Source organism: Chryseobacterium shigense (assembly GCF_900156575.1).
In the GTDB taxonomy this organism is placed as follows: Bacteria; Bacteroidota; Bacteroidia; order Flavobacteriales; family Weeksellaceae; genus Chryseobacterium; species Chryseobacterium shigense.
Window position 1 is genome coordinate 1 of record NZ_FTNY01000006.1, and the last position, 115343, is coordinate 115343.

Genomic DNA, 115343 nt, shown 5'->3' on the forward strand with positions numbered 1-115343 from the left:
CCCACCAGCGCCGATGGTACTGCGAAAGCGGGAGAGTAGGCCGCCGCCAGTTTTTATTTAAAAGTCTCATACAGTTTTGTATGAGACTTTTTTTTTGTAATATACTTTAAAGGAGATGGCAGATTGCAGATTGCAGATAGCAGATAGCAGATTAAGAGATAAGAGACATGGAGACAAGAGTGACGTACACACAGCCACAAATCATTCTTCATTTATCTTTGATAAGCAATAAGCAATAAGCAATAAGCAATAAGCATTAGTTACCTGTCCATCATCTATCTATCTACGATCTCATACAGACATGTGTGGGAATTTTCTTTAAACACCTAATATATATTATGTATTGACTATTCACATATGTTGCTTTCAACCAAGTTGAAGACTAAAGGATTACTGTAAAGAATTAAATATCTTAATTAGTGAAGTTGATTTATTGTCCCTACTTTTTATCCCATCTTGTCTAAAATTTCTTAGAGCCAAGCCTAAATTGATATTCCTGATTTTGAGTATATAATAAACTGAAAATAAAGATAAGTATCAGTACGATTCTTTTCATTATTAATTATTTTGGTGATAACAATAGTACAATATGAAACAAAAAAAAGATGGTCTTACAACCATCTTTATTATACCTGAAAATTAATTTATTTTTTAATAACAATCGTTTTATAGATTAGAGCTTCCTTATTGAAAAGTCTTATGACATAAGAACCTGCTGAATAAGCTGTGAAATTAATACTTCCCGAATATTTCTGTCTTCCGGTAATGTTCCGTCCAGACATATCATACAATTCATAATGGGTAATCTGTTTTTCAGTAATCACTGAAAGTATATCTTTTACTGGATTAGGTACAATTTTAATATCACTAGTATTCTGATATTCCTTTGTTCCTAAACTTGAAGTAACCGTTAGGATTCTGGAATTCTTACTTTCATTCAGACAGATATTTAAAGCAATAAGCTCACTAATACTTTTTCCAACAAACGTTGATACATTGGCTGTACTGTTGTAGGAAATACCCTTTACCGTATAAGTTCCTGCAGGAAGAGAGGTAAAGTTGGCTGTAGGGCTAACCGCCTGAATTTTACCTGTAGAATTGTTAATAGCAACAAATGTATAACTGTAACCAACTAGTGCCGTAGAAGTCTCATATAAACTTCCAGGACCGGCTGCTGTAACGGTGTAGCTGGTCGCATTGGCAGGACTTGAAAAGTTTGAGATCACAAAATAATAATCAACTCCCTCATTTAATACTACAGCCTTTGTAGATCCTGTAGATGTATAACTTGAGCCATTATAGTATGAATTAGAAGTCAAAAAGTTCGCCAGTGAAGCCGGGCTGCCTGAATGTATTGAGGTAATAAGAAATCCTGAAGATTTAGAAAAAACATACGATCCGCTATCTGTAACCCTGAATTTAAATGTATTGGTTACTGCGTTATTACTGGCAGAAACAGGAGCTGTCATTCCGGAGTTGCTGTACACAATGATGTTATTTGTACTTGTCCCTACATTATATACAAAGGTTTTAGAAGTATATGCTGCATTTGCTGAGGGTGGTGAAGTCATGTTAAGATTGGATGCCTGGCTCCCTGAAATAGCTGTAACCGCAGATTGTGGTGTAATATAAGTTGAATAAGCCGCACAGTCTGATGTAATGGTAAAGTTATTATCAGAGACATCAAAGAATTCTGCATACGGATTGATAATACCTACTACTTTAACCCTTGCTTTATCCGTAGAAGGAATATATGGAATGGTGGCATTATAGCTACCATTATTAAGAACATTGGATGCTAGAGTATAGGGAAATGATACTCCTCCGTCGATGGATAATAGTATATCGACATTACTTTTGATAGTATTTGTATTATTAACATCCCACGTAACATTAATGTTAGTATTGGAAGCTACTGAAATACCTGTAGCATTAGGATATGACACAGCTAGTGGTCCATTATTGCTTACCGTTACAATAATTTCATCAGAATCCAGCCCTCCGTTGGTTACATTATTATCTCTTACGGTAAAACGGAATTTCATATTTCTGGCTACCAGCGGTAAAGCTTCAGCATCATTGGTAGGGGGATTGTTTTGATTATTTAGCACAAACTGCATCTTTGGAAAATACCTTTCAGTAGTTGAAATGCTTTGTTCAGAACGGAATAATGGCGCAGTAGTACTGTTGACAGCGGTATAACCACCTGTACCGGTAATAGTGGATCCAAACGCGCCTTTATCATTCGCTGTAGCTACATCCGCCTGTTCCCAGGTGTAGGACAGGTTATTATCATTAGGATCAGTGGCTATTCCTTTTAGTTTGAATGGTGTATTTTTTGGGATGGTGATATCTACCCCTGCGTTAGCTGAAGGAGGTAGATTGGTACTGGCTACGATAGTGTAACAATTGGCTGGTGACTGCAAATAAGCAAGAATCTGGTCTAAACTTTTTGCATTAAAATAATTTAAATTATTGTTTCCTGTATTGGTCTGGTTATTAGGTGTTGAACAATTGGTAGAATATCCCATGATCGTTGATCCACCACCAGGTTCAATGGCTGCCGCTGCATTCCATCCGCTTGTACAGAATGTCGGACTGCTGCTGCTTCCTCCCACTGCATTATAAGTATGTCCGGCAGAGAATTGGTGCCCCATCTCATGGGCGATTAATCCGGCAACAACCCCTTTAGGCATAGTGAGAGCCCACTGACTCCATGCTCTGGCCTTGGAAGTATTGTTACACGGCTGCGGACCGGCCTGGCCCTGAGCTCCTCCGCTGCTCAGAATATTGAAGGTGTGTCCTATATCATATTTATTATAGACCAGGGTTGTATTGGTATTCAAGGTATTAAAACCGGTTTGTGAATTGGCAGCACTCGCAAAAGAAGGATCTACTGTGAACGGATCTGTAGCGGGATCTGTAAATATCAGGGTCCTATTGGTGGTATCTGCGATAAGGCCAAATGTTACCGAAGCTTCGGATTCATAAATTTTGTTGATCAGATTCACCATATTGATCGCTTCCGCTAAGGCATCATCTGTATTTCCGGCAAAAGCCTGAGTAAATTCTCCTGTGGTAGCAACGGCTAGCCTGAATTTTCTAATCTGATTTCCAAATGGGAAATTGACAGCTGATTTTGCGGTTAAAGATTGTTTAATAGTGGCTAGTTCCTTAATGACATCATTTTCGTCAACCCCACAGATAAATCTTTCATCAAATTTTGAAAAAGCATTATATATCCTGTACTGGCCAGGGGATGTTTGGTAAGGTTCTACAATGAAATAGCCATTTTCATTCTTAATAATAGCATTCATATGATCTTTGAAGATCGACAGTTTTAAAGAAGAACTGCCATCGTTACTCACCCCATCAAAAGTAAGGATTGAATGGACCCTTTGCTCGGTAAGGTTATTTTCGCTTAAATTAAATCGTATAGATTTTCCATCTTCTGAAGGAAGCGTGATTGAAGCTTTTGTTATTTTTTCCTTTTTTAACCGGCTTTCGCGAAATTGGCTTTCAAATCTTTGAAAATCGAAAGGAAAGATACTGCCGGGAACCGATGATTCTTTTGAAAGATTCTGTCCCCAAAAAAAGTGAAAAACAATGAATAGAATGCATGTTAATCTAAGTTTCATGATGTGGTGATTTTTTTATAAAGTTAATCAATAAAAAACAACGGCAATATGAATGATGTATCATATTGCCGTTTTATTGATGTATTTTAAAAAAATAAATACACTTTTAGTATAAGGTTAATATTTTCATACCTGAATAACTCCTAGGTTAAATTTTTCCGTAATAGGAGAATGATTAGCCGCTTCAATACCCATAGAAATCCATTTTCTAGTATCTGTAGGATTGATGATAGCATCTGTCCAAAGCCTTGCTGCTGCATAAGTGGCCTCTGTCTGCTTCTGGTATCTTTTGGTAATTGTATCTAAAATTTCATTGTGTTCTTCTTCAGAAATTTCTTTACCCTGCTTTTTTAAAGTGGATTCCTGAATCTGAACTAAAACTTTCGCTGCCTGAGATCCACCCATTACAGCAAGATCTGCCCAGGGCCAAGCTACAATTAATCTCGGATCGTAAGCCTTACCACACATCGCATAATTCCCGGCTCCGTAAGAATTGCCTGTAATGATCGTGAATTTTGGAACTACAGAATTAGAAACGGCATTGACCATTTTGGCACCGTCCTTAATAATACCTCCTTGTTCTGACTTTGAACCGACCATGAATCCTGTAACATCCTGAAGGAATACTAAAGGAATTTTTCTCTGGTTACAGTTCGCTATAAATCTAGTTGATTTATCTGCAGAGTCCGAATAAATAACACCACCGAACTGCATTTCTCCTTTTCCGCTTTTTACCAGTTTTCTCTGATTGGCGACAATTCCAACAGACCAGCCGTCAATTCTTGCCGTTGCACAGATAATGCTTTTTCCGTAATCCGGTTTATATTCTTCGTATTCTGAATGATCCACCAGGCATTTAATGATTTCGTAGGTATCATACTGTTCCGCTCTGGAAACAGGTACAATTCCAAAAATATTCTCGGGATTTTCCTTTGGAGGGAAGCTTTCAATTCTGTCAAAGCCAGCTTTTTCAGTGCTTCCAAGAGACTTCATGATGTTTTTGATACGGTTTAAAGCATCTTTATCATCTTTAGCCTTATAATCTGTCACTCCTGAAATGGAACAGTGGGTAGTGGCGCCTCCTAGAGTCTCATTATCCACGCTTTCTCCGATAGCAGCCTTTACCAGATAACTTCCTGCAAGGAAAATAGAACCTGTTTTATCCACAATCATAGCCTCATCACTCATAATAGGAAGATAAGCGCCTCCTGCTACACAGCTGCCCATTACTGCTGAAATCTGAACAATTCCCATGGAGCTCATTTTAGCATTATTTCTAAAAATTCGTCCAAAGTGCTCCTTATCAGGGAAAATTTCATCCTGCATTGGAAGATAAACGCCGGCAGAGTCTACAAGGTAAATGATGGGAAGTTTATTCTCCATGGCAATTTCCTGAGCTCTAAGGTTTTTCTTTCCGGTAATAGGAAACCATGCCCCGGCTTTTACAGAAGCATCATTGGCAACAACCAGACACTGCCTTCCTGAAACATATCCCATCACCACTACGACCCCTCCGCTTGGACATCCGCCATGTTCTTTATACATTTCGTAACCAGCAAATGCACCGATTTCTATGGAATCTGAACCTTTATCGAGAAGATACTCAACTCTTTCTCTTGCTGTCATTTTTCCTTCATCACGAAGCTTTTGAAGCCTCTTTTCACCGCCTCCTTTTTTTATTTCAGCGAGCAATTGATTGAGATCGGATAATTTTAATCTATTTTGATCTTCCCGTTTGTTGAATTCAAGGTCCATAAAATTTCAATTTTTTACGGCTAAAGATACTATTTTTAAAATGAATTTGAACCGAAGTAAAACAGGTGTTTAATATATTGGTTCTCAGAAATTTGTGAAACTTTTAACAAAAAAATATTTTTCAATTATTAATATTTTTTCTAACTTTACTTGAGAGTTAAGAGGATATTATTACCCATAATAATACTCTAAGTTCCTAGTTTATTTTTTTAATAGTTTATTATTTGAAAGCCCTGAACGTTGAACAAATTTTCAGGGTTTTTTATGCTTACATCATTACAACAGGAAGGCAATTAAACTGATTTGTATTTCCTGTATTCGATAATAGTAAGAAAGGAAGATTGATTTTTGTTTTTTCGGTATTTTTTAAAAGATATAAAACCTAATTTTTCCGGTATTTTCCTACTGGCTCTATTTTCCTGATCAACCGGATAACATATATATCTGAAAATAAAATTATTTTCTAAAAATTCAATAAGGCTGGTAATTATTTCTGTGCCCAGCCCGATACCCTGTGCATTTTTTTTCAGCCATAACCCAAGTTCTACTGATTCTTCGGTGATATTATGGATACCACAGCAACCCATAAAATTATTTTCAGAGTCAGTCGCAACCATTACCAGGTCTGTATTATTTGAAAGTGACTTTTTTGAATCTTCCACAAACCTTAGAATATCATTTCTGTCTCCTTCCGGGTTGAAAGGCATATATCTAGTAATTTCTGAAGTGAAATAAGTATTGATATCATCCACAAACAAGTCTTCGACGGGTTGTAACAACAGTCGATCGGTCTTAATTCTAATGTCTTTATTTAACTTCATTACTCAAATCTAAGATTTTTCTGGCGTACATTAGTGATATGATCAACAACAATTTCTTTTGTTTGACATACCGTTTTAACAGGACCCCCATTTTCTATTTTTAGCTGATTGTGAGAAATTATTCAGGAAAAGTAAGACGAAAACGAATTAATTATTTTTTTATTAAAGTAAAATTTATATTTTTTATGAGATTTGTAAAAGCCTATTTGTAAATTTGCCTGTTAAAAATTTACAGAAGATAGGATATGCAAAAATTAGCACTTTTCAGACTGCATTTGATTGTTTTTTTATGGGGGTTCACTGCAATCTTGGGAAAGCTGATTCATGCCAATGCCCAGATTCTGGTGTTTTACAGAATGCTGTTTGCGGCCATATTTCTATTTGCATTCATCAGGATTTATAAAAAAGAGAGTATCAATGTGTCCTGGAAAATATTTTTCCAGCTGGCTGCTATTGGCTGTGCTATGGCACTGCACTGGTATTGCTTCTTTTATTCCATTAAAGTCTCCAATGTTTCCATAGCATTAAGCTGTTTATCTCTTTCCACCTTATTTGCATCCATATTAGAACCTATTATTTTTAAAAGAAAGATTGATGTATCAGAGGTGGTCATGGGCGTAGTGATTGTGGCCTGTATATTAATGATCTTTAAAACAGAATTTCTTTTTAAGGAAGGGATCATTTATGGGATTCTCTGTGCGGTTTTCGGAACTGTTTTCAGCGTTTTTAATGGGAAGATGTTTGGGAAAACGAGTTCCGGGAATATTATATTTTATGAAATCTTCTGTGGCTGGCTGGTTCTGTCTATATTTTATATGGCTACCGGACAGATTTTTCAAATGGATGAAATAAACTACAGAGATCTGGCGTTAATATGCTTGTTGGCAAGTGTTTTTACGGCTTTTCCTATGTTGGAATCAGTGAATCTGATGAAATATATTTCGCCCTTTACGCTAATTTTAACAGTTAATTTAGAACCGGTCTACGGAATTATACTAGCTTTTTTTATCTTTGGGGAATCAGAAGAGATGAGTCCGATATTTTATGTCGCTTCAGGCGTTATGATACTGGCAATCATTGTGAATGGATTAATGAAATCCAGAAAAAATAAAAAACTAAAAAACTTTAACTAAGCATCAAATTTATATGATGAAGAAATATTTTTTACTTGCATTTTCACTGCTGTTTGGGCTTTCTCAATCTCAGATCATAAGAAAATACTCCAATGAATTTTTAAATATCGGAGCTGGGGCCAGAGGTCTCGCTATGGGAGGCGCTGTAGTATCCAACCAGGATGATGTGTATTCCCCGATGTGGAACCCGGCAGGTTTAATGGCGATTGAAAGAGACTGGCAGGGAGCAGCAATGCACGCAGAATATTTCGAATCGATTGCAAAATACGATTATCTCGCCTATGCAAAAGTATTGGAGGAAGGCGTATTTGGAGTTTCCGTAGTAAGGTTAGGCGTAGACAATATCCTGAACACCACCCAGATGATCGATGCTGAAGGGAATATAGATTATGATAAAATCACAAAATTTTCCCAGTCTGACTATGCCGCAATCCTTTCTTATGCCTTTCATCCTGCAGGAAATCCTAAACTGGATGTAGGGGTGAATGCTAAAATTGTATACAGAAATGTAGGGAAATTTGCCAGCGGATATGGTTTTGGTTTTGACATTGGAGCCATTTATAAAGCTGACAACGGATGGAAATTCGGAGGAATGCTGCGTGATGCTACTACAACGGTCAACTTTTGGAGCATCAATCAAAAAGAACTTTCAACCGTGGTGAATGGTGAGGAATTTAACCCTGCACCAAAAGACAAAATGGAATTGACGATGCCTAAACTGAATGTAGGTGCTAGTAAAGTATTCAATATTAACAGTAGCCTTTATGTATTGCCGGAAGCTGGAATCAATGTTGACTTTGCTAAAACAGCAGCTTTGGTATCTACAGATTTTGCAAGTTTAACACCTTATGCGGGTGCCGAACTAGGATACCAGAAAATGATTTTTGTAAGACTTGGGGTGAACAGATTCCAGTCGATCACAGATATTGAAGACCTTAAAAGAAAAGTTTCCTTCCAGCCAAGTGCAGGTATAGGAATCAAGTACAGAGGGCTTACCTTAGATTATGCAATCACCAATTCAGGAATCGGAGGATCTAATTTCTATTCTAATTTTTTCTCTCTTAAATTGGACATGGGACAGTTCAGAAATGATTAATTTTGGAACCTAATTTATAAGCAATGAAAAAGATTTCAGTAGTCGCATCATTTTTTTTGATAACCACTGTTTTTGGACAGAAGGTTTCAGATTATAAATATATTTCTGTTCCGGAAAAATTCAAAGATTTTGATAAAGAATCTTATGGGCTCGAGACAGCGCTGGTCAAGGGACTGACAAACAAAAAATATACAGTTTTTAATGGGAAGGATTGGCCTGCAGAAGTGAAAGACAATCCTTGTAGCGTTTTATATGCTAATGTTTTGGATAACAGTAGCTTTTTAAAAAATAAGGTCCTTATTGAAGTGAAGGATTGTAATGAAAAGGTTGTTTTTTCGTCTAAAGGATCTTCCAGTATCAAAGAATATAAAGAAGGGTTTCAGGATGCCTTAAAACAGGCTGTCATAGCAGTTCCTGTTTCATATCCTGTAGAAATAGTACAAACAGAACCTGCACCTGTTCAATCTGTCAGTAAAAATGAAACAAGTTCTTCAGCTCCGGTTTCAGAAAGTACATCAGGGAAATATACCAACGGTAAACTGAATCTTCAGAAAATACAGGTGGATACCAACCAGTTTATTCTGGCAGACAGCGGTAGTTCCGTTCCATTTGCTGTTTTTAAAACTTCTTCAAAGAAAGACGTATTCAGAGTAAAACTTGCAGACGGAACTTATACCATTGGGTATTTTGAAAATGGAAATATCGTTATTGATATCCCGCAATCTAATGGCGGGTTTGTGAAAGAAGTATTTTCTTCAAAATAAAATATACATTTAAATAAACCATAGATGATCCTTAATTCAAACGCAAGAATGAGTTAAGGATTTTTTATGGCTAAAGACTATTGAAAAAATCATGAATGACCTTCGCCTTACTTTTCCCAAGGATCTCCTCCAGTGTTTCCAAACTCGATTCTTTGATTCGTTTCACCGATTTTAATTTAGAAAGCAATAACTCAATTGTTTTTTCACCTACACCCGGGATCTCTTCCAGTTCAGATTTTATAGTTGAATTTTTTCTTCTCGTTCTGTGATGTTTCACGCCAAAACGGTGCGCTTCATCCCTTACCCGCTGAAGAATTTTTAAGGTTTCAGATTTTTTATCCAGATATAACGGAATGGAATCTTCAGGAAAGAAAATTTCTTCAAGCCTTTTCGCAATCCCGACAATAGTAATTTTTCCGTAAAGACCTAAAAGTTTTAAACTTTTTACAGCAGAAGAAAGCTGTCCCTTACCACCATCGATCAGGATCAGTTGGGGCAGATCCTCTCCTTCGTCCAATAACCTTTTGTAACGTCGGTAGATCACTTCTTCCATCGTAGCAAAGTCATTGGCGCCTTCTACCGTTTTTGGGTGGAAAATTCTGTAATCCGCTTTGCTGGGCTTTCCGTCTTTAAAAACGACGCACGCAGAAACAGGATTCGTACCCTGAATATTTGAGTTATCAAAACCTTCAATATGTCTGGGTTCTACAGGCATTCTCAACAGCTTTTGCATTTCAGCCATGATTCTGGTAGTATGTCTTTCAGGATCTACGATCTGAACTTGTTTTAGTTTTTCTAAACGGTATTCCTTCGCATTTTTTTCTGAAAGCTCCACGATTCTTTTTTTATCACCCACCTTTGGAACGATCAGCTTTACATTCGGAATCTCTACAGACAAATGGAACGGAAGCAGGACTTCTTTAGAATCGGAGCTGAACTTCTGACGAATTTCAATCAATGCTTCTTCCATAATATCCTCATCAGTCTCCTCAAGAATCTTTTTAATTTCTGTGGTAAAACTCTGGATAATATTTCCGTTTCTTATTTTAAAGAAATTCACATAAGCAGCCGTTTCATCACTCGTCATTCCAAAAACATCCACATCGTCAATATTGGGGTTCACAACCGTGTTTTTAGCCTGATAATCTTCTAAGATATCCAGCCTTTCCTTGATGATCTGTGCCTCTTCAAACTTAAGATTTTCGGCATGTTTCATCATCTGGTTCACCAGATATTCTTTTGCTTTCCGGAAATCACCTTTGATAATTCCGCGGATGGCATCTATCTTTTCATCATAATCTTCTTTGCTTTCCAGGTCTTCACAAGGTCCTTCACAGTTTTTGATATGATACTCCAGACAGACTTTATATTTTCCTTCCTCTATTTTGTTAGGGGAAAGATTAAGATTGCAAGTTCTGAGTTTATAGATATGTTTGATGGTATCCAGTAAAATCTTTGCAGGACGCACTTTAGCATAGGGACCATAATATTCAGATCCATCCTTCACTACATTTCTGGTCAGAAAGATTCTGGGAAAATTTTCGTTTTTAATGCAGATCCACGGATAGGTTTTATCATCCTTCAACAATACATTGTAAAAAGGGCGATGTTCCTTGATCAGGTTGTTTTCCAGTAAAAGTGCGTCGTATTCACTGTTAACGATCGTTGTTTCCAAACGTACAATCTTACCGACCATTATTTTGATACGGTAGCCCGGAAGATTTTTGTTGAAGTAGGAGAGAACCCTTTTCTTTAGGTGTTTGGCCTTTCCTACATACAGCAATTGATCGTTTTTATCATAATAACGATAAACGCCTGGTTCTGATGGTAAAGTTTTAAGCTGTAATTCTAAAGAAGGATTCATACAACAAAATTACGGAATCCATCCGGGATTTAAAAGAACAAAAAAACTGCAGAATTTTCTGCAGTTCTGGTCATATGATTAAAATATTTTATCCGTTGCTCATCGCCGTGTATTCATTGATCAGGAAGCTTAAATAATCCCATTCAACAGAATTTTTAGGGTATTTTTTCATGAATTCAGCATTGTCACCAAAAAGAAAATCATAGTTATCCTCAAAGTCATCTTTGTGAAGCCACATGACCTTATCCCCTTTCTTTACATAATAAGACTTGATGACGCCACCGCCAAGTTGTGGAGAACCCATCATAGAAAAACCTCCTGTTTCTTTAGCTCTCGGGTCATGGTATACAGAAATGATATCACTGAATTCCGGGTTGATCAGCTGCATCAAAAATTCCTTGTCATCCTTTTTGTTTTTTAGTGAAACGGTCTGGTTGACAAAATGTATTCTGCCCCCCGCTGTATTCTTTGTTAGTTTTTTGGTACCGAAGTTTCTGATGTTTCCCATATACTTCCCAACTTTTGCTATTTTTTCAGCATTGGTAGGATATACATACATTTCGTTGATCTGCTCGGCATTAAAGACTTCATTTTTTTTCGTGATGCTGTCTTTTAAAGAAACTTCGTAAATCTGTCCTTTTTTTGTTTCGATCTTGCCGCAGAAACCTTTATGAGAGCTTCCGTCCTTTAAAACAACAGTTGACGTTTTCTTGGGAGATGGCGTATTGAAACCTTCGTTGAAAAGATAAGTTTCCATTTTTTTGATGTCTTCCTTAGAATATTTTACTTTCTGGGCGAAAGTGGCAGTGCCTGCCATACATAGCGTAAGCAGTAGAGTTTTAAGTTTCATAAGTTATTGATAATTGTTTTTAATTTTGGCGGTAAAAATAGCAAATTAATTGGCGTAATGGGATAAAAATACAAGACTGTGAAATTTAGCTTTTACAATTATTGTTAAATGCGTAATTTTAAGGAAATTTTTAGAAATGATATACGGTGTAGATGTTTTCACTTTCCATGATGTTCTGGAAATCTGTAAAAAGCCAAATAAAGCTAAACTTAATAAAGCAGCCAAAGAACAGATCCTAAAATCTCAGAAAAACGTTCAGAAAATAGTAGAGTCCGATAGATGTGTCTACGGAATCAATACAGGTTTCGGACCACTTTGCGATACTAAAATATCAGCTGACGAAACTGCCCAGCTGCAGTACAACCTTATTATTTCCCATGCCGTAGGTGTTGGAAAGCCTATTAATAAGGAGTTTTCAAAAATAATGATCATTGCTAAAGTTCATGCATTGTCCAAAGGATTTTCAGGTGTTTCCCTGGAAGTGATCGAAAGATTAATTCTGATGCTTGAAAAAGATATTATTCCTGTAGTCCCGGAACAGGGTTCTGTAGGAGCATCCGGAGATTTGGCACCCCTAGCTCACCTTGTGCTTCCATTGCTTGGATTGGGACAGGTTTGGGAAGGTGATGAAATCTTTGAAACAATGGACGTTTTAGACAGACATGGTCTTGAGCCATTAGTTTTAGGTCCTAAAGAAGGTCTGGGACTGATCAACGGAACCCAGTTTATCCTGGCTCATGCGATCAAAGGATTAGAAAAATTTGAATACTTACTGAACCTGGCAGATATGACTGCTGCGATGAGTATTGAGGCTTACAGAGGTTCTGAAAGTCCGTTCAAAAAAGAACTTCACGAGATCAGACCTTTTGAGGGAAGTAAAAAAGTGGCGGCAAGAATGGTGAAGTTTTTAAAAGGTTCTGAAAATATGAAAGCGCATGAAGACTGTGAAAGAGTTCAGGACCCTTATTCTATGAGATGTGTGCCCCAAGTGCACGGTGCCAGCAGAAATGCCTTTGAACATCTTAAATTGATGGCGGAAACAGAACTGAATTCCGTAACAGACAACCCGATCGTTCTAAGTGCTGAAGAATCTATTTCCGGAGGAAACTTCCACGGACAGCTGATGGCGCTTCCTTTGGATTATGCTACATTAGCTGCTGCCGAATTAGGAAATATTTCAGACAGAAGAAGTTATTTATTATTGGAAGGAAAATACGGACTTCCAAGATTGTTGACAGAAAGCTCAGGACTAAATTCAGGATTCATGATCCCGCAATATACCTCAGCAGCTTTAGTTACAGAAAATAAAACATTGTGTTTCCCTGCATCAGCAGATTCTATCCCGACAAGTTTAGGTCAGGAAGACCATGTGTCTATGGGAAGTATTTCCGGTAGAAAGTTCAATCAGGTTTTAGGAAATCTGGTGAATATTCTATCTGTAGAATTGATGTTTGCAGCACAGGGATTAGAATTCAGAAGACCTTCCAAATGCTCGAAAATCATCGAAGAAAATTATGCTGTGATCCGTTCTAAAGTTAAAAAGCTGGAAGATGACAGATTGATAGGAAAAGATATGCTGGCAATTGCAGAGCTGATTAACGAAAGAAAATTTAACGTTGAAGTTTAATTTGGACTTAAATGAAAAAAATAATAATTGTTTTAAGCCTGTTTGTTGGAACATTGACTTTTTCTCAGGCTTCAGAAGTCAAGATCCGGGAATTTATTAAAATTATAGGGGCTGATAAAATGGCTACCACAGCAATGCAGCAATATATACAGGGGCTTAGAAAAACCCATGTCAATGTTCCTGACGAATTTTGGAGTGAATTTACAGCAGAAGTTTCGTCCAGTAAAATGATCGATTTATATATTCCGATCTATGCTAAATATTATACGGAGTCTGATATTGATGAACTTATTAAATTTTATAAATCTCCAATAGGACAAAAGACCCTCGAAGTAATGCCAAGTCTTATTAAAGAGAGCATGGAAGCAGGAGGAAAAATGGGAAGGGATATCGCCATTAAAGTGAAAGAAAAACTTGATAGAAAAGAAGGCTATCAAAGTCCACCACCACCGATGCCTGAAAAAAGTAAATAAACAATTAAATTTTAAGCTTCCTCTTACCGGGGAAGCTTTTCCATTCATTTTAAATCTTTAAATTGTATTAAATTTTTTAAATCAATATAGTATAATGACTACAAAAAGAACAGACTCTTCCAACATCGACTTTCAGAATTTGGTCAAACTCCTGGATACTGATCTTGCGGTACGTGATGGGGAAGAGCATGAATTTTATCACCAGTTTAATTCAATCGACATGCTTAAAAACTGTGTGGTAGCCTACGCAGAGGATATCGCGGTGGGTTGCGGTGCCTTCAAACCTTTTTCCGAAGATACGGTAGAAATAAAAAGAATGTATACCCATACAGACAGCAGAGGAAAAGGATTTGCTTCAAAAATATTGAATGAACTGGAAATCTGGGCTAAAGAAGAAGGATATAGCAAATGTGTTTTGGAAACGGGAATTAAACAACCGGAAGCTATTGCACTGTATGAAAAATCCGGATACAAAAGAATTCCTAATTATGGACAGTATATTGGTATTGAAAATAGTGTCTGCTACGAGAAAGGAGTATAATTTTTTTAAAGGAAAAGACAACGATTGATATTCTTGTAATATTAAATTCATTTTTTCTAAGCTTTCAATTCACATCAAAGTGTTATATTGTGGTTCCAAACCATAAAAATAAAACTATGAAAAAAAGTGTACTTTACCTATTGGCACTCTTTTTTGTTTTGAATTCATGTAACAACAGAGATGACCTTCAAAACGAAAACCTTAGTATTGAAAACGTTCAGAAAGACCCTTTGACGGGGAAACAGATTAACGCTGAAATCAACAGTACAATCAAGAATACCGGTTCTTTCAACTGGAAAAACGCTTCCGATCATCTGCTTTGGAGCGCCATTTTCAGAGGAAACAGAATGGTATCCATCGGATTCGGAACTTCAAAGGATGATTTTGACCGAAGTCTTTCTCCTGACAATAAAAACATGGAAGCTGAAGTTTTAGGCCTTATCCAACAGTATGAAGGCGTAGAACAAACCCGATTTCTGACCGCTTCAGACCAATATCTCAATCAGATAGATGTGATCATTGAAAAGCAGGAAACCATCACGGCGCTGAGAAAGATGAAAACCATTCGTTATGTAGAGCCGGGAGATTATCATTATTTTGAAATAGAAAACAGCCTTAATGCCAATGCAAAATCCAGCGGTTCGTCATCCGGATGCGGATTTGAATCTACGGCTTTAAACGCAGCAGATTATACCACTACTACGCCCAATGCCAGAGTTCCGTGGGCATTTACCCAGCACAATATTCCCAATGCATGGAGCTACAGCACAGGAGCCGGAATGACCATAGGGCTTATCGATACAGGCGTTTCACCGGAGCAGACGTTATTGGGAAGCAATTTTAATACAGGAGCTTCTTCCGGAAGAACGATCAGTAAATTTGGATCTTATGTGAATGGATCTACTACAGACGGTCCGGCTGACCAGTGTGGACACGGAACAAAAATGGCTTCCGTGATGGCAGCACCCAAAAATAATGCAGGACTTCCTGTTGGGGTTGCTTACAATGCCAATCTCATCACTTACCGCGCGGCCTCCAATGTAGTACTGGAAACTTCCAGCGAGCAAACCGGAGTAAAAACCGCATTTACGGATCTTGCAAATAATTCCAATGTGAAGATCATTTCCATGTCGATGGGGCACATTTTCTCTGTGGGTAAAATTGAAGATGGGGTAAAATATGCTTATTCCAAAGGAAAACTGATCTTTTGTGCAGGAGGAACTTCTACCAGCTTTACCAATTTCGTAGGAGTTATTTTTCCGGCAAGTATGTCTGAAACACAAGCTGTAACAGGAGTAAAAGAAGGAACCTCCAATCAGAAATGCGATGTATGCCATTCCGGAAGCCAGATTGATTTTACGTTCCAGATGGAAAGAGCCAATGGAAATACAGTCCCTGTCTTAAGTTACTATAATAATCAGGCTGATTATGTGGGAGGTTCATCGGTAGCTACTGCTGCCACTGCGGGTATCGCTGCTCTTGTCTGGTCTAAAAACCCATCCTGGACGAGAGAACAGGTTCTGAATAAAATGAGACAGTCTGCCACCTATTATCCTACAGTAAATTCAAGCTATGGATATGGGAATATAAACGTTCTGAAAGCAGTACAATAAGACTAAGTTTACTGAAAATTTAAAAGGGAATATCTCAGTCTCCCAGCTGATAATCCAATGGAAGCATGTTTTCAATTTTATTTTTTGAAAAATCGCCTTCATTGATGAGCTGGTCCGGATTGGTGATATTCCCTTCTTTTGAAACCTCAAATACCTCACCTTCAGGATGGAGAAAAGAGGTCAGAACTACAGGTATTTTACCTTTAATAAACTCTTTTCCTTTAAGTTCGTAGAAATATTTCTGATAATTCACCTGAAGCATATCCTTAAAACTGAAAAGGACCTTCCCCTCCTTTCTTGTTACGTAATCTGAATCGGGTATAAGGGTTTTTACAATGGCCAGTGCATAAGGTTTCTCACTGTTCTTCCTTTGAGAAATATCACTGATGTTTTCAGGAATTTTGATCATCGCTGAACTTCTCACAATTTGTTTAAAATCTTCCAGCAGTTTCAGCTCCTCTTCTGTGGGATACTTGGGATTGAGAACTTTTACTACATGATTGACCACAAATTTATCCTGTGGGATCTTATTTTCGTAAATGCTTCTGAAAAAATGCAGCATGCTTCCGTCGTAAGCATTCATTCGGTTGAGTTTTGTTTTATCCGTGTTTTTCGTTTCCCTGAAAAAGCTGGTTCCGGTATAATTAACCGAATTTTTATTTAAATCAAGAGAATAGCTGATAAGATTGTACTGGATCTCATAGCCCAGATTTTTATTTTCGATGATTAAAGTATTGGGTGCTTTTACTTTCAGAAATTTATTCTTTTTGTCGTAGGAAAATTTCAGGGACTTCTGATTTTTGATCTTTACATTTTCGCGGTCAGCGCCTATAAAAGTGTCAAGAAAATAATAAATATAATTCCTGTAGGCTTCCGAAGTGTAAGGAATAAGCCTGATTTCTTCAATCGCATTGGTTTTAGTCAAAACCACTTTCAGATTTTTATTCACAACCTCTGAAACAGCTGTTGCAAAAGTATCATACTCATCCTTTTGAAAAATCACATTTCCAAGACTTCCGGAAGAAAGATTTAAGCTAAAACTTCCATCCTCCTTTGATAGGGTTCCTGTTTGAGTACCATCAATATAAATATTCACCCCGGAGATCTGATTGCCGGAATCGTTCACCACATGGCCTTTAATAACCTGAGCTGTTATACTATAAAAAGAGAGTATAAATAAAAATAGTAATATCGTTTTTTTCATGGTAAAACAATATTACTAAATTTCTAGTGATAAAAAAAGAACAGGATAATTATCCGATCCTTACACTGGTCATGCTTAGTGATCCGCCAATCAGCTCATCATTAAATAATGAAAGGTTTTCAGCCTGATCTTTTAATCCTAAAGTATAGATCAGCGGAAGATAATGATCCGGTGTAGGAACTGCATATTGAAGGAATGTACCCTGCTTCTGGTAATCTATTATGTTTTGAAAATTTCCATCCAGAAGCCAGTTGTTAGTTTTCTCTCTTGCTTCTACAGCCCAATCCCAGCCGGCACCAACGGTGTCTATATTTTTCCAGTCGATCAGGCGAAGATTGTGTACAATATTTCCGCTTCCGATGATCAGGATCCCTTTTTCGCGGAGCTTATTCAGCCTTTTGGCAAGATCAAAATGATACTGCGGTGGTTTTGTATAGTCTATGCTCAGCTGAATCACAGGGATATCAGCTTCCGGATACATATGTTTGATGACCGACCATGCACCGTGGTCAAGTCCCCAGTTGTGATCTTCTTCCACCAAAACCGGAGCTAAAAGTTCAACGGTTTCTTTCGCCAGTTCCGGATCTCCCGGAGCAGGATATTGCACATCAAATAAAGCCTTTGGAAAACCTCCGAAATCATGGATTGTTCTCGGCATATCCATTGCAGTGACAAAAGTTCCCTGCGTATACCAGTGTGCGGAAATACATAGAATAGCATTAGGCTTTGGAATTTCCTGTGCTGCTTTTCTGAATCCCTGTACAAACTGGTTTTCTTCAATAGCATTCATCGGCGAACCGTGCCCGAGAAATAAAACGGGCATTCTTTGGGTATTTACAAAATTGTCACTGATGTTTTGAAGATCGTTAAGATTCATAAATAAGAGGTAATTAAAAAAAGGTTCAAGGCTTTTAGAAAAATACCTGAACCTTTTTATGTTATGAATTGGATAATTTTTGTTTAAATGCTCAATTGCCAGGAAGCGTCTCCTTTCTTTACAACAAAAACTCCTTTTTTATTATGCCTGTTTTACAAACTGTAATTCTCCGGCAATTTTTACTTCTTCGCTTACCATTACGCCTCCGGCTTCAAGAGCCGCGTTCCAGTTCAGTCCGAAATCTTTTCTGTTGATTTTTCCTTCAAAAGAAAAACCAGCTTTTGTATTTCCCCAAGGGTCAACGTTGATCCCACCGAAGTCTACATCTAAAGTGATAGGTTTTGTGATTCCATTCACTGTAAGGTTTCCTGTTACTTTATCATTCAAAGCCTGAGATTCAAAGGTAATAGAAGGATATTCCTCTGTATTGAAAAACTCAGCGGACTTTAAGTGATTATCTCTGTCTGTGTTATTTGTGAATACAGAATCAGTCTGGATTGTAGCTGTTGTTTTAGCGTTGCTAAACGTATCATCTTCAGATTCAATTTCAGCAGTGAACGTTCTGAAGTTTCCTTTAATATTAGAAATCATCATATGTTTTACTTTGAAAGTAATTTCACTATGCGTTGGGTCAAGATTCCATTTTGTTGCCATTGTATTGTATTTTTTGTTTGTTATTGATACTGCAAATGTAGGGTACAGGACCTATACCAGTCATTGATTTAGGATAAGAAATTTTTTTTGTGTGAATGGTGAGCTTTGCTTCGCAGGTCAATGGTCAATCGTTAGCAGCTATAAAATTCACAATTGACGATTCACACTTCACCTTATTGTATAGCCAATGATTCCCACCATTAAGTTAAGAATTTATTTTTATCCATCCATTAATCCTATTTTATGAATGTTTTAATTTAACATTTATTAACGGATGGTATTTATTTCTTATTTTTGAGGGATTCAATTTTATACAATGAAATTACATAGATTTTCTTTAATGATGTTGGTTTTGGGCAGTTCTGCATTTGCACAGACCCAAAAATTCACAATGGCGGAGGCAGTAAACGGACTGAGAACGAATCTTGCGGTGAAAAATATTTCTCAATTCTCATGGGCTGCGGATGGTAAATCTTATATCCAGGCTGTAAAAGGAGGGTATCTGATGACCGATCTTAAGACCAATAAGCAGGATACTTTAGTGTCTTTAACTCAGCTGAACAAATCGTTTTCTGATGCTAAACTGAAAGCGGTTCCGCAGATTAAATTTACAAACGGTTCAAACGGTTATTTCAGTGCCAACGATACCATGTTCTGGATCGAAAAATCAGGAAACGACTGGAAAGTAAAAACAGCCACAGCTGTCGATGGAGATGCTTCCAACGTAAAAATGTTCGGAGATAACCAGACTTTTGCCTTTACCGTAAAGAATAATTTGTTTGTCAGTAAAAACGGAAAAACAATCGCTGTAACCAACGATTCTAATGAAAATATCATCAATGGAGGAGCGGCGGTTCACAGAAACGAATTCGGAATTGATACAGGAATTTTTCCCGCTCCCAACTCTGAAGCGGTAGCATTTTACAGAATGGATCAGACGATGGTAGCCGATTACCCGGTTATTGACTGGTCGGTAACTCCTGCCGTAAACCACAACATCAAGTATCCGATGGCAGGTCAGAAGTCCCACGAGGTAACTTTAGGCGTTTATAATATTAAAAATCAGTCGACTACTTTCCTGAAAATTGAAGGTGAAAAAGATCAGTATTTAACAGCGGTTACCTGGAGTCCGGATTCAAAATATATTTTCGTAGGCGTTCTGAACCGCGGACAGAATCATGTAAAAATGAATCAGTACGATGCGGCGACTGGAAATCTCATCAAAACTTTATTTGAAGAAACCAGCGACAAATATGTGGAGCCTCAGCATCCGCTTACCTTTTTCCCGAATTCCAATACAGATTTTATCTGGCAGAGTCAGAGAACAGGATACAACCATCTGTTCCACTACAGCCTTGAAAAAGGACTGGTAGCTCAGATTACAAAAGGAGACTGGCTGGTAACTGATATTTTAGGCTTTAATGATAAGAAAAAGGAAATTTATTTCACTTCTACGAAAGAAACTCCTTTGGAAAAACATTTATATAAAATCAACTGGACGAACTTTAAAATGCAGCGTTTAGATGATGCAGCGGGAGTGCATACAGGGGTTTTAAGCAATGACGGCAATTATTTGTACGATATTTACAGCAATGCAGGCACACCGAGGTCAGCCAATATTATTAATACAAGCACGGCAAAAGCAATCAATATTCTTACGGCTGAAAATACATTAAAAAATTATCAGAGGCCTGAAATTAAAAATGTAGAATTAAAAGCTGACGACGGTACACCTCTTTATGGAAAGATCATTCTTCCTACAGATTTTGATGCCAGCAAAAAATATCCGGTGATCGTTTACCTTTATAATGGGCCGCACCTGCAATTGGTGACCAATACGTTCCCTGCATCAGGAAACCTTTGGTACGAATATATGGCTCAAAATGGTTACATTATTTTCACAATGGATGGAAGAGGTTCTTCGAACCGCGGACTGAAGTTTGAGCAGGCGGTCTTCAGAAATCTGGGAACAACAGAAATGAACGATCAGATGAAAGGAGTAGACTATTTAAAATCCCTTCCTTACGTTGATGCTCAGAAAATGGGAATCCATGGATGGAGTTTCGGTGGATTTATGACGACAAGTTTTATGCTTCGTAAGCCGGATGTATTTAAAGTGGGCGTTGCCGGAGGACCGGTGATCGACTGGAAAATGTACGAAATCATGTACGGAGAAAGATATATGGATACACCGGAGGAAAACCCTCAGGGATATGCGACGGCTAATCTTCTGGACAAAGTTCAGAATTTAAAAGGAAAGTTACTGATGATCCACGGTGCTCAGGATGATGTCGTGGTATGGCAGCATTCTATTAAGTTTATCAAGTCTGCGGTAGACAACGGAGTTCAGCTGGACTATTTTGTCTATCCTGGACATCCGCACAATGTGATCGGAAAAGACAGGGTTCACCTGATGCAAAAAGTAACTGACTACTTTGATCAGTATCTTAAGAAATAACAATAAAATCCAGCCGCTTAGGCTGGATTTTTCATTTAAGATAGAAATATATTTAAAATGGATTAATCATAAAATTCCTTGATCACAAAAGTTCCGTTATTGATTCTTCTCAGCTCTTTTAAGATATAATACCTGTGCAGAAAACCTGTAAGAACAACGATTTTTTTGCCGGGATGGGTTTCAGCAATCTTGTCAATATTTTTAGCCATTGTCTGGTTTCGGAGATCCCAGAATCCGGACATTAATGTAAAACCGTCTCTGTAGCTGATCTTTTCACCATTGGGTTTTACAACAAATCTTTTTGCAAATTCAGGTCTCGTTTCAATGATCTTTAAAAGCTCTGAATACTGTGCATTCTGTCTTTTTCCTGAGATCTGGTCGGTCGTTGCATTATTAAAATTTTCCGGGGATAATTCTGCAATCTTCATCAGCTCTTTTGTGAGATTGGTGAAATTTTCATAGATCTTCGCCTCAGAAGGGGTTAGTTTTTTCGCCTGATAAAGACTGTCAATCAGTTTCACCGATAAATTATCCGTAGGAACCATTCCTCTGTCTTTTCTGTATTGATTTCTTCCTTCAAAATCAAAAGGGAATCTTAATGTTTTCGGATATTTTTTCAGATAAGTATTGCTTGCTTTGATTTCGTTTTCTGTAATCTTAATGCTGTTTTCGTAGTCTTTCATTCCCTGGGTGTCTACCTCATGAAGGATGATGTCCGGTTTCACTTTATCTAGGATATCGAAGAGTATTTTAGAATGATAATTGGGGACACTGTCGTGGATGTTGCCAATGACATAGATTTCGGTCTTGCTTTGTGAAAAACAGAAGCTGGTAAGCAGTAGTAAGAATGCTGTTAAGGTAGATTTCATTTTTATAAGTATAGAAAGCGCCAAATATAGGCAAAATCCATTCTTAACAAACATCAATGTTTTTGACCTTTTTCATCCGTAATTTTGTTAATCTAAAATCTAAAATCTAAAATCTAAAATCTAAAATCTAAAATATGGAATTAGGAATAGGAATGTTTGGTGACCTGGCTTTTGATCAGGCAACCGGAAAATATAGAGATGCAGGCGTAAAGATCCGTGAGATATTGGATCAGGTAAAATTAATGGATGAGGTAGGCATTGATGTTTTTGCAATGGGAGAACATCACCGCCCGGATTATGCAGTTTCTTCACCGGAAATGGTGCTGGCAGCTGCGGCAAGTATCACCAAAAATATAAAACTGGCAAGTGGAGTTACGGTTTTAAGTTCTTCAGAACCGGTAAAAGTATATGAGGATTTTTCAACCTTAGACCTGATCTCAGACGGAAGAGCTGAAATATTCGTCGGAAGGGGAAGTTTTATCGAATCATTTCCTTTGTACGGATATTCACTGAATGATTACGAAGAACTTTTTGATGAAAAACTGGAATTGCTTTTAAAAATCAACTCAGAGGAAAATGTAACCTGGTCAGGAAAGCTCCGCGCCCCTATGCAAAACCAAACAGTTTATCCGAGAGCAAAAAATGATGGGAAACTGTCGATCTGGAGAGCCGTCGGTGGAACTCCGCAGTCTGTTTTAAGTGCTGCAAAATTAGGAATGCCTTTGGTGGTAGCGATCATCGGAGGAATGCCGGTACAGTTTAAAAATCTGGTAGAATTTTATAAACAGGAATACCAGAAAGCCGGATATGATATGGATAAAATGCAGATTGCCATTCATTCTCACACTTTCGTAAGCGATGATCAGGCGGTTGTGGACGGATATTTTAATAACTATAAATCCCAGATGGACAGAATCGGGGCGACAAGAGGTTGGGCTCCTTACACGAAAATGCAGTATGACGGTGGAAGAGGAAGAGAAGGCGCATTATTCATCGGAAATGCAGCAGAAGTTGCTGATAAAATTGCCTACATGAAGGAAATTTTTGGAATCACAAGATTCATCGGGCATATGGATATTGGTGATCCTGCTCACGACATCATGATGAAATCCATTGAATTATTTGGGGAGAAAGTAAAACCTGTTATTCAAAATCTATAAAGAGAAACCTCCGCTGAATGAGAGCGGAGGTTTTTTTATTTATAAAATCCATTTTGTGTCGGGACTTACAATGGCTCATAATAAGCAATGGCCACTTGCGGATGGAATGCAAACATGAACGTTTCAAAACCAATTCCATCTGAAGCCCCGCGGCTCAAAAGATATCTGCCATCAATAATATCAATCAGAAAAAGATCAGGCGTGTAAAAAGTAAGTCCTATTCTATGTTTGGAAGGATCTTCAAGATGAGAACTGATCAGATCCAGCTTAAAATTTTCAAAAGCAAAGAATGTGTTTCCCAAAACATCCGGCAGACTTTTAATAACTCCGTTAAGTTGAGAAACATAATTAGCCGCAGAAGAACTGAGAAGAAAAGGAATTCTTTCCGCATGGGCATTTCCCGCTAAAAGTTCCCAATAGTTTTTTACCGGATTTTCTTTGTCATCAAAAACCTGATGCTGTATTTTATATTCGAAATACGTGTCTTCAAAGACATACTGATCCCACGGCATCGCAGAATTCTGGTCTATCACTATACGGAACGCAAATTTTATCTTCGCTTTCATGATCTTAAATTTTTAATAAACAGGGCAGATTCTAACAACTGCCCCGATCTTCACAAAATGATATGAAAAAAAATATCTAACACTTATTAAACAACGGTGACTCAAATCTCTAAGAAAATCAGGAGCGCATCTTCACTTAAAGCTTCAAACTCCAGTGTTTCCAGCCCGTTAAGCAAAATAGCATCTCTGCTCTCCATCAACCTGTTTTGAAATTCAAAAGCTCCGTTAAGGACCATTCCAAATAGAGATGCATCTTTCCTTTGAAGAACATATTCCTGTTCCCTTCTACCATTATAAAGGCCTGCAAAATTGGGATATCCCAGATGTTCAGAGATGGGAAGCAATACATTTCTGTCGTGAAAATTAAGATCTTCTACGGAGAAAGAATCTTCAGAACGATTGTTTTTTAATTCCAGGACCAGAATATCCGTTTTTTCGTTCCGGAGCGTATTTTTAAAGTTCAGAAACCCACTTTCAGAAGCCTGCCTCGTGAAAATCTGACCTGCTGTAAAAGGTTCCTTAAATCCACTGATTAAAGATTCACCATACAGGATAACAACCAGAATACTGCTGTTTTTTTGATAATGAAAATCATAATCTCCATTTTCCTCCAATATGATTTCAGATACATTTCTTAATGCTGAATAATCAGCAGTATTGATGGTATTGATAATACATGACCTTTCTCTTTTCCATACGGACAGATCAGACTTAAATATTCTTGAAGGGCTCTGAACTAACATGACTTTTCATTTTAGAATTAATATTCCGCACCGCACAGAGATCTGCTTTTGATTTAACACTTCACTTATAGAGTTTCGGGTGGTCTGTGCGTGTACGGAAAGGACAATAATGAACGGCTCTTAGGCCGAAACTTTTATGGTATGGGTCAGAGCGAAACCTCCGCTTACACTTCCCGAAATACTGGACATTTCGTTGGAGGTTCCGTCACTGAACACGTTATCACTCGCATTATAAGTATACCCGGTCATTCCTTTATAGCCCGTACTTGCTGCGACCAGAACTACAGCACTGTTGCTGCCTTCGGGAAAAGCAATCTGGGTGACCAGAAGTGATTGTCCGGAAGCACTGTAAACATGGACGTGAATGTGGGTGGCTCTTCCATTGTACCAACCCGGAAAAATAGAAGTAAAATTCACTTTTCCACTGGCATCCGTAGTTTGTCTTCCTCTTAAAAAATGGACGGAAGTATAATTGGCAGGCTGCATTCCCGTTCCACCGTATTCAGAATAATTTCCGTCTTTGTCACAGTGCCAGATATCCACTAAAACTCCCGGCAAATTCGCACATGACGCATTCACATTTTGGATGGTTAATGTAATAGTAAACGGAACGCCGGCTCTGTCACTGACAATATTGCTCTGTACAAGGCTTGATGGCGTTTTGGTTGGGAAAGGCCCTTCAGTTTCAGAATTCGTGACAGAGCATCCTGTAGAAGTGCCGGACGAATCAGTTGCAGATGAAGTGATCACATCATCATCATCACTTCCGCAATGGATTAGAAGAGGGGCAGCAACAGCAGTTACACCTGCTAAACCAAGGCTTTTCAAAAAGTCCTTTCTGTTGATTGTTTTCATAATACGGGGCTTTAAGGTTAATAGGATAAAAGATGTCAGTTTTCATCTTTCAGTTTCTTAGACCAAATGTATTCTGAAAAAAAAATCACGGAAATTTATGAGGTAAACAGATAAAATGTGTCGGTTAAACGGGAATTTTTAAGAGATGTTAAGAATATATCCGGCAGAAGAGATGGATGAAATTTGAAGGAGTAGAATAGAAACTGCTATTGATTCACAATCGCCATCACCCCTTCTTTATAAGTTTCTCCAATAGGAATAACAAATTCACCGATATGAATATTGCGGTTGACAATCGTTAGAATGCTATTAACGGGAACGATGTAAGACCGGTGAACTCTGATAAACTCCTTTTCAGAAAGTTTTTCCAGAATACTTTTCATGGAGGAACGTGCCGTAATCTTCGAATGATCTTTCAGATGGATCTGAATATAGTCGTCCAGCCCTTCAATCAATACAATATCATTAAAATTGATCTTGTGAAGCTTATAATCTGCGCGAATAGAAAGATAGTCTACATCATCATTCACACTGTTCAGTTTCACTTTTTCTACCGCAGTTTTAAACCTTTCAAAAGAAAAAGGTTTGAGAAGGTAATCCACGGCATTGATACTGAAAGCATCCACGGCATAATCGGAATAGGCTGTGGTAAAAATGACTTTGGTATTTTGTGAAATGCTTTTATAAAAATCGATACCATTTTTAGAAGGCATTTCAATGTCTAAAAAGATGAGGTCAACAGGAAATTTATGAAGATATCTTTGGGCATCACTCTGAGTATTGAAGATCTTTTCAAGAGAAAGGTTTTCAATTTTTCCGGCATAGTTCTCAATGATCCTGAGGGCAAGAATTTCATCGTCCAAAGCAATAGCTCGTATCATATTCAGTTTAAATCAATTTTTAAATTTACATCAAAAGTGTTGCCGTCATTATGGATAACCAGGCTGTGTTTTCCGGGATAAATCTGGTTAAGGTGTTCCATTGTATTTTTCATTCCTACTTTCAGGCTTTGGTCTCCGGCAGTTTTCTCACTAACGATATGATTGAAAACATTAAAATTTAAAATCTTTTCTTTGACGACAATTTTGATCGCTATTTTTGAATTTTCCTCCGCATTAAAACCATATTTGAAAGCATTTTCAATAAAATTAACCAGAATAAAAGGAGCGATCTGTAGTCCTTTCGTTTCACCATCTTCGGCATAAGAAAAATCCAGACTGCTGTCTGCCCTGATCAGCTGAAGCGCCGTATAATCTTTTAAATACTCAATTTCCCGGCTTAAGTCAACGAAATCCTTACTGCTTTCCTGAACCACGTAGCGCATCACATTTGAAAGCCTTAAAATTCCATTCGGGGCATCATCAGACTTCATCAAGGCCAGTGAGTAAACAGAGTTGAGAATATTGAATAAAAAATGCGGCTGAAGCTGGTATTTTAAATTTAATAATTCGGCTTTAGCCTTTGATCTTTCCAGTTCTTTTTTCTCCATATTCCGGTAAATGAAAAGCGAAGACAGGAAAGAAAACAAGAAGGGAAGGACCGAAGCGAAAATCATCTGATAATAAGAACCATCATTTCTCGGGCCCGCAGCTCTGAAAGGAGGAGCCGTCTCCATGGGTGGCGGAGGTAGATTTCCATGAGCTTCCGGCATCATTTCGTGTGGTGGCATTCCCACTGAAGACGGTTCCGGGACAAAAATATTTTGAGAGGTTAAATAATAAGGCAGGAAAACCATCAGTCCAAAACTCAGCATGATACCAAAGGTAAACATCCCATACTTTTTTCTGCTGTATAACTTCGGAAGAAAAATATTGAGATTGATATAAAAGAAAATAATAACCAGAACAAAACGTATGAATTCTCTCTGAAAAGGAGAAACCCTGAAAACCGAAAGCGTTCCGTCAAAATCCGGAGAAGAAACCACAGGAATCGTCAGCAGTAATGGAATCAGGATGATATGAGGCCAGAATTTTTTCAATGAAAGATGTTCGTATTTGTTTTTTCTTACCCAAATGTAATTAAAAGCAAGCAAAAATCTTTTAAAATAATTTCAATTGAATTTTCTGTTTTCTGTTGAACAGCAGCTGGAATAGGGAAGGCCGGATTTCCATATCAATTTATATTATTCTACTTTTACAAAAAAAAAGCAATGCACGAACCGTCCAAAGACCCATTACATGGAAAAAGACTCGATGCCATTCTTGAAGAACTGGTAGAATACTATGAAGGCTTTGAGAAACTTGGCGAGCAGATTAATATAAAATGCTTTACAGACAATCCAAGTATAAAGTCTTCACTGAAGTTTCTGAGAAAGACAGATTGGGCAAGAACGAAGGTAGAAAGTCTTTATCTCTACGTACTGAGACAGAAGAAAAGGGATGAAACAAAGAAGGGAAAATAAAAAACCGTGAGGTTTTAAGATTTTTGTTTTAACGTGTTTTTCACAATCAATCATTTCAAAAATAGTATATTTGCGCTGTTAATCGTGAAAAAACATCACGAAAAAAAAGAAAAAATATGACAATTGAAAACAACCATGTTGTAGCAGTAAGCTATATACTTCATACGATCGAAGAAGATGGAAGTAAGATTCTTGTAGAAGAAACAACAGCCGAAAATCCACTTACATTTTTATATGGTGTGGGAATGATGATTCCAAAATTTGAACAAAATATCCTTGGCTTAACAGCTGGCGATAAAGCAGCTTTTATTATTCAGCCGGAAGAAGCTTACGGAGAGAAAGATCCGAATTCAATCACGCAATTGCCTATCGATATGTTTCAGGAAGCAGGAATCCCTCCTGTAGGAGCTATTTTACCACTATCTGATGGTCAGGGAAATAATTTCCAGGCATTTGTAGTAGATGTAACTCCGGAAGCAGTAATTGCAGATCTTAACCACCCAATGGCTGGGAAAGTTTTAGATTTCCAGGTGGAAATTGTAAACACTCGTCCTGCGACAGAAGAAGAATTGGCACATGGTCACGCTCACGGCGTTGACGGTACAGATGCTCACTAAAAACGATAATGAATGTCCGGATTTTTTTTCGGACATTTTTTTTTATTCTAAAAATTCCCCACTTACATAAAACCAACGGTTTTGAATCATTTTGAATTTTGATAATTCATGATGAACTTCTTTATCTCCTTCCTCGTTGGTATAAAAGGCCTTAAATTCAACTTTGCTTACAGAAGGCGTCGCTACAATTTCCAGCCTGGTCCACTTATTAATTTCACCCCATTCCTGAAGATCTTCTCTATTGTGGAATTTTCTTTTTGCCGGATCGGTAGTTTCCATCAGGTATTCTCCGTTCGGAATCGCAAATGCAGAAAACCGGGAACGCATCAAAGCTTCGGCAGTAGGAGCATACTTTTCTCTTGTATGGTAAGGCTTACAGCATTCTTCATAAGTTTTTCCTGAACAGCAGGGACAGTCCATATTCTTTAATTTTTTTGAACGACAAAAATAAAGCTTTTATCAATAGAAATATGCTTAGCCCATTTACCCATAAAAAAAAGAAGCACTCTTTCGAATGCTTCTCTGTAAAATTTATTTTATAAAACCTCTGTTTCTCAATAAAGGTTTGATATCCGGATCATGTCCTGTAAAATCTCTGAATGCCTGGTTAAGGTCTACAGAATTTCCTACGGAAAGAATATATTTTCTGAAACGGTCACCATTTTCTCTCGTCAGACCACCGTTACTTTTAATCCATTCCCATGCATCATTGTCAAGGGTTTCAGACCATAAGTAAGCATAGTATCCGGCAGAATATCCTCCACCCCAGATGTGGGCAAAATAAGGCGTATGATATCTTGGAGGTACGGTAGCTAAAGTAAATCCGTGGCTTGCTAATGATTTCTTTTCAAAATCCAGAACAGGAATGAGCTGGCTTTCGGTGGTGACTGTATGCCAGTCCATATCCAGAGCTGCTGCAGAAACAAGTTCTGTAGTCATATATCCCTGGTTGAAAGTTGATGCCTTTTTAATTTTTTCCACCAAAGCCTGAGGAATTGGCTGTTTCGTTTCGTAATGGATCGCATAATTTTTAAGAACAATAGGATCTAAAGCCCAATGCTCATTGATCTGCGATGGAAATTCCACAAAGTCTCTCGGAACACTTGTTCCTGAAAGCGATGGGTACTTCTGGCTTGCAAACATACCATGGATAGAATGTCCAAACTCATGGAACATCGTAGAAACATCGTCATAGCTGATCAACGATGGTTTTCCAGGAGCCGGTTTCTGATAGTTATAACAGTTGACGATAACAGGTTTTGTTCCTAAAAGATAAGATTGCTCAACAAAGTTACTCATCCATGCACCACCATTTTTAGAATCTCTGGTATAGAAATCCAGATAATAGATGGCAATAGATTTTCCGTCGTGATCAAAAACCTCATAGGTTACTACATCAGGATGATAAACCGGAAGATCAGTTCTCTTTTTAAAAGTAAGTCCATAGAATTTTTCAGCGGCATAGAAAACACCTTTTTCCAAAACAGTGGTTACTTCAAAATAAGGTTTGATCTGGTTTTCATCAAGATCATATTTGGCTTTTCTTACCTGCTCTGCATAGAAATTCCAGTCCCATGGCTCTACTTTGAAACCACCTTTTTGCTGGTCGATCAGATCCTGAATATCTTTGGCTTCCCGTCTTGCCGTTTCTACTGCCGGAGTAGCGATCTGGTTCATTAGTTTGGTAGCTGCCGCAGGCGTTTTGGCCATCTGGTCCTGAAGTTTCCATTCAGCGAAGCTTGCTTTTCCTAAAGTCTGTGCTTTTTTAAGTCTTAGCTTAGCTAATTTTTCAATTGTTTCACGGGTATCGTTTCCATCTCCTTTTTCTGCTCTCAGCCATGATGCTTTGAACAGTTTTTCTCTGGTAGCTCTGTTTTTCAGATTCTGAAGAAGAGGCTGCTGCGTTGTATTCTGAAGGGCAAGAAGATATTTTCCCGGCTGTCCTGCTGTTTTTGCATCAGTAGCTGCTGCTTCGATCTCGTCGGCAGAAAGTCCGTCCAGTTCCTTGGCATCAGAGAAAAATACACCTCCCTGCTTTCTTGCTTCCAATAGTTTATTGGCATATTGTGTAGAAAGTGATGCCAGTTCCTGATTGATCTGCTTTAATTTTTCTTTGTCCGCTGCTGAAAGATTAGCTCCGGCAATTTCAAAGTTCTGTTTGTAAAACTGGATAAGTTTTTTACCTTCCGCATCAAGACCGTCTTCTTTGATCGATTTGATTCTTTTATATAAATTTTCGTTCAGGTACATTTTATCGGAATGTGCTGCAAAAACAGGAGCATATTCCTCATCTAAAGCCTGAAGGGTAGGGTTGGTATTCGCGCTTGTAAGATTAGAAAATACGATGGTGGCTCTTTTGAGAACTTCACCGCTTTTTTCCAAAGCAACGATTGTATTTTCAAAAGTTGGAGCTTCCGGATTATTGGCGATTTTCAGAATTTCAGCATCGTGCTGTTTCAGTCCAAAATCGAAAGCAGGTTTAAAATGTTCATTTTTAATTTTATCGAATTCCGGAGCTTCATATTGAAGCTTGCTTTTCTTCATAAAAGGGTTTGAAGATAAGGATGGATCGGTAACAGGAGTTTCCTGTTGAGTATCGGTTTTCTTCATTGTAGTACAAGATTGGTTAAGTGCCAGCGCAGAAATTAACAATACCGATGAAATATTTTTCATAAATTAGTTGTTATTAAAGTATAAAGATATTAAAAACTTAATTTATAAACATAGTAAACATGAAATCAACGACTCTTTTTATGTTGTCAGCCTTCGCGCTGATGGCGTCATGTAATGAAAGGCATGATAAAAGAAACAACGACAATAATAATGATAATGGCTGGGTTGACAAGGTGATCGATAAAGATAACGGCCCGGTTAAAGAGAAAACATTTAACGGTGATTTTGACGAGATAGAAGTTTCCCAGGCAATTGATGCTGAGGTGATTAAATCTGACGTAGAGAAAGTGGTGATTTCCGCCCCTGAAAATATCATCAACGAAATTCTTGTGGACAACGATGGCGGAAAGCTTCATATCCATTACAAAAAAGGAATCAGAGTGATGAACAGCCATAATGTAAAAGCTAAAATCTACACGAAAGATTTCTCAAAACTTACAGCCAATTCTGCAGCAAGCATTACCATAAAAGATAAATTCACCCAGGAAAAAGTAAGCCTTGATCTATCCAGTGCAGCCAGTGTCACAGGAGATCTGGAAGCCAATGATTTCGATATCTCTGCGGGAAGCAGCAGCAGTTTCAGTGGTAAAGTATGGGCCGTAGATCTTGATATTGAAGCATCTTCAGCAGCAAGCCTTGATATTTCAGGGAAAAGTAAAAATGCTGATATCACTTCTTCATCAGGCAGCAGTGTTTCAGCGAAAGATCTCGTTGCAGAACATGTGAAAGCTGATGCGTCCAGCGGTGCGAGTCTTCAGGTGAGTGCTGTCTCTTCAGTTGATGCTCAGGCTTCTTCAGGTGGAAGCGTAGATATTTCTAAAAAAGGGGAGCTTAAAAATGTGAACAAACAGGAAAGTAGCGGCGGAAGCGTCAATATTCAATAAATCAATCTGGAGTTTCCTCGTCGTTCTCTTCATCTGCTGACGAGGAAAATTCCCAATCTCTATTATCAAAATTAAGATTGTCATACGCCAATAATTCCTCCTCACGCTGGAGGAATTCTTTGGTGGTAAAGGATAAGATTTCATCATCTTCTTTTGCTTTGGACAGCCTTCTGATGGACGCTTTGTCTATCGCCATAAATCTTTGCCCAAGACGTCTTGCCGCATATTTTCGCATTCCGGTTTCATGAAGAACGTCTACGGCCATATCCACAGCCGTTCCTAAGGTTTCCCGGTAAATATTTTCAATGCCGTTATTGAGGTAGTTGTACGCATCAATTCTGTTTTTGGCTCTTACAAAAATTTTCACCTTCGGATAATGTTCACGCACCAGATCAGCAATGAATTTATTATCATCGCGGTCATCAAGACAGAGCACTAAAAGTTCAGCCTCTTCAATTCCGGCAGCCCTTAAAATAGGGATTCTTGTGGCATCTCCATAGTACACTTTAAAGCCATGGCTTCTCAAAAGCTTCACCCGGTCAGAATCTCTGTCCAGAATCGTCGCCTGAATTTTATTGGCTTTCAAAAGACGTCCTACCGTACTTCCGAAATGTCCGAAACCAACGATAATGATCTTCTTCTGGCTTACATTGTTATCCAGAATGTTGAAGTCGTTGTCTTCATCAGGGATTTTCTTGATGAATTTAGGGGTGATAAATCTGTCGTTAATAATCAGAAGGATAGGCGTAATACACATTGTAATCGCAGTGACAGCCATCATTTGCGCGTTGAGCTCAGGGGTTAAAAGATAAAGATCCGAAGCATAATTGATCAGTACAAAGGCAAATTCTCCTACCTGAGAAAGAGCAAATGCATAAAATAAACTCTGCGGGGTATCGATCTTGAAAAACTTTCCGATCGCATACAGAACAACAAGCTTGACCGTCAATACAGCAAAAACAGTAGAGAAGATAAACAGAGGATCCTGTTGAATAATATTAAAATTGATGGTAGAGCCTACACTTACAAAGAAAACAGCTAAAAGCAACCCTTTAAAAGGGTTGATCTGTGCTTCCAGTTCATGCCTGAATTCACTGTTGGCAAGCATGACTCCGGCAAGAAAAGCTCCTAAAGCCGGTGACAGTCCTATGGCAGCCATAAGCTCCGAAACCCCAATGACCAGAAATAAAGAGGATGCAGTCAGGAGTTCAGTCATTCCTGACTTTGACACATATCTTAAAAAGGGAACGAATACATATCTTCCCAATAAAATCAAAATAGCAACCCCAAGAATTACTGTACCGGCCTGTAGCCACTCCGGAAGCTTCTGAATAATAATCTGAATTTCGTTATTATGATGATTTGATTTGTAATTCGCAATAATGGGCAGGATAGCGAGAATGGGAATCACAGCAATATCCTGAAACAGAAGGGTAGAGAATGAAGCTTCTCCAGCCATGGTTTTAAGGTTGTTTTTTTCCTGTAAAGTCTGCAGGACAATAGCAGTAGAAGAGAGTGCAAAACACATGGCAATAGCAATGGCCTTATCTATTCTCCATCCCGCACTGATGAAAACCAAAAAAAGGAGTGAGATAGAAAGAAGCATCTGTGTAAGCCCGAGGCCCATAATCTTCTTTCGCATCTCCCAGAATTTCCGGGGTTCCAGTTCCAGCCCTACCAAAAAGAGAAGCATAATCACTCCAAACTCACTGGCATGCATAATGTCATTGACATCTTTTCCGGTAAGCCGCAGAACATAAGGTCCGATGATAATACCACCTAAAATATAGCCGATTACTGAACTCAATCCAAATTTTCTCGCCAGCGGAACCATGATAATGGCTACCCCCAGGAAAATTAATGTATTCATCGCTAAGCTGGACTCCATAGGCTATTGATTGAGTAGTTCTGTAAATTCTTTTTTATGTAAAATAATTTCTTTTTTGCTCAGTTTATGGGCTTCGTAAACGATCTTGATATGTTTGATATCAGCTTTGAAAACCTTTAGAGATACAATCAGCCCGCTGATCAGCTCTTCCACAGTATACTGATACGTTCCGTTTTTGCTGAAAGATCTTTCTTTTCCTCCTGTTGTAATCAGAATGTAGATCTCTTTGCCTTCCAGTGGATTGGTTTCTCCTTCGCGCAGCCAGTCTCTGTCAAAAACTTCATCGATCCACAATCTTAATAATGGGGGCATCCCAAACCAGATGAGAGGGAACTGAAAAATAAAACGGTCATAGTTTCTTAACCTTTTTCTCTCTCTGAATGCCGCGATATGAAAATCCGGATATTCCTCGTAAAGATCTCTAAGGGTAAAATGCTGGTGACGGACATAGAAATTAAAAAGCTCTACGTTGGAATTGGAGTGCTCTAAATAGGGATGTGCAAAAACTACCAGCGTCTTCTTCATAAACCTGTTTTCAGTAAATATAACGAAAAAATATTGGATAAAAATCGAAATTTAAACAGTTTTGTTAATTTTTCAATACGTAAAGTTGAATTTAATATTAAAATAGATAAATAAACAGGGGTATTTTAGTGTTTTAAATAAAAAATCGGGCGTACTGCCCGATTATATTGAATGTTGTTATTTTTAATTACCATCCGCCCGAGGCTCCGCCACCACCGAAGCTTCCTCCGCCGCCAAAGCCGCCGAATCCACCTCCGCCGCCGGAACTTCCACCACCAAAGCCTCCTCCTCCAAAGCTGCCCGGGAAAGGGAAGAATCCGCCAGGATAATTTCTGCGTCCTCTTCTGGTAATGATCACATCATCGTCATCGTTATTGCCGCCGCCACCACCGCCGCCTCTACCGCCGAAGAGTAAAGCCAGAATGATAAAGATGACAAAGGCTATCAGAATGATTTTAAATGCACTTCCGTTGCCTGAAGGGGCTGAGGTTTCCGTAGGTTTGAATTTCCCTTGTACGGCCTCCATAATAGCTGAGGTACCGCGGTTAATCCCTTCGTACCACTGTCCCTGTCTGAAATTGGGAGTGACGATATAGTCAAGGATCTGCCCTGCCACCGAAGCGGTAAGATATTGTTCTACGGCCCGGCCCTGTTGTATAGACATCGTTCTGTCCTCTGTAGCAATAAGGAAAACGACTCCGTTATCGACTCCCTTTTTTCCGATTTTCCATTGTTCACCGAACATGGTCGCCAGAAAGTTTACATCTTCTCCTTTTGTAGAGCGAATAATGATCACTTCAATTTCCGTTGAAGTAGAGTCTGCAAATTTGATCAGCTTGTTATTCAGCTCATCTTTTTGTGGCTGCGTAAGCAATCCTGCTTCATCAAACACAGGATACAGAACCGCGGGTTTTTGCGGAATCGTGTATTGTGCTGATACAAAAGTGTAAAAGCAGAAAAGGATGAATGAAAATACAAGTTTAAGAGAACGTAATTTCATTTGACAGCTGATTGGGGTTTTTTCCCTGAACAGGAAAATATTTTTTTAATTCAAGACCGGTTTCCAGGATGCCGCTTTTTAAAGCTTTATAATAATTTCCTTTCGCAAATTCAGCAGTAATGTAGTCGTGGAGGTGATCCCAATACGACTGGTGTACTCTGTCATGGATTCCGATATCTCCAATGATGGTAAGATATTTCTGTTCGAAATTCACGTGAAAAAGCACAGCATTTCTGTCAACAGTTTTATTCATACAGAGTTCTTTGAAAACTTCAAATGCAGTGTGTGCATTTTTGTTTTCGGTGTTCGAGTCAATATGTACTCTGATCTCGCCTGTAGAATGTTCTTCTGCCGATTGTATCGCCTCCACAAGGGACGCGATTTGCTGATTTGTCAGAAAACGATTCATTATTTAAATACTTCTGGTGCTTTTTCTGCACCGGCTTCAGCCTTGAAGAAAGGTTTCTCTTTAAAGTTGGTAAAGTTGGCCAGAATATTATTCGGGAACGTTTTGATCGTTGTATTGTAATCTTTCGCAGCGTCATTATAATAAACCGTTTCGGTTCTGATGCTGTTTTCAATTGCCGTAAACTCTCTCTGGAAATTGATGTACTGCTGGTCCGCCTTTAAATTAGGATAAGATTCCACAACCGCCATTAATCTGCTTAATGCTCCGGATAATTCTCCCTGTGCAGCCTGGAATTTCGCCAGATCAGCTTCTGTCATATTCGTAGGATCGATTTGGATGGAAGTCGCTTTAGAACGGGCTTCAACAACTTTCGTCAATGTTTCCTGTTCAAATTTTGAATACGATTTAACCGTTCTTTCCAGATTAGGAATAAGGTTGGCCCTTTTCTGATATACCGTTTCGATATTAGACCATTTGGAATTGACGTTCTGTTCTTTTGAAACAAAATTATTATACCCGTTTTTCCCCCAGAAGAATAGTACACCTACAATGATAAGCAGAGCAATACCGATAGTTCCTGCGCTCAGGCAGCCTTTATTTTTCATAGTTTATTTTTTTTTAATTTTTTGTGCTAATCAAATATACAAATTATGTGCTAATTTTGTAAAAAATTATTAGAATGACAACAATAGTGGTGGCAATGGGAGAGAAGAATGAGATCGGTTTTGACAACAAACTGCTCTGGCATCTTCCTACAGACCTGAAACACTTTAAAGATCTGACTTCCGGACATCCTATCATCATGGGAAGAAAAACCTATGAAAGCATAGGTAAACCTTTACCTAACCGTACAAATATTGTTATTTCCAGAAAGAAAAACTGGTTTGAAGAAGGAATTTTGATTGTAGGAAGCATCAAAGAGGCTGTGAAATTTGCGAAAAAGATTGATGAAAATGTATTCATTATCGGGGGCGGAAATATTTATGAGCAGACGATTGATATGGCTGACAAATTGGAAGTCACTTTGGTAAAAGCCGATCTTGAAGCCGATACTTTCTTTCCAAAGATCGACATGAAGGTGTGGAAAAAAACGGAAGAGACCTGTCATGAAAAAGATGAAAAGAATCAATACGATTTTTGTTTTCAGACTTTTGAAAGAATCAAGACTCAGTAGTTATGAAAATTCTAACTCCTTACCTCTAGCTTCTAACCTGTAAATTTTCTATCTTTGCACTCTTAAAATTGAATAATGAATAAGTACATAAAAATTGTAATTGCAGCAGTTCTTATACTTCTAGGACTTTATATGATGATTTTCACAAGAAATCTAGGCTGGGGAATTGTAGTATTCCTTCTTGCAGCACTGCCTATTTTACTTTTCATCAAAAATGAATATATCCTTCTTGCCTTCTGGCAGTTGAGAAAACAGAATATGGAAAAGGCCGCAAAATGGTTAAATGGGATTACCAATTACCAGGCGCAACTTCATAAATCCCAATATGGATATTTCCACTATTTGTTGGGACTTACCCAGGCTCAGGAACATCCGACGAAAGTAGAACCTCTGATGAAAAAAGCTTTGGAGTATGGATTGAATATGAAACATGACAGAGCTATGGCTACATTGAATCTTGCTGCAGTAGCCATTTCCAAAGGAAGAAGACAGGAAGGGCAAAAGCTTTTGGAAGAGGCTAAAAGATTAGACAGCGCAGGAATGATGGCAGATCAGATTAAAATGATGAAAGACCAGCTTAAAATGCCTTCTATGCAGAAGCACATGCATAACCCGAATATGAGACAGAGAGGGAAATCCTTCTAAGAAAATATATACAAACAATGAAAGCACCCGATTTTGGGTGCTTTTTTTTATTGAATGAAAGATAAATAGATTTTACATCTCAGAATTCTGATCATATCCGTAAAACTTAGGCATCTGCCAGTGATATTTCACGGCAAGCGTTCTGATGGCCACAATCAATAAAATCGTAAAGATTTGGATGAACGTGTAAGAAAGTGGAATTAATTTAGTCATTAAAAGAAAAGCAGATCCTCCAACGATACATGCCGTAGCATAGATTTCTTTCCTGAAGATCAGTGGAATCCTGTTGAGGAGAATATCCCGTATAATTCCTCCAAAGCAGCCTGTGATGGTCCCCAGTGCGATACAGATCAGCGGATGGATATCGGCATTAAGTCCTTTTTGAACTCCGATGATCGTAAACAGTCCCAATCCGAAGCTGTCAAAAATAAACAAAGTCACCTTGAAATTTTTTTCAATAGACTTGAAGATCATCGCAAAGATACTGGTTCCCAGAATGAGGGCACAGGTCAAAAGATCATGCATCCAGAAGACCGGAATATCTAGCAACAAATCCCTTACAGTTCCTCCACCTACAGAAGTAACGAACGCGATAATCAGTACCCCGAACGGATCAAGGCGTTTCTGCATAGCCGCAAAACTCCCGGACATGGCAAAGGAAATCGTTCCGAGTACCTCTATGGTAAAATTGAACTGTTCGTGCATATATTTATGGGTAATAGATAATGGGCAATGAGCAATAAAAATTATGCCATTTAAAGCTGGGATAATCTAAATTTATACTTAGTGATAAACTTTACAAGTTCTTCACATTCTGATTTTAAATGTATTATTTTTTCAGGACTTAGGTATTCCAGTTCTTCAATGATTTCAAGCCAAAGTTGAGTCTCATCAATTTCTTCTACAACAATGCAGAGTTTAGCAAATTTTTCCTTTTAAGATCTTGCTCTTGAAAAAGCTCTTTAATTTGCTGCCACTGAAGTGGAAGATCTCATGATTTGCTTTCTTATGACCGAAACATCATCTGAATAAGGTAATGATGAGAGAGATTTGATCACAAGAATGGAAAAGTTTTTAGTTCTTTTCCGAAAAACCTGATTATAATCCATATTTCCCAAATTACTCATTACCGATTACTCATTACTTATTTTTTTACCCTCACTGAGTCCGGAACCAGCAGTTCGTATTCTCCGTCGTGATTGATGATCTCTCTAACAATACTGCTGCTGATGAAAGATTTTCCTGATGAAGTCAATAAGAATACGGTTTCCAGCTTTTTGTGGGCCAAAGTCCGGTTGGTGTGTGCAATGGCTTTCTCAAATTCAAAATCGGCAGGGTTCCTTAAGCCTCTCAGAATGTATTGTGCATTCTTTTCAAAGCAGTAATCTACCGTTAATCCTTCAAAAAAGTCAACTTCCACATTAGGAAATTCTGCCACAGAATTTTGAATAAATTCCATCCTTTTTTCCATAGGAAACATATATTTTTTTTGGGAATTCTGCCCGATTGCAATAATCAGTTTGTCAAAAAGCGGAGCCGCTCTTTCAATAATATCATAATGTCCCAGAGTAATAGGATCAAAAGATCCGGGGAAAACAGCAATTTTCATATCCTAGTTGTTTTCATTTGATTTTTCGTAAAACAGCTTTAAATTTTCAATATTTAAGCTGCAGTTATTATTTAGAACCTGATTGGAAGAAAGATTTAAAATTAAATCATTTCTTCCTATTATTTTTGAATTTTTATAAAGTTTTTCAATGGGATGCAAAGTAATAAAACCTTCAAAATTTCCGCTTTCATTTTTTTTAACAATTCCGGAAAATAATATCGTATTATCCAAAGAAAGAATCTCAAAATAGTTGGGAACCTTTTCATTGTTAATGACGACATCACTTTTTTTGATATAGTTAAAGCATTTCTTTTCATCCACATAGATCGCGTCATTAGAAAAATTGATATGCTTAGGCTCCAGCCCGCTCTTGGAAATATCTAATTCAAGAGTTTTTTTATACTGCTGGGCCACTATAAAAGAAGGGATTATCAATGCAATTGAAAATAATCTCGTCATTATTTTATTTATTAAGGGCTTTTTCTACTTCGTTTCCACAAAGATCCATGACGGAGATTCCGTAATGTCTTGCCTGCTGTGGAAGAATACTGGCAGGGGAAAATCCCGGATTAGTGTTCATTTCAAGCATGTAAGGAATGCCATCCATAAGGATAAATTCACTTCTTGAGAAACCGCTCATCCCAAGAGAATTGTAGGCTCTCTTTGAAATTTCTTCTACTCTGATCCTGGTGGCATCGTCGATTCTCGCCGGGGTAATCTCTTCTGATGCTCCTTCATATTTGGCTTCATAATCGAAGAATTCATTTGTAGGTACAATTTCAGTGATTCCCAAAACCAGAGTTTCCCCTTTGAAATCTATAACGCCTACGGAAACTTCCATTCCATCCAGAAAGCTTTCAATCAGAATTTCATCATCTTCTTTGAATGCAATTTCTGTGGCAGCTATCAGCTCAGACTTCTCTTTAACTTTAGAAATCCCAAGAGAGGATCCTGATTGGTTGGGCTTAACAAAGACCGGAAGGCCAAGACTTTCAACGATTTCATCAACATTAATCTCTTCTCCTTTTCTTAGATAAATACTTTTAGCAGAAGGAATTCCATATTTTGACAGTACCGCCAGGGTGTCTTTTTTATTAAAGGTCAAAGCACTCTGATAAAAATCACAACCGGTATATTTCTGTCCTATGGCATCCCAATAGGCCTGAAGAATTCCATTTTCACCCGGTGTTCCATGGATAATGTTGAAACAGGCATCAAATTTCAGGGTTTCATTATGATCTAATGTTACTGAAAAATCTCCGCGGTTGATTTCATATTTTTTATCATTATCCCCTAAAAAATACCATTCATCTTTAAGGATGACCACTTTATATACATCATAAAGATTTCTGTCCAGAGAATCGTAGATTAACTGACCGCTTTTTAAGGAAACCACATATTCGTCTGAATAGCCTCCCATGACAACGGCAACACTTTTTTTGCTCATAACCATTATAGTATCAATTAAGGCAAATTTAATCATTTTATGTAATGCAATAAGGGAAATTCAGAAATTTTAAAATTGAAAATGAATTGTGTTAAATAAAAGTACATTTAAAATTATTAGCTATATTTGCCGTTATAATTAAAGTATTTTTAAGTATGCTTAAATCACTTTTCAATTGGAAAGTTTTACTGAATTTAGTAGTCGCCATCGCTGTTTTTGTAGGATTGGTCTGGCTTACTTTCCGTTGGTTGGAATACCATACCAATCACGGTCAGGAAATTCCCGTGCCCAATGTCATCAATAAATCTGTTTATGATGCTGTAAAAATATTGGAAGATACAGGACTGGAATATGAAGTAGACAGTGCGGAGTACAATCCTAAATATAAGCCTTTTCAGGTTTTAAAGATGCATCCTATCTCCAGTTCGCGTGTAAAACCGGGATCGCTGGTAAGAATTGTGGTCAATCCAAGAACCTGGGCTCCTATTACTGTACCTGATGTGATCAACAGATATTCGGGACTGGCTTTCCAGAGACTGGATCAGGTGGGTCTTAAAATCGGAGACACTATTTATGAGCCAAGTATTCAGAAAGATGCTCTTTTAAGAATATTATATAAAGGTAATGCTGTTAATCCGGGATCACGTCTTCCGAGATTCTCTGTCATTGATGTTGTTGTAGGATCAGGACCTATGAGGAATATTTCAATTCCTAGTGTGGTAGGCCTTACGGTAAAAGAAGCCAGGGCGGTGATCTCAAAAAGTATGTTTGAGGTAGGATTGGTAGAACACGAAGATGGAAGTAAAGACGAATCGGATATTATTTATTATCAGGATCCGGCTTCCGGAGATGTAAGAGATCAGGGAATGCAGATCGACCTTTGGGCTAGTAAGAGAACGCCTGCTGAGCTGAGAGCTAAAATAGAGCAGTTGAACTCTATCTACCGTATGAAGGTAGATACATCGCTTCCTCCGGTACATTATGATGAAGTTCCCAACCATTCGGAACCTGCTTATGATCCACCTGTAGCAGCACCTGTACCTAAAAAAGAAATTCCAAAACCTGAACCGGCTAAAACGGAACCAGCCAAAACCAGTGCAGCTACTGGGGCTAAGCCTGCCGGAACCGGAGCTGAAAAACCTAAAACTGCTGCAACAGGTAGCCAGAGTTCAGGAAATAAACCTGTATCAACTGGAAGTACGGGACAACAACAACCGGCTCAAAAGCCAAAAGCTAAAAAAGTAGTAGTAGAATAACAACGGTTTATTATATAAAATATAGGCTTCAACTGCAAAATGTTGGGGCCTTTTGCGTAAAAAAAATAAAATAATGGCAGAAGATAACGAGGATTTTTTAGATGAAGAATTATTAGATTCCGACAGTATGGAGAATATCGATATTGATGAGGAAAATAAGGGATTGTACGAGCATCTTAATATCAAAGTTGATAAAAAACAGGAGCCGTTAAGGATCGATAAATTCTTATTAATATACAGACAAAACTCTTCAAGGAATAAGATTTCGCAAACCTGCAGGGCCGGGAATGTTATTGTAAATGGAGCTCCCGTAAAACAGAACTACCGGGTAAAACCTGGGGACCATATCTCTGTGCTTCTTACCCATCCGCCGAGGGAGAATGTGATCATTCCGCAGGATATTCCCGTTAATATCATCTACGAAGATGATGATTTGGTCGTGGTAGATAAAGAACCCGGAATGGTTGTACATCCCGGCCACGGAAACTGGGATAAAACATTGGTGAATGCTTTAGCCTTCCATTTTGAAAAGAATGGGCAGAAATCTGATCTGGACAGGGTAGGACTTGTTCACAGAATCGATAAAGATACTTCCGGACTTTTAGTGGTTGCAAAAAACGAATATGCTTTGAGCTTTTTGGCAAAACAGTTTTTCAACCGTACTACAAAGAGATTGTACTGGGCATTTGTCTGGGGAAATCCTCAGGAAGACGAGGGCACGATTAAAGGGCATATAGGCAGGCATCCCAAGAATCGGATGCAGATGTCCGTTTATGAGGATGGAAGCCACGGAAAGCATGCCGTTACGCATTACAAGGTGTTGGAGCGCTTTAAATATATGACGTGGGTGGAATGTAAACTTGAAACAGGAAGAACGCATCAGATCAGGGCCCATTTCAAACATATCGGCCATACTTTGTTCAATGACGAAAGATACGAAGGACATACGCCTCTCAGAGGAGTGAATCTGCCTAAGTATAAGCAGTTTATAAAAAATGTTTTTGAAATTCTTCCCAGACATGCCCTTCATGCGCATACTTTAGGGTTTATACACCCAACCACAAAAAAGGAATTATATTTTGAGAGCCCAATGCCGGAAGATATGGCGGATGCCGTAAAAAAATGGAGAAATTATTTAGAAAACTAAAAATATATTGAGAATTTTTTTATATTTGTTGAATTGAAATCAAGATTTGTTATGAGAAAACTATATGCTATCGTATGTTTAGCTCTTTTGTCAAATGCATACAAAGCACAAGAATCACTACCATACTATCAGCAATATCTTTTGGATGGTGAATTCCTGTTCAACCCAGCTCAGTACGGTAAGACAGATTACGTACAGCTTAATGCTAATTACCACAAACAATTTGACAAGTTTAGCGATTCTCCAAATACGCAGTCTATAGGAATTAACGGGAACATTTTCGACAGGGTAGGAGCAGGGCTCTCTATTTTTAGAGACAGCAATGGACCTATTTCTGCAGGCGGTATTACAGCGGGAGCTTCATACTTTATTCCACTAAGCAGTGAAGGAGAAAGAAAAGACCAATTCTCTTTCGGTACTAGTGTTTCATTTTATAATATGAACTTTGACTATACTTCAGTGAATGTTGAAGATGGTTACGATCCATTATTGATCGGAAAAGAAGGGAATATTTTTATGGCTTATGCCAACTTTGGTGCTGCGGCTACTTACAGAAACATCTTCGCAGGAATCTCTGTAAATGATATTGCGTTAAGCAACGATAAGGCCATCGTCAACGGAATCGAGCCTTCACCAATTAAATTCTTCTTAAACTTAGGATATGACTGGCATTTTGCTGACAATATCTTTATAACGCCATCTGCGTTGATCAACCTGAATACCAATTCAACAAGAATGATCGACTATAACCTAATGGCCACTTTCTTTAACGACATCAACTCGTTCTCTGCCGGTGTAAGCTACAGAACGGTACAGAACAGATTTGACAGCCAACAACTACAGGTGGCACCCGTTGTTAAAGTGAGAGTTAATAAATTAATGATCGGAGCTACTTACAACATCGGAATGTCTGATATTCAGACGTATGGTGGAAACAGCTTTATGCTGAGCTTAGGGTATAACTTTGATAACTTTATTAATCACAGAGGATATAGATATTAATCTGATTAATTTAAATAAATTTGAGCTCTGAAATTTTCAGAGCTTTTTTTATGATATACATTCACATTCCTTTCTGCAAACAGAAATGCAGCTACTGTAATTTTCACTTTTCCACATCTTTGAACTTCAAGGATGAAATGATCAGTGCCATGAAGACTGAAATCAGGCTCCGGAAAAACGAATTAGACAATAAAAATTTAAAGTCACTGTATTTTGGTGGAGGCACTCCTTCCATTCTTTCAGCAGATGAAATCACTTCAATGATCGATGAAGTGTTGAAATACTTCAGTTTCGACCGTGATATTGAAGTTACTTTAGAGGCCAATCCTGATGATCTGGACAAACATTTCTTGCAACAGCTTTCCAAATCCCCTGTCAACAGACTCTCGATTGGTACCCAGAGCTTTTTTAATGAAGATTTAAAATTGATGAACCGTGCTCATAATGCCTCGGAAGCAGAAGGTTCTATTAAAAGGGCGCAGGATTTTGGGTTTGAAAACTTAAGTATCGACTTAATTTACGGTTCGCCAACCTCCAATCTGGAGATTTGGAAAGAGAATTTAAACAAAACGATTGCTCTTGAAGTCCCCCATATTTCATCTTATGCATTGACTGTTGAGCCGAAAACGGCTTTGGAGAGCTGGATTTTGAAAGGTAAAGTAGCCAGCCCAAAAGAAGAAGAACAGAATAAAGAGTTCTATTATCTCTCAGATTTTCTAAAAGACAACGGATTTGACCATTATGAGGTCTCTAATTTTGCAAAACCCGGCTTTTATTCAAGACATAATTCGGCTTATTGGAAGTATAAAGAGTATCTGGGAATAGGCCCATCTGCCCACTCATACAACGGATTTGATGTCAGAAGCTGGAATGTTGCGAACAACCAGCAGTATATTAAAAAACTCCATACCGGAATCCTTGCCAAAGAAGAAGAAATTCTTTCGCAAAACGATCAGTTCAATGAAATGATTATGATTGGCCTTAGAACGATTTGGGGGGTAGATATTGAAAGTCTGAAGAGTAAATTCGATGTTCGGACCCATGAGCATTTCCAACATGAAATACAATCGAAAATTGAAGAAGGCATTCTGGTAATTGAAAATAATCATCTTAAAATTCCTGAAAAACACTGGTTTATGGCAGATGGAATTGCTTCTGATTTATTTTTGGTATAACGTTTATTAATGTATATTTGAAAGTATACTTTAAATAAAAAATGATTAACCATGAGAAAAAACTTACTATTATTTTTTCTTTTTTTTAGTGCTTTCTATTTTTCCCAAAAACCGATTTTTACAAAAGCAAAAGTTAATGCTGTGAATGTGTACAGATCTTCTGCTGAGCTTCAGAATTCGGTGAGCGTTTCGCTTCCTTCTGGAACGTCAGAGGTTGTTGTAACTAATATTTCAGATGAGATTGTGGAAAAATCGATACAGATTAATACTAATAATAAAGATATTTCTATCCTTTCTGCGCAATATAGAAGCAGCTACAATTCGAATTATTTTGAGAATAATAATCCTAATGGGAAAAGAATTAAAGACAGCATTGCTATCTTAGAAAATCTCAGCACGAAAATCAATATTGAGCGACAGACGAATGAAAAGACATTGGAACTGTTAGACAAAAATCAGGGACTGTTGGTGGGAAGCAATACCTCCACTGTAGCCCAATTGATGCAACTTACCGAATATTATAAAACCAAAAGAAACGAAATAAGTATAGCACAGCTTGATATCAATAAAAAATATACACAAACCATTCTGAAACTTGAGACTTTGAGAAGTCGTCTGAAAGCCAACACAGAAGCTGAAGAAACTTTTTCTGATGGCGTTCTTGTTCTGAGAATCGTAAGTGGTGCAGGAGGAAATGCAAAAATGGATCTGGGGTATTTGGCGGAGAATGTTTTTTGGGAACCGTTTTATGAAGTGAAAGGTAATAAATTGACTGAGCCTTTAGATGTGACTTTTAAAGCAAAGGTAAGACAGGATACCGGACTTGACTGGAAAGGAGTAAAGCTTTCGCTGATCAATGCAAGATCTTCAAGAAATAATGAGGCTCCAACTATGAACCCGTGGTTTTTGAATTCTTACAAGAATGAAGAAAGAGAAACCTATAGTTATTCCAGCAAAAAAGATACTATGCGATCCCAGAATATTGAGGAAGTTGTTGTGGTTGGCTATGGTGTTAAAATCAATGAAAATCAGTTAAATGTAAGTTTTGATCCGGATATTCCGTATGATATTTTATCAAACAATGAAGATCATTTTATCAACCTAAAACAAATCAAACTTCCGGCGGAATATAAATATTATACCGTTCCAAAATACACTACTACGGCCTATTTGGTCGCAGATATTAAAGATTTTAACAAGTATAATCTGATTTCAGGTGCTGCCAGTGTGATTTTTGAGAATATGTATGTAGGTGAAACAAGAATCAATCCCAATCAGACAAATGATAAAATGAGCATTACCCTTGGTGATGACAAGAAGATTAGTATTCGTAAAGAAATGGTAAATGATAAGGCAAGTGAAAAATTATTCTCTTCCTATCAGGAAAAAACAATTACTTACGATCTTGTTATCCGAAATAATAAAAAAGAGGCTGTCAATATTGAGATCCGGGATCAGATTCCTTTGAGTAAGGATGAATCTGTAAAGATTGAACTTCTTCAAAGTGATAATGCAGACCTGGATAAAGAGAAAGGATTTTTACTGTGGAACGTTAAAATTTCATCATCTGAAACAAAAAAATTCAGGGTAAGCTATAAAGTAAGATACCCGAAAGATTTTTCAATCAGCAATCTTAATTAAATACACGATTATTCACTATTTTTGTATAAAATTTCAGCTCACTTGAAAACTAAAAAGCAAGATTATTCACATCTTTCACCAGGCCAGCCTATCGGTATTTTCGATAGTGGGGTGGGAGGTCTTACCGTAGCCAAAGAGATCAAAAGACTTCTTCCCCACGAAGACCTGATTTATTTTGGGGATACCAAACACCTTCCTTACGGTGAAAAGTCGAAAGATGCGATCATAGAATATTCTACCAAGATCACCAATTTTCTGCTTCAGCAAAACTGTAAAGCGATTGTTATTGCCTGCAACACGGCTACAGCCAATGCCTTGAACGAGGTAATGCAGTCTGTGAATGGGAAAGTTCCGGTCATCGATGTTATTAATCCCGTTGCTGAGAAAGTAGCTTATGAAATTCATAATAATGTCGGGGTGATTGCTACAAAAGCAACTGTAAATTCAGGGTTGTATAAAAAAAGTATCCGCAAGCAGAATAAATGGATCAAAGTAGACGAGCTGGCGACTCCGTTACTGGTTCCTGCCATTGAGGAAGGATTCAAGAACCATCCGATTACGCATGCCATCATTTATAATTATTTGAGCAACAAAAAACTGAAGAATATTGAAACATTAATTCTTGGCTGTACCCATTATCCGCTGTTGATTGATGAGATCAAACAATACTATGGAAACCGGGTCCGGGTCATAGATTCTCCCAATATTGTGGCCAATCATCTGAAGATCATTCTGGATAAATATCATCTCATGAATGACAATAATCCAAAACCCAACTACCATTTTTATCTCTCTGATCTGACGAAAAACTTTGAAAAGATCTCTAAAAAATTCTTTGGCAAAACCATCGATTTAGAATTGAAAGTATTATAATACAAAAGCTGTTTCCCCGGAAACAGCTTTTATTTTTTTACTGGAAAATAGAAGAGCTATTTAAGACTCTACAATCACCATTTCGCTTTTCAGCCTTCTTTTGGGAGTGACTTCCGGATGATTGCTGTCGTTGTCAGCTCTTTTTCCGATCGCAACGGCGAAAAGTGTTTCGTAAGAATCGTTTTTCAGTATTCTGTCATATGTTTCAGTTTCAATACCTTCCATTGGAGTAGAATCAATTCCCATGGCAGCACATGCAGAAAGGAGGACGCCCAGGGAAAGATAAACCTGGTGGCCCATCCATGAACGGATAGCATCTTCACCTTTGGGCTTTACCATGGTTCTGTAATAATTAACCGAGCCTTCAGGAAGATTTTCTTCGATTTGTTTTTCAAATTCTTCCGGATTTTTCATGACCTGAAATACAATCACATGGCTGCTTTCCAATACTTTCTCCTTATTAAAATAAGAGGCTTCTGCCAGTTGCTCTCTGATTTCGGGAGTAGTAATGAAAATAAAATTCCATGGCTGACTGTTAATAGAAGACGGGCTTAAATTAAGGACCTCTTTCAGTTCAGCAATCTGTTCTGCACCGATTTTGCCTTGAGGATTATACTTTTTTACAGTATACCTGTTTTTCATTTGTTGTAAAAAGTTCATAAATTATTGTACTATCATTTTTATAGTTACAAAAGTAATTTAAGTTTACTACCTTTGCAATAACGGTAAAAAATGATAGTATAAATGTATACCATAGATAACAAAGAATATCCTTGCTGTACCAGCGTAACGATGAAGTTTATAGGAGGAAAGTGGAAGGCCGTTATTTTATTTCACCTGATAGGTGGTGCCAAAAGATATAATGAATTAAGAAAGCTGATTCCTACAATTACAGAACGAACCTTAAGTCTTCAGCTGAAACAGCTTGAGGAAGATCACATCGTCAACAGAAAGGTCTATACAGAAAAACCCCCGTTAATGGTAGAATATACCTTAACCGATTTTGGAAAGACTTTACTGCCGGTACTGGAAGCGATTACCAACTGGGGCATTGCTGCACCGGATCTTTCCGTAAAAAAAATAATCAGGAATTAAATTTCCTGATTATCTTCTTTATTCGCTTCGAAAAAACTGAAACTTACATTTCCGTATTTTCGGGTATCTATTAAATTCGGGTGCTCAAGTTTCATCCTGCTCTGATGTTCTATGATCAGAACCCCATTCTGTTTCAGGTATTTATTGTTCAGAACCAAAGACAGAAGCTCGTAATATTTCTTCTCTTCCATTTCAAAAGGAGCATCAGAAAATACAATCTCGAAACTTTTCTTGTTTCTGAATTTTTTAAGCCAGTCAAAAACATCACCTCTCTGAACACTGATCTGTTTGGACATATCCAAATCTGAAGCTGTAGCATTGATGAAGCTGGTGTGTTTGGGATTCAATTCAACAGAAGTGATATCCTGACATCCTCTGGATGCAAATTCGAAAGTGATAGAAGCAATACCGGCAAAAAGATCAAGCACGGAAATGGATTGCATATCATATTTGTTTTCCAGGATGCTGAATAGCGCTTCCTTCGCAAAATCTGTAGTAGGGCGTACTTCAAAATTTTTAGGAGCGGCTATTTTTTTAGCTTTCCATTTGCCTGAGATTATTCTGAACATATTTATTTAGTTGTTAGATCGGAGGTGACGGGCGGCAGGTAGTTGCATTTGGAAACTTATTCTGCTGCCAGTAACCTAATTAAGTATAAAATTCTTATTGGGAATATTGTCAAAGACAATCCTCATATTTTTAACGAATTTCTGAAGCTCAGAAATAAAAGTTTCGTTTTCTGTCGTTTCGCCATACGCATAAAAGTTGGTCTCATTAATTCCGAAACCTATTTTACTCAGCGTAAACATGACGAAATAAAGAAAATCTACTTCAGAATTCACATCCAGGTTATTGTATAAGATCACCTTCTTGTTATCGATGGCAAAAAATTCACACTGGTTATGATAAAGATTGATATGGATTTCTTTATTATTCTTATGATGAATAGAGTTTAAAAACTTTTCTCCTGAAAAATTAAAATGAACGGGAACGGCCAGTTCTTTTATTTTCTTGTAAAAGTTTTTAGGGAACGTGTAATAAAACTGTACCCCGAATCTTTTGTTGACAGAAAGCATCAGCTCTTCTTTTTCTCTGTCTGCCGGGGCATTGAAAGCTATCAGTTCAAATCCTGCATCATGTTCTGAAAATCCTTCCGGCATCAGCGTAAAATGATTCAGGGCAGAAATCACATGGATCTCTTCAAACCTTTGTTTCAGTAAAATTTCATCAAGTTTATCCTCGATTAAATTTTCCGGGGTTTCTTCGGTAACGAAATAAGACTTTTCCTCCAGAATGCTTTTGTTTTTCGCGATCTGGTAGATTAATCCGTCTTTGGTAAAAAGTAAATTAAGTACGTTCATATTTCAATTGAGGCAAATTTAGTGAAATTCTATCATAACGGCACCTGATTGATGATGAAGTATTTCTTTATTGTAAAAATCAATATCTGACTGGCTTTCCAAAACATCCATAACCATTCTCTGCAATATTCCGTCACCAATGCCGTGAACGATTTCCAGCCTTTTCAAATGGTGTTTCCTGCAAAAATTCAGAACTTCCATCAGTTTTGCTTTTTGGATGAAGAGCCTTTCGAAACTGTCATAATCACTTGGGTTTTTGACCAGATGATGAAAATGCAGATCCAGGACCATATGATTTTTCTGGTGTTTTTTGGAAATCACTTTTTGGGGTTCCGCTTTTTTGACGACCCGAATATTGTCATAGAGATCAGCATCTTTAGGAACCAGCTTCTCTTTAGGATACTGATGCGTAAAGCCGTACTCATCTTTGAAAACAGCAATATTGCCTTTCACAGAAGTAATCACTCCGCTTAAATCCTCATCTACTACAGAAACTTTGTCTCCGATTTTCATGTACTTGCTGTTTCTTTTATTGTTTTCAAAATTAACTTTTTGGCCCCAGTTCAATGATTTCAAGATCCTTGATGTCTTCTCCTTCCACCACGAAACGCATCATGGTTCTCATAGTATGCCATCCCTGTTTGCCGCAAGCGCCCGGATTCAGATGCAGAAGATTATTCTTTGGGTCATACATGGCCTTTAGAATGTGAGAATGTCCTGAAATAAATAGTTTGGGTGCCTTTTCAGAAATCTCTTTGCTGGTGATGGGGGTATATTTTCCGGGATATCCACCAATATGAATCATCAAAACTTCCAGATCTTCACAGAAAAAACGGTTCACCTCAGGAAATTCAGCCCTGATTTTGGCATTGTCTATATTTCCGTAAACGCCTTTTAGTGGCTTTATCTTTTCCAGTTCTTCTATCACCTCGATACTTCCGAAATCTCCGCAATGCCAGATTTCATCAGCTTGCGACGCATATTCTAAAATGCGATCATCTATATAAGAATGGGAATCGGAAAGAAGGAGGATTTTTGTCATGAAGCTCTGAAAATTTTCACAAAGTTAGGAAAGATTTATTTTTTTATTAAGTTTTAGTTTTCTTTTAAATAAACAAAGTTGTAGAACGGAGACCGGCATCCCCTAATATTCATTAAATTTGAGAAAATTAAAAAAAATGAAGCAGAAATTTTCTTTTTTACTTTTTCTTGCCGCAGTAGGGCTCTTCAACGCTCAGGTTGAAGAGAAAAAATTGGATGATTTGATCCAGAATACTTTAAAAACATTTGACGTACCGGGAATGTCAGTCGGGATCATAAAAGATGGAAAAGTGATCTACTCCAAAGGTTTCGGACAACGTTCTTTAACCACAAAACAGCCGATGGATGATAACACATTAGTGGGAATTGCTTCAAACTCAAAAGGTTTTACATGTACCGCTTTGGCTATTTTAGCTGATGAAGGAAAGCTGAACTGGGACGATAAAGTTTCAAAATATATTCCTGAATTTCAGATGTACGATCCGTATGTCTCCCAAAATGTAACCATTAAAGATCTTATCACGCACAGGGCCGGATTAGGCTTAGGGCAGGGGGATCTGATGTTTTTCCCTGAAGGCGGAGGTCTTACAGTTAATGATATTGTACACAATGTGAGATATCTGAAGCCTGAAAATCCTTTCAGAACGACCTTAGACTATAATAATGTAATGTTCATTGTAGCCGGAGAAGTAATCCACAGAATTTCCGGACTGAGCTGGGCAGAATTTATTGAGCAGAGAATCATGAAGCCTGTCGGGATGAATTCAAGCTTTGGAAGCTACAGTAGAGCCCAAGCGGTATCCAACAAGATTGATGCCCATGCTCCTGTAGATGGTAAAGCCATTGCAGTTCCTCACGACTGGAGCGAAACAGGTAATGCAGCAGGAGGAATTATGAGTAATATTAAAGACATGACTGTTTGGGCTGAATTTCTTTTAAATAATTTCACAACGAAAGACGGCAAAAAGCTGGTGTCAGATAGAAATGTACAGCAATTATGGAGTTTACAGATTCCAGATAGAGTCGCTATGAAAAATCCTTATGATACAAGTTTTTATGGTTACGGATTAGGTTGGTTTCTAAGTGATGTAAAAGGACACAAGCAAATTCAGCATACCGGAGGTTTAATTGGTACCGTTACTCAGTTTACTCTGATTCCGGATATGAAATTGGGAATTGTCGTGCTTACCAACCAGCAGTCCGGAGCAGCGTTCAATACCATTACCAACACTGTAAAAGATTCTTATCTGGGGGTCGCAGACAGAAACTGGCTGAAAACATATGGCGAAAGAATGTCAAAGGTAAATGCGGAATATGACCAACAGAAAAAAGAAGCTTTTGCAAAATCTGAAGCCTTTAAAAAGGAGAAAAATATTCAGCCGAAAGCAGAACAATTTGTAGGAAAGTATCATGATCAGTGGTTTGGTGATGTAGAAATTATGCAGCAGGGAAGTACCTACAGAATCTCCTGTAAAAATTCACCAAGACTGAAAGGTGCGTTGCTACCGTATTCGAATAATTCATTCATCATTAAATGGGACGACAGAAGTTATGATGCCGATGCCTATATTATTTTTAAGTATGATGAAACCGGAAAAGCGGAATCTGCCCAATTAAAACCTATTTCTGATGTTACAGACTTTAGTTTTGATTTTGACGATCTGGATCTGAGAAAGGTAAAAAGCTAAATAAAGAAATTGAAAGTAGTCAATAAAAAGAGCTCCGGTATTCCGTGGAGCTCTTTTGTTTTATGGATGAACGATATGATTAATCTTTTCTCTATTTCTTTTTTCTGAAGATCATTGAATTAAAGATAAATCGTGTTTTTTCCAGGTTCTGGTTTTATTTTGTCCAGCTTTTGAAAATCTTCAAAAGTCTGAAAGGGCTCATCACGGGAATATCTCCAGTCACCGGGTTTGGCTTTGGTGAGCTGAACATCATTAAGCGCAACAGTTTCAATATAGGTTTTCTCCTTTTTTTGACACGAAAAAAAGAGGAGGAGAGGAATCAGATACAAAAAGATAAAATTATATTTTGCCGGGCTCATAAAAGAACAGGAGTTTCTTTTTGGCACCGTCAAATTCAGACCACGAATTGCAGTCGATCTCAAAACCGGCTACTCCGCAGGTCGGGAAATGAAAAATATCTTCAGAGATGGAATTGGCAAAATTGGAAATTCCGTTGTTATGGGAGAACAGGGCTACAGAGCTCACGCTATCATCCAGGTCGTAGATCACAGATTCAAAATTTCTTTCCGAGGGATTATAAAGCTTATCTTCCGTAGAGACGTTAAGCTGATAGGTTTGATTAAAAATTTTGCACGTATTCAGTGCACGTACCGCGGGACTGGAAACAAAATGATCAATGGAAATATCATTGCTTTTCATGAATCTTGACATGTTCATTGCATCTTTTAATCCTTTGTCTGCCAACGGTCTGTCGAAGTCCTCCGTTTCTTCCGGCCAGTCGCTTTTCGCATGTCTTACGAGGATGAGTTTCTTCATATTTTCGTTTTTTGGAAGATTAAAATTATAAAAAAAATAATGGAATAAAACATGATTTTTATAAAAAAACTGCGTTATGAATAAAATCATTAAATTTTACTAAATTTGCACACTTATGGGACAGATCCTTGCAATAGACTACGGAAAGGCACGCTGCGGTATCGCTGCAACAGACGATATGCAGATTATTGCAAGTGGCCTGGATACCGTTGAAACCCGTTTTTTGATGGAATTTCTGAAGAAGTACTTCACCGAAAACAAAGTGGATGATGTGGTAGTAGGCCTTCCTACAGATTTGAAAGGAAATGTTTCTGCTGTGGAGACGGATATTTTAAAATTCATTGAAGAATTTCAGAAAGAATTTTCCGGTATTCCGGTCCACCGCCTGGATGAAAGATTTACCTCCAAAATGGCTTCTTTTTTTATTTCCCAAAGTGGAAAAAGCAAGAAAAAGAGACAGGAAAAGGGGTTGATAGATAAAGTAAGTGCAACTATTATACTGCAGAATTTTTTAGAACAAAGAATACGATGATTTTACCGATAAGAGCTTTTGGGGATCCTGTTTTGAGAAAAGTAGGGAAAGATATAGAAAAAGATTATCCCGGTTTACAGGAACTTATAGATAATATGTTCGAAACGATGTACAGTGCAAACGGTATTGGTCTGGCTGCACCGCAGATCGGTCTGGACTTGCGTCTGTTTGTCATTGATGTTACTCCTCTTGCAGAAGACGAAGATTACGAAGATATCAAGGACGAGCTGGCGAACTTTAAGAAAGTTTTCATTAATGCTACCATTCTTGAAGAATCAGGTGAAGAATGGAAATTCAATGAAGGCTGTCTTTCTATTCCGGATGTAAGAGAAGATGTGAAAAGAAAGGGAACGATCGTCATTGAATATTATGACGAAAATTTTGTGAAACATACAGAAACTTTTTCCGATATTAGAGCCCGCGTAATTCAGCATGAATATGATCATATTGAAGGGGTTTTGTTCACAGACCATTTGAGCGTATTGAAGAAAAAATTAGTAAAAGGTAAGCTGACGAAAATCTCCAATGGAGAGGTAAGCATCAGTTACAAAATGAGATTTCCAAAGTAATTTAAACAAGGATTAAAAAACAAAATAATAAACCGCAAAAAGCCCCGTGCCGATTGCAGAATTTACAAAAAATAAAATTATGCTGTTAGAAAAAATAATTTCAATTTCTGGAAAGCCAGGACTTTTCAAATTAGTTTCTCAATTAAGAAACGGTTTTATCATTGAAGATGTTACGACTAAGAAAAAAGTAAGCATTGGAAACTCCAGTCAGGTGAGTTTATTGGATAATATTGCTATGTTTACATTTGATAAAGAAGTTCCTTTATTCGAGGTTTTTGAAAATATTGCTAAAAATTATGATTACAAAGAAGCTATTTCCCACAAGTCTTCTGATGATGATCTTAAAGTTTTTATGACGGCGTCTCTTCCTGACTACGATACAGACAGAGTATATGCTTCAGACATCAAGAAATTGGCTCAATGGTACAACATTCTTCAGAAAGCCGGATACATCACTCCGGAAAGCTTCGTAAAAGCAGAGTCTGAAACACTGGATGGTGAACAAGGGGAAGTAAGCATTGATAAAGATGCGCCTAAAAAGGCAGCTCCAAAAGCAGAAAAGCCTGCTCCTGCAAAAGTAAAAGCAACTTCTGCAGCGAAAGCAGCTCCAAAAAGTACACATACTAAGAAAGGATAATCGATCCTGAATGTTACAATATAAATCCCTGGCAGCACTTCTGCCAGGGATTTTTTGTCCTTTTATTTAATTACTCCCAATCTTTCATTTCAGGACAAAAGAACTTTATTCATAAAGATTTACCCTAAATTTGCAATACTTGAATTTTCAAAGACCTATGAATACCAGACAAGAAAAATTAGAAGCTTTCGGAAGATTATTAGACATCATGGATGATTTGCGTGAAAAATGTCCATGGGATCAGAAGCAGACCCTCCAATCTCTTCGTCATTTGACCCTTGAAGAAACCTATGAACTATCAGATGCGATTCTGCAGGAGGATTTACAGGAAATCAAAAAAGAACTCGGTGATGTTTTACTTCATTTGGTGTTTTATTCTAAAATCGGATCTGAAAAAGAAAGTTTCGATATCGCTGATGTCATCAATTCTTTAAATGAAAAACTGATTTTCCGCCATCCTCATATTTATGGTGATACGGAGGTTAAGGATGAAGAAGAGGTAAAACAAAACTGGGAAAAGCTGAAACTGAAAGAAGGCAATACCTCTATTTTGGGGGGTGTTCCGAAAAGTCTTCCAAGTTTGGTGAAGGCCTACAGGATTCAGGATAAAGTAAAAGGAATCGGATTTGAATTCCATGATGCAGAAGATGCCTGGAAAAAAGTAGATGAAGAGATTCAGGAGTTCCATGAAGAAACCGATTTAGATAAAAAAGAACTGGAACTGGGGGATGTATTTTTCTCCCTCATTAATTATGCAAGAATTTCAGGCTTGAATCCTGATTCTGCACTGGAAAGAACGAATTTAAAATTCATCTCAAGATTTCAGAAAATGGAAAAGCTGGCTGAAGAATCCAAGATCAGTCTGGCCGATATGTCCCTGGAAGAAATGGATGTTTTGTGGGAGAAAGCAAAACGGATGTCATAAAATGAAGGTTCAGCATCCCGTACACCATCGGTTTCAGTATCTGCTGGAATTCAAAAAAACAGAAAGGAAATGGCATTTTCCTTTTCTTGCGGCATTCTGTATCGGAAGCTGCCTGTTTATAGGCTATTTTTTAGGAAAACCCAATTATGGCAGCTTGTCCAGTTTGGGAGCTCTGACTATTTTATACTTTACTTCAGCACCTATCACGCAGCGGATGATTCATCTGGCGGTCTGTGCTTTCGGGATGATTTTTTCTTTTACCATCAGCCTTTTTTTTAGCTTTAATGTTTATGCGGCTGGGCTTTCTTTGGGAATTGTTTCTTTTTTAGCTCATTTTATTACCTCCTATTTTAAAATTCCGCCGCCCGGAAATTTTTTCTTTATCATGCTGGCAGCCATGGCGAGTACTTACCAGTTTGACCTTGAAATGATCCCTGTAAGAGTAGGTCTCGTAGCCATGGGAGCTATATTATCGTGTACCCTGGCTTTTTTGTATTCTGTTTTTATAGAAAAAGAAGAGGTCTTATCTCTTCCCAGAAGGAGACGTTTTAACAAAAGGCGGTATACCAAATTTGTAGAAAGCAGTATTATCGGTTTTTTTATGATGCAGACGCTGATTGCAGGACATCTCCTGAAATTTGAAAATACCTATTGGATCTCCATTGCAGCGATAGCCATTATACAGGGACGGAATTTTGAACACGTCCGCCAAAGGAATATGCACAGAATCCTCGGGACTTTCATTGGAATAGGTTTTGCATGGCTGATCCTGTTGTTTAATCCTGCCAAGATAGAAATGATCATCATGATTACGGTCCTGCAATTTATTATAGAACTTCTGATTGTCAGGAATTATGGTTTTGCGGTGATATTTATAACCCCTCTAACGATTCTTTTAACGGAAACCGGAAGTCTGGTACATCATAACGTTGAAAATCTGATGCATGCAAGGCTTCTGGACACGATTATCGGAAGTTTGATAGGGCTTGCGGCTGGTTTTTTTCTTTACCATCAGCAGATTATTAATAACTTAGAGAAAAATATACGGTACTCGTATTTTCAGTTTAAAAAATTAAAAAAATAGCTATGTTGCGCATTCTTACCCTATCGGCCTTTTTATTGTGGAGCTGTAATCCAAAAGCTCAGGATTCCCCTAAAACTGATGATTTGAAAGTAGAGTTTTCTTTGCCTAAAAAGCTGAAAGAAGTATCCGGGATGGTATTGTCTCAGGATAAAAAGACCATCTGGGCGATTGAAGACCAGGGAAATAAAAATGTAGTGTATGGTCTGGATATGCAGGGGAAACTGGTAACGGATGTTGTGGTTGATAATGCTGAAAATCACGATTGGGAAGATATCACGAAAGATGAACAGGGAAATATGTACATCGGTGATTTTGGAAATAATGATAATAACAGGCAGAATCTGGCTATTTTAAAATTAGACCTAAAAGACGCTTTCCAAAAGGCAACAAAAGCCATACAAACGACAAAATTTCATTATGAAGGACAAACCGAGTTTCCACCGAAGAAATCGAACTGGTTGTACGACTGTGAAGCTTTCGTAGAAATGAACGGCAATTTCTACCTTTTCACGAAGAACAGAAGCAAAGGTTTTGATGGAACTTTCCTGGTATTCCAGGTTCCTAATAAAGAAGGGGATTTTGAAGCCAAATTAATCGGAAAATTAAAACTTGACGGGAAGTACAGTGATGCTGCGATTACTTCAGCCGCCTTAAACAGTACCCATGACAAAATTGTTTTGCTTACGCACAAGAATATCCATGTGCTTTCAGGATTTACATCGGATAATTTCAATTCTTCAAAGGTTGAAAAAATACCATTAAATCATAACTCTCAGAAAGAAGCGATTGTTTTCCTGGATGATAAAACCCTTTTGATTGCTGATGAAAAAGACAAAGAGACTGGAGGAAATATATATAGATTTGAATTTAACCCTCAGGCTAAATAAATAGCAAAAGGGCTAAACTCAAAAATATCTTTACGGAGTCAGATAAGAAATATGAATGTTTCCAGCTGATAATCTGAAATTTTGGGTATAAACACATCGTACCCTGAAGGTATCATCCTTATTAAAATACGTAATGGAAGACAGGTTGTGGTTCACCGCCAGGGTTCGTTCGCCATGCCCCGTAGAAATGGAGGCCAGTGTTTCCGTTGCCGGAGAAACCTTCTGAATCGATGACTTTGCTGTTCCTGCTGTATATCCATCACCATTCAGGCTAAGATCATACGTAATATAGGGAACAATGTTGTAATAACCTGGTTTAACCACGGTGAATAATCCCGTACTGGTATTATACTGCAGATACGTATTGTCTATTTTGTTGCTTACATTATAAATATAGCTCTTCGCATAGCTGTCATGGGTGCTTATTGGGTTACTGCCGGTACCCGTGTAGCTTCCGGAGCTTGGATTTGTATCCGTTTTATTCCCTACAAATACTACTTTTAAAAAATTCTGAGATTCAATAGTGCCCCATGTAGGGGCGGTTCCGGCTCCGTTGGACATCAAAACCTCGCCGCGGTTTCCCGAATTTCCTTTGGTTTTGGCATTTCCGCCTACATTAAGGTCTTTAACAACCTGGAGGCTTCCGTTGACATGTAATGTGTTTTGTGGTGTTGCAGTCTCGATGCCCACCTGTGCGTGTGCATTTAGAGACATGACAAATAATGCCATGTATAATAGCGTTTTTTTCATCCTATAGTTTTGTTTTTGTTGAAATAATTTAAAACAAATATATATTCTTTTTAAAACATTGAATTTTTAAAAGATGGACAAACATATAGTTCTATGGATGTGTTTATTGAAAGTTGTGGAAAATATGAATTCGTTTTATAAAACGTATTTACTTTATTTGTAATGATTTACGAATGAATTGTGCGGATTTTTAATTTTCTTTTATATTGATATTTAATGAATAGAGTGAATATTTCTCCACAGTTATGTGTAAAATTTTAAGTATAATCGATAAAACAGATCAATTTAGAAAGTCATTCCAACGCCTGCAGAAATTCTGCCTCCATCTGAACCGTAGAAGTAATTCAACCTTGCAGAGAACATATCCACAACGCTCATCCAGAAGCCAGCTCCTACAGATTGGTGCCACTTTTTAGAATCTTCGTTGTCATTCCATACGCGACCCACATCATAGCCTACTAAAACTCCCATATTGGCAGGAATGATATTGTTCCTTACCCTTCCGAAATCCCAGCGGATCTCAGAATTGTTGGTGAAATAAGATTTCCCTGAAAACCTGTCATTTCTGAAAGACCTCATTCCATTGTTCCCCCCGATGCTTGCGGCCTGGTAAAATTCAAAGTTATTATTACTGATCCACATTGCATTACTGGAGTTCGCAAAAACAAAATTTCCTCTTTTGTCAATTCTGTGATCGATACCCAGCGTTCCGTTCAGGGTAAAATAATTTCTTTCGGTATTGGCAAGATTGGTCTTCCAGTCTGCTTTCACCAGGAGCTCCAGACCTAAAGTAGGAAAGGCATTATTATCCAGATTTTTAAAGCTAAAAGTATAATTGGCTCCGGCAAACTGCTGGCTTTCGAACACCTCAGATCTTACATCCGGCGACTGATCGACAAAGCGGTCACCTTTTTGTTGCACTTTATTATCTTCAAAGGTCAGCTGAAACTTATGCTCAAGGTTCATCCAGCTTTTTTTAGAAATTGATGGTGCAAAATTAAACTTAGAGATTCTGGCTCTGTTGTATTCTCTTTCGGTATTTTCTTTATCGTATAAACTTTCGTTGGATAACCCGAAGAAGTTTTCGGAAAATCTCGGAGTGGTAAAAGCAGCATCAAGGTTGAAATCCCAACCCCATATCGCTTTTTTGAAAATTCCTTTATAGGCCACATTGAATCCTCCCGTAGCCGTATAAAAATTAGCCTTAAGACTATGTTTTTGAGTATAAGGATCTCTGATAAAATTATTGACCGTATAATTAGCTAAAACACCCAGGATCACCCCGTCATCAGGATTGTAATCCGCATTCGGATAACCGGCAAAGAAATTGTATTTCGGATGCTTATAATTGTAGGTATTCACATCATAATCATCAGAAATGTTTTTGGTAGCAGAACCATTGTATGTATTTTTCTGAGATTTAAAATCATAAATTTTCACGCTTTTTCCGTCAGCGATATTGTAGACATCATGATTGTATCCTCCGATTAACCTGATGTTCATTTTCGGTCTTCCATCTCCCGAAACTTCATAAATATCATCATCTTCAAGGCCGTAGATCCAAAGCTCTTTGGTTTTTGAATCTTCGTAGGTCTTTTCAAAAACCAATTCAGGATTTTCCTTGTTCTTATCTAGTTTATACTGTTTTACAGTAACGGAATGTCCGTCTTTGGTAATCACGAATTTATCTGGATTTACGGTTCCTGCCAGAGGAACTTTTTTCTGCAGTACATCATAATACTGTGCTGCGTAGTCCTGAAGTTTTGTTTTTCTGATTTTTAGTTTTTTCTGGATATCAGCAATTGTTTCATCTTTTACTTCTTTGGGAAGATTGGTGAATGCTTCATCAATATCAGCATCCGTAAGGTGCTCCTGAATATACCTGGCCTGCGTAGCCCACTCCTCCGGAGTTGCTCCTTTTAAAAAGATAAGATCCAATGGATACGGCTCCATATTCATCCACTTTACATTTTTGATCTCTTCCTTAAAAGTTTTCATGTGGCGGATGGCCGGAACATTCATAATAAGTTTGAAGGCGGCTCCATCATATTTACTGAAAGCCTGATCTCTGTCTTTCGGGATCGGTTTGTAAATGACCTGGTCACCGTCCTGATATTCTGCCCATTTCCACTGGTCGGAATGTCTGTCCCAGTCACCGATCAGCATGTCAAAGATCCTTGCTCTGATATAGGATTCACGGTCTACCGAATACTTGTAGTTTTTGGTGAAATTTTTCAGAACATCATCCGTGGAAAGAATGTCCTTGGCATTGTCAAGGGATGCTAGTGTTTTAGGATCGGAAGAAAAACGTTCTTCGATCATGTACATTTCGTCACCGTAGCTTTGGTTATATTCTCCCAAAGCATATTGCTTCGGAATATAATATAATTTCGGATTGCTATGGAAGATATTCAGTTTATCCGCCATATTTCCCACTGAAAAAGGAGTAAACGGATGACTGGTCGTATAAAAATCAAGCAGGAACTTTTCTGGAAAGGTATTGTTTAGCTCATTTCCGAAAGTGCTTTTTTTGAAAGCCATATTATTAAGGAAACGGACGGCGCTCTTTTTTACACCACGCATGACAAATTCCTGTCCGTCGGCTGCTTTTAGTCTTAAACTGTTGGATTGGTTTCCTCCGCCTTCTCTGAAAGGTATAAATCCACCATTCAATGAAGCCAGATCAGCTGTAGGAGCATCAACCGGGATTCCGTAATATTTTCTGTAATGTTCTCCCCAAAGCCAACGGTAGACTTTCCCTTTTTGGGTAAGTTCTACAGGATAAACGCTGGATTGAACGGTGCCCGGAAAGGACTTCGGATAATTATTGACAAATGCATCCGGTTTTGAAATTACCGAAATATGCGTAAGTTTTTTAAGCTGGTTATCTTTTGTCGAAAAATATTCTACGTCGGTGCTCTGATCTTTTCTGATATTCAGAACGGCAAAACCACTGCCTCCGTAAGAGAAATCGGTCTTTTCAGCAATGGTGGAAGGGTCTGTTTTAGAACCTGCACCGCTGATGATCTGTCTGATATTTCTTTCTTCATGATACTGCAGATTGTGATCATGTCCCGAAACAAAAATAATATTTTCTTTATCCTGAACGATGCTTTTCAGCCTGTTGGCGAGATCTGCATAATGCTGATTGTTGATGTCTTCAAGACTTGCTCCGGAAGAACTTCTCAGGACATTGATAACACTGGCAACCACCGGAACCGGAACCTTACTTTTCAACGGATAAAGATGTGATTTTGCAGAATTGAACCCTGCATGGGTTCCGCTACTGATGATAGGGTGGTGCAAAGCCACAATGATTCTTTTATCCTGATTTTTAGTGACAAGATCTTTAAATTCTGTGAAGAAATCTTCACGGGTCTTGATCGGGCAGTTTTTGTTCACCCCCGGATACTGATCCCAGTTTACCAGGGCCCATTCGGTATCAATGACGATAAGTTTGATGTCTTTAGAAAGATTAATATCATCAATACCGCATGAATTTTTAGGCAGGAAAGATTTTTTATCGTTGAAATAAGTTCTGACAAGATCTTCCTGTGCTTTCAATCCTTCCAGGCCATTATTCCAGTCATGATTTCCGGGAATGACTAAGGTTTTTCCCTTGAAATTCTTGGTGATGGAAAACTGGTTTTCCAGTTTTTGCTTTGCTAATGCATAGTCTTTATCTGATTCTTTGGGTAAACCGTTGGGATAGATATTATCACCCAGGAAGATCAGCATAGAGTTGCTGTCTGCGGAATCCAGTTTGTTTTTGAGTAAATTTAAGGTGTGCTGTGCCTGAGGTTCGTCCGCATTTCCGGCATCTCCAATCAGGAAAATTTTAAAATCATTTTCAGATTTTATATCAGAATTTTCAACTTCAAATAAGTTTTTACCCTTTTTTACGTTATATGTTGCGCAGGAATAAAGAACTCCTGCAGATAATACTGCTCTAAAGGCAATAGAAGTATTTTTTAAATGAGTTTTAAAGGATAAATTCATAAATTTACAATAACAAAAAATCAGGAATGAGCATTTTACACAAAGCTAAAGATTATGTCGAAATCTTATTCAAAGATAAGTTATCTTCTGTATACTTTTATCATAATTTTATTCATACGACCTATACTGTCAATAAGGCAGAAGAGATCATGCGAAGTACTCCTGTATCTAAAGAAGATCAGGAAAAGGTTCTCCTTGCGCTATGGTTTCATGATACGGGCTATGTAGAATGTGCCCAGAACCATGAAGAAAAAGGCGTGACCATTCTTTCCGATTTTCTGAAGCAGGAAAATTATCCTGAAAGTTATATTGAAGATGTATCGCGATTGATTATGGCGACAAAGATCACCTATGAACCGCAGAATCTTCTGGAGAAGATCGTGAAAGATGCGGATTGCAGTCACTTTGCCAGCCACGATTACAATGATATTTCTGACGCCCTGAGAAAGGAGTGGGAGCTAACTAATGTGAGGTGCTTCTCCAATGAAGAATGGAATGCCGGAAATCTGGATATGCTCAAAAACAAGCATCACTACTACACGGATTATGCAAAAGAAAACTGGGAGCCTCTGAAAAAGAAAAATATCAAGAAAATAGAAAAGAAGCTGGAAAAAGATGAAGATAAAAAAGAGGACAAAAAAGAAACATCCGATAGTAAGAAGGAACCTAAAGACACAAAATCTGATCGTAGCGTAGATACCCTATTCCGGGTAACTTTGAATAATCATACAAGATTGAGCGATATTGCAGACAGCAAGGCGAATATTCTTCTTTCCGTTAATGCCATCATTATTTCAGTCTGTCTTTCTGTACTGGTTCCTAAGCTGGATACCCCTAAGAATGCTCATCTGATCATTCCAAGCTTTGTGCTGCTGCTTTCAAGTGTTTTGACGATTATATTTGCCATCTTATCTACAAAACCGAATGTAACCAAAACCAATTTTACAGCTCAGGATATCACAGACCGGAAAGTCAATCTTTTGTTCTTCGGAAACTTTCATCAAATGATGTTTAACGACTATCACAATGCCATGAAAGATCTCATCAAAGACCGGGATTATATCTATGATTCAATGGTAAAGGATCTTTATTTTCTGGGAAAAGTTCTTGACAGAAAGTATAAGCTTTTATCGATAACGTATAAGATTTTTATGGCTGGAATTATTATTTCCGTGCTTTCTTTTGCGTATGCTTTTCTTACTCTTTAATTAAAAAAATAAATACAGATGATTGTCAGACAGCGGACCAATTGGCTGAAAATGTTGTTTATATGGAGAGGTTCCGTACTGAAGAAAATTATAGTTCAGCTGAGTGTTATTTTATTATTTTCACTGTCGATTTATTTTTTTAAAGGAAAGATCTTTGATTATAAAGTACATCTTAATCCTACCATTTTTACCTTGCTGGGGCTCGCACTGGCTATTTTCATGGGATTCTGTAATTCCGCCAGTTACGACCGTTTCTGGGAAGGCCGTAAACTCTGGGGATCACTGGTGATTGAAACCAGATCGCTGACAAGACAGATTCTTTCCCTGGTGAATGATCCTTCCGCAGGAGCGAAAGAAGAAAAGGAAAAGATCATTAAATTAATATCAGCATTTGGCTGGTCTCTGAATTACCAGCTGAGAGATAAATCCGGGACGGAACATTTAACCAGGCTTCTTTCTCCGGAACAGGCAGAAGAGGTGAAGGATAAAAAATTTATTCCAAGCATTATTCTGGGTTTTATGGCAGACTGGCTGAATGAGCAACAGCGAAAAGGAAATATCGACACCATCGTTATGACTTCTATGGATCATCAGCTGAACCAGTTTTCCAATATTTCGGGAGGATGTGAAAGAATCTACAATACGCCACTCCCATTTGCGTACAGTGTTTTGCTTCACCGCACGGTGTATCTGTATTGCTTCTGGCTGCCTTTTGGATTGGTGGATTCACTGGGGTGGATGATGCCTTTGATCGTTCTTTTGATCAGTTATACCTTTATTGCGCTGGATGCGATCATTCAGGAAATAGGGGAACCGTTTGGGGAAGAGGAAAATGATCTGGCGCTGAACAGCATCTGCAGAACTATTGAATATTCTATTTTCGAGCAGGCAGGAATACCGCAGGATGAGCTTAAAAAGCCGGATTCTTATTTTATTGATTAATCCGTTACATGAAAATGGATAGGGGAAGAGAGAGGTGATGAAATGAGACAAATAATTACCCCACTTTAATACATATTTCAGGATTCTTCCGATCAGCTTTTCAGCTATTGGTCAATGAAATTCTCACAGCCAATAGCCCTGTGATTCCTTGTAAATCTTCTACTTTTAAAAATTCCACATCATTCTGCAAAATTCCTTTTTTCTGAAGCTTATTGATATATTCCAAGTATTCTCTCTGGTTTTCCATACCGAAATAAACAATGGTGATTTTTCCGGGACAGGTGATTCTTTCTGAAGAGTCTTTAACATGGGCTTTATCCAGACGTTTCTTTACAATTTCATAATAAGAATTGTAGGCACCGTCCACATCGAAGCGCTTTTCATCCATTCTGAAACGGATGTCTATTTTTTCGTTATAAACAAAAATAAGCGACGCAATATCTAACGGGATGGGCAGATCTCTTTTGAAATTTTGAAATTCACGTTCCATGTTGCACATGGTTTTAAGCTGCCAGTATCTTAATTTGTGGACTTCTTTTGAAGTATAGTTGAGATCCGGTGCAATATTGTGCCCAATGTACAGATTGTGTTCTACACCATCAGATTTAAATCTTTCATAATAATGTGGGAAGATCTGCTGTGCTTTAACCTGACTTTCATCCAGCATATCGGCCAGTTTTCTGTTAACCAGTGTTATGGAATCATCCAGGCTTTTTCTGTTGGCGTAAAATAAATCGGTTTGTGCAAAAACCTGTACAAAATAATCTTTGATCTTAGTCTTGATCTCTTTGTCTGTTTTAAGTTCCAGTTTTCCCTGCAGATAAGGATGGATTTCCTCTCTTAAAAGTCTTTGGAGACGTTGTTCCGTATCAGCTTTGATCTCGTTGTTCAGTTCATTTTCAAAAACATCCAGTGCCAGGAGATATTTTTCTGAGTCCGAATTGATCATGGTAAATAAATCCTGAAGCGTTTCAAGTTGCTGGTTGAGGTCTTCAAGCATGAGATTAAAACGCTTTTCTGAGGAAGAACGGATATCAGAGAACCCGAACAAAGGGGTCAGGTTTTTGAATGAGATCTGTTTCAGCGTATACATTTTTTTCCCCAGGGAAGCATTGAAATATTTCTCGGCTTCGTTTCTGAACTTCCACACCACACTGTCGTGGATGGAGGTGTATTCTCGCTGGATAATCGCTTCTATCTGGTAGTTTTTTTCAAAGCTGAATCTGTTCAGGGAGAAGAGAATCATATCGGTGAAAAACTCCATTTTTTTCAGCTTCAATCCGTTGAAGCTGTTGGCTTGTGGAGAAGTGAACTCCATGATGGCCAGAAGATCATTGTCTTTCATGATGGGAATCACCATGAAGCTGTTGATGTTGTTATCCCTTAAAATACTGAAAGAAGGAAGTTCTTTGATAGGGTCATCCAGATTGTTGACATTTGAGATGACAATCGGTTTGGAGTTGTGGTTTAAATTGGTGAATGTATTCTTTCGGGTTTCTTCATCAAATGCATTGATCCAGAAATCCAGAACATGGTGGGTAAAGATATTTTCATAGATCGGAAGTCTGCCGAGTTTCTGATCTTTTTTGTCAAAAAGCATGAGCCCGAAGTTAAGTTCAGGAACATCAAAATAAGATTTGAAAATTTCAACAAGGTTTTCATTCGGACTGAGATCTTCCGGATCGATTTCTATCATACTCGACTTCAGGTCAGATAATGCAACTTCTGAAGTACAGTCTACCAGTGAAATAATAGCAAAACCTTTCAGGACCCACGATTGCGATGGAAAGTATTTTTTCCAAAGCTGGAAATCATCGAGATTTTCCAGCAGCATATCAAGTATATCGTCAGAAGGAATCTTTGCCGTTTCAGTAGGGTAAAGATCCGTAAAATCTGAATTGATCGTGATTTTATAGTGCTTCATGATTCCCAGTCTGTTCGGGATATCATAATAAAGCGGCATGGTGCTTTTGATGTCTCTTTTGAAATATGTTTGTATGATGAGGCAGCAACAGAATACATAAAATTCATCATCATCTATATTTCTCAGCTCTATTTCAAAATCTTTTCCGGCATCTTTAAGGATGTGTTTAAATCTTTCTGTATAGTTGAAAGTGACATTGGAAAGCGGAATACTGGCAGCCTTAATTTCATTATTGGTCAATCCTGTGGGGAAAAGATCGGCAAGTAGCAGTCTGATGAGGTCTTGATGTTTTTCAAGAAGTGAAACATCCTGGAAGCCGTCTTTCAGTTCCTGAAAATTTTTGGTACTGTCAATTAATGATTCAGCATAATTAGCCCGGTATTCCAAGCGGTCGTTATAACGGATATGTTCCAGCACATCCAAATATTTTTCGAATGATATAAGAACCTGAAATGGAGCGTCTTTTTTATAAAGATTGGCCAAGAGCTGAAATTTAAAGTAAAGTTATGAAAAAAAGGACACTTCCGGATTGGGTGTAAATTGGTGAAAACTGTCTTTTATTGCAGCTTTACTCCTTTTTATCAAACAAAATCCTGAAATCGGTAGGGCATTATCTGTAGTTGCTTTTCTTTTTAAAATAATCTACAGTTTTGTGAAAAAGATTAGGATAAAATTCTGATGTTCCAATCTTTAATTCTTTGGTTACCGGAAACAGAAATTTCATTAGCGGCACACTGAATATAATAGCAACAGCCGCGACAAGCATTCCGTAATTGCCCACATCTGTTTTGTCTTTGCTTACATAAAAAACAACTGCAGCAATGACTGATGAGGTCAATAAAGTGATAAGATTTTTTTTCATGGTGGTCAATGTTATTCAAATTTAACTGTTTTCCGGCATATTTTAAATAAAAACTCAGTGTTTCTGGTGTTAAGGTTTATACATTTTTTATAATTCTATTTTGAGGGTGTATAATTTTCAGGTTCAGTAGGTGGCTAAAAAAGGATTTCTGTGATTCGTTTCATCTGAAAGTTTTTAAAGAGACCAGTTTACCACAAAAAAAGCACAACTTTTCAGTTGTGCTTTTGTATATTTTTACGTTAGATCTTACAGTCCGAACTGTCTTGCGAACAGGTCCGGGAAAACACCCAACAGAATAATAGATGCGATGACAAATACCGCTACGATATTGTAAGTAATCGTTACTTTTTCTGAAGATTTGAATGTAGAATCTTTAAAGAAGAACATAGAAATGATCAGTCTTAAATAATAAGCAATAGATACTGCAGAACCTAATACCGCTACCAATACTAAGAAAACGCCATGCTTGGAATTCATCGCCTGAGAGAATAAAGCAAATTTCCCCATGAAACCTGCAGTTAAAGGAACTCCTGCCATTGATAGCATAGAGATCGCTGCAACAGTTGCCAGTAGAGGTTCAGATTTTGCCAATCCTTTGAAGGCTCCGAAAGAAGTTTCTCTCTTCAGTTTTTCTACATAGATCAGACACATGAAAACACCTACCGTAGATAATGAGTAAGCAAATAAATAGAATGCCAGGTTATAGGTAGAAAGGCTGGTCATTCCGAAGAATACCAATCCGATGTATCCAGCGTGAGATACAGAAGAGTAAGCCAGCATTCTTTTGGCATTGGTCTGGGCAAGACCCATTACGTTGGCTAAAAGCAAGGTGATGATTAAGAATACTCCAAAAACATTAATCCACTGTTCTGTCACTCCTCCAAATCCGATGGTCATTAATCTGAACAAAGCAAAGAATCCTGAGATCTTTACCACACTCGCCATGAATGCCGTGATAAGTGAAGGGGCACCGGCATATACGTCCGGGCTCCACATGTGGAAAGGGGCTAATGCTACTTTGAATGCCAACGCACACAAAATAAGCAGAACACCTAAAATGAACATGGCATCTTTTGGATTTTTAACGCCAAAATCCTGGATTTTATACAGGTCAAAGCTTCCGCTGCTTCCGTAGATAAATGCGATCCCGAACAGTAAGAAACCTGTTGCGAAAGCACCCATCAGGAAATATTTGATCGAAGCTTCGTTTGATCTTAAATCAGTTTTGTTGGCACCCGCCATTACATATAACGGGATGGAAAGAATTTCTACTCCTAAGAAAAGAGTAACCAGATTCTGGTATCCGAAAAGGACGATTCCTCCGCATAATGCAAAAAGCATCAGTGCATATAATTCCGACTGGTGGCTTCTGTGATTGCTGAATGCAAAACCTCCCAGGAAGAATAACAATAAGGTTGTTACAATAGATATTTTGGTGAATAAAGCCGTATTTGCAGTGTATTCATACATGTGTCTGTACTTTTCAAAGAAAGCACATTCAGGTAAGAAACTTACATATAAAGCGATGATCAATCCTAAAATCCCAATGTATCTTGCGAATTTTCCTTGTTCAAAAACTCCTGAAAATAACGCAATAACTGCCGTTAGGAAAACAATAATTAAAACACTCATAATATAGATTTGAGATGTGAGACAGGGGAGATGGGATACAATTTCTGATTCCTCATTTCTTAATCTCTTAATTTTTTAATTTTTAAATCTTTTAATCTTCTAATTAGCCATTGCTGTGTAGATAAACGTCAGCGAACTATTCACCATATCGATTACCGGCTGAGGGAATATACCCAGCAAGATGACGAAAACCGATAAACTTGCCAATACAGAAAATTCCACAGCGGATAAATCTTTTGCTGTACTTAAAACGGCTTCGTTTCCTTCACCAAACATTGCTTTTCCGTAGAATCTCAACAGGTAAACGGCACAAAGAATAACGGTAAGACCAGCGATTACTGCTGCCAATCCGTTAAAGTCATAAACCGATTTCAACAAAATAAATTCTCCGATGAATCCGTTGGTTAATGGAACTCCCATTGAACCTAATATAATGATCAGGAACAACACGGCAAACTTAGGAGCTACTTTGGCTAAACCTCCCATTTGTCTGATGTCTCTTGATTTAAATCTCTTGTATAAAATATCACAACAGTAGAATAGTCCCACCACGTTGATACCATGCGCAAAAGTCTGTACTAACGCTCCTTCAGCTCCTTCAATATTGAATGTTCCTCTTAACGTGATCACTGCAGAAGAGAAGATCCCTGCTACCATCAATCCTACGTGAGAGAAAGAAGAATACGCGATGATTCTCTTCATATCGGTCTGAATAATCGCGATAAGTGCTCCGTGAACAATTCCTACAATAGCAAGTATAATCACGATCTGTCCTGAAATTCCGGCAATAGGAAGAGGAGTGATCGGAAGAAGATAACGGATAACCCCATAGATCGCCATCTTCAGCATGATCCCTGATAAAAGCATAGATCCCTGAGTAGGAGAGTAGGTGTACGTATCCGGCTGCCACGTATGGAAAGGGAATACTGGTAATTTCACTGCAAAGGCAAAGAAGATAAACCAGAATACCACCGTCTGTTGTGCTTCGTTAAGCTGGGCATTGTATAAATCTGTTAAAGCGAAAGAAGCAGAGTGGTTGTACACATAGATCAATCCGGCTAACATAAATAGTGACCCAACGAATGTATAGACAAAGAATTTCGTTGTGAATTCAAATCTTTTATTTTCCTGTCCCCAAAGTCCGGCGATGAACCAGATTGGAATCAGGGTTACTTCCCAGAAAATGTAGAACAACAGTCCGTCTAAAGAAGTGAACACGCCTACAAGACCGAACTGCATCAGCAGAATCAGACCGTAGAATGTATTTCTATAGTTTACATTTTCATTAAAAGAAGATAAAATAATGATGGGCGTTAAAATATTGGTCAGCAATAACAGAAGCAGACTCATTCCGTCGATGCCGAAATGAAGTGAGCTTTTAATAAATTGTGACCAAGGGTAGTTGATCTCGTGCTGCAGTACACTGTCCACCGTTGGATTAAAATCAAAATCCGCTGCGATGTAAAATGTAATAAGCATTTGGATCAAAGCTATTCCTAGCGCCAAATATTTGCTGGATTTATTTTTCCATGCAAAAACTAATCCCGAACCTACTAGAGGTAATAGTAATAATGTTAATAATAAACCAGACATTATTGTAATATAAAGTTAACAATCAGTATAATTCCCACTGCTAAAGACATGATAAGAATATAAGTCTCTACATTTCCGTTTTGGATGCGCTTCATCGCTTTTCCGCTGTCTTCAGCGCCTTCGCCTACAAAGTCTACAAAACGGTCTAAGATCCCTTTATCAAACATCTTTCCTCCGCGTCCTAATCCTTCAACAGTTTTTACAATCAATGCATTGTAAAGTTCGTCTACATATAATTTCTTAGCAGAAAGTTTCTCCCATCCGGTATAGCTTTCTTCTGCCAGAGCCATTTTTTTCTTTTTCACGTAGGTATTTTTTACGATAAACCATACGGTGAAGAACATCAGCACTGTAGCGCCTAATAAGATCATTTCAGTCCCAAACGGAACTCCTGAAAGAGTAGCTTCCATCTGGTTGTAGCTCTGCTCGGTAAGAACAGGCTTCAGCCATTCCATTAATTTAGCATAATGACCGTGTCCGATAAAGTGAGGAAGGTTAATGAAACCTCCAAGCACAGAAAGGATAGCCAGAACGATTAACGGAAGGGTCATATTAGACGGGCTTTCGTGTAAGTGATGTTTTTGGTCTTCCGTACCTCTGAATTCTCCATGGAAGGTCAGGTAGTACAGTCTGAACATATACGTTGCAGTTATTGCCGCTAAAACAAATAAGATTACCCAATACATTGGATTTTTAGCGAATGCTGCTACTAAAATTTCGTCTTTTGAGATCATCCCTGATAATAGAGGGAAACCTGAGATCGCCAGTGTTCCGATAAGGAAAGTAGCGTGGGTAATAGGGATGTATTTTTTCAGACCTCCCATGAAACGCATATCCTGCTCGTTGCTCATCGCGTGGATCACAGAACCTGCTCCCAGGAATAATAGTGCTTTGAAGAATGCGTGTGTCATTACGTGGAACATCGCTGTAGTATAAGCTCCCAATCCTAAAGCTATGAACATAAATCCAAGCTGTGAAACGGTAGAGTAGGCCAATACTTTTTTGATGTCGTTCTGACGAAGTGCATAGAATCCAGCCAAAGCAGCTGTTAAGAATCCGATGAATAAAATTCCTCCCTGAACCGTAGGGGCCAAAGTAAATAAGAAGTTTGATCTTACCACTAAATAGATACCTGCCGTTACCATCGTTGCCGCGTGGATCAACGCTGAAACCGGAGTAGGACCGGCCATCGCATCCGGTAACCATGTATATAAAGGAACCTGAGCCGATTTACCGGTAGCCCCGATAAATAAACTGGCTGTAATAAAGATAATTACTGTTCCGTCTAATTCAAATTTTGAAGAGTTCTGTGCTACGGTAAGGTAATCCACTGCATTGGTCTGAGCCGCGATCATGAAGATCCCGATCAGTAAGGCAAGGTCACCAATTCTGTTCATGATGAAAGCTTTTCTTGCTGCTTTACCGTATTCTTCATTGGTATACCAGAATCCGATCAACAGGTAAGAACAAAGACCTACCCCTTCCCATCCGATGAACAGGATCAGGTAATTGCTTCCCATTACTAAAAGTAACATCGAGAAGATGAAAAGATTCAGATAAGTAAAGAACTTATAGAATCCTTTGTCGTGGCTCATATATCCGATAGAATATAAATGAATCAGAGAACCGATCCCGGTAATGATCATCACCATCATTAACGAAAGCTGATCAATCTGAAATCCGACATTAATCTGGATCCCGTTTACTGTAAACCACTCAAAAGCCTTAACGATGATAGGCTGACTTTCAGAATCAAATTTCATGAAAAGACTTACTGCAATACAGAATGATCCGAAAACCATTGCTGTAGCCAGAGAGCCTACGAATATTTTGGGAAGATTTTTTCCGAATAAACCGTTAATAAGAAACCCTAAAAGTGGTAAAAGTACTATTGCATACACTAAATTTTCCATTCCTTATCCTCTTAATTTATTAAATATACTTACATCCACAGAACGGGTATTTCTATATAGCATAGCAATAATTGCCAGACCTACCGCAACTTCAGCGGCGGCTACCACCATAATGAAGAAAACTAAAAGCTGTCCGTCTCCGTTTCCTTTATACGCTGAAAAAGCAGCCAATAAAAGGTTTACAGAATTCAGCATAAGCTCTACACAGCCCAAAATAACAATAGCGTTTTTTCTCAACAATACTCCCAATACTCCCAGACAGAACAATACTGAAGAAAGCATGATGAAATAGTTCAGAGGGACGCTTTGTATAAATGTATTTACTTCTCCCATAATTTTATAAATCTTTTTTACCGATTAATACCGCACCTACAATACCTGCCAAAATAAGGATGGATGCAAGCTCAAACGGTAAAACATATTGATTAAACAAAAGTCTGCCCAGATTTTTAGTAAGACCCACTCCTTTGTCTACATCTTCCAATACAATGTGGTTATCGGTTACTCCTCTGAATACGCCTAAAACTCCAATTAATAAAAGACCGGCTGTAAAAACTCCAACAAATTTTAAAGTATTGTTCTTCTTACTTTCGTCTTGTTTATTAAGGTTAAGCATCATCAGGATATAAAGGAATAATACCATGATGGCTCCCGCGTATACTATAATCTGAATGATTGCAAGGAACTGCGCATTCAGAAGAATGTACATTCCGGCAATTGAAAACATCGTAACAATTAATGACAAAATAGCATAGAGAGGATTTCTTGCAAATACAAAATATACTGCACTAGCTACTGCTAAAAACGCCACCAAGAAAAATAAAAACTGATCCATTATTTTACCGCATTTTTTTGTTTCTCGGATTGTCTTGTCGTAATGTCAATCCTTTCATTTATTTTTTCAACCAATTTATCTTTTCCATAGATGAAAGATCCTCTGTTGGTTTCTACATCCACCAATCTGTCTGTAAGATAGATCGCGGATTTAGGACAGGCTTCTTCACACATTCCGCAGAAAATACATCTCAGCATATTGATTTCGTATACTGATGCATATTTTTCTTCTCTGTAAAGACCTTTTTCCTCCTTCGTTCTCTCTGAAGCCGTCATAGTGATGGCTTCTGCAGGACAGGCTACGGCACAAAGTCCACAGGCTGTACATCTTTCTCTGCCTTCTTCGTCTCTTTTCAGAACGTGCTGACCTCTCCAGATCGTAGTTCTGGGTTTCTGTACTTCCGGATATGAATATACTGCCGGAGCACCTTTTATCACGGTTCTTACAGCATGCTTAAAGGTAATCCCCATCCCGGTAAAAATAGCAGGAAGATAGATTTTTTCAGCAAGGGTCATTTCTTTGTTGGAAACAACTTTTGATCTGTTTGTAAGTTTCATTTAATTATGGATGTTAGATGTTAGACGTTAGATGTTAGAAGATGGAAGTGGGTTTTTCTTTCCCGCATCACCATATTATCACATCATCACATCATCTCATTTTTAAATTATTCTAGTTTGCAAATGCTAAAATCACAGCACCTGTAATCAATAGATTGACCAATGCCATTGGGATAAGCGTTTTCCATCCTAAGTGCATCAGTTGGTCATATCTAAATCTTGGAAGCGTCCATCTGATCCACATAAAGATCAGAATTCCGATTACCGTTTTTGTTAAGAATGCTACGATACTCAAGATTCCTGCAGCGTTTTCGCCCCAGTGTTGAGTTACCCATTCAATTCCAGGATAGTTGTAACCTCCGAAGAAAAGAACCACCATGAAAGCATTGGAGATAAACATGTTCACATATTCACCGAACATATATAATCCCAATTTCATGGAAGAATATTCCGTAGAATATCCTGTTACCAATTCAGATTCACATTCAGGTAAATCGAAAGGGTGTCTGTTGGTTTCTGCCAAAGCAGCTACAAAGAATACAAGGAAAGCAATCGGCTGATAGAAGATGTTCCAGTTCATACCGGAAACCCATGGAATAACTCCCCATAATTTTCCTGTTGTCTGACTTTCCGTAATTTCTTTTAAATCCAAACTTCCCGTCATCATAATGATAGAAAGTAATGCTAATCCCATCGCCAATTCGTAAGAGATCATCTGCGAAGAAGCACGGATAGCACCTAATAATGAATATTTGTTATTCGAAGCCCAACCTCCGATCATGATTCCGTATACACCGATTGAAGCCATTCCGATGATGAAAAGTACCCCAACGTCGATGTTGGCTACCTGTAAATCAAAGGAAGTACCTGCAATATTTAAACTTTTACCCCAGGGAATAACCGCTCCTGTGATCAATGAAATAAACATAACCAATGCCGGTCCCAATACGAAAAGAAACTTTTCAGCATTGGCAGGGGTAAAGTCTTCTTTAAAGAAAAACTTTCCACCGTCGGCCAGTGGCTGCAGTAGTCCGAAAGGTCCGGCTCTGTTGGGACCAATTCTATCCTGCATGATAGAGGCAACTTTTCTTTCTGCCCAGGTAGAGTAGGCGGCTATCGTAAGAGACAGCAGGAAAAGTGCTAGTACAAGTATAAGTTTAAATGTTAGTAAATCCATTTTTTATTTATTTAGATACTAGATGGCAGATGCCAGATATCAGATTTAAAATCTACGGTCTGACGTCTGTGGTCTGAGATCTGATGTCTTATTAATTATTTTTCGTCTTTTTCACTGATTTCTTTGGCCATAGGATTGTCTAAAACTCTTAGCTCATCCTTAGGTTTTTCGTAGTGGTTCAATGAAATAACCGAATGTCTGTCGATATGTCTGGGACCTTCAATATTCCAGTCAGACAGTTCTTTTCTTTCGAAACGACAGGTATCGCAGATGAATTCTTCTACTTCACCCCATTGATCTTTTCTGGCAGTAACTCTTACAATTTCGTCACCTTTCATCCAAACTACGGCTTTTCCTGAACATTTATCACATTTGCAGGTAGCATTCATTGGTTTTGTGAACCAAACTCTGCTTGCAAAACGGGAAGTTCTGTCTGTTAATGCACCTACCGGGCAAACATCGATAACATTTCCGATAAAGTCATTATCTAAAGCTTTATTTAAATAAGTAGAAATTTCAGCGTGATCTCCTCTGAAAAGAATACCATGTTCTCTTTCACCTGTTAACTGATTGGCGGCCAATACACATCTTGCACAAAGAATACAACGGTTCATATTCAACTTGATGTTTGGACCAAGATCGTCTGCTTCGTAAGTATTTCTTTCAAATTCAGTTCTTGTCTCAAAGTTTCCGTGCTCGTAGCCAAGATCCTGAAGGTGGCATTCACCGGCCTGGTCGCACACTGGGCAGTCCAGAGGGTGGTTCACCAATAAGAATTCGGTAACGGCTTTTCTACCTTCCTGAGCTTTTTCAGAAGAAAGATTTTTCACTTCCATACCGTCCATTACGTTAGTTCTGCAACTAGCAACTAATTTAGGCATAGGGCGCGGATCTGCTTCAGATCCTTTCGAAACTTCGACTAAGCAAGTTCTACATCTCCCTCCACTGGTTTCCAATTTGCTGTAATAGCACATTGCAGGAGGTACAGATTTTCCACCGATTTGTCTGGCAGCTTCCAAAATAGAAGTCCCAGGCAAAACTTCAGTAGTCTGTCCGTCTATAGTTATTTTGAATTTTTTAACCTCTTCGCTCATATTCTATGCTTTCGCTTATGCTTTTAAGGCGATAAGCTATATTTTAATTATACTTCTTCGTGTTAAATGTATACCCTACTCCTGCAAGGACCTGCCCGAAAACAAAATCCTGACGCGCTTTATCCGGCTTGTTATTTAATGTAGTTTTAATATCCCACATATTGATATATCCGGCTTTAGCTTCTGCTCTGATCATCCAGTTTTTCCAGAAAACCATGTTAAGACTGGTTCTAAGGTCGGTTCCCATCCCTGCAACGTGAAAACGGTCGCTTCTTTCATTTCCGAAAAGCTTGATATTACTTTTTGGAAACATTACCCCGATTCCTGCTCCATAAGACCATACTAAATCTATATTTTTCTTATGAATAAGATTTTTATATTTCTCAAGACCTAAGTTTTCATAATTTAATCCGTCGGTATGCTCGAAAGTAAGGAACTGGCTGTCGGCTAAATTAACCTGTCCGTTCTGTACCATTCCTGCATATTTGGGATCTGAAATGGTTCCTGAAAAATCAGCCGTCTGGTCCTGTTTCATCACATATTTCATATGATCTATCCCTAAAACAAGGGCTAAATTATCTTTGATAAAATATCCCAGTCTGAAGTTATACTGTGTTACGGTAAACCAGCTTGGATCGATATAAACGATTCCGAACTTGGTAGGTTTGTCTCTTGCCTGTACATTATTCAACTGAAAATCGTAACCGTTTCCTGTGAAATGGATATCAGAATTGCTGAAAGCGCCTCTGTTCCATCCGTAAAAAACAAACACCTGACCTTTTTTACTTAATGGTGCCGGTTTTTCTTTCTTTTTAATAGAAGCCGGACCTACCGTTGGTAAATAATCAGCTTCATATTGTAAAGTATCATTTTTAGTTCTCTGTGCAAAAACAAAATTTGAGATAACTAATCCAACAACTAATAACTTCTTCATTTTAATCGGTCTAAGCATTTTTTTCAACTGCAGGAATAGGATCTGCATAATGTGCCAATCCATAATTCTGGGTCTGAGATAATTCAGGGTTTTTCACGTGCCATTCAAACTCGTCTCTAAAGTGACGGATGGCTGCTGCAACAGGCCAGGCCGCTGCATCACCCAATGGACAAATAGTATTTCCTTCAATTTTTCTCTGAATATCCCAAAGAAGGTCGATGTCTTCCATTTTTCCTTCTCCTTTTTCTATCTTCTTTAAGATCTTGTGCATCCATCCCGTTCCTTCACGGCAAGGGGTACACTGTCCACAGCTTTCATGATGATAAAATCTCGCTAAAGTCATGGTATGTTCCACGATACACTGGTCTTCATCCAAAACAATAAAACCTCCTGAACCCATCATGGTTCCGGTAGCAAAACCACCGTCAGCTAATGATTCATAGTTCATGTATCTTGGTTCTCCGTTTACCGTTCTTAATAATAAATTAGCAGGAACAATCGGAACTGAGCTTCCTCCGGGGATACAAGCTTTTAATCTTTTTCCGTCTTTAATTCCGCCGCAGTATTCATCAGAATAAATGAATTCTTCAACCGTAATGGTCATATCTATTTCATAAACTCCGGGTTTGTTGATGTTTCCACAAGCCGAAATTAATTTCGTTCCTGTAGATCTTCCTACCCCGATTTTAGCATATTCAGCTCCTGTAATATCAATGATTGGAACGATAGCGGCAATAGATTCCACGTTGTTGACCACCGTTGGTCTTTCCCAAAGTCCTTTTACAGCCGGGAATGGTGGTTTTAACCTTGGATTTCCTCTTTTACCTTCAAGGGATTCCAGCAATGCGGTTTCTTCACCACAAATATAAGCTCCTCCTCCTCTCTGAACATAAATTTCACAGTCGAAACCTGTTCCTAAGATATTTTTACCTAAAAATCCTGCTGCTTTAGCTTCTTCAATGGCTTCTTCCAAGATATCAGGGATCCATGAGTATTCTCCACGGATGTAGATATAAGAAACATTGGAACCTAAAACAAAAGATGAAATCAACATTCCTTCAATCAGTAAATGAGGAAGAAATTCCATCAGATATCTGTCTTTGAATGTACCAGGTTCTGATTCATCCGCATTCACTACAAGGTGTCTTGGTACGCCTTCCGGTTTTGCCAGAAAGCTCCATTTCATTCCTGTTGGGAATCCTGCTCCACCACGTCCACGAAGTCCTGAAGTTTTTACTTCTTCCAAGATTTCCTCGGGTGTCATTTTCAAGGCTTTTTCAGCTGCGGTGTAACCTCCCTGTTTACGGTAAGTTTCAAAGTAGCGAATACCTTCTATATGGGCGTCTTTAAGTAAAAGTTTTTTACTCATTTTTTTTATTCTTTTAGCGTTGGGCTATGGGTTGATGACCTTTAGCTTATGGCTATTTTAATTTTATTACAATTTATTAGTCTAAAGCGATTTGTCCTTCTCTGCAAAGATCCAGGATTTCGTCTACTTTTTCTATTGTTAAATTTTCATGAAAGAATTTTCCAAGCTGCAACATGGGAGCATATCCGCATGCGCCAAGACATTCAGCAGGCTTTAAAGTAAACATCCCGTCTTCGGTAGTTTCTCCATCCTTAATGTTGAGTTTAGTTCTGATATGATCAAGGATTTTTTCGCTTCCGCAAACCATGCAAGGTCCCGTTCTGCAAACTTCCAAAACATATTTACCAACCGGCTTCATATTGAACATGGTATAAAAAGTAGCTACTTCATATACTTCAATTGGCTTAATACTTAATAATTCAGCAACATAATCCATTACAGGAACGTCTAACCATCCTCCGAATTCTTTCTGTGCTATGTGTAGAACAGGAAGAAGAGCAGATTTTTGTCTACCTTCAGGATATCTCGCCATAATTTTATGTACCTGTGCTAAACTTTCCGGTTTAAAAGCTATTGTTTCGCTCATTTTTTATCTGAGATTAAAGAATAAAGAACAAAGAAAAAAGATTCTGAAGTCCGTTATTCTAAATTCGTATTTATATTGGGTTGAAGAAAGTCTTTTATCTTTCTTCTTTTATCTTATTGTCTACTATATTATGCGTCTAATTCTCCCGCAATAATATTCATGCTACACATCGTTACGATCGCATCTGAAATCACAGAACCTGTGATCATTTCAGGATAGGCTTGGTAATAGATGAAGCATGGTCTTCTGAAGTGAAGTCTGTAAGGACTTCTTCCTCCATCGCTCACCAGATAGAATCCTAATTCTCCGTTTCCACCTTCTACAGCATGGTAAACTTCTCCTTTAGGCACCTCCGTTTCTCCCATAACGATTTTGAAATGGTAGATTAAAGCTTCCATTTTTTTGTAAACATCTGCCTTTTCAGGAAGATAGAAATCCGGAACATCCGCGTGGAATGGCCCTTCTGGAAGATTGTCGTAGGCTTGGTTGATGATTTTAAGGGATTCCCAGATTTCCTGCTGACGAACCATAAAACGGTCGTAGGTATCACCTGCAGTTCCTACAGGAATGATGAAGTCGAAATCTTCGTAAGATGAATAAGGTTGTGCCACTCTTACATCATAATCTACTCCTGCTGCACGTAAGTTCGGCCCGGTAAAACCATAGCTTAATGCTCTTTCGGCAGAAATTGCTCCTGCACCAATGGTTCTGTCCATGAAAATTCTGTTTCTTTCTAATAGGGTACCGAATTCTTTAAATCTTGCCGGGAAGGTTTTTAAGAAGTCCTGTAATAACTCATGGAATTTTGGAGTGAAGTCTCTTTCAAAACCTCCGATTCTTCCCATATTGGTCGTCATTCTTGCTCCGCAAATCTGCTCGTACATGTCGTAAATACGTTCTCTTTCGATAAACATGTAGGTAAGACCTGTAATCGCTCCTGCATCCATTCCGGTTACCCCGTTACAGATCAGGTGGTCACCGATTCTGGCTAATTCCATCAAAATAACACGCATATAATCTACACGCTTCGGAACTTTTATGCCGATCAGCTTTTCTACTGTCATGTGCCAACCCAGGTTATTGATCGGTGCAGAACAGTAATTCATACGGTCGGTAAGGGTGGTGATCTGAGAATAATTTCTTCTTTCAGAAATTTTTTCAAAGGCTCTGTGGATGTATCCTACGGTTTGTTCTGCGTGAAGAATCCTTTCTCCGTCCATCGTTAAGATATTCTGGAAGATCCCGTGGGTTGCAGGGTGGGTAGGTCCTAAATTTAGGGTATACAACTGCCCGTCAATTTGCTCCTTACTTTCGTATTGGTTAAGTATATTAGATAATGAGTTATCTTTCATAATTTAAATGCTTTAGGCTCTAGGCTTTAGGCTTTAAGCTTGTTGCTTATAGCTTACTGCTTATTGCATTATTTTTATCTTCCGAACATATTATCGTCCTTATCTGTTCTTGTTCCATCTTCCAGACGGTATTCCTTCAGCATAGGATGGTATCCGAGATCTTCCATATTCAGGATCGGTCTCAGATCAGGATGTCCTTTAAATTTAATTCCGTAGAAGTCAAACGTTTCTCTTTCCATCCAGTTCGCTCCGGCAAATAATTCTACAAGAGAATCCACTTCGATATTTTCTCTGGACATAAAGATTTTCAGACGTAATCTGAAATTGGCCATCATATTGTGTAGGTGATACACAACACCGATTTCCTTTTCAGGGAACTCAGGATAATGAATACCACAGATATCAGTAAGGAAATTAAATTCCAGCGATGAATCTCTCAGATAATGAATGATCTTTTTGATATCCTCTTTCTTCACTTCAATCGTCAACATTTCATAAGGTTCTGAGCTTGAAATAACAGAATCCGGAAATTCTCTTGTAATGGCTTCTAATACAAATTCGTTTGTCATTTCCCTTAGTTGCTTATGTTGTAAGAATCTAGTAATTTCTGATATTCAGGCATATCTCTTCTTCTGATGCTTTCGCTTTCGCAAAGAGCCTGAACCTGCATGACCCCTTCAATGATCTGCTCCGGTCTCGGAGGGCATCCCGGAACGTAAACGTCCACCGGAATAATTTTATCAATTCCCTGTAATACAGAGTAGGTATCAAAAATACCACCGCTGGAAGCACAAGCTCCAACAGCAACCACCCATTTTGGCTCTGCCATCTGAGTGTAAACTTCTTTCAGGACGGGTCCTAGTTTTTTAGATATCGTTCCACAAACCATCAACATATCTGCCTGTCTTGGTGAGAAAGAGTTTCTTTCCATACCAAATCTTGAAGCATCATAGGTAGGATTCAGGGTAGCCATAAACTCGATACCACAACAAGAAGTAGCAAATGGTAAGGGCCAAAGAGAAAACTTTCTAGCCATCCCGATTACACTGCTCAGTTTCGTTGCGAAAAACCCTTCTCCTTCAAATCCTTCGGGAGCAGGTGCATCTGTTCTTATTACTGGTTTTTTGTCTGACATTTTTTATTAAATATTTAAAGATTAAAACATTTAAAATTTAAAAATATGATCCTTCTTTAAATTTTCAAATCCATTCAATCTTCTAATGTTAAAATTTATTTATCCCAATCTAGTGCACCACGTTTCCAAACATAGAAAAACGCCATGAAGAAGATTGCGACGAACGTAAGTACGGCCAGGAATCCTTCTACTCCGAATTCTCTGAAATTAACCGCGTATGGGTAAAAAAATACGATTTCAATATCGAATAGTACGAACAATACCGCTGTCAGGAAGTACTTAATAGAAAACGGTGTTCTCGCATTTCCTTCTACTGGAACTCCACATTCCCAGCTTTGATTCTTTACAGAATTTCCTTTTTTCTGTTTCGGTCCCAGAAAATGGGCTCCAAGCAAAGAAACGGCTACAAACGCCATGGCTACACCTGCTTGAATAAGGATTGGAATATAACTTTCAGGTAAATTCATTTTTGCATTATTATCTCAATTTGCAAATTTAGCGAATAAACAATAAAGCATGAAATTAATAAGCTTAAAAGTGGGATGAAAATAGGGAAAAGTGGTAATTTAGAATCAATAAAAATAGTACTTATTTCTTCATTTTTTTGAGGAGAGAGTAGGCCATGAATGAAATATATCCAAAAAGAATACTGGCCAGGATTATATTAACTACCGTATTCATTCTGTCGTCTTCGATTTTGAAAAAGAAGTTGTAAGCGATAAATGCTGCGATCAGAACAGCGAAAACAATAAGATGTGGTTTCATAAGGCAGGGGATACGGGTTATGGAGTTCGGGTTCGGAGTGAAAAATATGAGTTATTAGCTTCATATTTGAAATAAATCACTAATAACTCATCCTTTATCAATCATTAATGATCGGTTATCATCAACGAGTATGTTCTTCTTCTTTTATGGTTCACCGGATTGTAGTCCTGCCACAGAACCTGGACACTTTTGTTTTCTTCAAGCTCAGGATTGGTCTCGGCAAAATCGATTCCCATACTGGTAAAACGAACAAAAATTTCTTTGAAAATAATGGCGGTCACCCCACGTCTCTGATATTCGGGGTGAATTCCGATCAGGTAAAAGTTGGCGCGGTCATTTTTCTTTCCAGCCTGTAAAAAATGCCACCATCCCAAAGGAAACAGCTTTCCTTTTGATTTCTGTAAAGCCTTTGAATAAGAAGGCATCGTGATGGCAAAAGAAACCAGCTCGTTGTTTTCGTCTACAACACAGATGACATAGTTTTTGTCTATAAAAGGGAAATATTTTTCTCGGTAGGTTTGTATCTGTTCATCTGAAATAGGGGTGTAGGTAGAAAGGTGTTTATAAGTTTCGTCAAGAAGCTTAAACATAGGTTCCACAAACGGCAGGATCTCCTGTTTCGATTTGAAATTAAGAACTTTAAGCTTGTATTTTTGTGCAATCAATCCACTGAATTTTTCTACTTTTTCAGGTAATATTTTCGGGAAGTTCATTTCGTATTCCACCCATTCTTTTTCTTTGACAAGTCCCAGTTCTTCCAGGTGCTTAGGGTAGTATTCGTGATTGTAAATTCCGATCATAGTGGCCAGCTTGTCAAATCCCATGGTCAGCATTCCGGCTTTATCGAGATTAGTGAACCCCATAGGTCCTTCAATCTTGTCTATCTTGTTTTCTTTGGCATAATCTATTGCTTTTTGAATCAAAGCTTTAGAGACCTCCTTATCATCAATGAAATCGATCCATCCGAAACGCACTTTTTTAATTCCTAATTCCTTTTCCTCTTTGTGATTGATGATCACAGCAATTCTTCCCACCACTTTATGGTCTTTGAATGCCAGAAATTGCCTGGATTTTGAATAATTTAAAGCTGGGTTTTCTTTTGGATCCCAAAGTTTAAATTCGTCTTTGACAAAAGAAGGAACATAATAGGGGTTGTTTTTATAAAGATCCATCGGAAACCTTACGAATTGTTTTAATTCGCTTTGGTTTTTAACTTCAATAACTGAAACTTCAGACATAATGAGAGGGTAATTAAAGGACAAATATAAATAATAATATGTAATACTTTGGCACAGTTTTTACATCATTATGGTTAAAATTTAAACACAAAAATCTAAATAAAATGATGGGTTATTATATCATTATCGGTGTTTCAATGCTGGTAAGCTGGTGGGTTTCGTCCAGATTGAAATCGAAATTTGAATATTATTCCAATGTACATCTTAGAAATGGTCTATCAGGTAAGGAAGTGGCGGAAAAAATGCTTAGAGATAATGGGATCAACGATGTACAGGTTATTTCAGTTCCCGGTCAGCTTACAGATCACTATAATCCGGCAGATAAAACAGTCAATCTTTCTGAGGGAGTCTATATGCAGAGAAATGCGGCAGCAGCAGCAGTAGCTGCTCACGAATGCGGACATGCGGTACAGCATGCGGTAGGATATTCGATGCTGAATCTGCGTTCTAAATTGGTTCCTGTCGTCAATATAACTTCTAATTTAATGCAGTTTGTCCTGATCGCAGGTATTGGGGTAATGGCAGCTACAAGATCCATTGAGAATCCAAATGGAAATACAGCGGTCTTAGCTATTGGAGTGGCGATGTTTGCCATGACCACGCTTTTTGCTTTTGTAACGCTTCCGGTGGAATATGATGCCAGTAACAGAGCTATGAAATGGCTTAAAGATACGGGTACAGTGACTCAGGAGGAGTTTGTAGGGGTGCAGGACAGTCTGAAGTGGGCAGCCAGAACTTATGTGGTAGCAGCCATCGGATCGCTGGCACAGCTTATTTACTGGGCTTCTTTGCTCTTAGGAGGCAGACGAAATTAATCTTTAAATTCAAATGAAATATACTGCATCTCGGATAATTTATCTGAGATGCTTTCTTTTAGTGCTAGTTTTAAAGAGGCTGTCAGTATACAGTTTTCGTTGGCATCGAAGTTTAAAACTTTAGCATCAAATTTAGAAAGAAGAGTGAAAATCGTATTCTGCTGGTTGAAATTAAACTGAATTTCAATTTCTGCTTCAAGCTCCCTTGTGATAATATTAGCTTCATCCAGGGTGATCTTTGCGCATTCTTTATAGGCTTTAACAAGACCGGAAACCCCAAGTTTGGTGCCGCCATAGTAACGGACTGAAATAACAAGAACATTGGTGATTTCATGTGCTAAAAGCTGGTTGTAAATAGGAAGTCCCGCACTTCCGGAGGGCTCTCCGTCATCATTCGCACGGTAATTTTCACCTTCCAGGCCCATTCTGAAAGCATAGCAGTGGTGAGTTGCTTTCGGATGTTCCGTTCTTACTTTTTCCAGGGCATTTTTCAGTTCTTTATCATTGCTGACAGGGAATGCAAATCCAATGAACTTGCTTCCTTTTTCTTTCAATAATGTATTTTCTACAGGTTTCTCTATGGTTTTGTATTCGAACATTTATGCCTTTCCAATTTATTTTTACAAAATTACGTTTTATAATAAACAAAAAAGAGCCGGAATACTCTTTAAATATCTATTTCCAGGTAAAGTATAGAAAAATCCTTCTTTTCAGATGTTTATTATCAATCTAGAAAAGAAGGACTGGAAGTAAATCTTATACCTGATTGTATTACTCAGCTATAGTTAAAGTTTGTCAATATATTTATTCGTTACAGCAGGGTGGTAGAACAGGTGTGTTGCATAAACCCCATTGTTGACCAGCATCTGAAATAGGGTGACAAGCACTTCCTATGCAGCATTGATCGGGTCCGCATCCTTGATTGGGTAACCAAGGTGCTCCGCATTGGTTAAATCCTCCAATAATTGATTTTTGATCATTTCTTGTAAGCATTTTTGCGCCTTTTACATTTTTTAAATTTTTCATAATGTTTTTTTTTAAATTTGTATAACAAATTAATGAATTATTTACATGTAAAAAACGATAATTTTAGATTATTTTATTATGTTAAAATGAATTATTGTGAAATTGATTTTTAATGTATTTTTCAATTGTATTGTCTTTAAAGCTTAAAACCTGGTTGGTTCTAAAATCAAACTGCGGAGCTTTTGTTCCGTTTTCCAGCTTCAGAGCATCATTTTTAATGACTATTGCTTCGTCCCAAAGTCCGGCATTGATGAATTGCTGTAGAGTATAAGTTCCGCCCTCTATAATAATGGATTGTATCTGCTCTTTATAAAGTGCATGCATCAGATCCTGTAGGAAATTCTTCTTTTCAACTTTAATAAATCTGATGTTGTTTTCTATTCCTTCTTTAGTGGTGTTGATGACCAGAGTTGGAGCTTCATTATTGTAGATCTTAAAATGGGTCGGAACTTTTAAATCAAAGTCTATGAGAACCCGTACTGGATTGGTTCCCTCCGCATTTCTAACCGTTAAACTCGGATTGTCATTTAAAGCCGTTTGAGTTCCGACCAGAATTGCATGTTCGTTTGCTCTTAACTGGTGAACAAACTGATTGACAAGTGAATTGGAAATAGCGGTAGGTTTGAAATCTTTATCTAAGAAGCCATCTCCTGATTCTGCCCATTTCAGGATAATGTAAGGTCTTTTCTTTTCGTGGTAGGTGAAAAATCTTTTATTGAGTTCTACACATTCGTTTTCTGATACTCCGGAAACTACTTCTATACCTGCGTCCTGGATGATTTTTTTTCCTTTGCCGTTTACTTTATCATGGGAGTCCATCGCGCCGATTACTACTTTTTTGAATCCAAGTTCTTTAATTTTTAAAGCGCAAGGCGGTGTTTTTCCATAATGGGCACAAGGTTCCAGAGAAACATAAATTGTGGATTCAGGAATCAGTTCTTTATTCTCCACAGAGCTGATTGCGTTGATCTCAGCATGATTTTCTCCTGCCTTGTGGTGATAGCCTTCTCCGATAATTTTTCCGTCATGGACGATCACGCTTCCTACCAGAGGATTGGGATAGGTGTTACCTAATGCTTTTTCGGCAAGCTCGATGCATCTTTTTATATATTGTTCGTCGTTGTTCATAAGTTGAAAAATAAAAAGCGAAGACAAATTTCTTTGCTTCGCCTTTATGATATGTTTTAATAGATTACTCTCCTGCAATAATATTGTGAAGATTTTGTCTTAAAGTTTCAAGATGTGCTTTCTTCTCGTCGATGGTATTAAAGGTATCTCTTAGAAGTGGATTTTCTTTTGATGGGTTTTTGAAGAATGAAAGGTTGTTTTCCAGTTTTACAATTTCACCTTCAAGATCAGAAATCTGGCTCTTGATTTTTCTTGCTTTATCTGTAAGCTGGTTCTCTGTCAGTCCTTCTTCTTTCAGTTCAAGTTCATTGATTTTATTCAATTTCAACTTTTCTCTTAATGTTCTGTTGAACTCGGTGTTGATCGCGATTTTGTCTCTTGGTACTTTTCCAATGTTATTCCAGGCTGTTTTTATGGCTTCTATTTTTTCAATACTGCCTTCGTCATTGGAGACTGTTTTCAGGTCTTCCAGAATTTCCTTTTTATGCTTGTAGTTTTCCTTCCAGTTATCATTGGAGGCATTGTTTTTCTCTCTGTAATTGTTGAAGAAGGTATTACACGCATCACGGAATTCGTCCCAAATCTTGTTGGTCATACTTTTAGGAACATGACCTACTTTTTTCCAGTCTTCCTGAAGTTTCTTGAATAAAGGAACGGTAATATCCCATTCTTCATTATTCATATTATCCTGAGCAGTCTGAATGAGTTTTAATTTTTCTTCAAGATTAGACTGTTGGGAACCTTTCAGAGATTTATAATAATTATTCTTTGTTGTATTGAAGCTTCTAAGGATGGTTTTGAAGTCATTCCAGTTCTGATTGGATAGTTTTCTTGGAACACTTCCTGTTTTTAAAAATTCAGTACGTAAATCTTCAACTCTTTTGATCGAATTCTGCCAGTAGTTGTGATTAGGAGTTTCAGAAGGCTCAGATAGTTTTTTGATCTCTGCAATGATCTGATTTTTCTTTTCCAGATTGTCATTCTGCTCTCCTTCGATGGCTGCCGACAATTCAGATTTTCTTTCATGAATTTTATTGGAAATTTCTTTGAATTCTTCCCATGTTTTTTCACGGAATTCTTCAGCTACCGGTTCAGCTTCTTCTTTCCAAAGTTTGTGAAGATACTGAAGTTCGTTTAATGCTTTTTGAATCACAGGCTCACTTTCAAGTTCTTTAGCTCTTGCAATGATGTGCTGTCTTTTTTCCAGATTGTGACTGAATTCCTGCTCCAGAAATTCTTTATTCAGATCCAGCATTTGATAAAACTGGTTCAGATGGTGGAAATAGTTATTGTTAAGAATCTTGAATTCGGATTTCGCTACCTGACCTGCTTTTGACCATTCTTCTTTGATTTCACGGATAGATTTGAAAAGATTGGTTCCCGGTTCAGAATTGGTATAAAGATTTTTAAGTCTTTCTATAATATTCTGACGGTGATCAAGGTTTTTCTTTTGTTCTTCATCCTGTGATTTCTGGTAAGTGTCATGTTTTTCTCTGAAAATATTAATCAGAGCAGACAATTTAGACTGTAAAGGATGCTCATAGCTGAAGTTTTCAGGCGCATTTCCTCCTTCTTCATGTTCATGCTTTTTGTCTTCCACTTCATCATGAATGTAATGACTTGCTTTTTCTTTTAACAGATTGAATCTTTTGAAATTTTCACCGGCATTGGCTGTGTTGATGATCGTTTCCATTTCTTTCAAAGCATCAGCGAGAGAAATATCATCTGCATGTTCCTCTTCTGTATGTTCTGCTTCATCAGCGGGAGGAGTTTCAGTATGAGATGTAGGTACTTCCGACGTTTCCTGTTGAGATACTTCGTTAGAATTTTTATTTTCTTCGTTTTCAGAAAGATTGTTTTCTGTAGTCATAGCAAATCTTTTATGTGAGTGGCGTTAATATCGTTTTTGATATAGCTGTAAAGCCAATTAAGGTACTAATTTAGGTTATTTTTTTTGAAAATTCCAAATTTCCCAAGCTTTTTCTGCTTGCTGTTCAAGCATGTAATATCCGTTCACGGTTTTAGCCCCTTTTTCAGATGCTTTAATGATGAATTGAGTGTAGTTGGGGTTGTAGATCAGATCAATAATCAGGTGTTTGGGAGTGATTCCTTCAAAGGGAAACTCGAGGCAGTCTTCAACATTGGGGAATGTTCCTACGGGAGTACACTGGATAATGATTTTATGATCACGAACGGTTTCCTGGTCCAGGTTTTTGAAATTAATCTCAGCATTTCTTGAAATGATAATCGATGGAATTCCATGTTTATCCATTACATATTTTACGGCTTTCGCGGCACCTCCGTTTCCCAGGATTAAAGCTTTATCCTGGTGGGTTTTCTTGTGAAGTAGAAATGTTTTCTCGAAACCAAAAGCATCGGTGTTATAACCGATCTTTTTTCCGTCTTTGATCAAAACGCAGTTGACCGCACCTATTTTTTCTGCTTCATCACTAAGTCCGTCGAGGTATTCGATAATCTTTTCCTTGTAAGGGATCGTCACATTGAATCCTAAAAGTTCCGGATCGGTAAAGAGGTTTTCCACTTCATTTATTTCATTCAGATCAAAAATATCGTAGGTGAAGTCTTTCAGCATAAGCTTCTGGAACTTGTCTTCAAAGAATTTTTTGGAAAAGGAATAGGAAATATTCTTTCCTATGAGCCCTAGTTTTTTATTGGAATCCATAGATCAAAAATAAAAAAAAGACCGAATAAATCGGTCTTTATAATCAAATATTTTTAAGGTTTATTCTACAATGAATTTTGTAGAGAAACGGTCTGTTTTCAGGATGTAGTTTCCTTTGGTCAGTCCTTTCAGACTGATTTTATTAGAATTTTTGAAAGGATTGAAGATCACTTCAATAAGTTTTCCTGAAAGGTCATAGATTTCAGCTTTTACAATTTTGCTTAAGTTTTCACCTTTCACAAATAATTCATTATTTCTCACCGGGTTAGGGTAAATAGAAAATTCAGATTTTTCTTTTTTCACATCTGAAGTTCCTAATGAATTGAAACATGTCCAGCTTAGGTCATCGATAGCCACTCTGTTTGTTGTGATTGGGTTGACTATTTTAATGATGACATCCCCACTTACGTTAATATTATCAATTGTAATTGCAGCGGTTGGAGCGGTTGAAGAGTAGGCTATTGTTCCTACGGTAACTCCATTGATCTGAACATTTAGATTTCCTGAACTCCCACCAAATTTTAATTGGGCTTTTACAGATAAGCTTTTAACTCCTCCAGAAATTGAAGAACTCGTAAGGCTTCCGTCTCTGATGGTAATTGCTTTGCCTGAAATAGTCTGGTCAGTTCTTGCATCTGTTGCAGTCCATATGATATTATTATTTGTCCATGTTCTTGTTGAATAGCCCGAGTCAGAAGCGGGGATATTATCAAAGTTTTCAGTTCCGCAGCTTGTGTTTCCGCCAGGTTGACCAGCCAGAGTAGTTTCTGTAGCGATATTACTTTGAGGGGATGGATTTCCAGCAGCGTCTTTAGCGATAATATAAAAGTTATAGGCTGTAGAAGATGATAAATTGGTAACCACAGTTGACGTTAAAGATCCTGAAACAGTAGCTTTTAAAACACTGTTCGCATAGATCTCATAAGATGCTACTCCGATATTATCTGTAGCGGCAGTCCAGTTTAAAGCTACAGAGTTCGAGGTCGGGTTGTTGGCCACCACATTGGTTGCAGAAGTAGGAGGAGTCGTATCCAGAACCGGAGTTCCCCAGATTTGAGCTGCATATTCAGGGTGATCAATAAAAGGGTTTCTGTTTCCCTGATAAGTATATGATGCATTGTTTCTCGCTATTTCTTCAGGAGATACAGGGTCCATGATATGCCATTCCAAATATTGCTGAAGAGCCCAAGGTTGTAACCCTGGAAATGTTGAACCTCCTAACATTCCTCCTGACGTAAAACCTGATAGCTTGGCTTCGTATCTTGTTACAAAATAAAAGATCATCCTAGCAACATCACCCTTAAATGCATCGATAGGTTCAAATACCGTTCCTGAATATCCGGGAGATACAGAGGTGCCTAATTTAGAATTGTTTTGTGAAGTGTAAGAAACATTATTTCCTACTTTTCCGTACGGAAAATTTGATCTCTTACCATTTACTTTTCCATCAGTAGGACGAATAAAGTGAATATCTGCTACCATTGGAGAGGCTGAGCTAAATAAGCTTTGAGGGATGACGTGTTCACGGTTGTAGCAGTCTCCTTCATTGACATAATTTCCACATTTCTTAATTCCAGGTGTAAAATTATATGGATCTGTTCCTGCAGGGTTTTCAGAGTACATGTCAAGAACAGTTCCGTCATTTTCGTAGAAATAATCACGATCTGTTGTGTTATAACCACTCCATAGTCCATCATACCCGTGATCTATGTGTCCGTTTTCTATGATCGTTTTCAGGGCTGTTTTCAGAGGAGCACCTGTTAAACCAGTAGCGGGATTATAGTATCCTGCCGGAATTTGGGCTAATGTATTAATTAATACAAAGCTTAATAAAAAAAAAGATAAAATTCGTTTCATTTAAAAAAAATTGGGATGTAAAGGTACAAAAATTCAAAAATGAAGTATATTTTATTTTTGAGGAAGTATATTAACTTTTAGTAATATAGTCTTTGTTGATTTTGGAAAAGAACCATGAAATTATGATTCCGAAAAGGGAAGCAGTAAGTGCTACAATAACATAATTCTTCCCAACAATTTTTACCGGGAATGGCAATAGTTCGTTGGCTCGGAAGAATTCCGTGTAAAGCTGGAAATAGCAAAGGATAGTTCCTGCAATTAATCCTGAGATGACTCCGGATATCACGATAAGTATTCCGGTATAAAAATAGGTCATCCTTAAATGGCTTAAGGGAAAACCAAGTGAAATAAGGGATCTGGATTGTTCTTTTTTGTCAATTTGAAGAATAATAATGGCCCCTGCCAGATTGAATGTAGTAATGAAGATAACGAGTGCAAAGATCAGGTAGATGAACATTTTTTCTGTATTGATCATCTTCCAGAAGGCTGCATTTTCTTCTTCCTTAGTTTTTATTTCTACATTTTTACCCAGCGAGCTAAGTAGGTTTTGTTTTACACTGTCGGCATTTTCCGGATTTTTTAACTTGATAACAATCTGATACGCTGATTTTTTTGGCAAGCTAAGAAGTTCTTCCGTAAGTTCGATAGGCGCAATGATGTAACTGTCCAGTTGTTCTTTTCCGGGAAAAACACCAGTAACCAGAAAATCTCTTTTGTTATAAATATCTTCTTCCTTATTGATGATGCCGGTTCCGGGTTTAGGCATGAAAACCGTAGCATAATTGCTTGTAGAGTCTATGGGAATGGATAACCTGTTATGCAGATTGGTTTCCATCAATACTTCATTAGAATATTTGAAACTTGGATAAGTTCCGTAAAATACTTCCTCATTGATAGGATTAACCTTTATATAAGCGGAGTCTACCCCTCTTATGTAGGCAATATCCCCCTTTCCTTTATAATTGACATAGACTTTCTCTTCAATCACACGCGAAAAACTGCTGATGGCCTTATTGTTTTTTAAAACATGCATCACCTTGTCCAGATTTTTAACTGTTTTTCCTGAAGCACTTTTAAGAGTCAGGTCCGCGTGAAGATTGGAAATAAGATCTTTGTTCAGGGTTTCAAGTCCTGAGAATACTGAAATGATGACGAACATTGCAGTTACAGCAACCATCATGGCACCTGCCGAAAGCCACGTAATGAACGTCACGGCGGTACTTCCTTTTTTAGCCAAAAGGTATCTGGATGCTATGTAAAATGCAATATTCTTCAAGATCTTATAAAACCGGGTTGTCGCCTTCGCCTCTTAGTTCTTTCTCTAATTTTTCAACGTCATCAAGAGCAGTGTCCAGGTAAAAGTTAAGTTGAGGAATGATACGTACCTGTTTCCCCATCTTCTGGCCAATAAAATTTCTGTACTGAGCTTTATTTTCTTCAATTTCCTTCATAACCGCAGAACGAAATTCCTGAGGGAAAATACTTAAATAAATCTTGGCAACCCCAAGGTCTGCCGATACTTTTACGTCTGAAACGGATACTAATATACTCTGCTTGCTTTCTGAAGCCTGTTTGCGGAAAAGCTCTGCGAAGTCTTCCTGAATGATCTGTGCTACTTTTCTTTGTCTGTTACTTTCCATAAGTTATGCAAATTTAGTACTTTTGTTTGAATTGATACCTTTGAAATTCAGCTCCGGTATCAAATTTACGATTTAATTATATTTATTAGTATTTATGAAGCTAGAACATATTGGTATTGCCGTGAAATCTTTGGGGGTCTCTGATGAGCTTTTTGCTAAATTATTAGGAAAAGAATCCTATAAAAAAGAAAGTGTGGAAAGGGAAGGAGTCGTCACTTCTTTTTATGAGACAGGAGAAAGTAAAATAGAGCTGTTAGAAGCGAGTCATCCTGAAAGTCCGATCTCAAAATTTATCGATAAAAAGGGCGAAGGTATCCATCATCTGGCATTTGGCGTAGAAAATATTCTTGAAGAGATCGAAAGATTAAAAAAAGAAGGATTCCAGTTTATCTTTGAAGAACCGAAAGAAGGTGCTGATAACAAATTAGTTGTCTTCCTGCACCCGAAATCCACCAATGGGGTGCTGGTAGAACTTTGTCAAGAAAAGCAATAAAAAGTTTTGTAGTGAAAGAAATTTTACTATTTTTGCAATCACAAAATTTAACCAAGTTTTGAGGTCCTATAGCTCAGTTGGTTAGAGCACCTGACTCATAATCAGGTTGTCCTTGGTTCGAGCCCAAGTGGGACCACCTTTTAAATCAAGCACTTACAGCGATGTAGGTGCTTTTTTTTGGTTTCAAGTATAACAAAAGTATAACGTAGTTGCTGATTCAAAGATAGTTATTGTTTTCATTTAATTGCAAATAATTGTATTTTTGAAAAAAATTACAATGATGGAAAATATATATTTTAACACACTCGATCGATTTTTATCAATCCGTTTTGAAAAACTTAAATTTTATATCGCATTTTTTTACTTTCCTATACTCATTGCAATTGCTTTGATCTGCAATATAATTTCTGAAGCCAGCGGTTTTTCATTGCTTACAATTTTTCCGTTGGTTATTGGTGCGCCAATGTTAATGATCCCAGCAATTTATTTTCTACGAGGCGAAAATTATTTCATTCTCAGAGAATTTGTGAAGGGTTTGGATACAAGTCATATCAATTGTGATCTGCAATCCATTTTCAAGGTGGAAGCTGTACAATTGTTTTATCAGGAAAAATTAAATAAGCTTCAATCAGTTTTTAATTTTATTTATCATAAGGACAATAATTCGCAGGACTGTTTAAATTACAAACCGAATAAAAAATTATCAAAAAGATCAAGAGAAAAGCTTGAGAATTTTTACAATGAAGAAGCAAATAAATATTTTGATATTTGCGAATATGATCTGGATTTTTTTACTGAACTCATAGAGGGGAAACGGAATGCCGGATCAAATACTATCCTTTTAAATGAAGACCTCTCAAATAATGACATTATATCTTTAATCGATGCGATCCACGACCATACGGGTATTTATCAGATCCGGATCCAATTGTTGTTTAAAAGATATAAAAAGAATAATAACGGCTATCAAAATCTCAACTGGCGTTCTATTAAGTCTTCTAAAAGCCAATGTGTTAGTGTCGGTAAAAGTTAATTTTTTCTACAATTTATCTATTAACTTTTTGCTGTCAGAAGTTAATTTCTAAGGTTTCATCCACGTTCATTTATACAATTTTGTGTCATTAATCAAAAACAACTGATATGACACAAGTTCAATTACAGCAAGAATTAAACGAAATAAAGAAACTCCTGAAGGAGAACTTTATTAACAGCAAAGATGTTTTGACCTCGAATGAAGTTCTCAAATATCTCAATGTAAGCTACAGCTTACTTTCAAAATTAACATCTGCCGGACTTATTCCCTTTTATAAGCCCACCAATGGACTACTATTCTTTTTCAGATCCGAACTGCACGATTGGATAAAAGAAAACAAGATCTACTCCGAAAAAGATGCAGAAAATCTTTTAAAAAATCACCATACCAATAAAAAAGCATAATTGCTCTGTTATGCTTTTAACAATTCTTGTTTCAAACCTAAATATGAGACAGATATAGTCCGTATTTATCAATTATCAAACAGTTATGGACATAAAACCAAACAGGTTGACCGATCTTTCAGATGGTAAATTCAATAGTGCAGTAAGTAGTTCTAATGAAATTAATATACTGATGGATCATTTAGCGAACGAATGGATAGAGATCGCCAAAAAGCTACCTAATCCTAAGCCCCTTTTCGGGAACATATGGCATCAGGGAGAAGTAGCAATTTTATTTAGCAATACCGGAAAAGGAAAATCAATTTTAGCCGTACAATTGGCGGACAGCATAACAAAAGGACATTCAATAATTACTTTGGATGTGTATAAACAAATTGCAATCTATTTTGATTTTGAGCTTTCAACAAAAGCATTTCAAAGAAGATACTCGGATGAAGATGAAAACTCACATCAATTCAGCGATGATTTTATCCGTGTTGAAATTGATAGAGACAAACATTTAGAATCCGATGAGAAATCATTTGAAGAATTAATCATAGAATCTGTAAAGTTTCAGGTTGAAAAATCAAATGCACAGGTTGTGATCATAGATAACATTACTTTTTTATCGGCAACCAATGAAAAAAGCAAAGAAGCCCTATCCCTGATGAAACTGATATTAGACCTATCCCGAAAGAAGAGTCTTGCGATCCTGCTCATTGCCCATACTCCTAAAAGAGATATTTTCAAGCCTATCCAGTTGGAAGATCTGGCTGGAAGCAAGGCTTTGAGCAATTTTTGTGATACCGTTTTTTGTATTGGAGAATCCATCAAAGGTTCGAAAATAAGATATATAAAACAACTTAAAAACAGGAATTATCCGATTGAATTTCACGAAAACAATGTTATTGAATGTGAAGTAGTGAAAGAAAGTTCATTCTTACAGTTCAAGTTTGTTGATCTTAATTCGGAAGATGAACATTTGAAGAAGATCAGTGAGAAGTCTAAGGATAGGATTGATGAGATTATTGAACTGAAGAATCAAAATTTATCGAATGTAGAGATAGCAAAAAGATTGGGTGTGAGTGAATCTGCAATCCGGAGAAGGATTAATAAGTATCATAAAAAAAGCCAATAACAACAACGAAAAGCGACGAGGATATTTTAATGGTTAACTATCTGAAAATGAATAGTATAAGCTTTATGTGTTAAAAGATTCATCTCGTCGCTAATCATTACTTCATATTGTCTCGTCACTAAGCAACGAGCTATTTTCAAGATAATTTAGCGACGAGACGAAATAATATTATTTTCGATTAAATATTTTACGCAAATTATTGTTTTTCAATTAATTGAAAAAATATTTAGTTAAGATTTAGCCTTGTTGCTACTCGTCAATTCTTCAAAATTCTTCAAAACTAAACCCGTCAATTTGAACCAATAGTACACCTACTATTTATTACTAAAAACATTAAACATTACAAAATGAACTGCAAACAATTCAACAGCATACCGTTGGAAGAAGTCCTCCTTTCTCTCGGACACCTTCCCACAAAACAAAATGAAAAAGAAGCTTGGTATCTCAACCCCTTTGCCCGCGAATCCCAAGCCTCTTTTAAAATCAATAAAAGCCTAAACTATTGGTATCTGTTTTCAGAAGGAATCGGTGGAACCAACACCGACTTTATGAAGAAATACCTAAACGCTTCGGTCAATGAAGTTTTAGTTTGGGCAGAAGATCAGAATTTCTCTTCTTTTCACCAGCAAAATATCTCAGATCGGAAAGTAGAAAATCTTCCTGCAAATTATGAGATCATTGAAATTAAGAACGTTCAGCATCCTGCACTTCTGGAATATTTGAATGAAAGAAAAGTAGATAGCCAAATCGAATTTTTAAAAGAGATTCATTATCGAATGAATGACAATTATTATTTCGGAATTGGATTTAAAAACGATTCCGGTGGTTATGAAATCCGCAATAAATATTCAAAAATTTGTTTGGGTAAAAAGGATGTTTCTACCATAAAAAATGCATCAGAATCGCTTCGGGTTTTCGAGGGCTTTTTCGATTTTCTTTCATTTAAAAATATAGAGGAATTTTTACAAAAAGAGCCTGCCGATTATCTCATTTTGAATTCAGTTTCGATGATTTCTAAGATTAAAAATTCACTCGATAATTATGAAAATATTGAGCTTTATTTTGACAATGACGAAGCCGGAAATCGTGCGATTGAAATGATTAAAAATGAAAATCAAAACGTAGAAGATTGTAGGGTTTTATATTCAGATTTTAAAGACTTGAATGATTGGATGATTCATAAAAACCCATCACCTGAAAGACAAGTCAAACAAAGGAGAAGGTGAGTAAAATAAACACAGGTAAAATATGGTGGTATGTTAGTGCAAAAAGTACCCAAAGTTTACAATAAGCGTAGCCGCTGATTGCAAAATTGGGATTTTTGATTTCTTCCTATCGTCAGAAATGTTTTGAAACACACTAAAATTAAACACAATGGGAAAAGACTTTTTACAAGAATTTATAAATGAAGCCACTAAAGAAAATGAAGCAAGAATTGCTCAGGAAAAGAGAAAAAAACATTTCCAGGAACTTGGTCGGAAAGGTGGCTTGAAGACCAAGGAAAATAAAAAACTGGATAAAGTAATTTCAATCAGAATGACCAATTCTGAATATGAAATTCTCATTCAAAAACAAGAAAAATATCCTCTGAAATTATCAACCTATATCCGGAATATTTTGTTCGAAAAAGAACTGAAAATTAATGAATTTCAAACTGATGAAATCTTACTTCAATACGGAACTCATTTTAAAAAAATTAGCAATCTTTTACGAAATCGTGAATGGAATGTTTTTGAAAACAAGAAAGAAATTTTAGTGAGAATTGAAAATCTAATCGGATTAATTCATCAATATTTATATTCTAAAACTCAGAAAAATGAATAATTCTGCAACCACAAGAGCTATCACAAAGATTGCTTTGGAATATAATGGAAATGATAAAGGAACAGCAGAAATGGTTGCTTCGAATTGTCTTTTGAGTGATACGGGCGAAGGTCAATTTCACGAAATGAAAACCGTAGCCAATCGAAACCCTAAAGTAGAGAAATGGGCATTGACAGGCTATATTTCTCAACCTGACGAGATCGGGAGAAAGTTGACGGATGAAGAATTTTTAGACATCGCCACCAAAGCTTTAGAAAAAATTGGAGTGTCAGAAAACAACCAATATCGATTGGACATTCACAACAGTACGAAGCAAAAACACATCCATTTTATCGTGAACAGGATTGATATTTTGGGGAAATGTACCGTCAAATCACACGATATAGGAAGAAGATTCGGAGAAGCCGTTCGGGAAGTTTGTAAAGAAAAAGGACTATTAACCGATGTGGAAATAGGAATTCAGAAAAAAGCGGAAATGCTGAAAAGCTTGACCGAAGCCATTAGGTCAGAAGATAATTTTGATGATCTGATCGTAGCAATGAAGAAAAGAGGTTTTGAAATTCAATTGTCTTCAAATGTCAAGAATGGAATTTCGGGAATGCGAATTGTGATGGAAAAGGACAAAAATTTTCAAACTGAAAGAATCTATAAAGCTGGTTACAAATTATCTGAAATCTCAAATCAATTGAAAATCTCCGAAATAAAATCTGTATTTGAAGTGAAGAAAGCGGTCAAGGAAGCACAAAAAAACGCTGACAACTTAAAGGTATTTCGGGAAAATCTTCAACGAAAAGGATTTTCAGTAAAGATCCAATATAACGGAGAATTTAAAGCCAATCAAAAAAATGAAATTCAGGATATATGGATAAATAAAGTTGATAGCAATCAACACAAAAACGGCTTCTTTTTTCGGAAAAATGTCGGGTTTTCTCTTTCTGCAATAGATTCTGATCTTGGTGATTTGGCAACATTATTAAACAAGAATAATGAAATTATTGATCAAAACACTCATAGAGAATCAGTAACAAATGAAAGCTTAATAGAAATTGCAGGTGGATTATTAGGAGACCTCCTTAAACCAACCTATGTTTCTCAGGACGAAAATGAACTCTGGAAAAAGAAGCGGAAATCAAGATAAATATTAACAATTTTAAAATAGAAAAAATGGAAAATCAAAAACAAAATGAAGAATCTAAAAGTAGTGGAATGGAACTTTTGGAAAACGTGATAAAATCTAATGACAATAACATTGCTTCAAATATGGAGAATAGGGAATCTAATGCGGAAGTGAAATCGGATATTGAAGATCTGGTATTGGCAATTGGTCAACTGCAATTAGACTTTGAAGTCGTAAAAGAAATTCCTAATGAGGTATTGGGATTTTATGAAAAAGAACAACTTTCAAGAAATCAGCATTTAGCAGATACTGCTACTATAATAAACGCCGTTATTTCACAAAAAACCAGTGATTATTTGGAAAGTCTTCAAAAAACAGCAAAAAAATTGGAGAAATTTATTTGGAGCGGAATTGGAGTTGCAATTTTTGCAGTTTTTGTATTGATTATTTCTATCAATTTCGCAACCAATTGGTACAGAGAAAGCATCAAAGCAAAAAGTGAACTACGTCAAGATATTTTAAAAGAAATTGCTGATGAAGGAAAAAAAATCTACGATGAAAATGAGATTAAAATCTTGAGCGAAAATACTCAAGTAATGCAATTGTGGATTAAGAATAACCCTAAAAAAGCGGAAGATTTTTTGAGATTTAAGGATGGGTTTGAGGCGAGAAAGGAAAATCAATAGAAAAAATTATTCCTGAATTTTTCTGCATCTTTGAATGTATGTAGGTAATATAAGAATTGAAAAAATTAATGGTGTTCTATTAAGTTATTGATAAATCCTTTTAGTAATATTTTCCATCATATTCGATAAACTTTTTGTGTTAAAATTAATTGATTTTTTTAAAATATCTAAACTGCTTTTGATAAACTCAACCAGTCATTAGTTAACGCATTTAAATGGCATAGCATTTTAAGCGCAGTTTGGCACTGCTAGGTATAGTTTAGTTTGGTAGTGTGCGTTTTGATTTTCTTACATTAAAAATTAATAAATCCTAAGCAACACATAATAAGTATTTTATGAAAAAAAATAAAAAGAACTAGCACAAGTAAATATAAATTATATTAACACAATGCGTATATTTGGGTGTTAGCCGTAATTCAAACCCTAAACTATACAAATGAACGAAATAAAAAAAGTACTTTTCGAATACTTTTTAAATGATGCAAGAGATTATCTTTTAAGATATAATCAGTTAGAAGAAAGTGCCACTCATATCGGACTTCGTTCTAAATTAGTGATAGAGTTAATGTTTTCTTTAGAATGTTCGCTAAAAGCTTTGTTCATTTTCGAAACGGAACTTGACGAAAAGCGAGCATATGAAAAAATTAAAAAACTTAGTCATAATATTCAAAAAATCGTTGATAACCTAACACAAAATAGTAAAAATGAATTTAACCGCTTAATCACAATTGACTTCGATAATTATAAAGTATTTCATAGATATATGTTCGAAAGTGAAATGGCTTTTAGAGAGGAATTTGGAGTTTTAGGAGAAAAATATTATAACACGATTAATAACCCCCAATGGAGAAAGTCATTTTATAATGGAATCCAATCATTCATAAAGTATGTTGAGACAAAAATTCCATTTGAATTTAAAATGCAATCTTTTTCGGACACTGACTTTGAAAAAGAAATTTCAAAATACAACAGGCTGAAAAACATCATTAGCTAAAATTTTTAAAATGACTACAGTCAAAGCAATCTAATCAGGGCATAAACCTAAGAAGGAAGACGGAACTCCCGACAAGAGAAGACGAGTAACCCCTGAAGTAAAACCTAAACATCCTGATTTAAAACCCCACAAACACAACTCGAAACATAAAAAAAACTACAGCTAACAACAGTTTTGCTATAGTATGGCGTAACTGAAAAGTTAAACAGTAATTCTTCGATTGAAATATTATATAAAATTGAAGATTTCTTACTTAGCTGCCCCCGTCATAGCAAAGTCCCGAAACGTTAGCTGCAATATTAAAACGACATATCGTAAATTAAATGGCAAATCATACAACAAAAGAATATCTTAACTATTTCGTAACTTCTCAAAACCCAAACTTTGCTGTAATGCTAAAAGGGAAATGGGGAGCAGGAAAAACATTTTTTATCAGAGGTATAATTGAAGAATGGGATAACGCACAAGTTGTTTCTGAAAATGAAGAGATAAATTTAAAACCAATTTATGTTTCGCTTAATGGGGTTTCTAAAAAAAGTGAAATCATTGAATCACTGAAAGCTAAAATATCACCCTTCCTTTATTCCAAAGGCACGAAATTCGCAACTGACATTTTTAAAGGATTTATAAAATCAACATTAAAAATTGATTTTGACTACGACAATGACAATAAAGCGGATGGAAGTTTAAATATAAATTTTGATCCAATTTCTATTTTCAAATCCTCAAATAATAAAATAAAAGGTAATCGTATTCTCATATTTGATGACATTGAACGTTGTAAAATACCACTAGATGAACTCTATGGTTTTATTAATGATTTTGTAGAACATTCACAGTGCAAAGTGATTTTGATTTCTGACGAAGACAAAATAGAAGAGGAACACACAAAAGACAGTAAGTATAACTATCCAATTTTTAAGGAGAAAATAATTGGGCAAACATTTGAAATCAAACCAGATACAGAACAAGCAATTGATTTCTTCTTAGAATCTATTACTAGCGATATTAAAACACAATTATTTGCATCAAAGGATTTAATCATTAAAATTTTTGATATTTCTAAGAAAGAAAATCTCAGAGTTTTACAAAGAGCAATTTACGATTTTGAACGACTATTCAAGTTTATAGATGATAAGTTGTCTACAGACGAGGAAAAGTATAAAGAGTTAATCAAAAATTATTTAAGCTATTTTATAATTTATTTCCTTGAATTTAAAACTGGGAATGAAGACATATCTTCATTTCAAGAGACACTATATTTTGCTGATGATAAAAGTGAAAAAAATTATACGCAATATGAAGAGATTGTTGCAACATTTTCTCTTTTTCACTCTACAAGATTATTCACTTCCTTTAAGTTGATTGATTTTATAAAGAATGGAGACTATACAGGGATAGTTAATGAAATTAATAATTCTACAATTTACGCTACAGGCAAAGTAGAAAAAGATTGGGAAAAACTTTGGTATTGGCAACTATTAGATGATGACGATTTTTTATCCTTATTAGAAAGTGTTAGTACAAGTTTTTTTACGACAGAAGATTTTCACATAACTGAAATACTACATATCTCTGGAATTTTATTTTCTCTTATAGACGTAAAACTATACCGGAAGAAAAATAAAACACAAGTTATCCATAGAGCCAAAGTATTAATTAAGAAAACAAACCTTTCAGAGTTTAAAGACGAAAGAGGTTTTTCAATGCTGACTTGGGGTTCTTGGCAAAAAGCTTATGCATCGGAAAAGACAGAAGAATTTAAATCACTTGTTAAATACACAAAAGATATTTTAGCGTCAATTAAACTCAAACAATCGACGAATGTTGTGGAAGAAATTTTTTACAACATTACAAGTGATAATGTTGATGATTTATATCAAAGAACAAGAAAATACGATGAAAGCTTAGGTAATATAATTGAGCATACACCTATGTTTTCAAAACTAAATCCTAATAAGTTTGCTGAAACAATTCTTGGACTTAACAATGACGGTATTTTTAGATTTAAGCAATTTATTGAATATAGATATTTTCCTGAAAAAACATACTCAAACATAACAATAGAAGACCATCAACGGCAGGAAAAAGATTTACTTTTGAAATTGCAGACCAAACTTTTGAAAGAAATTAAAAGTAAAAAGAATAGAGATAAAATAATCAGAATTTACGCATTAAACGAACTAAATACAATGATTGAAAAATCAATTGAAAGATTATAATATCACTGCTAAAAAGGGTTTTGCATAAGGTGGCTGAAATGCAAAAATTTAACAGCAGTTTTAAATTAAACTATAATAATAAATTTAGCTTTTGTGCTTTTATTTCACGACCGAACGTAAAGCCCCAAAACTTTAACAAACCGCTAAAATGAATTTTAAAAAATTACCAGCTATTGAAGAAATTAGAAAAATAATTGAAGAATTAAAATCTTATGATCTGACAGAAATTTCTGATGACGAATTATTCAATAAAATTAGGGAATTATCATTTATCCCATTTCCTACGGCAATTTTAAAAAACAATTTTTACGTTGACAGGTTAAGAATGAACCAAGAAGATAAATTATTTTTATTCTATTGATGATATTAGTTATAGAAAAGACATTGAAAATATAAGAAATTACGGAAGAGCAAATTATCCAAATCAATCTATCTTTTATGGTGCTTTTGAATCTGAAAATATAAAACTTCCACGTTTTGTGAGCCTTATTGAAACAAGCGAAATTTTTCGTGATATGGAGAAAAACGGCAATCTTGACAAAAAGTTTTATGCAACACTTGGAAGATGGAAACTTAAAAAAGAAACAGAAGTTTTAGAGATTATCTTTTCAGAAGATTATTTGAAATCAGAAGAAAACAGAAGAGCATTTAATTATCATTGGAATAATTTAAAAAATCAACTTCCTGACTATGAAGAAAGGTTTAAATTAATTTTAGAATTTTTCACTTCAGAGTTTGCAAAAAAAATAATTGATAGTCACGAACGATATAAAATTTCGTCCTCCTATTTTAATCTTTCACTAAATTCTTCACCAAATATTGGTGGAGTAAAATATCCTAGTGTAAAAAGTGACTATTTGGGATATAATTTAGCTTTACTACCTGAATTTCTAGAGGAAAATTTTGAATTGGCAAATGTTTCTCTACTTGAAATAGACAAAAAAGGGAAAAGTACGACTGTAGAAATTGTCAATAATGTTGTTGATTTTGGTGAAAATTTAAAAAATTTCACTTGGGAAAATAAGGACTTCAACTAACAGGGTTTTACTTCAGGCGTGCTGAATTACAATAATCACGTTTTGTGCTTCAATTGAATTTTATATTTTAACTGAAAGTTGACGGTTCGTTTGACCGCCCATTGAGGCGCCCCAGAAAGTTAGTAGCAATGTTAAAAGACATCATAAAAAATATGGAATTCAGGCAACATTAAACGACTCGAAAGCTAAAGAATTATTTGATTTGATGAATAAAGAATATGCTCACATTCATAAAATAGGTTACCGCAGTATGCCACAAAATATGTACTTGGATTGGTTGGTGTCTTTAAAAACTGAAAGGGCAAAATATGAAGATACAAGGTTGCCGAAGTAAGCTACTTGGATAAACTTTTTAAAGGAATTACACAAACATTAGTAAAAGCATAGTTAGAGACGAAAAAGATCAATTTGTTTCAACGGTAAAATACAAGAAACCAGTCTTAACATCCATATTCGAGGTTTGATAATATTTAAAGGAAATTTAAAATGTTTAGGTAAAAATGAATCACAAATTGAAATGGGTTCTGACTTCTTCTTTAGTAGTTAAATATTGACTGTCAATAAGTTTCCAATTAATTGGATCATCGCTCAATTCATCACAATAGTGTTCTCCATTAGCTAGAAGAGTGTCTTCAGGAATTTTATAAAGTATATGTGTACTACATACTTCTGGCTTAAAATATTTTTCGACAGTTTCCACAGGTATAACTATGTTTGCACCACAATAGTCAGTTTGTACGCTTGGAAACATTACTCCCTCGATCTTAGGATGCTCAAGTATTAAATTTGTGTAGGCAACTGAGATTTTATAATCATCATTTTTTTCTATTTTTCTTGCAAATTCTTCACTAATAAATATTAAAAATTCTTTATAAAACTCTATATCGTCGTCATCCAAGTCATTTGCAAATCCAATTTGGCTCTCAAAACTTCTTTTAATATCCGGATTATTTTTGATTGCTTCTTTTGCAAAAACTATTTCTGCAACAAAAAAATATTCTTTATTTCTCCATCTGCTTATAGTATATTTTTCACCATCAATGTTATAGCCCTTTTTATCCTGAAACAATTTTGAAGTTTCTGCAATTGCAGTCACTCTAGGATGATCAATTACTGAAGTTTTAATTGCTCCATAGAACATCACTTGATGTGGTTTATTTGCACGACCGTATTCGGTAAGGCAATTATTTATTACGTCTCTATCCTTGATGTAACCTAGGTCATCAATACTATTATATAGAGCATCTCCATCGTTCAATCTTGCTCTGTCTACTATTGAATTTTTGAAAAATTTCGCTTCAGGAATTGGAATCTTTTTAATAGATTCTCTTAATAAGTTATAAATCTCATCGTAAGAAATCTCATCTAATTTTTTTGAAAACTCTTTTAGTTTTTCAAATGCTTCTTCTTTAGTCATATCATCGAAATAGAAATGTAGAATTATTTATTGATTAGCTTTTCCAATTTCTCCAACATCTCATCTTTTTGTTTCAACATCCTTTCGTAAAGTGCTGTTTTTTCACTATTAAGTTTCTTTATTTCTTCTAATGCTTCAATCCATTTCTCAGAAGTATTAATTGTAGGATTTATTTGAAATAATTGACCAGTTGCATTGTCGTTGACTGTCGTTACTGTATTTGCGATAATATTTATTGCCTGTTCTTCGTCAAAATTCTGGAAAGCTTCAACAGGAATTTTCAGTGCTTGAGATATTGCTTTTAGCAAATTTTCATCTATCACATCCTTTTGTTCAAGCAAAGAAATTTTCTTCTGATTCCAATCATCACCCAAGTCCAAAGCTAAAGCTTCCTGCTTGATCCCTAACATTTCTCTAAAGCGTTTTACATTTCTTCCCTGATGTATTTTCTGTTCCATAGCGGTTATCAAATTTTAAAGGCTCAAAGATAAAGCCATTTCTATTAATTCGTCTGAATTGTAAAGTTAAAAAATTATCCTGTAAAATATCCTTTTTTGAGGATATAATACCCATAATCAGTATTGATTACCCACTTTTAAGATTTGAAATTAGCTTCTAATCATTTGATCTAATTATTATGAAAAAGAAGAAAATAGATTTAGAATCTGAGTTTTGGTATCGGGGTACAAAACTTTCCTGTTTGACATTGTTGGATGCATTTTTCGAAATTGATGATATTGTCGCTGTAAAAGAAAGGCTATGTGATGTTAAAAACTATTCAACACAGCCCAAAGTATTGATGAAGGACGATCCTTCATTGATCTTTCATTTTTACCTATGCATTCGTTCATTTGTTAGGGCTAGTTATCTCATACAATTCAAAAGTGAAAAATGGAAACTAAATGACCCTCCGGAATATAAATCCCCATTGCTACAAGGTTTCCTTTCAGATGAAGAATTTCGAAATCCCTTTCTTGTCTTTCAAAAAGCTTTCAAAGAATTTAGTTTGAAAGAGTTTGAATATTTTATTACAGAAACTATCTATTTCTCATTAGCCAATTCTTACGATATACCTACTGATACCAATGTAGCGCATTTCATCCATTTGACTAAAATGCTGGATGCTGCACAAATCATTCTTGAACTTGGGATTGAAAGAGTCAAAAAGTAAAACATCTAGAATAATTTATTTCTGCAAAATGGAATTTTCTTTTGTGATGAGAATTAGTTTCCAAAATACAAAATCATATTAAAATGAAAAATAACAAAATATCCCTAGAAACTCATTTTTGGTCGTCGCAAGATATTGAAGATCCCTTTGAATTATTAGATACTTTTTTTGAATATGCCAACTTAGATTACTATAAAGAAACTTTGGATCAGGCTTTATTGTATACGAATAAACTAAAAATTTACAAAATAGAAAACCCTGGACAATCATTTATTTTTTATACGGCACTTCGTTCTTTTGTAAGATGCTGTAGTCTTTTACAGTTCAAAGACAAAAATTGGAAAATAAAGAAGCCGTCCAGATCTTTATCCTGTCTCTATTAAGGCTCTTTAACCTTTGAAGAATTTCAGAACCCTTTCATCGTATTTAAAAAAGCATTTACTGAAATAACTCTCGAAAAATTTGAATTTTTCCTTTGCGAGATTGTTCACCTTTCATTATCGCCTTACGCAGAGGAGTTTGAATATGATTTAATTACGCCCTACATCCATCTAACCAAAATGTTGGATGCATCTCGGCTTATTCACGAAAGAGGCGTCAAAAAATTAAAAGATAAAAAATCCGGTTCCGAAGAATAATATATCTTCTGAAGGAATTGAATACCTAATCATCTCTGACCAACTTTATTTATTTAAAAATTTAATATGAGAAATAAAGAAACAAGGAAAGAAAGAATCATCAACTCAATGGAGATGGTGGAAACGAGCTTTAAATTATTGTCGGACAAAAGGCAGATAGATGAACTGGATAAAGGAATCTATCGGCTGTTAGGTAAATTAGGAAATTCGCAAGTCACTGAACTTTTTGACCGCTATCCCAGATTGATGCAAAAATACAGTAGCAAGGAATTGTTTTCGGGAAACATAGAAATTCCTAACATTAATTCAGCCAATCTAAAGATTGCCGGACTACTCACATACCTGCAATTTCTGATTTCAAGCATTTCCGACTTTATAGACCAATCAGGGCGTATTATTCCTGCGGATGAAATTAAAAATGATAGATCCTATCAAGCTGAACATTATATCATTAATTCAATCCCTTTAGATGACTATATAGAGCATCTTTTTCTTACTGTAGTTTCTGCGACGGGAGAAGAATATTACAGAAAATTTATCGAAAAAACAGGTAATCCTGATTTTACAATTGATGAGATCCAGAAACTTGAAAACGATACCGAATTGCAGGAGCATATCGATCTAATGGCTTGGTTTGGCTTAGTCAGGATATTATTAGAATCTCTTTACTTCTATTTTAATCCCGAAAATCACAACCCAAAAATCAACTAATATGAAAACTTCAGAACAATTTTCATTCTCAAAACTCGAAAACGAATTTTTAGAATATTCTATCAAACAGCTTAACCAAGATTACATTGTCATCCAGATCTTTTATAATAAAAGTATACATTCTCAGGATTCCCATCTAATTATACATTTAGAACACAAGACGGATATTGAGAAGCTAAAACAAAAACACTGGATTAAAAATGCCTACGCTGAGCATAAAGTACACATCCATTTATTTTACAATACTCAACTCCATCACAAGTTTGAATCAGGACATCCCTTTGTCGAATTTTACTGCAAACCATCTGCTTTGATGTATCAAAATGAGCATTATGGAAATCACCTTATGATTGACAGAAATTGGAAGAAGTTCAATAAAAAGTTTGAAAATTACAAGGAAAGATTTTATCACGATTGCAATTTATTGCTGTCTCAAACCCGTGAATTTATTAATGCCGGTTCATTCGTCAGTGTTTTTCTCAGCTATGAAAAGGTGATCAGGTATGACTTGGAATTTCTTGAAAACCTATATACAGGATCTTCTTCTGATTCAAAAAATTTGCACGAGCGTATTTATTATTTAATACGCTATGCTCCCGAGATTCAAAAATATTTTGTGAAACAAAATGGAAAGGAGTATTATCTGATCAGTTTATTTGACAAAGCAAGAAGATCAGCTCGTGAGGATGAACCTATGTATGATAACGAATTCTTTGACGCTGTTGGTATTGTAGAAGAAGGTCTTTCCAGTATGATAGAACAACGCTTAGACCAATTAAAAAAACAGATCAAAAAATCACCTCTTGACATTGCGATACCTAATGAAACACCGAATGTTTTGGCGGATCACAATGATAAAATTATTGACAAGGCTGTCAAAATCATTATAAAGTTGGAAAATATAGAGGAAATCTATCTGTTCCATAAAGCCATCTATGGAAACAATATTACCTATTATCTGCTTATAATTGCTCATAACGTGAGTAATGAGAAACTAAGAGAGAAACAATATTATCTTAAAAGTAAAACTGGGAAACAATATGATTTTGTGCTTATCAGCCACGACCGAAATTGGATTCAGCAACACCTGTACAAGTATCAGAATTTCTTTGTGAACATTATACAGGGCAAAAACAGGATCTATGCTTCAAATCCTTATCATCCCAAGCCTCATTGGGAGTTTCCACATCATCCGCATCAAGACTTGGATGATTATTACAAATCAGCAAAAGGCAATGCCTTACAGTTTTTGAGTATGGTTGGGAATGAAAACGAAAACCATCAGGGAATACCATATATTTTCGCTTTGTTCTTTCTTTCGTTTTGCAGAACCTACATTTTTGTCAGGCTTTGCTATATGCCCAATTATTTGTCCTTTCAGTCATTGTGGCAACTATGTTTATATGGCAATCCGGATCTGATACGCAATCAACATTTATACGATGGATTCCTGCAAAAACTTATTCCCACTTTGGAATACCATAAGATTCTGCGCCATAAGTTTACTTGTCTTGATAAGGAAGTAATAAATCAAATGAAAGTTCTTGTGGAAAAACTGATGAATGAGCTTGATGAATTGGTAATCGAAGAAGGATTAATTGATAAAACAGAATAAGGATGGAAGAATTGAATGAACCTCTAAGCAAAGCTATCATCCGGTTTATAGAAGACCACCCACCAAAAACTATGAAAAGAAATCTTTTTTCATTATTTGTAGACTACATTTATACCTTAAAAGGAGGAACTCCAAATGATCTGGATAACATTTTGTTTGATTTTAAAGAACTTTTTATTCTTCTTGACAAAATAGAGGATGAAATTGGGAAGCAGGGTGAAGATTATGATTAGCACCTAAAATTCAAAAACCCCTACAAACAGAATATTTATAGGGGTTTTTGAAAATATAGAGGACTTATTATGATATTTTTGGTATAATTTTTTTAATTCAAATTGCAAATTGGATGTATGCTAAAAACATCATAGTTATTATTGAATCTACTTCACTATTAGAATATGGAAAAATCAGCCACCCCAAACCAGCAGATTTTCCCACATTCCAACAGAGGACAACAACAAGAGTTTTAAAAACATTAGTTTAAGAATAATTATTCTTTATCAGAATTTTAAAAAATGTATTTATATTTCTATTTTGAAGAAAATTTAAATTTCTTTAATTCCCAATTCTCTCAAAAATTCATTATGTTTTTCAGTGTTTATTTTTATGCTTTCATTAATTGAGGATAATTTTAGATTAACATCTTTTAAGTCAATTTGAATTTCGTCATCTGATGTGTTTACATATCTCGAAATATTCAGGTTAAAGCCATTTTTTTCGATTTCTTCCATTGAAACCCTGCGAGAATAACGTTCTCTTTCCTGACGAAATTGATAGGTTTCTACAATGGTTTGGATATGTTGATCGCTTAAATTATTTTGTCGCTTTTCTTTCTCAAAATGTGCTGCTGCATTGATAAATAAAACATCATCTTGTTTTTTGCATTTTTTCAAAACCAAAATACTAACCGGAATTCCTGTTGAATAGAATAAATTGGATGGTAAAGCTATAACTGTATCTATATGATTGTCTTTTAGTAATTTGGTGCGTATGCGTTCTTCTGCACCACCACGAAATAGAACACCGTGAGGTAAGATGATTGCCATTGTTCCACCATCTTTTAAAAAATGAAAACCGTGTAGTAGAAAAGAAAAATCAGCTGCAGATTTTGGAGCTAATCCATAACTTTTGAAACGAAAATCCTCTGCCAAAGTATCGTTTGGCTCCCAACGCAAGCTAAAAGGCGGATTGGCTACGATTGCATCAAACTCTACTTTTTTACTTGGATTCAATTCATTCAATATGTCCCATTGGTTAAGTAAAGTATCTCCGTGGAATATTTCAAATTCGGTGTCTTTCATACCGTGCAGAAGCATATTCATTCTGGCAAGGTTGTAAGTCGTAACGTTTTTTTCCTGTCCGTAAATTTTTCCGATATGACCGCCGTTTTTTTCTATTTGGTGGCGAACATTCAATAACAAAGAGCCAGAACCACACGCAAAATCCAGTACTTTATCTAATTTTTTTTTCTTTCCTGTTGTAGGATCTTGGCTGTCTAACGTAACAATTTCTGAAAGGATTGAAGAAATTTGTTGAGGGGTGTAAAATTCTCCTGCTTTTTTTCCAGAACCAGCGGCAAATTTCCCAATCAAATATTCATAAGCATCTCCAAGCGTGTCGGAATCTGTAGAAAAATCAGCAATGCCTTCCGCTATTTTTTTGATGATTTTACAAAGCGCATCATTTCTGTCTTTTGGTGTTTTTCCTAATTTTTCAGAATTTAAGTTGATCTCAGAAAATAATCCTTTAAATGAGCTTTTAAACGATTCGTCTTCTATATATCGAAAGCCTTTTTGTAGAGTTTGGAGTAAGTCATCGTTCTGAGTACGTGCGAGTTCTGTAATATTACTCCACAGAAATTTGGGTTCAATTACGTAATGTACTTTTTTACGCATTTGTTCCTCAAATTCTGCTACATCTTCCTGATTATTGTTGTACCAAGTTTCCAGTGGTGGTGGAACAGCGAAATCCGGTCTTAGATCTTTGGATTCATTTGGTGGATAATCGGTTCCTAATTCCTTTTTGGCAGCCTGTTCGTAATTAAAGGATAAGTAGCGTAAGAATAGAAACGAAAGCATATAATCACGGAAATCATCCGCATTCATAGCTCCTCTTAAATCATTGGCAATGTCCCAAAGTGTATCGCCTAGTTTTTTATGTTGGTCTTTTTGTGTCATACTTTTGTTGTTTCTGTTTGGATTTCATCATTAAATATATTTGGAAAATCAAATTTGTATTTTTCCAGAAATCCATTTAAAATTCTTTTAAAAAGTGTTTTGTTATCGTCGCCCATTTCAACAGGATCGAATATGGAATATTTTCCGTGGCTGAATAACTGTAGAGCTCGTTCTAAAAGCACTTCATCTTCTAATCCATCAATGCATTTGTCTATTTTATCGTAGCCGAAGAAGGTTGCTGTTTTTTCCAAAATACTCCTCAAGGAATTAAAGTGATAAGTATAAATTTTGTTTGATTCAGCGATTTTCTTTAGTTCACTAAGTGTTGCTATGTGATGAAAGAAAGGTGTATCGTTAGTATCTTGTAAAACATAACCATTACTTCCTTTATTGTGTAAAAAATAGCGTTTATTCTTAACTTTTCTACCAAACTCATTGTAAAGAACATTAAAAAATAAGCTGTGATGGGTAGAAACCACTGTTTTTATTTGATTATTTTCACTCGTGAGTAAATTGCATAAATCACAGGCTATGGCAATAGCATTATTATCATCAAGTGAAGATATAGGATCATCGATATAAATATATTTTACCCAACTGTAAGCAGAATCTTTGTCGATAGCTAACTGACAAATGGCAAGAAAAAAGCACCAAATAAATAAGGTTTCTTCACCTCTCGATATTTTAATATTTTCTACAGTTTGTTCATTTCCATCAACAATAATACTTCTTGAAAAAGATACTGTGGATGTATCGTAATCAATATCAAATTTTATATCTACATAATTGTTAAAGAAAGATTCTATTTTGACATCTAAATCCAATTCACGCAATCCGTTAAAAAATGCAGAATCTGGGTTCAGCTTAAGGGTTCTGATTATATCGTTTTCTAAGTCATTGTTCCAAGAGAATAAATCTTCCGTAAAAGCATTAAAATATAAGGTATCTCTACTTGTAACATTGCCGTCATCATCAAAAGTTTTCCCTGCTTGCTTGAACTCCATAGAGAGTCTGGTTTTACCTGTAGCATTATGAGCAAAGAATAATATTAAATCTTTTTCCTTGCGATTATCTCCAATTAAATCCTTTCGAAAATGTTGCACTATCTCTGTTAAACTTGCAATATTGGTTATTGTACTCATTCCTTAATCAATAATTTTTGGAAACAAACCTTGCATTAATCCTTTTTTATGCTGTTTCAATTGTTGTATTTTCTCTGTTTGGGCAGTTATTAATTCATCTAAAGAAGATAGACAAGACGCTATTCTTTGTTGTTCTTTGACTGAGGGAACTTGAATTGACAATTCTTTAAAGTATGGTAAGCCAATAGTCTTAATTGTACTTCCAATCGCAATACTTTCAAAAATAGGTTTTAAAATTTGAAAAATGTAATATAAAAACCAATTTGAAAGTTTAGACTCGTCACAATTCCATACAATAAAATGTTGACTTACTGCCATTTCGGTGTAAAGAACGGCACTTTTACCGACTCCAGCATCGCGGCTAAGAATTACAGTGCCTGCCGGATGAAGTACAGCAGAGGAATTAGCAATTCCTTCTTTCGATATCTGAATTTTAGTGGTGTATATATATCTATTATCAAGTTTATTTGAATCAGCGAGTGATACCCAATTTATCTTCCCATTGTAATAGTTAGATATTTGTTTATTGGGAGTATGTCCAGATCCTCTTTTTGCTAAGTTTTCCAACTTTTCCTCTCTCCATTCTCCATCCAGCTTAAACTTCGGAAAACGATATTTTGGAACTTTTTCTCCCTTTTGCGGAAAAAGATTTTGCATTAAACCTTTTTTATGATCTTTAAGTAAGTTTAATTTTATGATGTGTACGTCAATCAGTTCATCTAAAGAAGATAGACAGGAAGCGATTTTTTGTTGTTCTGCTTTATTTTCCACAAATGGTAATTGGCAGGTAATTATTTGGCTTGGATAAATATGTTTAACAGTAGTCCCTGAAACCAATTTGATAATTTCACTCTTAGAATGATTAAGCAGATAACTAAGGAAAACCGAATCAACATTAGTTTTTGGCCTAAGAATGTTCATATCACCACCTAAAATAACATTGTCAAGCATTATAGCTGATGCTTTTGCTAAACCATCCGGTGTAACATCTGAACTCGGCATTAAAACGTCTCCTGCTTTACTTCTAAAAGTACCACTTTTATCGGTTTTTGAATAAACAACTGAAATTACTTCGTTATATTTTGTAAATAATTCGCCATAATGAATACAAGGTTCTGTCCCATTTTCATTCATATCAGCTTTGGAAAATATTCCTCCTCTGTAAACATCACATACATCCGAAACGGTAGTAATGACATAATTTTCGGAGAATTCAGGAAAACGCAATTGGGGAATTAATTTTTTATTCTTCGTCATTTTCTGCTTCTGTTGCGTTTATTTCGTTAAGTATCAAAGTTTGCAGTTCTTCTTTTGGTAGTAATAATTGGTATTCCGCTACGCCAATAGGTTTGTTGATGTCTTGTAATGCGATTTCCACATCCAAATGGTCTTTGTCGGCACAAAGAATAATGCCAATTGATTGATTTTCGTTTTTGCCTTTTTCAAGTTTATCAAGCAAAGAAAGATAAAGGTTCATTTTTCCTACATATTCCGCTTTGAAGCTTCCTATTTTTAGTTCAATAGCCACCAACGACTGCAAACCTCTGTGGAAGAAAAGCATATCTACAAAGTATTCTTTGTTGTTGTATTCCAAGCGATATTGGTTTCCGATAAATGAAAAGCCTTTACCTAGTTCCAATACAAAAGCTCTGATTTTTGTGATTAGTCGGTTTTCTAATTCCAATTCTTTTATAGGTTCTGTTATTCCCAAAAACCCGAGATTATAAGAGCTTTTAAATACTTCGTTGGCATATTCAGCATTTAGTTCGGGCAATGTGTTATTAAAATTATTGCTATTCGACTGGTTTTCGCTTCTGCTGTAACTCTCCATCTTAATAGCGTTCAGCAACAAATCTCTCGACCAACCTTTCGTAACGACTTCGTTGGCATAAAATTCTACAGCAGAAAGGGATTGCACTTTCTCTAACAATAGTAAATTATGTCGCCACGGCAAAACTGCTACGCTGCG

General features: G+C 36.8%; 114 protein-coding genes, 1 tRNA gene and 1 pseudogene (1 of these 116 running past the window's edge). 48 read left to right on the top strand and 68 right to left on the bottom strand.

Features of this window, described 5'->3' with window-relative positions; all coding sequences use genetic code 11:
* Window positions 1-644: 644 nt before the first annotated feature.
* From BW964_RS18545 to BW964_RS18555, 3 genes are all read right to left on the bottom strand, one after another.
* Complete coding sequence (locus BW964_RS18545; RefSeq protein ID WP_076509488.1) at window positions 645-3638, bottom strand: zinc-dependent metalloprotease; 2994 nt, start codon at window positions 3636-3638, stop codon at window positions 645-647.
* A 126-nt stretch (window positions 3639-3764) separates the two neighbouring features.
* Complete coding sequence (locus tag BW964_RS18550) at window positions 3765-5393, bottom strand: acyl-CoA carboxylase subunit beta (protein ID WP_076509489.1); 1629 nt, start codon at window positions 5391-5393, stop codon at window positions 3765-3767.
* A gap of 293 nt (window positions 5394-5686) precedes the next feature.
* Entirely contained in the window at window positions 5687-6214 is a 528-nt protein-coding gene (locus BW964_RS18555; RefSeq protein WP_076509491.1) for a GNAT family N-acetyltransferase, read from the bottom strand.
* Window positions 6215-6459: 245 nt separating this feature from the next.
* Between BW964_RS18555 and BW964_RS18560 the strand changes: the two genes are divergently transcribed.
* From BW964_RS18560 to BW964_RS18570, 3 genes are read left to right on the top strand one after another with little or no spacing between them, the layout of a single operon-like run.
* A complete protein-coding gene (locus tag BW964_RS18560; protein ID WP_076509492.1) occupies window positions 6460-7347 on the top strand; it encodes a DMT family transporter in 888 nt (295 codons plus the stop codon).
* 13 nt (window positions 7348-7360) lie between these two features.
* On the top strand, window positions 7361-8443 hold the full coding sequence (locus BW964_RS18565) for a putative type IX sorting system protein PorV2 (protein WP_073332098.1): 1083 nt from the start codon (window positions 7361-7363) through the stop codon (window positions 8441-8443).
* Between the two features lie 23 nt (window positions 8444-8466).
* Window positions 8467-9207 carry a hypothetical protein gene (locus BW964_RS18570; RefSeq protein ID WP_076509494.1) on the top strand — a complete coding sequence of 247 codons (741 nt, stop codon included), beginning with the start codon at window positions 8467-8469 and terminating at the stop codon, window positions 9205-9207.
* Window positions 9208-9277: 70 nt separating this feature from the next.
* On the opposite strand, the gene uvrC is transcribed toward BW964_RS18570, so the two are convergent.
* The gene (uvrC, locus tag BW964_RS18575) at window positions 9278-11071 is read right to left on the bottom strand and encodes an excinuclease ABC subunit UvrC (RefSeq protein WP_076509495.1); all 1794 of its coding nucleotides are present in this window, start codon (window positions 11069-11071) and stop codon (window positions 9278-9280) included.
* Between the two features lie 88 nt (window positions 11072-11159).
* A complete protein-coding gene (locus BW964_RS18580; protein ID WP_076509497.1) occupies window positions 11160-11921 on the bottom strand; it encodes a hypothetical protein in 762 nt (253 codons plus the stop codon).
* A 136-nt stretch (window positions 11922-12057) separates the two neighbouring features.
* Between BW964_RS18580 and hutH the strand changes: the two genes are divergently transcribed.
* The 4 genes from hutH (at window position 12058) to BW964_RS18600 (ending at window position 16175) form a co-directional block, all read left to right on the top strand.
* Window positions 12058-13548: a histidine ammonia-lyase gene (gene hutH / locus BW964_RS18585; protein ID WP_076509499.1), complete on the top strand. Its 1491-nt coding sequence runs from the start codon at window positions 12058-12060 to the stop codon at window positions 13546-13548.
* An 11-nt stretch (window positions 13549-13559) separates the two neighbouring features.
* Window positions 13560-14021, top strand: a complete 462-nt coding sequence (locus BW964_RS18590; protein WP_076509501.1) for a DUF2059 domain-containing protein — start codon at window positions 13560-13562, stop codon at window positions 14019-14021.
* 94 nt (window positions 14022-14115) lie between these two features.
* The gene (locus tag BW964_RS18595) at window positions 14116-14562 is read left to right on the top strand and encodes a GNAT family N-acetyltransferase (RefSeq protein ID WP_076509503.1); all 447 of its coding nucleotides are present in this window, start codon (window positions 14116-14118) and stop codon (window positions 14560-14562) included.
* A 116-nt stretch (window positions 14563-14678) separates the two neighbouring features.
* The gene (locus BW964_RS18600) at window positions 14679-16175 is read left to right on the top strand and encodes a S8 family peptidase (RefSeq protein WP_076509506.1); all 1497 of its coding nucleotides are present in this window, start codon (window positions 14679-14681) and stop codon (window positions 16173-16175) included.
* A 34-nt stretch (window positions 16176-16209) separates the two neighbouring features.
* Here the strand turns inward: BW964_RS18600 and BW964_RS18605 are convergent, their stop codons facing one another.
* The 3 genes from BW964_RS18605 to BW964_RS18615 all read right to left on the bottom strand — a co-directional run bounded on the left by BW964_RS18605 (window position 16210) and on the right by BW964_RS18615 (window position 18910).
* Window positions 16210-17379: a carboxypeptidase-like regulatory domain-containing protein gene (locus tag BW964_RS18605; RefSeq protein ID WP_076509507.1), complete on the bottom strand. Its 1170-nt coding sequence runs from the start codon at window positions 17377-17379 to the stop codon at window positions 16210-16212.
* 49 nt (window positions 17380-17428) lie between these two features.
* Window positions 17429-18256, bottom strand: a complete 828-nt coding sequence (gene ygiD / locus BW964_RS18610; protein WP_076509509.1) for a 4,5-DOPA-extradiol-dioxygenase — start codon at window positions 18254-18256, stop codon at window positions 17429-17431.
* 141 nt (window positions 18257-18397) lie between these two features.
* Window positions 18398-18910, bottom strand: coding sequence for a YceI family protein (locus BW964_RS18615; RefSeq protein ID WP_076509511.1), 513 nt, complete (start codon window positions 18908-18910; stop codon window positions 18398-18400).
* A gap of 316 nt (window positions 18911-19226) precedes the next feature.
* On the opposite strand from BW964_RS18615, the gene BW964_RS18620 reads away from it, so the two are divergent.
* Complete coding sequence (locus BW964_RS18620; RefSeq protein ID WP_076509512.1) at window positions 19227-21368, top strand: S9 family peptidase; 2142 nt, start codon at window positions 19227-19229, stop codon at window positions 21366-21368.
* Between the two features lie 62 nt (window positions 21369-21430).
* Here BW964_RS18620 and BW964_RS18625 read toward each other — a convergent pair whose 3' ends face one another.
* Window positions 21431-22237 (bottom strand): hypothetical protein, encoded by an 807-nt coding sequence (locus tag BW964_RS18625; RefSeq protein WP_076509514.1) that lies wholly within the window; start codon window positions 22235-22237, stop codon window positions 21431-21433.
* A 134-nt stretch (window positions 22238-22371) separates the two neighbouring features.
* Here BW964_RS18625 and BW964_RS18630 point away from each other — a divergent pair, with 134 nt between their 5' ends.
* The gene (locus tag BW964_RS18630; protein WP_076509517.1) at window positions 22372-23397 is read left to right on the top strand and encodes an LLM class flavin-dependent oxidoreductase; all 1026 of its coding nucleotides are present in this window, start codon (window positions 22372-22374) and stop codon (window positions 23395-23397) included.
* Between the two features lie 65 nt (window positions 23398-23462).
* On the opposite strand, the gene BW964_RS18635 is transcribed toward BW964_RS18630, so the two are convergent.
* The 5 genes from BW964_RS18635 to BW964_RS18655 form a co-directional block, all read right to left on the bottom strand.
* The gene (locus BW964_RS18635) at window positions 23463-23963 is read right to left on the bottom strand and encodes a hypothetical protein (RefSeq protein ID WP_076509519.1); all 501 of its coding nucleotides are present in this window, start codon (window positions 23961-23963) and stop codon (window positions 23463-23465) included.
* A gap of 101 nt (window positions 23964-24064) precedes the next feature.
* The gene (locus BW964_RS18640; RefSeq protein WP_076509521.1) at window positions 24065-24706 is read right to left on the bottom strand and encodes a hypothetical protein; all 642 of its coding nucleotides are present in this window, start codon (window positions 24704-24706) and stop codon (window positions 24065-24067) included.
* A gap of 120 nt (window positions 24707-24826) precedes the next feature.
* Window positions 24827-25561, bottom strand: a complete 735-nt coding sequence (locus tag BW964_RS18645; RefSeq protein ID WP_228432083.1) for a dioxygenase family protein — start codon at window positions 25559-25561, stop codon at window positions 24827-24829.
* Window positions 25562-25767: 206 nt separating this feature from the next.
* Window positions 25768-26442: a LytR/AlgR family response regulator transcription factor gene (locus BW964_RS18650; protein ID WP_076509523.1), complete on the bottom strand. Its 675-nt coding sequence runs from the start codon at window positions 26440-26442 to the stop codon at window positions 25768-25770.
* Between the two features lie 2 nt (window positions 26443-26444).
* The gene (locus BW964_RS18655) at window positions 26445-27539 is read right to left on the bottom strand and encodes a sensor histidine kinase (RefSeq protein ID WP_123911984.1); all 1095 of its coding nucleotides are present in this window, start codon (window positions 27537-27539) and stop codon (window positions 26445-26447) included.
* 171 nt (window positions 27540-27710) lie between these two features.
* Here BW964_RS18655 and BW964_RS18660 point away from each other — a divergent pair, with 171 nt between their 5' ends.
* Both BW964_RS18660 and BW964_RS18665 read left to right on the top strand, forming a co-directional pair.
* On the top strand, window positions 27711-27962 hold the full coding sequence (locus BW964_RS18660) for a VF530 family protein (RefSeq protein WP_076509527.1): 252 nt from the start codon (window positions 27711-27713) through the stop codon (window positions 27960-27962).
* Between the two features lie 116 nt (window positions 27963-28078).
* Window positions 28079-28579 (top strand): FKBP-type peptidyl-prolyl cis-trans isomerase, encoded by a 501-nt coding sequence (locus BW964_RS18665; RefSeq protein ID WP_073332067.1) that lies wholly within the window; start codon window positions 28079-28081, stop codon window positions 28577-28579.
* Between the two features lie 42 nt (window positions 28580-28621).
* On the opposite strand, the gene BW964_RS18670 is transcribed toward BW964_RS18665, so the two are convergent.
* Window positions 28622-28999 (bottom strand): YchJ family protein, encoded by a 378-nt coding sequence (locus BW964_RS18670; protein WP_076509529.1) that lies wholly within the window; start codon window positions 28997-28999, stop codon window positions 28622-28624.
* 111 nt (window positions 29000-29110) lie between these two features.
* Window positions 29111-31252: a M3 family metallopeptidase gene (locus BW964_RS18675; RefSeq protein WP_076509531.1), complete on the bottom strand. Its 2142-nt coding sequence runs from the start codon at window positions 31250-31252 to the stop codon at window positions 29111-29113.
* A gap of 59 nt (window positions 31253-31311) precedes the next feature.
* Here BW964_RS18675 and BW964_RS18680 point away from each other — a divergent pair, with 59 nt between their 5' ends.
* Window positions 31312-32136, top strand: coding sequence for a head GIN domain-containing protein (locus BW964_RS18680; RefSeq protein WP_076509533.1), 825 nt, complete (start codon window positions 31312-31314; stop codon window positions 32134-32136).
* 1 nt (window position 32137) lies between these two features.
* Here BW964_RS18680 and BW964_RS18685 read toward each other — a convergent pair whose 3' ends face one another.
* From BW964_RS18685 to BW964_RS18705, 5 genes are all read right to left on the bottom strand, one after another.
* Complete coding sequence (locus BW964_RS18685; RefSeq protein WP_076509535.1) at window positions 32138-34024, bottom strand: monovalent cation:proton antiporter-2 (CPA2) family protein; 1887 nt, start codon at window positions 34022-34024, stop codon at window positions 32138-32140.
* A gap of 3 nt (window positions 34025-34027) precedes the next feature.
* Window positions 34028-34549: an NAD(P)H-dependent oxidoreductase gene (locus tag BW964_RS18690; RefSeq protein ID WP_076509537.1), complete on the bottom strand. Its 522-nt coding sequence runs from the start codon at window positions 34547-34549 to the stop codon at window positions 34028-34030.
* Between the two features lie 187 nt (window positions 34550-34736).
* A complete protein-coding gene (locus BW964_RS18695; protein WP_076509538.1) occupies window positions 34737-35549 on the bottom strand; it encodes a TPM domain-containing protein in 813 nt (270 codons plus the stop codon).
* Window positions 35530-35958, bottom strand: coding sequence for a TPM domain-containing protein (locus BW964_RS18700; RefSeq protein WP_185117124.1), 429 nt, complete (start codon window positions 35956-35958; stop codon window positions 35530-35532). The genes BW964_RS18695 and BW964_RS18700 overlap by 20 nt, the downstream gene beginning before the upstream one ends.
* Window positions 35958-36563, bottom strand: a complete 606-nt coding sequence (locus BW964_RS18705) for a LemA family protein (protein WP_076509541.1) — start codon at window positions 36561-36563, stop codon at window positions 35958-35960. The genes BW964_RS18700 and BW964_RS18705 overlap by 1 nt, the downstream gene beginning before the upstream one ends.
* Window positions 36564-36637: 74 nt before the next feature.
* On the opposite strand from BW964_RS18705, the gene BW964_RS18710 reads away from it, so the two are divergent.
* Both BW964_RS18710 and BW964_RS18715 read left to right on the top strand, forming a co-directional pair.
* Window positions 36638-37132, top strand: a complete 495-nt coding sequence (locus tag BW964_RS18710; protein WP_076509543.1) for a dihydrofolate reductase — start codon at window positions 36638-36640, stop codon at window positions 37130-37132.
* A 75-nt stretch (window positions 37133-37207) separates the two neighbouring features.
* On the top strand, window positions 37208-37777 hold the full coding sequence (locus BW964_RS18715) for a hypothetical protein (protein ID WP_076509545.1): 570 nt from the start codon (window positions 37208-37210) through the stop codon (window positions 37775-37777).
* Window positions 37778-37849: 72 nt separating this feature from the next.
* On the opposite strand, the gene BW964_RS18720 is transcribed toward BW964_RS18715, so the two are convergent.
* The 5 genes and pseudogenes from BW964_RS18720 to BW964_RS18740 all read right to left on the bottom strand — a co-directional run bounded on the left by BW964_RS18720 (window position 37850) and on the right by BW964_RS18740 (window position 40833).
* A complete protein-coding gene (locus tag BW964_RS18720) occupies window positions 37850-38482 on the bottom strand; it encodes a trimeric intracellular cation channel family protein (protein ID WP_076509547.1) in 633 nt (210 codons plus the stop codon).
* Window positions 38483-38532: 50 nt separating this feature from the next.
* Window positions 38533-38904: pseudogene (locus tag BW964_RS18725) on the bottom strand (four helix bundle protein).
* Between the two features lie 17 nt (window positions 38905-38921).
* Window positions 38922-39386 carry a pantetheine-phosphate adenylyltransferase gene (coaD, locus tag BW964_RS18730; protein ID WP_073332040.1) on the bottom strand — a complete coding sequence of 155 codons (465 nt, stop codon included), beginning with the start codon at window positions 39384-39386 and terminating at the stop codon, window positions 38922-38924.
* Between the two features lie 3 nt (window positions 39387-39389).
* Window positions 39390-39845 carry a hypothetical protein gene (locus BW964_RS18735; protein ID WP_123911985.1) on the bottom strand — a complete coding sequence of 152 codons (456 nt, stop codon included), beginning with the start codon at window positions 39843-39845 and terminating at the stop codon, window positions 39390-39392.
* Window positions 39846-39849: 4 nt separating this feature from the next.
* The gene (locus tag BW964_RS18740) at window positions 39850-40833 is read right to left on the bottom strand and encodes a D-alanine--D-alanine ligase (RefSeq protein WP_076509551.1); all 984 of its coding nucleotides are present in this window, start codon (window positions 40831-40833) and stop codon (window positions 39850-39852) included.
* A 155-nt stretch (window positions 40834-40988) separates the two neighbouring features.
* On the opposite strand from BW964_RS18740, the gene BW964_RS18745 reads away from it, so the two are divergent.
* The 6 genes from BW964_RS18745 (at window position 40989) to murI (ending at window position 47927) form a co-directional block, all read left to right on the top strand.
* The gene (locus BW964_RS18745) at window positions 40989-42089 is read left to right on the top strand and encodes a PASTA domain-containing protein (RefSeq protein WP_076509553.1); all 1101 of its coding nucleotides are present in this window, start codon (window positions 40989-40991) and stop codon (window positions 42087-42089) included.
* A 73-nt stretch (window positions 42090-42162) separates the two neighbouring features.
* A complete protein-coding gene (locus tag BW964_RS18750; RefSeq protein WP_185117125.1) occupies window positions 42163-43236 on the top strand; it encodes an RluA family pseudouridine synthase in 1074 nt (357 codons plus the stop codon).
* Window positions 43237-43287: 51 nt separating this feature from the next.
* Entirely contained in the window at window positions 43288-44238 is a 951-nt protein-coding gene (locus BW964_RS18755) for a PorP/SprF family type IX secretion system membrane protein (RefSeq protein WP_076509554.1), read from the top strand.
* Window positions 44239-44288: 50 nt separating this feature from the next.
* Window positions 44289-45413 (top strand): radical SAM family heme chaperone HemW, encoded by a 1125-nt coding sequence (gene hemW / locus BW964_RS18760; RefSeq protein WP_076509556.1) that lies wholly within the window; start codon window positions 44289-44291, stop codon window positions 45411-45413.
* Between the two features lie 51 nt (window positions 45414-45464).
* On the top strand, window positions 45465-47054 hold the full coding sequence (locus BW964_RS18765) for a DUF4139 domain-containing protein (RefSeq protein WP_076509558.1): 1590 nt from the start codon (window positions 45465-45467) through the stop codon (window positions 47052-47054).
* A 42-nt stretch (window positions 47055-47096) separates the two neighbouring features.
* Window positions 47097-47927 carry a glutamate racemase gene (gene murI / locus BW964_RS18770; protein ID WP_076509560.1) on the top strand — a complete coding sequence of 277 codons (831 nt, stop codon included), beginning with the start codon at window positions 47097-47099 and terminating at the stop codon, window positions 47925-47927.
* A gap of 60 nt (window positions 47928-47987) precedes the next feature.
* Here murI and BW964_RS18775 read toward each other — a convergent pair whose 3' ends face one another.
* Window positions 47988-48587, bottom strand: a complete 600-nt coding sequence (locus BW964_RS18775; protein WP_076509562.1) for a nitroreductase family protein — start codon at window positions 48585-48587, stop codon at window positions 47988-47990.
* Between the two features lie 84 nt (window positions 48588-48671).
* Between BW964_RS18775 and BW964_RS18780 the strand changes: the two genes are divergently transcribed.
* The gene (locus tag BW964_RS18780) at window positions 48672-49022 is read left to right on the top strand and encodes a winged helix-turn-helix transcriptional regulator (protein WP_076509564.1); all 351 of its coding nucleotides are present in this window, start codon (window positions 48672-48674) and stop codon (window positions 49020-49022) included.
* Here BW964_RS18780 and BW964_RS18785 read toward each other — a convergent pair.
* From BW964_RS18785 to BW964_RS18795, 4 genes are all read right to left on the bottom strand, one after another.
* A complete protein-coding gene (locus BW964_RS18785) occupies window positions 49019-49591 on the bottom strand; it encodes an RsmD family RNA methyltransferase (RefSeq protein WP_076509566.1) in 573 nt (190 codons plus the stop codon). The genes BW964_RS18780 and BW964_RS18785 overlap by 4 nt on opposite strands.
* 75 nt (window positions 49592-49666) lie before the next feature.
* Window positions 49667-50383 carry a DUF3822 family protein gene (locus BW964_RS18790; RefSeq protein WP_104669465.1) on the bottom strand — a complete coding sequence of 239 codons (717 nt, stop codon included), beginning with the start codon at window positions 50381-50383 and terminating at the stop codon, window positions 49667-49669.
* Window positions 50384-50401: 18 nt separating this feature from the next.
* Window positions 50402-50896, bottom strand: a complete 495-nt coding sequence (locus tag BW964_RS22415; protein WP_104669466.1) for a Smr/MutS family protein — start codon at window positions 50894-50896, stop codon at window positions 50402-50404.
* A 31-nt stretch (window positions 50897-50927) separates the two neighbouring features.
* Window positions 50928-51425: a metallophosphoesterase family protein gene (locus BW964_RS18795; RefSeq protein WP_076509568.1), complete on the bottom strand. Its 498-nt coding sequence runs from the start codon at window positions 51423-51425 to the stop codon at window positions 50928-50930.
* Between the two features lie 136 nt (window positions 51426-51561).
* Between BW964_RS18795 and BW964_RS18800 the strand changes: the two genes are divergently transcribed.
* The gene (locus tag BW964_RS18800) at window positions 51562-53112 is read left to right on the top strand and encodes a serine hydrolase (protein ID WP_076509570.1); all 1551 of its coding nucleotides are present in this window, start codon (window positions 51562-51564) and stop codon (window positions 53110-53112) included.
* 119 nt (window positions 53113-53231) lie between these two features.
* Here BW964_RS18800 and BW964_RS18805 read toward each other — a convergent pair whose 3' ends face one another.
* Both BW964_RS18805 and BW964_RS18810 read right to left on the bottom strand, forming a co-directional pair.
* Entirely contained in the window at window positions 53232-53471 is a 240-nt protein-coding gene (locus BW964_RS18805) for a hypothetical protein (RefSeq protein ID WP_076509572.1), read from the bottom strand.
* On the bottom strand, window positions 53452-53928 hold the full coding sequence (locus tag BW964_RS18810; RefSeq protein ID WP_076509890.1) for a SixA phosphatase family protein: 477 nt from the start codon (window positions 53926-53928) through the stop codon (window positions 53452-53454). Before BW964_RS18810 ends, BW964_RS18805 begins: the two co-directional genes overlap by 20 nt.
* Window positions 53929-54043: 115 nt before the next feature.
* Between BW964_RS18810 and ruvX the strand changes: the two genes are divergently transcribed.
* The 6 genes from ruvX to BW964_RS18840 all read left to right on the top strand — a co-directional run bounded on the left by ruvX (window position 54044) and on the right by BW964_RS18840 (window position 58562).
* Window positions 54044-54460, top strand: coding sequence for a Holliday junction resolvase RuvX (gene ruvX, locus BW964_RS18815; RefSeq protein WP_073331993.1), 417 nt, complete (start codon window positions 54044-54046; stop codon window positions 54458-54460).
* Window positions 54457-55029 carry a peptide deformylase gene (def, locus tag BW964_RS18820; RefSeq protein WP_073331991.1) on the top strand — a complete coding sequence of 191 codons (573 nt, stop codon included), beginning with the start codon at window positions 54457-54459 and terminating at the stop codon, window positions 55027-55029. Before ruvX ends, def begins: the two co-directional genes overlap by 4 nt.
* A 79-nt stretch (window positions 55030-55108) precedes the next feature.
* A complete protein-coding gene (locus tag BW964_RS18825; protein ID WP_073331988.1) occupies window positions 55109-55666 on the top strand; it encodes a DUF5606 family protein in 558 nt (185 codons plus the stop codon).
* A 157-nt stretch (window positions 55667-55823) separates the two neighbouring features.
* Window positions 55824-56591 carry a nucleoside triphosphate pyrophosphohydrolase gene (gene mazG, locus BW964_RS18830; RefSeq protein WP_076509574.1) on the top strand — a complete coding sequence of 256 codons (768 nt, stop codon included), beginning with the start codon at window positions 55824-55826 and terminating at the stop codon, window positions 56589-56591.
* Between the two features lies 1 nt (window position 56592).
* Window positions 56593-57675 carry an FUSC family protein gene (locus BW964_RS18835; protein ID WP_076509576.1) on the top strand — a complete coding sequence of 361 codons (1083 nt, stop codon included), beginning with the start codon at window positions 56593-56595 and terminating at the stop codon, window positions 57673-57675.
* A gap of 2 nt (window positions 57676-57677) precedes the next feature.
* On the top strand, window positions 57678-58562 hold the full coding sequence (locus BW964_RS18840; RefSeq protein ID WP_076509578.1) for a hypothetical protein: 885 nt from the start codon (window positions 57678-57680) through the stop codon (window positions 58560-58562).
* 30 nt (window positions 58563-58592) lie between these two features.
* Here the strand turns inward: BW964_RS18840 and BW964_RS18845 are convergent, their stop codons facing one another.
* On the bottom strand, window positions 58593-59312 hold the full coding sequence (locus BW964_RS18845) for a hypothetical protein (protein ID WP_076509580.1): 720 nt from the start codon (window positions 59310-59312) through the stop codon (window positions 58593-58595).
* 285 nt (window positions 59313-59597) lie between these two features.
* A complete protein-coding gene (locus BW964_RS18850) occupies window positions 59598-63311 on the bottom strand; it encodes a metallophosphoesterase (protein ID WP_076509583.1) in 3714 nt (1237 codons plus the stop codon).
* A gap of 26 nt (window positions 63312-63337) precedes the next feature.
* Between BW964_RS18850 and BW964_RS18855 the strand changes: the two genes are divergently transcribed.
* Together BW964_RS18855 and BW964_RS18860 are read left to right on the top strand one after the other, a co-directional pair.
* Complete coding sequence (locus tag BW964_RS18855; protein WP_076509585.1) at window positions 63338-64519, top strand: Pycsar system effector family protein; 1182 nt, start codon at window positions 63338-63340, stop codon at window positions 64517-64519.
* A gap of 18 nt (window positions 64520-64537) precedes the next feature.
* Window positions 64538-65461, top strand: a complete 924-nt coding sequence (locus BW964_RS18860; RefSeq protein WP_076509587.1) for a bestrophin family protein — start codon at window positions 64538-64540, stop codon at window positions 65459-65461.
* A 100-nt stretch (window positions 65462-65561) separates the two neighbouring features.
* Here the strand turns inward: BW964_RS18860 and BW964_RS18865 are convergent, their stop codons facing one another.
* The 19 genes from BW964_RS18865 to BW964_RS18950 all read right to left on the bottom strand — a co-directional run bounded on the left by BW964_RS18865 (window position 65562) and on the right by BW964_RS18950 (window position 84427).
* Window positions 65562-67868, bottom strand: a complete 2307-nt coding sequence (locus BW964_RS18865; protein ID WP_076509589.1) for a GAF domain-containing protein — start codon at window positions 67866-67868, stop codon at window positions 65562-65564.
* 127 nt (window positions 67869-67995) lie between these two features.
* Window positions 67996-68247, bottom strand: a complete 252-nt coding sequence (locus BW964_RS18870; RefSeq protein ID WP_076509591.1) for a hypothetical protein — start codon at window positions 68245-68247, stop codon at window positions 67996-67998.
* A gap of 246 nt (window positions 68248-68493) precedes the next feature.
* Entirely contained in the window at window positions 68494-69879 is a 1386-nt protein-coding gene (locus BW964_RS18875; protein WP_076509593.1) for an NADH-quinone oxidoreductase subunit N, read from the bottom strand.
* Between the two features lie 99 nt (window positions 69880-69978).
* A complete protein-coding gene (locus BW964_RS18880) occupies window positions 69979-71472 on the bottom strand; it encodes a complex I subunit 4 family protein (protein WP_076509595.1) in 1494 nt (497 codons plus the stop codon).
* The gene (nuoL, locus tag BW964_RS18885) at window positions 71472-73385 is read right to left on the bottom strand and encodes an NADH-quinone oxidoreductase subunit L (RefSeq protein WP_076509597.1); all 1914 of its coding nucleotides are present in this window, start codon (window positions 73383-73385) and stop codon (window positions 71472-71474) included. The genes BW964_RS18880 and nuoL overlap by 1 nt, the downstream gene beginning before the upstream one ends.
* Before the next feature lie 3 nt (window positions 73386-73388).
* Window positions 73389-73718, bottom strand: coding sequence for an NADH-quinone oxidoreductase subunit NuoK (gene nuoK / locus BW964_RS18890; protein WP_034730724.1), 330 nt, complete (start codon window positions 73716-73718; stop codon window positions 73389-73391).
* A 4-nt stretch (window positions 73719-73722) separates the two neighbouring features.
* The gene (locus BW964_RS18895) at window positions 73723-74220 is read right to left on the bottom strand and encodes an NADH-quinone oxidoreductase subunit J family protein (protein WP_073331955.1); all 498 of its coding nucleotides are present in this window, start codon (window positions 74218-74220) and stop codon (window positions 73723-73725) included.
* Window positions 74220-74777 carry a NuoI/complex I 23 kDa subunit family protein gene (locus BW964_RS18900; RefSeq protein ID WP_034703566.1) on the bottom strand — a complete coding sequence of 186 codons (558 nt, stop codon included), beginning with the start codon at window positions 74775-74777 and terminating at the stop codon, window positions 74220-74222. Before BW964_RS18900 ends, BW964_RS18895 begins: the two co-directional genes overlap by 1 nt.
* A 112-nt stretch (window positions 74778-74889) precedes the next feature.
* Entirely contained in the window at window positions 74890-75954 is a 1065-nt protein-coding gene (gene nuoH, locus BW964_RS18905) for an NADH-quinone oxidoreductase subunit NuoH (protein WP_076509599.1), read from the bottom strand.
* Between the two features lie 95 nt (window positions 75955-76049).
* Window positions 76050-77048: an NADH-quinone oxidoreductase subunit G gene (locus BW964_RS18910; RefSeq protein ID WP_076509600.1), complete on the bottom strand. Its 999-nt coding sequence runs from the start codon at window positions 77046-77048 to the stop codon at window positions 76050-76052.
* Between the two features lie 43 nt (window positions 77049-77091).
* On the bottom strand, window positions 77092-77982 hold the full coding sequence (locus tag BW964_RS18915) for a hypothetical protein (RefSeq protein WP_076509892.1): 891 nt from the start codon (window positions 77980-77982) through the stop codon (window positions 77092-77094).
* A 10-nt stretch (window positions 77983-77992) separates the two neighbouring features.
* The gene (gene nuoF, locus BW964_RS18920) at window positions 77993-79351 is read right to left on the bottom strand and encodes an NADH-quinone oxidoreductase subunit NuoF (RefSeq protein ID WP_076509602.1); all 1359 of its coding nucleotides are present in this window, start codon (window positions 79349-79351) and stop codon (window positions 77993-77995) included.
* A 76-nt stretch (window positions 79352-79427) separates the two neighbouring features.
* Entirely contained in the window at window positions 79428-79937 is a 510-nt protein-coding gene (locus tag BW964_RS18925) for an NADH-quinone oxidoreductase subunit NuoE family protein (protein WP_073331942.1), read from the bottom strand.
* Window positions 79938-80065: 128 nt separating this feature from the next.
* Entirely contained in the window at window positions 80066-81289 is a 1224-nt protein-coding gene (gene nuoD, locus BW964_RS18930; RefSeq protein WP_076509604.1) for an NADH dehydrogenase (quinone) subunit D, read from the bottom strand.
* Between the two features lie 74 nt (window positions 81290-81363).
* A complete protein-coding gene (locus BW964_RS18935; RefSeq protein ID WP_076509606.1) occupies window positions 81364-81858 on the bottom strand; it encodes an NADH-quinone oxidoreductase subunit C in 495 nt (164 codons plus the stop codon).
* Window positions 81859-81863: 5 nt separating this feature from the next.
* On the bottom strand, window positions 81864-82424 hold the full coding sequence (locus BW964_RS18940; protein ID WP_047454729.1) for an NADH-quinone oxidoreductase subunit B: 561 nt from the start codon (window positions 82422-82424) through the stop codon (window positions 81864-81866).
* A gap of 95 nt (window positions 82425-82519) precedes the next feature.
* Window positions 82520-82891, bottom strand: coding sequence for an NADH-quinone oxidoreductase subunit A (locus tag BW964_RS18945; protein WP_073331935.1), 372 nt, complete (start codon window positions 82889-82891; stop codon window positions 82520-82522).
* A gap of 121 nt (window positions 82892-83012) precedes the next feature.
* Entirely contained in the window at window positions 83013-83189 is a 177-nt protein-coding gene (locus BW964_RS22595) for a hypothetical protein (RefSeq protein WP_165789192.1), read from the bottom strand.
* Window positions 83190-83293: 104 nt separating this feature from the next.
* Entirely contained in the window at window positions 83294-84427 is a 1134-nt protein-coding gene (locus BW964_RS18950; protein ID WP_076509608.1) for a GNAT family N-acetyltransferase, read from the bottom strand.
* Window positions 84428-84534: 107 nt separating this feature from the next.
* Between BW964_RS18950 and BW964_RS18955 the strand changes: the two genes are divergently transcribed.
* Entirely contained in the window at window positions 84535-85242 is a 708-nt protein-coding gene (locus BW964_RS18955; protein WP_076509894.1) for a zinc metallopeptidase, read from the top strand.
* Here BW964_RS18955 and BW964_RS18960 read toward each other — a convergent pair.
* The 8 genes from BW964_RS18960 to rbfA form a co-directional block, all read right to left on the bottom strand.
* Entirely contained in the window at window positions 85239-85841 is a 603-nt protein-coding gene (locus BW964_RS18960) for an IMPACT family protein (protein ID WP_076509610.1), read from the bottom strand. The two genes, BW964_RS18955 and BW964_RS18960, sit on opposite strands and share 4 nt — an antisense overlap.
* A 205-nt stretch (window positions 85842-86046) precedes the next feature.
* Window positions 86047-86268, bottom strand: a complete 222-nt coding sequence (locus tag BW964_RS18965) for a hypothetical protein (RefSeq protein WP_076509612.1) — start codon at window positions 86266-86268, stop codon at window positions 86047-86049.
* Window positions 86269-86349: 81 nt separating this feature from the next.
* Window positions 86350-87396 carry a bifunctional diaminohydroxyphosphoribosylaminopyrimidine deaminase/5-amino-6-(5-phosphoribosylamino)uracil reductase RibD gene (gene ribD, locus BW964_RS18970; RefSeq protein ID WP_076509614.1) on the bottom strand — a complete coding sequence of 349 codons (1047 nt, stop codon included), beginning with the start codon at window positions 87394-87396 and terminating at the stop codon, window positions 86350-86352.
* 64 nt (window positions 87397-87460) lie between these two features.
* Window positions 87461-89266 (bottom strand): DUF349 domain-containing protein, encoded by a 1806-nt coding sequence (locus BW964_RS18975; RefSeq protein WP_076509616.1) that lies wholly within the window; start codon window positions 89264-89266, stop codon window positions 87461-87463.
* A 75-nt stretch (window positions 89267-89341) separates the two neighbouring features.
* Window positions 89342-90079: a shikimate dehydrogenase family protein gene (locus BW964_RS18980; RefSeq protein WP_076509619.1), complete on the bottom strand. Its 738-nt coding sequence runs from the start codon at window positions 90077-90079 to the stop codon at window positions 89342-89344.
* A 60-nt stretch (window positions 90080-90139) separates the two neighbouring features.
* Window positions 90140-91936, bottom strand: a complete 1797-nt coding sequence (locus BW964_RS18985; RefSeq protein WP_076509621.1) for an endonuclease — start codon at window positions 91934-91936, stop codon at window positions 90140-90142.
* Between the two features lie 70 nt (window positions 91937-92006).
* Window positions 92007-93212, bottom strand: coding sequence for an ABC transporter permease (locus BW964_RS18990; protein ID WP_076509623.1), 1206 nt, complete (start codon window positions 93210-93212; stop codon window positions 92007-92009).
* Between the two features lie 4 nt (window positions 93213-93216).
* Entirely contained in the window at window positions 93217-93576 is a 360-nt protein-coding gene (gene rbfA, locus BW964_RS18995; protein WP_076509625.1) for a 30S ribosome-binding factor RbfA, read from the bottom strand.
* A 94-nt stretch (window positions 93577-93670) separates the two neighbouring features.
* On the opposite strand from rbfA, the gene mce reads away from it, so the two are divergent.
* The 13 genes from mce (at window position 93671) to BW964_RS19060 (ending at window position 104503) form a co-directional block, all read left to right on the top strand.
* Entirely contained in the window at window positions 93671-94069 is a 399-nt protein-coding gene (mce, locus tag BW964_RS19000) for a methylmalonyl-CoA epimerase (protein ID WP_076509627.1), read from the top strand.
* A gap of 62 nt (window positions 94070-94131) precedes the next feature.
* Window positions 94132-94205, top strand: a tRNA-Ile gene (locus tag BW964_RS19005).
* A gap of 141 nt (window positions 94206-94346) precedes the next feature.
* Complete coding sequence (locus BW964_RS19010) at window positions 94347-95102, top strand: hypothetical protein (RefSeq protein ID WP_076509629.1); 756 nt, start codon at window positions 94347-94349, stop codon at window positions 95100-95102.
* 107 nt (window positions 95103-95209) lie between these two features.
* A complete protein-coding gene (locus BW964_RS19015) occupies window positions 95210-95506 on the top strand; it encodes a helix-turn-helix domain-containing protein (protein WP_076509631.1) in 297 nt (98 codons plus the stop codon).
* Window positions 95507-95591: 85 nt separating this feature from the next.
* Window positions 95592-96623, top strand: coding sequence for an AAA family ATPase (locus tag BW964_RS19020; protein WP_076509633.1), 1032 nt, complete (start codon window positions 95592-95594; stop codon window positions 96621-96623).
* A 347-nt stretch (window positions 96624-96970) separates the two neighbouring features.
* Window positions 96971-97849, top strand: a complete 879-nt coding sequence (locus tag BW964_RS19025; RefSeq protein ID WP_076509635.1) for a toprim domain-containing protein — start codon at window positions 96971-96973, stop codon at window positions 97847-97849.
* A gap of 148 nt (window positions 97850-97997) precedes the next feature.
* Entirely contained in the window at window positions 97998-98447 is a 450-nt protein-coding gene (locus BW964_RS19030; protein ID WP_076509638.1) for a plasmid mobilization protein, read from the top strand.
* Window positions 98440-99585: a relaxase/mobilization nuclease domain-containing protein gene (locus BW964_RS19035; RefSeq protein ID WP_076509640.1), complete on the top strand. Its 1146-nt coding sequence runs from the start codon at window positions 98440-98442 to the stop codon at window positions 99583-99585. Before BW964_RS19030 ends, BW964_RS19035 begins: the two co-directional genes overlap by 8 nt.
* Window positions 99586-99611: 26 nt before the next feature.
* Entirely contained in the window at window positions 99612-100250 is a 639-nt protein-coding gene (locus BW964_RS19040) for a hypothetical protein (protein WP_076509642.1), read from the top strand.
* 436 nt (window positions 100251-100686) lie between these two features.
* A complete protein-coding gene (locus BW964_RS19045) occupies window positions 100687-101244 on the top strand; it encodes a hypothetical protein (RefSeq protein WP_076509644.1) in 558 nt (185 codons plus the stop codon).
* A gap of 323 nt (window positions 101245-101567) precedes the next feature.
* Window positions 101568-103466, top strand: a complete 1899-nt coding sequence (locus BW964_RS19050) for a P-loop NTPase fold protein (protein WP_076509646.1) — start codon at window positions 101568-101570, stop codon at window positions 103464-103466.
* 148 nt (window positions 103467-103614) lie between these two features.
* Window positions 103615-103827: a hypothetical protein gene (locus BW964_RS19055; RefSeq protein WP_076509648.1), complete on the top strand. Its 213-nt coding sequence runs from the start codon at window positions 103615-103617 to the stop codon at window positions 103825-103827.
* A 118-nt stretch (window positions 103828-103945) separates the two neighbouring features.
* On the top strand, window positions 103946-104503 hold the full coding sequence (locus BW964_RS19060; RefSeq protein WP_123911916.1) for a hypothetical protein: 558 nt from the start codon (window positions 103946-103948) through the stop codon (window positions 104501-104503).
* Window positions 104504-105008: 505 nt separating this feature from the next.
* Here BW964_RS19060 and BW964_RS19065 read toward each other — a convergent pair.
* Both BW964_RS19065 and BW964_RS19070 read right to left on the bottom strand, forming a co-directional pair.
* Window positions 105009-105920 (bottom strand): hypothetical protein, encoded by a 912-nt coding sequence (locus BW964_RS19065; protein WP_076509652.1) that lies wholly within the window; start codon window positions 105918-105920, stop codon window positions 105009-105011.
* A gap of 23 nt (window positions 105921-105943) precedes the next feature.
* Entirely contained in the window at window positions 105944-106378 is a 435-nt protein-coding gene (locus BW964_RS19070) for a helix-turn-helix domain-containing protein (protein WP_076509654.1), read from the bottom strand.
* Window positions 106379-106557: 179 nt separating this feature from the next.
* On the opposite strand from BW964_RS19070, the gene BW964_RS19075 reads away from it, so the two are divergent.
* The 4 genes from BW964_RS19075 (at window position 106558) to BW964_RS19095 (ending at window position 110288) form a co-directional block, all read left to right on the top strand.
* Window positions 106558-107091: a hypothetical protein gene (locus BW964_RS19075; RefSeq protein ID WP_076509656.1), complete on the top strand. Its 534-nt coding sequence runs from the start codon at window positions 106558-106560 to the stop codon at window positions 107089-107091.
* A 704-nt stretch (window positions 107092-107795) separates the two neighbouring features.
* Window positions 107796-108440: a hypothetical protein gene (locus tag BW964_RS19085; RefSeq protein ID WP_076509658.1), complete on the top strand. Its 645-nt coding sequence runs from the start codon at window positions 107796-107798 to the stop codon at window positions 108438-108440.
* A 1-nt stretch (window position 108441) separates the two neighbouring features.
* Window positions 108442-110055 (top strand): hypothetical protein, encoded by a 1614-nt coding sequence (locus tag BW964_RS19090; RefSeq protein ID WP_076509660.1) that lies wholly within the window; start codon window positions 108442-108444, stop codon window positions 110053-110055.
* Window positions 110056-110057: 2 nt separating this feature from the next.
* Complete coding sequence (locus BW964_RS19095; protein WP_076509662.1) at window positions 110058-110288, top strand: hypothetical protein; 231 nt, start codon at window positions 110058-110060, stop codon at window positions 110286-110288.
* A gap of 312 nt (window positions 110289-110600) precedes the next feature.
* Here the strand turns inward: BW964_RS19095 and BW964_RS19100 are convergent, their stop codons facing one another.
* The 4 genes in view from BW964_RS19100 to BW964_RS19115 are tightly spaced (at most 3 nt apart) and all read right to left on the bottom strand, a layout consistent with a single transcriptional unit that may run on beyond the window.
* Window positions 110601-112232: a type I restriction-modification system subunit M gene (locus BW964_RS19100; protein ID WP_076509664.1), complete on the bottom strand. Its 1632-nt coding sequence runs from the start codon at window positions 112230-112232 to the stop codon at window positions 110601-110603.
* The gene (locus BW964_RS19105; RefSeq protein ID WP_076509666.1) at window positions 112229-113374 is read right to left on the bottom strand and encodes an AAA family ATPase; all 1146 of its coding nucleotides are present in this window, start codon (window positions 113372-113374) and stop codon (window positions 112229-112231) included. Before BW964_RS19105 ends, BW964_RS19100 begins: the two co-directional genes overlap by 4 nt.
* A 3-nt stretch (window positions 113375-113377) precedes the next feature.
* Window positions 113378-114631, bottom strand: coding sequence for a restriction endonuclease subunit S (locus tag BW964_RS19110; protein WP_076509668.1), 1254 nt, complete (start codon window positions 114629-114631; stop codon window positions 113378-113380).
* On the bottom strand, window positions 114618-115343 hold the 3' portion of the coding sequence (locus tag BW964_RS19115) for a PDDEXK nuclease domain-containing protein (RefSeq protein WP_076509896.1). It continues 312 nt past the right edge of the window; the window shows 726 of its 1038 coding nt (coding positions 313-1038); its start codon lies off the right edge, out of view; it ends in the stop codon at window positions 114618-114620. Before BW964_RS19115 ends, BW964_RS19110 begins: the two co-directional genes overlap by 14 nt.

Excerpts from the sequence above, each read along its gene's own strand:
- BW964_RS18545 (WP_076509488.1), bottom strand. The coding sequence starts at position 3,638 with ATGAAACTTAGATTAACATGCATTCTATTCATTGTTTTTCACTTTTTT.
- BW964_RS18550 (WP_076509489.1), bottom strand. The coding sequence starts at position 5,393 with ATGGACCTTGAATTCAACAAACGGGAAGATCAAAATAGATTAAAATTA.
- BW964_RS18555 (WP_076509491.1), bottom strand. The coding sequence starts at position 6,214 with ATGAAGTTAAATAAAGACATTAGAATTAAGACCGATCGACTGTTGTTA.
- BW964_RS18560 (WP_076509492.1), top strand. The coding sequence starts at position 6,460 with ATGCAAAAATTAGCACTTTTCAGACTGCATTTGATTGTTTTTTTATGG.
- BW964_RS18565 (WP_073332098.1), top strand. The coding sequence starts at position 7,361 with ATGATGAAGAAATATTTTTTACTTGCATTTTCACTGCTGTTTGGGCTT.
- BW964_RS18570 (WP_076509494.1), top strand. The coding sequence starts at position 8,467 with ATGAAAAAGATTTCAGTAGTCGCATCATTTTTTTTGATAACCACTGTT.
- uvrC (WP_076509495.1), bottom strand. The coding sequence starts at position 11,071 with ATGAATCCTTCTTTAGAATTACAGCTTAAAACTTTACCATCAGAACCA.
- BW964_RS18580 (WP_076509497.1), bottom strand. The coding sequence starts at position 11,921 with ATGAAACTTAAAACTCTACTGCTTACGCTATGTATGGCAGGCACTGCC.
- hutH (WP_076509499.1), top strand. The coding sequence starts at position 12,058 with ATGATATACGGTGTAGATGTTTTCACTTTCCATGATGTTCTGGAAATC.
- BW964_RS18590 (WP_076509501.1), top strand. The coding sequence starts at position 13,560 with ATGAAAAAAATAATAATTGTTTTAAGCCTGTTTGTTGGAACATTGACT.
- BW964_RS18595 (WP_076509503.1), top strand. The coding sequence starts at position 14,116 with ATGACTACAAAAAGAACAGACTCTTCCAACATCGACTTTCAGAATTTG.
- BW964_RS18600 (WP_076509506.1), top strand. The coding sequence starts at position 14,679 with ATGAAAAAAAGTGTACTTTACCTATTGGCACTCTTTTTTGTTTTGAAT.
- BW964_RS18605 (WP_076509507.1), bottom strand. The coding sequence starts at position 17,379 with ATGAAAAAAACGATATTACTATTTTTATTTATACTCTCTTTTTATAGT.
- ygiD (WP_076509509.1), bottom strand. The coding sequence starts at position 18,256 with ATGAATCTTAACGATCTTCAAAACATCAGTGACAATTTTGTAAATACC.
- BW964_RS18615 (WP_076509511.1), bottom strand. The coding sequence starts at position 18,910 with ATGGCAACAAAATGGAATCTTGACCCAACGCATAGTGAAATTACTTTC.
- BW964_RS18620 (WP_076509512.1), top strand. The coding sequence starts at position 19,227 with ATGAAATTACATAGATTTTCTTTAATGATGTTGGTTTTGGGCAGTTCT.
- BW964_RS18625 (WP_076509514.1), bottom strand. The coding sequence starts at position 22,237 with ATGAAATCTACCTTAACAGCATTCTTACTACTGCTTACCAGCTTCTGT.
- BW964_RS18630 (WP_076509517.1), top strand. The coding sequence starts at position 22,372 with ATGGAATTAGGAATAGGAATGTTTGGTGACCTGGCTTTTGATCAGGCA.
- BW964_RS18635 (WP_076509519.1), bottom strand. The coding sequence starts at position 23,963 with ATGAAAGCGAAGATAAAATTTGCGTTCCGTATAGTGATAGACCAGAAT.
- BW964_RS18640 (WP_076509521.1), bottom strand. The coding sequence starts at position 24,706 with ATGTTAGTTCAGAGCCCTTCAAGAATATTTAAGTCTGATCTGTCCGTA.
- BW964_RS18645 (WP_228432083.1), bottom strand. The coding sequence starts at position 25,561 with ATGAAAACAATCAACAGAAAGGACTTTTTGAAAAGCCTTGGTTTAGCA.
- BW964_RS18650 (WP_076509523.1), bottom strand. The coding sequence starts at position 26,442 with ATGATACGAGCTATTGCTTTGGACGATGAAATTCTTGCCCTCAGGATC.
- BW964_RS18660 (WP_076509527.1), top strand. The coding sequence starts at position 27,711 with ATGCACGAACCGTCCAAAGACCCATTACATGGAAAAAGACTCGATGCC.
- BW964_RS18665 (WP_073332067.1), top strand. The coding sequence starts at position 28,079 with ATGACAATTGAAAACAACCATGTTGTAGCAGTAAGCTATATACTTCAT.
- BW964_RS18670 (WP_076509529.1), bottom strand. The coding sequence starts at position 28,999 with ATGGACTGTCCCTGCTGTTCAGGAAAAACTTATGAAGAATGCTGTAAG.
- BW964_RS18675 (WP_076509531.1), bottom strand. The coding sequence starts at position 31,252 with ATGAAAAATATTTCATCGGTATTGTTAATTTCTGCGCTGGCACTTAAC.
- BW964_RS18680 (WP_076509533.1), top strand. The coding sequence starts at position 31,312 with ATGAAATCAACGACTCTTTTTATGTTGTCAGCCTTCGCGCTGATGGCG.
- BW964_RS18685 (WP_076509535.1), bottom strand. The coding sequence starts at position 34,024 with ATGGAGTCCAGCTTAGCGATGAATACATTAATTTTCCTGGGGGTAGCC.
- BW964_RS18690 (WP_076509537.1), bottom strand. The coding sequence starts at position 34,549 with ATGAAGAAGACGCTGGTAGTTTTTGCACATCCCTATTTAGAGCACTCC.
- BW964_RS18695 (WP_076509538.1), bottom strand. The coding sequence starts at position 35,549 with ATGAAATTACGTTCTCTTAAACTTGTATTTTCATTCATCCTTTTCTGC.
- BW964_RS18700 (WP_185117124.1), bottom strand. The coding sequence starts at position 35,958 with ATGAATCGTTTTCTGACAAATCAGCAAATCGCGTCCCTTGTGGAGGCG.
- BW964_RS18705 (WP_076509541.1), bottom strand. The coding sequence starts at position 36,563 with ATGAAAAATAAAGGCTGCCTGAGCGCAGGAACTATCGGTATTGCTCTG.
- BW964_RS18710 (WP_076509543.1), top strand. The coding sequence starts at position 36,638 with ATGACAACAATAGTGGTGGCAATGGGAGAGAAGAATGAGATCGGTTTT.
- BW964_RS18715 (WP_076509545.1), top strand. The coding sequence starts at position 37,208 with ATGAATAAGTACATAAAAATTGTAATTGCAGCAGTTCTTATACTTCTA.
- BW964_RS18720 (WP_076509547.1), bottom strand. The coding sequence starts at position 38,482 with ATGCACGAACAGTTCAATTTTACCATAGAGGTACTCGGAACGATTTCC.
- coaD (WP_073332040.1), bottom strand. The coding sequence starts at position 39,386 with ATGAAAATTGCTGTTTTCCCCGGATCTTTTGATCCTATTACTCTGGGA.
- BW964_RS18735 (WP_123911985.1), bottom strand. The coding sequence starts at position 39,845 with ATGACGAGATTATTTTCAATTGCATTGATAATCCCTTCTTTTATAGTG.
- BW964_RS18740 (WP_076509551.1), bottom strand. The coding sequence starts at position 40,833 with ATGAGCAAAAAAAGTGTTGCCGTTGTCATGGGAGGCTATTCAGACGAA.
- BW964_RS18745 (WP_076509553.1), top strand. The coding sequence starts at position 40,989 with ATGCTTAAATCACTTTTCAATTGGAAAGTTTTACTGAATTTAGTAGTC.
- BW964_RS18750 (WP_185117125.1), top strand. The coding sequence starts at position 42,163 with ATGGCAGAAGATAACGAGGATTTTTTAGATGAAGAATTATTAGATTCC.
- BW964_RS18755 (WP_076509554.1), top strand. The coding sequence starts at position 43,288 with ATGAGAAAACTATATGCTATCGTATGTTTAGCTCTTTTGTCAAATGCA.
- hemW (WP_076509556.1), top strand. The coding sequence starts at position 44,289 with ATGATATACATTCACATTCCTTTCTGCAAACAGAAATGCAGCTACTGT.
- BW964_RS18765 (WP_076509558.1), top strand. The coding sequence starts at position 45,465 with ATGAGAAAAAACTTACTATTATTTTTTCTTTTTTTTAGTGCTTTCTAT.
- BW964_RS18775 (WP_076509562.1), bottom strand. The coding sequence starts at position 48,587 with ATGAACTTTTTACAACAAATGAAAAACAGGTATACTGTAAAAAAGTAT.
- BW964_RS18780 (WP_076509564.1), top strand. The coding sequence starts at position 48,672 with ATGTATACCATAGATAACAAAGAATATCCTTGCTGTACCAGCGTAACG.
- BW964_RS18785 (WP_076509566.1), bottom strand. The coding sequence starts at position 49,591 with ATGTTCAGAATAATCTCAGGCAAATGGAAAGCTAAAAAAATAGCCGCT.
- BW964_RS18790 (WP_104669465.1), bottom strand. The coding sequence starts at position 50,383 with ATGAACGTACTTAATTTACTTTTTACCAAAGACGGATTAATCTACCAG.
- BW964_RS22415 (WP_104669466.1), bottom strand. The coding sequence starts at position 50,896 with ATGAAAATCGGAGACAAAGTTTCTGTAGTAGATGAGGATTTAAGCGGA.
- BW964_RS18795 (WP_076509568.1), bottom strand. The coding sequence starts at position 51,425 with ATGACAAAAATCCTCCTTCTTTCCGATTCCCATTCTTATATAGATGAT.
- BW964_RS18800 (WP_076509570.1), top strand. The coding sequence starts at position 51,562 with ATGAAGCAGAAATTTTCTTTTTTACTTTTTCTTGCCGCAGTAGGGCTC.
- BW964_RS18805 (WP_076509572.1), bottom strand. The coding sequence starts at position 53,471 with ATGAGCCCGGCAAAATATAATTTTATCTTTTTGTATCTGATTCCTCTC.
- BW964_RS18810 (WP_076509890.1), bottom strand. The coding sequence starts at position 53,928 with ATGAAGAAACTCATCCTCGTAAGACATGCGAAAAGCGACTGGCCGGAA.
- ruvX (WP_073331993.1), top strand. The coding sequence starts at position 54,044 with ATGGGACAGATCCTTGCAATAGACTACGGAAAGGCACGCTGCGGTATC.
- def (WP_073331991.1), top strand. The coding sequence starts at position 54,457 with ATGATTTTACCGATAAGAGCTTTTGGGGATCCTGTTTTGAGAAAAGTA.
- BW964_RS18825 (WP_073331988.1), top strand. The coding sequence starts at position 55,109 with ATGCTGTTAGAAAAAATAATTTCAATTTCTGGAAAGCCAGGACTTTTC.
- mazG (WP_076509574.1), top strand. The coding sequence starts at position 55,824 with ATGAATACCAGACAAGAAAAATTAGAAGCTTTCGGAAGATTATTAGAC.
- BW964_RS18835 (WP_076509576.1), top strand. The coding sequence starts at position 56,593 with ATGAAGGTTCAGCATCCCGTACACCATCGGTTTCAGTATCTGCTGGAA.
- BW964_RS18840 (WP_076509578.1), top strand. The coding sequence starts at position 57,678 with ATGTTGCGCATTCTTACCCTATCGGCCTTTTTATTGTGGAGCTGTAAT.
- BW964_RS18845 (WP_076509580.1), bottom strand. The coding sequence starts at position 59,312 with ATGAAAAAAACGCTATTATACATGGCATTATTTGTCATGTCTCTAAAT.
- BW964_RS18850 (WP_076509583.1), bottom strand. The coding sequence starts at position 63,311 with ATGAATTTATCCTTTAAAACTCATTTAAAAAATACTTCTATTGCCTTT.
- BW964_RS18855 (WP_076509585.1), top strand. The coding sequence starts at position 63,338 with ATGAGCATTTTACACAAAGCTAAAGATTATGTCGAAATCTTATTCAAA.
- BW964_RS18860 (WP_076509587.1), top strand. The coding sequence starts at position 64,538 with ATGATTGTCAGACAGCGGACCAATTGGCTGAAAATGTTGTTTATATGG.
- BW964_RS18870 (WP_076509591.1), bottom strand. The coding sequence starts at position 68,247 with ATGAAAAAAAATCTTATCACTTTATTGACCTCATCAGTCATTGCTGCA.
- BW964_RS18875 (WP_076509593.1), bottom strand. The coding sequence starts at position 69,879 with ATGAGTGTTTTAATTATTGTTTTCCTAACGGCAGTTATTGCGTTATTT.
- BW964_RS18880 (WP_076509595.1), bottom strand. The coding sequence starts at position 71,472 with ATGTCTGGTTTATTATTAACATTATTACTATTACCTCTAGTAGGTTCG.
- nuoL (WP_076509597.1), bottom strand. The coding sequence starts at position 73,385 with ATGGAAAATTTAGTGTATGCAATAGTACTTTTACCACTTTTAGGGTTT.
- nuoK (WP_034730724.1), bottom strand. The coding sequence starts at position 73,718 with ATGGGAGAAGTAAATACATTTATACAAAGCGTCCCTCTGAACTATTTC.
- BW964_RS18895 (WP_073331955.1), bottom strand. The coding sequence starts at position 74,220 with ATGGATCAGTTTTTATTTTTCTTGGTGGCGTTTTTAGCAGTAGCTAGT.
- BW964_RS18900 (WP_034703566.1), bottom strand. The coding sequence starts at position 74,777 with ATGAAACTTACAAACAGATCAAAAGTTGTTTCCAACAAAGAAATGACC.
- nuoH (WP_076509599.1), bottom strand. The coding sequence starts at position 75,954 with ATGGATTTACTAACATTTAAACTTATACTTGTACTAGCACTTTTCCTG.
- BW964_RS18910 (WP_076509600.1), bottom strand. The coding sequence starts at position 77,048 with ATGAGCGAAGAGGTTAAAAAATTCAAAATAACTATAGACGGACAGACT.
- BW964_RS18915 (WP_076509892.1), bottom strand. The coding sequence starts at position 77,982 with ATGAAGAAGTTATTAGTTGTTGGATTAGTTATCTCAAATTTTGTTTTT.
- nuoF (WP_076509602.1), bottom strand. The coding sequence starts at position 79,351 with ATGAGTAAAAAACTTTTACTTAAAGACGCCCATATAGAAGGTATTCGC.
- BW964_RS18925 (WP_073331942.1), bottom strand. The coding sequence starts at position 79,937 with ATGAGCGAAACAATAGCTTTTAAACCGGAAAGTTTAGCACAGGTACAT.
- nuoD (WP_076509604.1), bottom strand. The coding sequence starts at position 81,289 with ATGAAAGATAACTCATTATCTAATATACTTAACCAATACGAAAGTAAG.
- BW964_RS18935 (WP_076509606.1), bottom strand. The coding sequence starts at position 81,858 with ATGACAAACGAATTTGTATTAGAAGCCATTACAAGAGAATTTCCGGAT.
- BW964_RS18940 (WP_047454729.1), bottom strand. The coding sequence starts at position 82,424 with ATGTCAGACAAAAAACCAGTAATAAGAACAGATGCACCTGCTCCCGAA.
- BW964_RS18945 (WP_073331935.1), bottom strand. The coding sequence starts at position 82,891 with ATGAATTTACCTGAAAGTTATATTCCAATCCTTATTCAAGCAGGTGTA.
- BW964_RS22595 (WP_165789192.1), bottom strand. The coding sequence starts at position 83,189 with ATGAAACCACATCTTATTGTTTTCGCTGTTCTGATCGCAGCATTTATC.
- BW964_RS18950 (WP_076509608.1), bottom strand. The coding sequence starts at position 84,427 with ATGTCTGAAGTTTCAGTTATTGAAGTTAAAAACCAAAGCGAATTAAAA.
- BW964_RS18955 (WP_076509894.1), top strand. The coding sequence starts at position 84,535 with ATGGGTTATTATATCATTATCGGTGTTTCAATGCTGGTAAGCTGGTGG.
- BW964_RS18960 (WP_076509610.1), bottom strand. The coding sequence starts at position 85,841 with ATGTTCGAATACAAAACCATAGAGAAACCTGTAGAAAATACATTATTG.
- BW964_RS18965 (WP_076509612.1), bottom strand. The coding sequence starts at position 86,268 with ATGAAAAATTTAAAAAATGTAAAAGGCGCAAAAATGCTTACAAGAAAT.
- ribD (WP_076509614.1), bottom strand. The coding sequence starts at position 87,396 with ATGAACAACGACGAACAATATATAAAAAGATGCATCGAGCTTGCCGAA.
- BW964_RS18975 (WP_076509616.1), bottom strand. The coding sequence starts at position 89,266 with ATGACTACAGAAAACAATCTTTCTGAAAACGAAGAAAATAAAAATTCT.
- BW964_RS18980 (WP_076509619.1), bottom strand. The coding sequence starts at position 90,079 with ATGGATTCCAATAAAAAACTAGGGCTCATAGGAAAGAATATTTCCTAT.
- BW964_RS18985 (WP_076509621.1), bottom strand. The coding sequence starts at position 91,936 with ATGAAACGAATTTTATCTTTTTTTTTATTAAGCTTTGTATTAATTAAT.
- rbfA (WP_076509625.1), bottom strand. The coding sequence starts at position 93,576 with ATGGAAAGTAACAGACAAAGAAAAGTAGCACAGATCATTCAGGAAGAC.
- mce (WP_076509627.1), top strand. The coding sequence starts at position 93,671 with ATGAAGCTAGAACATATTGGTATTGCCGTGAAATCTTTGGGGGTCTCT.
- BW964_RS19010 (WP_076509629.1), top strand. The coding sequence starts at position 94,347 with ATGATGGAAAATATATATTTTAACACACTCGATCGATTTTTATCAATC.
- BW964_RS19015 (WP_076509631.1), top strand. The coding sequence starts at position 95,210 with ATGACACAAGTTCAATTACAGCAAGAATTAAACGAAATAAAGAAACTC.
- BW964_RS19020 (WP_076509633.1), top strand. The coding sequence starts at position 95,592 with ATGGACATAAAACCAAACAGGTTGACCGATCTTTCAGATGGTAAATTC.
- BW964_RS19025 (WP_076509635.1), top strand. The coding sequence starts at position 96,971 with ATGAACTGCAAACAATTCAACAGCATACCGTTGGAAGAAGTCCTCCTT.
- BW964_RS19030 (WP_076509638.1), top strand. The coding sequence starts at position 97,998 with ATGGGAAAAGACTTTTTACAAGAATTTATAAATGAAGCCACTAAAGAA.
- BW964_RS19035 (WP_076509640.1), top strand. The coding sequence starts at position 98,440 with ATGAATAATTCTGCAACCACAAGAGCTATCACAAAGATTGCTTTGGAA.
- BW964_RS19040 (WP_076509642.1), top strand. The coding sequence starts at position 99,612 with ATGGAAAATCAAAAACAAAATGAAGAATCTAAAAGTAGTGGAATGGAA.
- BW964_RS19045 (WP_076509644.1), top strand. The coding sequence starts at position 100,687 with ATGAACGAAATAAAAAAAGTACTTTTCGAATACTTTTTAAATGATGCA.
- BW964_RS19050 (WP_076509646.1), top strand. The coding sequence starts at position 101,568 with ATGGCAAATCATACAACAAAAGAATATCTTAACTATTTCGTAACTTCT.
- BW964_RS19055 (WP_076509648.1), top strand. The coding sequence starts at position 103,615 with ATGAATTTTAAAAAATTACCAGCTATTGAAGAAATTAGAAAAATAATT.
- BW964_RS19065 (WP_076509652.1), bottom strand. The coding sequence starts at position 105,920 with ATGACTAAAGAAGAAGCATTTGAAAAACTAAAAGAGTTTTCAAAAAAA.
- BW964_RS19070 (WP_076509654.1), bottom strand. The coding sequence starts at position 106,378 with ATGGAACAGAAAATACATCAGGGAAGAAATGTAAAACGCTTTAGAGAA.
- BW964_RS19075 (WP_076509656.1), top strand. The coding sequence starts at position 106,558 with ATGAAAAAGAAGAAAATAGATTTAGAATCTGAGTTTTGGTATCGGGGT.
- BW964_RS19085 (WP_076509658.1), top strand. The coding sequence starts at position 107,796 with ATGAGAAATAAAGAAACAAGGAAAGAAAGAATCATCAACTCAATGGAG.
- BW964_RS19090 (WP_076509660.1), top strand. The coding sequence starts at position 108,442 with ATGAAAACTTCAGAACAATTTTCATTCTCAAAACTCGAAAACGAATTT.
- BW964_RS19095 (WP_076509662.1), top strand. The coding sequence starts at position 110,058 with ATGGAAGAATTGAATGAACCTCTAAGCAAAGCTATCATCCGGTTTATA.
- BW964_RS19100 (WP_076509664.1), bottom strand. The coding sequence starts at position 112,232 with ATGACACAAAAAGACCAACATAAAAAACTAGGCGATACACTTTGGGAC.
- BW964_RS19105 (WP_076509666.1), bottom strand. The coding sequence starts at position 113,374 with ATGAGTACAATAACCAATATTGCAAGTTTAACAGAGATAGTGCAACAT.
- BW964_RS19110 (WP_076509668.1), bottom strand. The coding sequence starts at position 114,631 with ATGACGAAGAATAAAAAATTAATTCCCCAATTGCGTTTTCCTGAATTC.